The sequence below is a fragment of the Lancefieldella sp. genome (assembly GCF_057237245.1).
On the sequence record NZ_DBHHJM010000003.1, the window covers coordinates 114,696 to 217,672 of the forward strand.

General features: G+C 50.7%; 87 protein-coding genes, 5 tRNA genes and 1 pseudogene (1 of these 93 only partly in view). 70 read left to right on the forward strand and 23 right to left on the reverse strand.

Annotated features, from left to right (window positions below; translation table 11 throughout):
* The 3 genes from clpB to ACO5GU_RS03920 all read left to right on the forward strand — a co-directional run.
* Positions 1 to 1,136: the 3' portion of an ATP-dependent chaperone ClpB gene (gene clpB / locus ACO5GU_RS03910; protein ID WP_484930226.1), read on the forward strand. It extends 1,447 nt beyond the left edge of the window; the window shows 1,136 of its 2,583 coding nt (coding positions 1,448-2,583); the start codon falls outside the window, past its left edge; the stop codon is at positions 1,134 to 1,136.
* A gap of 12 nt (positions 1,137 to 1,148) precedes the next feature.
* Positions 1,149 to 1,406, forward strand: a complete 258-nt coding sequence (locus ACO5GU_RS03915; protein ID WP_484930227.1) for a hypothetical protein — start codon at positions 1,149 to 1,151, stop codon at positions 1,404 to 1,406.
* A gap of 238 nt (positions 1,407 to 1,644) precedes the next feature.
* A complete protein-coding gene (locus ACO5GU_RS03920; RefSeq protein WP_484930228.1) occupies positions 1,645 to 1,842 on the forward strand; it encodes a hypothetical protein in 198 nt (65 codons plus the stop codon).
* Between the two features lie 39 nt (positions 1,843 to 1,881).
* Here ACO5GU_RS03920 and ACO5GU_RS03925 read toward each other — a convergent pair whose 3' ends face one another.
* The gene (locus ACO5GU_RS03925; RefSeq protein ID WP_484863629.1) at positions 1,882 to 2,445 is read right to left on the reverse strand and encodes a hypothetical protein; all 564 of its coding nucleotides are present in this window, start codon (positions 2,443 to 2,445) and stop codon (positions 1,882 to 1,884) included.
* 286 nt (positions 2,446 to 2,731) lie between these two features.
* Between ACO5GU_RS03925 and ACO5GU_RS03930 the strand changes: the two genes are divergently transcribed.
* Positions 2,732 to 3,166: an Hsp20/alpha crystallin family protein gene (locus ACO5GU_RS03930; RefSeq protein ID WP_035437391.1), complete on the forward strand. Its 435-nt coding sequence runs from the start codon at positions 2,732 to 2,734 to the stop codon at positions 3,164 to 3,166.
* A gap of 269 nt (positions 3,167 to 3,435) precedes the next feature.
* Here the strand turns inward: ACO5GU_RS03930 and ACO5GU_RS03935 are convergent, their stop codons facing one another.
* A complete protein-coding gene (locus ACO5GU_RS03935) occupies positions 3,436 to 4,275 on the reverse strand; it encodes an MBL fold metallo-hydrolase (protein WP_484930229.1) in 840 nt (279 codons plus the stop codon).
* 69 nt (positions 4,276 to 4,344) lie between these two features.
* On the opposite strand from ACO5GU_RS03935, the gene tilS reads away from it, so the two are divergent.
* From tilS to ACO5GU_RS03950, 3 genes are all read left to right on the forward strand, one after another.
* Entirely contained in the window at positions 4,345 to 5,994 is a 1,650-nt protein-coding gene (gene tilS, locus ACO5GU_RS03940) for a tRNA lysidine(34) synthetase TilS (RefSeq protein WP_484930230.1), read from the forward strand.
* Positions 5,994 to 6,542, forward strand: coding sequence for a hypoxanthine phosphoribosyltransferase (gene hpt, locus ACO5GU_RS03945; RefSeq protein WP_484909472.1), 549 nt, complete (start codon positions 5,994 to 5,996; stop codon positions 6,540 to 6,542). Before tilS ends, hpt begins: the two co-directional genes overlap by 1 nt.
* Positions 6,543 to 6,744: 202 nt before the next feature.
* Complete coding sequence (locus tag ACO5GU_RS03950) at positions 6,745 to 7,929, forward strand: pyridoxal phosphate-dependent aminotransferase (RefSeq protein ID WP_484930231.1); 1,185 nt, start codon at positions 6,745 to 6,747, stop codon at positions 7,927 to 7,929.
* Between the two features lie 639 nt (positions 7,930 to 8,568).
* Here ACO5GU_RS03950 and ACO5GU_RS03955 read toward each other — a convergent pair.
* On the reverse strand, positions 8,569 to 9,381 hold the full coding sequence (locus ACO5GU_RS03955; protein ID WP_484930232.1) for a phosphatase: 813 nt from the start codon (positions 9,379 to 9,381) through the stop codon (positions 8,569 to 8,571).
* A gap of 101 nt (positions 9,382 to 9,482) precedes the next feature.
* Entirely contained in the window at positions 9,483 to 10,262 is a 780-nt protein-coding gene (locus ACO5GU_RS03960) for an exodeoxyribonuclease III (protein WP_484800646.1), read from the reverse strand.
* Positions 10,263 to 10,465: 203 nt separating this feature from the next.
* Here ACO5GU_RS03960 and folP point away from each other — a divergent pair, with 203 nt between their 5' ends.
* Entirely contained in the window at positions 10,466 to 11,938 is a 1,473-nt protein-coding gene (gene folP / locus ACO5GU_RS03965) for a dihydropteroate synthase (RefSeq protein ID WP_484930233.1), read from the forward strand.
* Entirely contained in the window at positions 11,929 to 12,657 is a 729-nt protein-coding gene (locus ACO5GU_RS03970; protein WP_484930234.1) for a hypothetical protein, read from the forward strand. The genes folP and ACO5GU_RS03970 overlap by 10 nt, the downstream gene beginning before the upstream one ends.
* 86 nt (positions 12,658 to 12,743) lie before the next feature.
* Here the strand turns inward: ACO5GU_RS03970 and ACO5GU_RS03975 are convergent, their stop codons facing one another.
* Positions 12,744 to 13,526: a type III pantothenate kinase gene (locus ACO5GU_RS03975; protein WP_484930235.1), complete on the reverse strand. Its 783-nt coding sequence runs from the start codon at positions 13,524 to 13,526 to the stop codon at positions 12,744 to 12,746.
* Between the two features lie 243 nt (positions 13,527 to 13,769).
* On the opposite strand from ACO5GU_RS03975, the gene rpmE reads away from it, so the two are divergent.
* From rpmE to rbr, 10 genes are all read left to right on the forward strand, one after another.
* Positions 13,770 to 14,165 (forward strand): 50S ribosomal protein L31, encoded by a 396-nt coding sequence (gene rpmE, locus ACO5GU_RS03980; RefSeq protein ID WP_484816597.1) that lies wholly within the window; start codon positions 13,770 to 13,772, stop codon positions 14,163 to 14,165.
* Between the two features lie 133 nt (positions 14,166 to 14,298).
* Positions 14,299 to 16,635: a DNA polymerase III subunit gamma/tau gene (gene dnaX, locus ACO5GU_RS03985; RefSeq protein ID WP_484930236.1), complete on the forward strand. Its 2,337-nt coding sequence runs from the start codon at positions 14,299 to 14,301 to the stop codon at positions 16,633 to 16,635.
* A 95-nt stretch (positions 16,636 to 16,730) separates the two neighbouring features.
* Positions 16,731 to 17,069 (forward strand): YbaB/EbfC family nucleoid-associated protein, encoded by a 339-nt coding sequence (locus tag ACO5GU_RS03990; protein WP_012808212.1) that lies wholly within the window; start codon positions 16,731 to 16,733, stop codon positions 17,067 to 17,069.
* Between the two features lie 3 nt (positions 17,070 to 17,072).
* Positions 17,073 to 17,684, forward strand: coding sequence for a recombination mediator RecR (gene recR / locus ACO5GU_RS03995; protein ID WP_484816595.1), 612 nt, complete (start codon positions 17,073 to 17,075; stop codon positions 17,682 to 17,684).
* 2 nt (positions 17,685 to 17,686) lie between these two features.
* Positions 17,687 to 18,358: a hypothetical protein gene (locus ACO5GU_RS04000; protein ID WP_484930237.1), complete on the forward strand. Its 672-nt coding sequence runs from the start codon at positions 17,687 to 17,689 to the stop codon at positions 18,356 to 18,358.
* Positions 18,359 to 18,522: 164 nt separating this feature from the next.
* A tRNA-Asp gene (locus ACO5GU_RS04005) sits at positions 18,523 to 18,599 on the forward strand.
* Between the two features lie 192 nt (positions 18,600 to 18,791).
* Positions 18,792 to 19,550, forward strand: coding sequence for an HAD family hydrolase (locus ACO5GU_RS04010; RefSeq protein WP_484930238.1), 759 nt, complete (start codon positions 18,792 to 18,794; stop codon positions 19,548 to 19,550).
* Between the two features lie 152 nt (positions 19,551 to 19,702).
* Complete coding sequence (locus tag ACO5GU_RS04015; protein ID WP_484890361.1) at positions 19,703 to 20,299, forward strand: RrF2 family transcriptional regulator; 597 nt, start codon at positions 19,703 to 19,705, stop codon at positions 20,297 to 20,299.
* 19 nt (positions 20,300 to 20,318) lie between these two features.
* Positions 20,319 to 21,281, forward strand: a complete 963-nt coding sequence (locus tag ACO5GU_RS04020) for an HhH-GPD family protein (RefSeq protein WP_484930277.1) — start codon at positions 20,319 to 20,321, stop codon at positions 21,279 to 21,281.
* Positions 21,282 to 21,458: 177 nt separating this feature from the next.
* A complete protein-coding gene (rbr, locus tag ACO5GU_RS04025) occupies positions 21,459 to 22,004 on the forward strand; it encodes a rubrerythrin (RefSeq protein ID WP_484918146.1) in 546 nt (181 codons plus the stop codon).
* Positions 22,005 to 22,546: 542 nt separating this feature from the next.
* Here rbr and nth read toward each other — a convergent pair.
* Positions 22,547 to 23,218 (reverse strand): endonuclease III, encoded by a 672-nt coding sequence (nth, locus tag ACO5GU_RS04030; protein WP_484815313.1) that lies wholly within the window; start codon positions 23,216 to 23,218, stop codon positions 22,547 to 22,549.
* Between the two features lie 264 nt (positions 23,219 to 23,482).
* On the opposite strand from nth, the gene mfd reads away from it, so the two are divergent.
* The 6 genes from mfd to ACO5GU_RS04060 all read left to right on the forward strand — a co-directional run bounded on the left by mfd (position 23,483) and on the right by ACO5GU_RS04060 (position 31,307).
* Positions 23,483 to 26,926, forward strand: coding sequence for a transcription-repair coupling factor (gene mfd / locus ACO5GU_RS04035; protein ID WP_484930239.1), 3,444 nt, complete (start codon positions 23,483 to 23,485; stop codon positions 26,924 to 26,926).
* A 2-nt stretch (positions 26,927 to 26,928) separates the two neighbouring features.
* Positions 26,929 to 28,029, forward strand: coding sequence for a Gfo/Idh/MocA family protein (locus ACO5GU_RS04040; RefSeq protein WP_484930240.1), 1,101 nt, complete (start codon positions 26,929 to 26,931; stop codon positions 28,027 to 28,029).
* A gap of 5 nt (positions 28,030 to 28,034) precedes the next feature.
* The gene (mazG, locus tag ACO5GU_RS04045) at positions 28,035 to 28,970 is read left to right on the forward strand and encodes a nucleoside triphosphate pyrophosphohydrolase (RefSeq protein ID WP_484930241.1); all 936 of its coding nucleotides are present in this window, start codon (positions 28,035 to 28,037) and stop codon (positions 28,968 to 28,970) included.
* Positions 28,971 to 29,160: 190 nt separating this feature from the next.
* Positions 29,161 to 30,150, forward strand: a complete 990-nt coding sequence (locus tag ACO5GU_RS04050) for an FtsB family cell division protein (RefSeq protein ID WP_484930242.1) — start codon at positions 29,161 to 29,163, stop codon at positions 30,148 to 30,150.
* Positions 30,150 to 31,193, forward strand: coding sequence for a Ppx/GppA phosphatase family protein (locus ACO5GU_RS04055; protein ID WP_484930243.1), 1,044 nt, complete (start codon positions 30,150 to 30,152; stop codon positions 31,191 to 31,193). Before ACO5GU_RS04050 ends, ACO5GU_RS04055 begins: the two co-directional genes overlap by 1 nt.
* A gap of 29 nt (positions 31,194 to 31,222) precedes the next feature.
* Positions 31,223 to 31,307 (forward strand) — tRNA-Leu (locus tag ACO5GU_RS04060).
* 264 nt (positions 31,308 to 31,571) lie between these two features.
* Here ACO5GU_RS04060 and ACO5GU_RS04065 read toward each other — a convergent pair.
* Both ACO5GU_RS04065 and ACO5GU_RS04070 read right to left on the reverse strand, forming a co-directional pair.
* Positions 31,572 to 31,748 carry a hypothetical protein gene (locus ACO5GU_RS04065; protein WP_156095561.1) on the reverse strand — a complete coding sequence of 59 codons (177 nt, stop codon included), beginning with the start codon at positions 31,746 to 31,748 and terminating at the stop codon, positions 31,572 to 31,574.
* An 80-nt stretch (positions 31,749 to 31,828) separates the two neighbouring features.
* A complete protein-coding gene (locus ACO5GU_RS04070) occupies positions 31,829 to 32,113 on the reverse strand; it encodes a hypothetical protein (protein ID WP_035433061.1) in 285 nt (94 codons plus the stop codon).
* Positions 32,114 to 32,310: 197 nt separating this feature from the next.
* Between ACO5GU_RS04070 and ACO5GU_RS04075 the strand changes: the two genes are divergently transcribed.
* Together ACO5GU_RS04075 and ACO5GU_RS04080 are read left to right on the forward strand one after the other, a co-directional pair.
* Positions 32,311 to 34,050, forward strand: coding sequence for a UTRA domain-containing protein (locus ACO5GU_RS04075; protein WP_484930244.1), 1,740 nt, complete (start codon positions 32,311 to 32,313; stop codon positions 34,048 to 34,050).
* On the forward strand, positions 34,044 to 35,147 hold the full coding sequence (locus tag ACO5GU_RS04080; protein ID WP_484930245.1) for a transketolase family protein: 1,104 nt from the start codon (positions 34,044 to 34,046) through the stop codon (positions 35,145 to 35,147). The genes ACO5GU_RS04075 and ACO5GU_RS04080 overlap by 7 nt, the downstream gene beginning before the upstream one ends.
* Positions 35,148 to 35,208: 61 nt before the next feature.
* On the opposite strand, the gene ACO5GU_RS04085 is transcribed toward ACO5GU_RS04080, so the two are convergent.
* From ACO5GU_RS04085 to ACO5GU_RS04095, 3 genes are all read right to left on the reverse strand, one after another.
* Positions 35,209 to 35,283 (reverse strand) — tRNA-Glu (locus ACO5GU_RS04085).
* Positions 35,284 to 35,351: 68 nt separating this feature from the next.
* Positions 35,352 to 36,380, reverse strand: a complete 1,029-nt coding sequence (locus tag ACO5GU_RS04090) for a hypothetical protein (RefSeq protein WP_484930246.1) — start codon at positions 36,378 to 36,380, stop codon at positions 35,352 to 35,354.
* Positions 36,377 to 37,597 (reverse strand): tetratricopeptide repeat protein, encoded by a 1,221-nt coding sequence (locus tag ACO5GU_RS04095; protein ID WP_484930247.1) that lies wholly within the window; start codon positions 37,595 to 37,597, stop codon positions 36,377 to 36,379. The genes ACO5GU_RS04090 and ACO5GU_RS04095 overlap by 4 nt, the downstream gene beginning before the upstream one ends.
* A 308-nt stretch (positions 37,598 to 37,905) precedes the next feature.
* Here ACO5GU_RS04095 and ACO5GU_RS04100 point away from each other — a divergent pair, with 308 nt between their 5' ends.
* The 3 genes from ACO5GU_RS04100 to deoC all read left to right on the forward strand — a co-directional run bounded on the left by ACO5GU_RS04100 (position 37,906) and on the right by deoC (position 41,463).
* Positions 37,906 to 39,120 (forward strand): iron-containing alcohol dehydrogenase, encoded by a 1,215-nt coding sequence (locus tag ACO5GU_RS04100; RefSeq protein WP_484807851.1) that lies wholly within the window; start codon positions 37,906 to 37,908, stop codon positions 39,118 to 39,120.
* A gap of 581 nt (positions 39,121 to 39,701) precedes the next feature.
* A complete protein-coding gene (locus tag ACO5GU_RS04105; RefSeq protein ID WP_484824999.1) occupies positions 39,702 to 40,730 on the forward strand; it encodes a hypothetical protein in 1,029 nt (342 codons plus the stop codon).
* Positions 40,731 to 40,821: 91 nt separating this feature from the next.
* Positions 40,822 to 41,463: a deoxyribose-phosphate aldolase gene (gene deoC, locus ACO5GU_RS04110; protein WP_484850297.1), complete on the forward strand. Its 642-nt coding sequence runs from the start codon at positions 40,822 to 40,824 to the stop codon at positions 41,461 to 41,463.
* A 158-nt stretch (positions 41,464 to 41,621) separates the two neighbouring features.
* Here deoC and ACO5GU_RS04115 read toward each other — a convergent pair whose 3' ends face one another.
* The 5 genes from ACO5GU_RS04115 to ACO5GU_RS04135 form a co-directional block, all read right to left on the reverse strand.
* Positions 41,622 to 42,566 (reverse strand): YjjW family glycine radical enzyme activase, encoded by a 945-nt coding sequence (locus tag ACO5GU_RS04115; RefSeq protein ID WP_484930248.1) that lies wholly within the window; start codon positions 42,564 to 42,566, stop codon positions 41,622 to 41,624.
* Positions 42,567 to 42,585: 19 nt separating this feature from the next.
* Positions 42,586 to 44,088: a YjjI family glycine radical enzyme gene (locus tag ACO5GU_RS04120; protein WP_484930249.1), complete on the reverse strand. Its 1,503-nt coding sequence runs from the start codon at positions 44,086 to 44,088 to the stop codon at positions 42,586 to 42,588.
* A gap of 147 nt (positions 44,089 to 44,235) precedes the next feature.
* Entirely contained in the window at positions 44,236 to 44,967 is a 732-nt protein-coding gene (locus ACO5GU_RS04125) for a Crp/Fnr family transcriptional regulator (protein WP_035427769.1), read from the reverse strand.
* Between the two features lie 754 nt (positions 44,968 to 45,721).
* A complete protein-coding gene (locus tag ACO5GU_RS04130) occupies positions 45,722 to 46,648 on the reverse strand; it encodes a pseudouridine-5'-phosphate glycosidase (RefSeq protein WP_484803345.1) in 927 nt (308 codons plus the stop codon).
* Between the two features lie 126 nt (positions 46,649 to 46,774).
* Positions 46,775 to 47,857: a PfkB family carbohydrate kinase gene (locus ACO5GU_RS04135; RefSeq protein ID WP_484805166.1), complete on the reverse strand. Its 1,083-nt coding sequence runs from the start codon at positions 47,855 to 47,857 to the stop codon at positions 46,775 to 46,777.
* 407 nt (positions 47,858 to 48,264) lie between these two features.
* Here ACO5GU_RS04135 and ACO5GU_RS04140 point away from each other — a divergent pair, with 407 nt between their 5' ends.
* The 23 genes from ACO5GU_RS04140 to nagB all read left to right on the forward strand — a co-directional run bounded on the left by ACO5GU_RS04140 (position 48,265) and on the right by nagB (position 77,699).
* Positions 48,265 to 49,455: a phosphopentomutase gene (locus ACO5GU_RS04140; RefSeq protein WP_484930250.1), complete on the forward strand. Its 1,191-nt coding sequence runs from the start codon at positions 48,265 to 48,267 to the stop codon at positions 49,453 to 49,455.
* A complete protein-coding gene (deoD, locus tag ACO5GU_RS04145) occupies positions 49,455 to 50,165 on the forward strand; it encodes a purine-nucleoside phosphorylase (protein WP_484844629.1) in 711 nt (236 codons plus the stop codon). The genes ACO5GU_RS04140 and deoD overlap by 1 nt, the downstream gene beginning before the upstream one ends.
* Positions 50,166 to 50,328: 163 nt before the next feature.
* Positions 50,329 to 51,405 carry a BMP family lipoprotein gene (locus tag ACO5GU_RS04150; protein WP_314007901.1) on the forward strand — a complete coding sequence of 359 codons (1,077 nt, stop codon included), beginning with the start codon at positions 50,329 to 50,331 and terminating at the stop codon, positions 51,403 to 51,405.
* 147 nt (positions 51,406 to 51,552) lie between these two features.
* Positions 51,553 to 53,082, forward strand: coding sequence for an ABC transporter ATP-binding protein (locus tag ACO5GU_RS04155; RefSeq protein ID WP_484930251.1), 1,530 nt, complete (start codon positions 51,553 to 51,555; stop codon positions 53,080 to 53,082).
* Complete coding sequence (locus ACO5GU_RS04160; RefSeq protein ID WP_035435432.1) at positions 53,079 to 54,281, forward strand: ABC transporter permease; 1,203 nt, start codon at positions 53,079 to 53,081, stop codon at positions 54,279 to 54,281. The genes ACO5GU_RS04155 and ACO5GU_RS04160 overlap by 4 nt, the downstream gene beginning before the upstream one ends.
* Positions 54,271 to 55,194 carry an ABC transporter permease gene (locus tag ACO5GU_RS04165; RefSeq protein ID WP_035428522.1) on the forward strand — a complete coding sequence of 308 codons (924 nt, stop codon included), beginning with the start codon at positions 54,271 to 54,273 and terminating at the stop codon, positions 55,192 to 55,194. Before ACO5GU_RS04160 ends, ACO5GU_RS04165 begins: the two co-directional genes overlap by 11 nt.
* On the forward strand, positions 55,194 to 55,757 hold the full coding sequence (locus ACO5GU_RS04170) for a cytidine deaminase (protein WP_313995035.1): 564 nt from the start codon (positions 55,194 to 55,196) through the stop codon (positions 55,755 to 55,757). Before ACO5GU_RS04165 ends, ACO5GU_RS04170 begins: the two co-directional genes overlap by 1 nt.
* Before the next feature lie 228 nt (positions 55,758 to 55,985).
* On the forward strand, positions 55,986 to 57,311 hold the full coding sequence (locus tag ACO5GU_RS04175) for a pyrimidine-nucleoside phosphorylase (RefSeq protein WP_484849877.1): 1,326 nt from the start codon (positions 55,986 to 55,988) through the stop codon (positions 57,309 to 57,311).
* 570 nt (positions 57,312 to 57,881) lie between these two features.
* Positions 57,882 to 58,589, forward strand: a complete 708-nt coding sequence (locus tag ACO5GU_RS04180; protein WP_484930252.1) for a TetR/AcrR family transcriptional regulator — start codon at positions 57,882 to 57,884, stop codon at positions 58,587 to 58,589.
* A complete protein-coding gene (locus ACO5GU_RS04185) occupies positions 58,582 to 63,336 on the forward strand; it encodes an acyl-CoA dehydratase activase-related protein (protein ID WP_484930253.1) in 4,755 nt (1,584 codons plus the stop codon). The genes ACO5GU_RS04180 and ACO5GU_RS04185 overlap by 8 nt, the downstream gene beginning before the upstream one ends.
* Positions 63,337 to 64,064: 728 nt before the next feature.
* Positions 64,065 to 65,327, forward strand: a complete 1,263-nt coding sequence (pepT, locus tag ACO5GU_RS04190) for a peptidase T (protein ID WP_484930254.1) — start codon at positions 64,065 to 64,067, stop codon at positions 65,325 to 65,327.
* A 264-nt stretch (positions 65,328 to 65,591) separates the two neighbouring features.
* Complete coding sequence (locus ACO5GU_RS04195; RefSeq protein ID WP_035428504.1) at positions 65,592 to 66,134, forward strand: hypothetical protein; 543 nt, start codon at positions 65,592 to 65,594, stop codon at positions 66,132 to 66,134.
* A 170-nt stretch (positions 66,135 to 66,304) separates the two neighbouring features.
* Entirely contained in the window at positions 66,305 to 67,165 is an 861-nt protein-coding gene (locus ACO5GU_RS04200; RefSeq protein WP_484930255.1) for an HAD hydrolase family protein, read from the forward strand.
* 1 nt (position 67,166) lies between these two features.
* Positions 67,167 to 67,964, forward strand: coding sequence for an HAD family hydrolase (locus ACO5GU_RS04205; RefSeq protein WP_484930256.1), 798 nt, complete (start codon positions 67,167 to 67,169; stop codon positions 67,962 to 67,964).
* A 147-nt stretch (positions 67,965 to 68,111) separates the two neighbouring features.
* Positions 68,112 to 69,173 carry a winged helix-turn-helix transcriptional regulator gene (locus ACO5GU_RS04210; RefSeq protein WP_484930257.1) on the forward strand — a complete coding sequence of 354 codons (1,062 nt, stop codon included), beginning with the start codon at positions 68,112 to 68,114 and terminating at the stop codon, positions 69,171 to 69,173.
* Between the two features lie 243 nt (positions 69,174 to 69,416).
* Entirely contained in the window at positions 69,417 to 70,718 is a 1,302-nt protein-coding gene (locus ACO5GU_RS04215; RefSeq protein WP_484849928.1) for a C4-dicarboxylate ABC transporter, read from the forward strand.
* Between the two features lie 95 nt (positions 70,719 to 70,813).
* Positions 70,814 to 72,961, forward strand: coding sequence for a hydantoinase/oxoprolinase family protein (locus ACO5GU_RS04220; RefSeq protein ID WP_484930258.1), 2,148 nt, complete (start codon positions 70,814 to 70,816; stop codon positions 72,959 to 72,961).
* A 6-nt stretch (positions 72,962 to 72,967) separates the two neighbouring features.
* Positions 72,968 to 73,603: a hypothetical protein gene (locus ACO5GU_RS04225; RefSeq protein ID WP_484930259.1), complete on the forward strand. Its 636-nt coding sequence runs from the start codon at positions 72,968 to 72,970 to the stop codon at positions 73,601 to 73,603.
* Entirely contained in the window at positions 73,593 to 74,972 is a 1,380-nt protein-coding gene (locus ACO5GU_RS04230; protein ID WP_484930260.1) for an FAD-dependent oxidoreductase, read from the forward strand. Before ACO5GU_RS04225 ends, ACO5GU_RS04230 begins: the two co-directional genes overlap by 11 nt.
* A 46-nt stretch (positions 74,973 to 75,018) precedes the next feature.
* Positions 75,019 to 75,094 (forward strand) — tRNA-Val (locus ACO5GU_RS04235).
* Positions 75,095 to 75,144: 50 nt separating this feature from the next.
* The gene (gene rph, locus ACO5GU_RS04240; protein WP_484930261.1) at positions 75,145 to 75,981 is read left to right on the forward strand and encodes a ribonuclease PH; all 837 of its coding nucleotides are present in this window, start codon (positions 75,145 to 75,147) and stop codon (positions 75,979 to 75,981) included.
* Between the two features lie 2 nt (positions 75,982 to 75,983).
* Complete coding sequence (rdgB, locus tag ACO5GU_RS04245) at positions 75,984 to 76,634, forward strand: RdgB/HAM1 family non-canonical purine NTP pyrophosphatase (RefSeq protein ID WP_484930262.1); 651 nt, start codon at positions 75,984 to 75,986, stop codon at positions 76,632 to 76,634.
* A gap of 330 nt (positions 76,635 to 76,964) precedes the next feature.
* Positions 76,965 to 77,699, forward strand: a complete 735-nt coding sequence (nagB, locus tag ACO5GU_RS04250) for a glucosamine-6-phosphate deaminase (RefSeq protein ID WP_035432484.1) — start codon at positions 76,965 to 76,967, stop codon at positions 77,697 to 77,699.
* A gap of 165 nt (positions 77,700 to 77,864) precedes the next feature.
* On the opposite strand, the gene ACO5GU_RS04255 is transcribed toward nagB, so the two are convergent.
* On the reverse strand, positions 77,865 to 78,602 hold the full coding sequence (locus ACO5GU_RS04255) for a hypothetical protein (protein WP_484930263.1): 738 nt from the start codon (positions 78,600 to 78,602) through the stop codon (positions 77,865 to 77,867).
* A 283-nt stretch (positions 78,603 to 78,885) separates the two neighbouring features.
* On the opposite strand from ACO5GU_RS04255, the gene ACO5GU_RS04260 reads away from it, so the two are divergent.
* The 7 genes from ACO5GU_RS04260 (at position 78,886) to ACO5GU_RS04290 (ending at position 84,782) form a co-directional block, all read left to right on the forward strand.
* A complete protein-coding gene (locus ACO5GU_RS04260) occupies positions 78,886 to 79,176 on the forward strand; it encodes a Veg family protein (protein WP_484815651.1) in 291 nt (96 codons plus the stop codon).
* 37 nt (positions 79,177 to 79,213) lie between these two features.
* Positions 79,214 to 80,119, forward strand: a complete 906-nt coding sequence (locus ACO5GU_RS04265; protein ID WP_484930264.1) for a 4-(cytidine 5'-diphospho)-2-C-methyl-D-erythritol kinase — start codon at positions 79,214 to 79,216, stop codon at positions 80,117 to 80,119.
* Positions 80,120 to 80,179: 60 nt separating this feature from the next.
* Positions 80,180 to 80,256 (forward strand) — tRNA-Pro (locus ACO5GU_RS04270).
* A gap of 711 nt (positions 80,257 to 80,967) precedes the next feature.
* Positions 80,968 to 82,437, forward strand: coding sequence for a PTS ascorbate transporter subunit IIC (ulaA, locus tag ACO5GU_RS04275; RefSeq protein ID WP_484930265.1), 1,470 nt, complete (start codon positions 80,968 to 80,970; stop codon positions 82,435 to 82,437).
* A 163-nt stretch (positions 82,438 to 82,600) separates the two neighbouring features.
* Positions 82,601 to 82,885 (forward strand): PTS sugar transporter subunit IIB, encoded by a 285-nt coding sequence (locus tag ACO5GU_RS04280; protein ID WP_484930266.1) that lies wholly within the window; start codon positions 82,601 to 82,603, stop codon positions 82,883 to 82,885.
* A gap of 132 nt (positions 82,886 to 83,017) precedes the next feature.
* Positions 83,018 to 83,839 (forward strand): transketolase, encoded by an 822-nt coding sequence (locus ACO5GU_RS04285; RefSeq protein WP_035435570.1) that lies wholly within the window; start codon positions 83,018 to 83,020, stop codon positions 83,837 to 83,839.
* A 1-nt stretch (position 83,840) separates the two neighbouring features.
* Positions 83,841 to 84,782 (forward strand): transketolase family protein, encoded by a 942-nt coding sequence (locus ACO5GU_RS04290; RefSeq protein ID WP_484930267.1) that lies wholly within the window; start codon positions 83,841 to 83,843, stop codon positions 84,780 to 84,782.
* Positions 84,783 to 85,325: 543 nt separating this feature from the next.
* Here the strand turns inward: ACO5GU_RS04290 and ACO5GU_RS04295 are convergent.
* Positions 85,326 to 86,147 (reverse strand): hypothetical protein, encoded by an 822-nt coding sequence (locus ACO5GU_RS04295; protein ID WP_484930268.1) that lies wholly within the window; start codon positions 86,145 to 86,147, stop codon positions 85,326 to 85,328.
* Between the two features lie 659 nt (positions 86,148 to 86,806).
* Positions 86,807 to 87,754, reverse strand: coding sequence for a 3-hydroxyacyl-CoA dehydrogenase (locus ACO5GU_RS04300; RefSeq protein ID WP_484930269.1), 948 nt, complete (start codon positions 87,752 to 87,754; stop codon positions 86,807 to 86,809).
* Between the two features lie 291 nt (positions 87,755 to 88,045).
* Between ACO5GU_RS04300 and ACO5GU_RS04305 the strand changes: the two genes are divergently transcribed.
* On the forward strand, positions 88,046 to 88,345 hold the full coding sequence (locus ACO5GU_RS04305; RefSeq protein ID WP_484895332.1) for a hypothetical protein: 300 nt from the start codon (positions 88,046 to 88,048) through the stop codon (positions 88,343 to 88,345).
* A 376-nt stretch (positions 88,346 to 88,721) separates the two neighbouring features.
* Here ACO5GU_RS04305 and ACO5GU_RS04310 read toward each other — a convergent pair whose 3' ends face one another.
* Positions 88,722 to 89,207, reverse strand: coding sequence for a TIR domain-containing protein (locus tag ACO5GU_RS04310; protein WP_484930270.1), 486 nt, complete (start codon positions 89,205 to 89,207; stop codon positions 88,722 to 88,724).
* A gap of 270 nt (positions 89,208 to 89,477) precedes the next feature.
* Between ACO5GU_RS04310 and ACO5GU_RS04315 the strand changes: the two genes are divergently transcribed.
* The gene (locus ACO5GU_RS04315; protein WP_484930271.1) at positions 89,478 to 92,237 is read left to right on the forward strand and encodes a class I SAM-dependent DNA methyltransferase; all 2,760 of its coding nucleotides are present in this window, start codon (positions 89,478 to 89,480) and stop codon (positions 92,235 to 92,237) included.
* A 32-nt stretch (positions 92,238 to 92,269) separates the two neighbouring features.
* Complete coding sequence (locus tag ACO5GU_RS04320) at positions 92,270 to 93,481, forward strand: TIR domain-containing protein (protein ID WP_484930272.1); 1,212 nt, start codon at positions 92,270 to 92,272, stop codon at positions 93,479 to 93,481.
* A 240-nt stretch (positions 93,482 to 93,721) separates the two neighbouring features.
* On the opposite strand, the gene ACO5GU_RS04325 is transcribed toward ACO5GU_RS04320, so the two are convergent.
* Complete coding sequence (locus ACO5GU_RS04325; protein ID WP_484930273.1) at positions 93,722 to 93,877, reverse strand: hypothetical protein; 156 nt, start codon at positions 93,875 to 93,877, stop codon at positions 93,722 to 93,724.
* A 136-nt stretch (positions 93,878 to 94,013) separates the two neighbouring features.
* Positions 94,014 to 94,856, reverse strand: a complete 843-nt coding sequence (locus tag ACO5GU_RS04330; RefSeq protein WP_484930274.1) for a MurR/RpiR family transcriptional regulator — start codon at positions 94,854 to 94,856, stop codon at positions 94,014 to 94,016.
* A 161-nt stretch (positions 94,857 to 95,017) separates the two neighbouring features.
* Here ACO5GU_RS04330 and gnd point away from each other — a divergent pair, with 161 nt between their 5' ends.
* The 7 genes from gnd to ACO5GU_RS04365 all read left to right on the forward strand — a co-directional run bounded on the left by gnd (position 95,018) and on the right by ACO5GU_RS04365 (position 101,664).
* Positions 95,018 to 95,923 carry a phosphogluconate dehydrogenase (NAD(+)-dependent, decarboxylating) gene (gene gnd / locus ACO5GU_RS04335; protein WP_484930275.1) on the forward strand — a complete coding sequence of 302 codons (906 nt, stop codon included), beginning with the start codon at positions 95,018 to 95,020 and terminating at the stop codon, positions 95,921 to 95,923.
* A 1-nt stretch (position 95,924) separates the two neighbouring features.
* Positions 95,925 to 96,392 (forward strand): PTS sugar transporter subunit IIA, encoded by a 468-nt coding sequence (locus tag ACO5GU_RS04340; RefSeq protein ID WP_484905407.1) that lies wholly within the window; start codon positions 95,925 to 95,927, stop codon positions 96,390 to 96,392.
* Between the two features lies 1 nt (position 96,393).
* A complete protein-coding gene (locus ACO5GU_RS04345) occupies positions 96,394 to 97,716 on the forward strand; it encodes a PTS transporter subunit IIC (protein WP_313996182.1) in 1,323 nt (440 codons plus the stop codon).
* A gap of 22 nt (positions 97,717 to 97,738) precedes the next feature.
* Positions 97,739 to 98,014, forward strand: coding sequence for a PTS sugar transporter subunit IIB (locus tag ACO5GU_RS04350; protein WP_313996178.1), 276 nt, complete (start codon positions 97,739 to 97,741; stop codon positions 98,012 to 98,014).
* A 225-nt stretch (positions 98,015 to 98,239) separates the two neighbouring features.
* On the forward strand, positions 98,240 to 99,424 hold the full coding sequence (locus tag ACO5GU_RS04355) for a tyrosine-protein phosphatase (RefSeq protein WP_484930276.1): 1,185 nt from the start codon (positions 98,240 to 98,242) through the stop codon (positions 99,422 to 99,424).
* A gap of 156 nt (positions 99,425 to 99,580) precedes the next feature.
* On the forward strand, positions 99,581 to 100,126 hold the full coding sequence (locus ACO5GU_RS04360) for a hypothetical protein (RefSeq protein ID WP_484809030.1): 546 nt from the start codon (positions 99,581 to 99,583) through the stop codon (positions 100,124 to 100,126).
* 212 nt (positions 100,127 to 100,338) lie between these two features.
* Positions 100,339 to 101,664: a PTS sugar transporter subunit IIC gene (locus tag ACO5GU_RS04365; RefSeq protein ID WP_484863803.1), complete on the forward strand. Its 1,326-nt coding sequence runs from the start codon at positions 100,339 to 100,341 to the stop codon at positions 101,662 to 101,664.
* A gap of 601 nt (positions 101,665 to 102,265) precedes the next feature.
* Here ACO5GU_RS04365 and ACO5GU_RS04370 read toward each other — a convergent pair.
* Positions 102,266 to 102,910, reverse strand: a pseudogene (locus tag ACO5GU_RS04370) (Abi family protein); the annotation flags it as partial.
* Positions 102,911 to 102,977: the final 67 nt, after the last annotated feature.

Genomic DNA, 102,977 nt, shown 5'->3' on the forward strand with positions numbered 1-102,977 from the left:
AGATGGAGCGCGTGACCCGTGAGGGTGATTTGGCGCAGGCATCCGAGCTTCGTTATAGCACTATTCCAGAGCTTGAGCGCAAATACGATGAGGCAGAAAAAGCCCTTCTCGCCAAGCAGGAAGACGGCGGAATCCTCAAGGAAGAGGTCACCACGGATGAGATTGCCGAGGTAGTTTCTTCGTGGACCGGCGTTCCTGTGTCCAAGATGATGCAGGGCGAGATGGACAAGCTCAAGAACCTTGAGGACCAGCTTCACCTGCGCGTTATTGGTCAGGACGACGCTGTTTCCGCAGTTGCTGCAGCAGTCCGTCGTTCTCGCGCAGGCCTCGCAGATCCAAACAAGCCTCTGGGCAGCTTCTTCTTCCTGGGCCCAACCGGCGTAGGTAAGACCGAGCTTGCAAAGGCGCTGGCAGAGCTGCTGTTTGACGACGAGCGCTCGCTGGTCCGCATTGATATGTCTGAGTACATGGAGAAGTTCTCGGTCCAGCGACTCATTGGCGCACCTCCAGGATACGTGGGCTATGACGAGGGCGGCCAGCTCACCGAGGCAGTCCGTAGGCATCCATACTCCGTCATCTTGCTGGACGAGATGGAGAAGGCTCATCCCGATGTCTTCAACATCTTGCTGCAGGTGCTGGACGACGGTCGCCTGACGGACGGTCAAGGTAGGGTAGTAAGCTTCAAGAACACCATCATTATCATGACCAGTAACGTTGGTTCGCAGTTCATTGCTGGCGCTGGCGAAGAGGGCCTTACTGAAGAGTCCAGAAAGCAGGTCATGGAGGCGCTGCGTAGCTCCTTCCGCCCTGAGTTCCTGAACCGCATCGACGACGTGGTTGTCTTCCAGCCTCTGGGTCTTGAGGACATCGAGCGCATCGTGGACATTCAGCTCAAGGATGTTCGTAGCAGACTTGCGAGCGAGCGCATGACGCTGGAGCTTTCCGAGGCTGCAAAGCAGTCGCTGGCTCTTGACGGCCTGGATCCTGTTTACGGCGCTCGTCCTCTGAAGCGACTGATTCAGCGTCGCGTTGTTGACCAGGTAGCAAACTTGATTATTGCAGGTGAGCTGCATGAGGGCGATACTGTTCTGGTTGATACTGACGAGAACGGCAACTTGGTTGCTCGCAAGAAGTAAGTGAGGCTGCGCATGTGTGACGAGACTGGCAAGCCAGTGAACCAAACGCTAAAGGTCGAGGCGTGCAAGGCTGCTGCGACGGCCACGCCGCAGGTCGCGCCGCAGGTCACGACGCAGGGTGCGGCGCGCAAGGACGCTGATTCCAAGAAAGCGCAGGTTGTTGACCCGGAGTTCGCACGCGCGGAAAACGAGGACGATGACGGCTACGACCCGTATTCCGATCGTCGTCCCGTGAGCGAGCCACTCTTTGAGCGCGATCCCTGGAGCTAGACGGGGTTTCTCGCCACACGCTGAGCTTTACAAACAAAGCCGCTGGTATATGACGTATCAGCGGCTTTTTGTGTGCAGTCCGATGGTTAGTCCATAATTGCGAGCCTGAAAAGTGCACCATGTCTGAATAAATTTACTCAGACATGGTGAGAAAAACCGGCAAATAGCTCAGACTTGGTGCACTTTTCCGGCAAATCATTCAGACATGGCGAGAAAATCAGGCTCCATGTGAGCGCCCATGGAAGGGCAATCTCGGGCACGCTTCAAAGTCCGCCTGAAAAGTGCAAAGAATCTGTGTTTGGGACACAGATTCTTTGATGAAATCAGGCAAAATCCACCGATTCTTTTACATTTTCAGGCAAAAGGTACAGATTCTTTGCAGAAATCAGGCGCGCACTGGGCGGCTCAGTTGCCGGCACATCAAGCGGCTTCGTAACTTTGCAGCTACCGCTGGCACACCGCGCGGCTTTGCTGTTTAGCGAATCGCAACGCCCCAGTTGGTGGACATCCAGGTCCAGAGGAAATAGAAAACTGCGGCAATGATGGCCAAAACGATGATGGCGGCAATCAGCGAACCTGCATTTGAACGGCGCTCTTTTCTGACAAAAATGTCGCGCTGGCCCTTAGGAACCTGCAGGTATTGGCCGTAGTGAACGTCTTTGCGAAGGTGAGCAATCTCGTTCTTTGGCTTGCGCCAACCCTTCTTCGCGTAAGCGCCCTTGCTGGATTCAAAGCCAGCGGCCTGGTTCTCTGGAATCTCGAGTTTCTCGCCCGGCATCGTAAAGTCGCTGATAGGCTCCACTGTTTTGTGATGGCGATGCTGGCGAACGTACGGCTGCTTTGCAGCGTCTTCGCCTGCATGCTCAGAAATCTCAGACGACGAGAAGTGCTGTGCACCAGTTGCGTGAAGCTCGGCTCCATCAGCTGGTTGGGCTTCCTGCTCAAAAGATTCAGCGTATTCAAACTCCTGCTGAGTGTCAGAACGAGGGTCCTGATCCGCAGGTGAAACGTTGTTTTCAAGGTTGTTCGAGGTGTCCACGATGGTCCTTTTGTCGTAGTCTCGCAAAACATTGATATAAAACATGATACCGCAGCGCGCGCAATCCTGCACAGTTTTACTCGGATATTTGAGTGGCCGCAGATTGGGTGGGTGTCGGCTCGAGTGTCGGCTCGCGCATTCATTCGGTACATATCCGCAGGGTAATCTTAGTCAAACAGACTTAGAAATTTTATAAAAAGTTGTATAAATTTGCACAAGCAGGGTACAACAGAGAGTGAACAACGAAGTGCCAATAACGGCATCTACCAGTAAAGGAGTGGTTACTATGAAGAATGTAGTTCCCTATGATCGTATTGCAAGGAACCTGAGCACGTGGCCATTTGGCTCATTTGATTCTTTCTTTGACGCGCCTTATTCCGCCCTGTCTTCCGTCTCGTCCGACGCTTTTGTTATGAACGTTGAGGATGCAGGCCAGTCTTACGTGGTAACGGCCGAGCTTCCCGGCGTTTCCAAGGAGAACATCGACGTCGAGCTCAACGAAGGTAGGCTTTCAATCACTGCTGCTCGCAAGGAGTCTGAGGAGGAGAAGGCCAAGAACTACCTGCACAAAGAGTCTTCTGAGTGGCAGGCAACTCGCGGTGTGTATCTGAAGGATGCGGCTCGAGAGGGCCTAACTGCAAAGCTTGATGGTGGCATCCTAACCATTACTGTTCCAAAGCAGGATCAGCAGGCTAGCGTCACAAAGATTGCAATCGACTAACACTAGAACATCTGAGCAGCGGCTTCGGCGGTCAGCCAGGCTTTTACTCAGTCAGTAAGGTGCCTGGTAGTTGACCTGCCAGGCACGTATAGCTGCAGCCGTGCGTACGGCTAGACGTGCCTGTTCAACGCCCGATTACAGGCACCTCGCATAGCGAGAAGATCTTGGAGCTCCAAGGTTTTCTCGCTTTTTTGTTGCCGCAAGCCTGGGACGTGCTGTTGGGGTGCGGAGCCCGGGACGCGCGGCGTGTCAGCGCGCACACGTGCAGCTTACAGCGACATCGGCCAATCTTGGCTTGCTACGCAGATGGCAAGAGAGCCGTCGGGGGTTTGCGCCTCGGTAAACGCATCGTTGAGAGGCTGAGCGCCAACCGCTTTAGCAAGCGTTCTAACTGCGACGCTTGGACGGTTATTCTCGTGAGAAAGATGCATGCCAACTACGCAGCGAGTGTTTGGGCCAACAAGCTGTGGTAACGCTTGCGCAGTGTACTCGTTTGACAGGTGACCAGAGTCTCCATGGACACGTTGCTTGAGCACGTATGGATAGGGTCCCGTGAGCAGCATGTGCTCATCATGATTGGATTCGATAGCAAGAAGGCGCACGTCAGAGAGGCACTCGAGAGCCTTGGGCGTCAAAATACCTGTGTCGGTGCAATAACCCACGGAGTCCACGATGCGCCTATCAGGACCAGCAAGATAATCAAAGCGCATGCCCATAGGCTCGCAGACATCGTGCGAGGTAGGGAAGGTGCTTACCTCAATGTCTGGAGCGGCATCAATATGAACAGAACCTGCCTGGTCAACAAGGGTAAAGGTAACATTTGAACAGGGCTTTCTTGAAAGTACAGCAGCAGTTCCTGTTGTAGCAAACACGGGAACATCAAAAGTTTTACTGACAACCGAAAGACCCGCGACGTGATCGGTGTGCTCATGCGTAATAAAGATGGCCACAAGCTCAGAGAGGTCAACGTTCAGCTCTTTAGACCGACGCAGAATTTCTTTTCTAGAGATTCCGCAATCAATCATAATGAGACCATCAAGCGTTTCTAGCAGGCTGCAGTTGCCCTTTGATCCGCTGGCAAGAATATGTAGGCGAAACGTGGGATTCATGAATTTCTTTCTACTGAGTAACTTTCGGGTATAACTGTAACAAACACACCGGACAGAAATTGGTGCTAAGTGCCATCCGTACACGCATACTTCAATAAAAAGAACGCTTTCGACGCAAAAGACCAGGCAGAAGGCTCGCGCCGAGGTCAGGCGGAAGGCCAGCATCGAGGTCAGGTCGCCACGCCCGTAATTCTTATGGTCTCGGGCGGAGCCGACTCGATGGCGCTGCTTCACATGGCAGCAACGGAGCCACTTGACCTTGGTGACGGCGCAGGACTTGTGCGCGTTGCAAAAGAGCGCCTGCATGTGCTGCACGTAAATCATTTGCTTCGCGGAGCGGACGCGGATGCTGACCAGCACTTTGTTCAAGAGACTTGCGACTCGCTGGGCATTCACTGCACCGTGCTGCGCGTGGACGTGGCAAAGCTCGCGCAGGAACGTGACGGCAACGTGGAAGAAATTGGTCGTCGGGTGCGGTATGACGCTGCGCGAGAACTCGCTCAAAAACTTTGCGTTGAACAGGGAGTTTCTCGCCAGAAGGCAAAGATTTTGACAGCGCACACGGCGGATGACCGCGCGGAGACGTTCATGATGAACGTGATGCGCGGGTCCGGCATGAGCGGTCTGACATCGATTCCTAGGCACCGCGGGCTGATTTATCGTCCGCTGCTTGACTACACGCATGACCAGCTCAAAGACTGGCTGAAGACTCGCACCCTGGAATGGCATGAGGATGCCACCAACACCGACACCCACTATTTACGTGCGTATATGCGCCATAACGTGCTCCCTCTGCTGAAGGCGAGAAACCCGATGTTGGTGCAGACGGTGTGTAAAATTGCGGATTTGATGGCCGACGAAGACGATTATCTTGAGGCGAAGGCTGCTCGCAAGCTCAGGCAGATTACGCTGCGCAAGAGCGAGTCTTCGCTGGTACTTGACGCGTTAAAGCTGAGCTCTACCGACGTAGTGATTGCTCGCCGCGTGGTAAGGATTGTGGCTCGGCAACTAATCCCTGAGGCCTGGCTCGAGTTCAGGCACGTAGATGCCGTGCTCGAAGCGGTTGCTGCGGGAGTTGGCGTGGCTAACTTGCCGCAAAACCTTGAGGCGCGCGTTCGTTTGGGCACCGTGACATTCTCGTTCACGGGCGCCGCAAGGAGCGCGGGCACGGCGGGCGCCGCGGGGAGCGCGAGCGCCGCGGGCGCGGCGGTCGCGACCAACGGAAAACCCGCAGGTACGTCGCCTGCTGCAGCAACGTTTGGCGAGCACCTTGCGGTTCCAGGAACGCTGGAGCTGGCAGACGGCCGAGTGCTTTCGGCACGCATTTTCCCTGTGGAGCACGGCTTTGACGTCGTGTCCTATGCAACCGCGCATAGCCAGGAGTGGTTGGGTGAGTCGGTTCTTCTCGACGCACGCGCCTGTGGGGTAGATCCGGTTCACGGCGGCAGCCTGTGGGTCTCGGGACCCGAGGCGGGGGACACCATGCAACCCCTGGGCATGCATGGGCAGTCAAAAAAGATCTCTGACCTGCTGGGCGAGGCAGGCGTGCCCGTTGAATCCAGGAGTATGATGCCTATTGTGCGCACAAATATTCGTGGACATGTGGTGTGGGTTGCGGGAATTCGTCCCGACGAACGAGTAAAATGTACGCAAGATACAAAACAGCTGCTAGAATTGAACATCTATTCTGGTCATAAGCCATTTGAGAGGAGCCAGTAATGGCGGAGCTTCACCCTGATATTGAAGAGATTCTGCTTGACGAACAAGACATCAAGGACATCGTCAAGAAGGTGGGTGCAGAGATCACGCGTGACTACGCTGACAAGAACCCCCTGGTCATTGCTGTTCTTCGCGGAGCTGTTGTATTCATGGCCGACATCATGCGCGCCATTGAGTGCCCACTCTCCATCGATTTTATGGCTGTTTCCAGCTACGGTGACGGTGTTAAGAGCTCCGGCGTTGTGCGCATCGTAAAGGATCTTGACACTAAGATTGAGGGTCGTCACGTCATCATCGTCGAGGACGTCCTGGACTCCGGCCTAACCCTTTCTTACCTGGTGCGCATGCTCAAGTCTCGTAACCCCGCGTCCATCGAGATTGCTGCCTTCCTGGTCAAGGACATTGAGGGCAAACGCCCTGCTATTGACCCTCGTTATGTGGGCACCCACGTACCTGACAAGTTTGTTGTTGGTTACGGTCTGGACTATGCTGAGCGCTACCGCAACCTGCCATTTGTTGGCGTTCTGAAGCCTTGCGTGTACGAATAAGCTGAGGCGGGCCGGTTTGCTTCAAAAATTTGCAGCAAAACCTGTGGAATAAATACAAATTTGTTAAAACTTTTAAAGCTTGGGCGAGAAGATCGATTTTCTCGCCCAATATGCTATATATCGACGGTCGCGAAGGGCACAGCACTCACGCGATGTTTACGAGAAGGGTAGTTACGGTAGGCTTCGAGAGAATCGAGAAACCATGGTCAATCTGACAAGTCTTGCATACGGATCAGAAAAGTCTGCAATCCGCGAGATTGCAGGTTATGCGATGCAGCGTCGTGCTGAGATTGGCGCTCAGAATGTGTTTGATTTCTCGATTGGCAACCCTTCCGTGCCTGCTCCTGAGTCTGTTCGCACCTCTATTGAGGCCGTCATGCAGCTGCCTCCTCAGCAGGTCCACAGCTATACACCTGCAATCGGCATTCCTCAGGCCAGGGAGGCAATTGCCGCGTCGCTCCGACGTCGCTTTGGAGATCACGCAGCTCAGGCAGACGACCTCATCTTGACTTGCGGAGCTGCTGCCTCCGTTTCTATGGCGCTCAATTCCGTTGTTTCTCCAGGTGAAGAGGTCATTGTTATTGCTCCATACTTCCCCGAGTACCGCGTGTGGATTGATCACGCTCAGGCTGCCTGCGTTGAGGTTTTAGCTGACGAGAAAACCTTCCAGATTGATGTTGACGCCGTTTGTGCAGCTCTTACGCCTAAGACTCGAGCGGTGATTATCAATTCTCCAAACAATCCTGTTGGCGCTGTGTATACCAGGGAAAACCTGGATGCATTTGCCAATATGCTCCGCAAACGCTCCACTGAGCTGGGAACTGACATTTACGTCATCTCCGACGAGCCTTATCGCGAGATTGTTTTTGGCAATATTGAGGTTCCTTGGGTTCCTGACGTATACGAGCGCACCATTGTGTGCTATTCCTACTCCAAGTCCCTCTCGCTTCCTGGTGAGCGTATTGGCTGGGTGCTGGTTCCTGCTTCTAATCCGGAGCAGAAGGAGATTTACGCAGCTTGCGCGGGTGCTGCTCGACTGCTGGGCTTTGTGTGCGCGCCAGCGCTTTTCCAGCGTGTCATTATCGACTGTGTTGATGAGCCAGCAGATGTTGAGGCCTATGCAAAGAATCGAGAAGTTCTGACCGAGGGCCTCACCAAGCTTGGGTACGAGTACATCCAGCCTGATGGCGCATTCTACCTGTGGGTTCGTGCTCCTGGTGGAGACGCTCAGGCATTCTGCGATGTGGCCAAGCAGTTTGAGCTGCTCCCTGTTCCATCCGATTCGTTCGGCTGTCCAGGTTGGCTGCGCGTGAGCTACTGCGTTGCGTACCAGACCTGCGTGGATTCGCTTGCTGCCTGGGAAAAGGCTCTTGCTGCAATGAAATAAGCGCCGCAGGGAGTTCAACGACCCAACGGCGAGAAACCCAACGGGCAAGAAAATCAATCGACCACAAATGACAAAGTGAACTGCCCCCCATTTCTTGGATATAAGAAATGAGGGGGCAGTTCATACGCTGGTGATTATGATTCTGTAGCGTGTTAACGTCGGCTTTTAGGCCTGGCGCACAAAATAGCGCAGCTTTGGTAGGTTCTGCTGAAGAATCGACATGTTCTTAATCAAGATAGCCAAGAAGTTAGGCGGTCGTACTACCTGATATACATCTCTATGCATAAACTTCATGTAATATGCTGAATAATGAATAGAGAAATATAAAAAATCTAACTATAGGTAAATTCCGCTTCTAAGGAACACACCTATGACAGATAATCTGCACAATTGCGACCATATTACACATCAAATGAAGATAATCTGCACGTTTTAGCTATTTTCAGCGTCATGTATACGTCTTTTTGACAGATTATCTGTCATAGGTGTGTTTTGAACTACCTCCCATTTCTCGTGTCCAAGAAATGGGAGGCAGTTCAAAGTCGCGCGGAAACGCGGCTTTGTTTCTTTGTGCGATGTTGTTGTGAGCTGCAGCCGTTCGAACAGCGCGACGCCTTAGTTGCAGTGCTCGTGTCTGGCTTAATATCCCTGCTTAGAAGCTGGAATCTTTGCGTCAGCAATGGTGTCCAAAAACGTCTGGGCATCGCGACAAGCCATAAGCTCCTCAGGAAAATCAACCTCTTCAAGCAGCTTAATAACAGAATGTGCATCAGCAATGCGGGTTGCAATGTGAGCATCTGAGCCAAAAGAAATCTTGCATCCAAGCTCAGCGCAGGTCTCTGCAATCACACGACAACGCTCAATAGCAACCTCACGCTGACCTTCGTCGTGGGTAGCCTCGTTCATCTCAATGAGCTTACCGCGATCGCGACACTCTCTGACCAGCGCTGGAACATCAAAATCTAAACCACTACGGCCAAGGTGACCAAGAATTAAAACATGTGGATTATCCAGCGCATTTACGTACATCTGGGTAATCTGCTTCTGCGAAGCGCCAGCCGCCCACTGCTTGCTATGAATACTTGCAATCGCATAATCGCAGGTGCCAAGGATGTGCTCGCCAAGAATATGGGGCTGACGGAGTTTATCGCCATTAATGCCCTGGTCAAACGTAATATCGTACGCAAACAGATTGCCCTCGAGGTCAACAATGTCCACTTCAGCGCCATGCAGCAGCCTGACGCCGTACCAGGTTTCTGGCCAAATAGCGGTGTTCATAAAGAACTGGAAATTCTTAATGGTCTGCTGGTCATACAACATGGACGAGAAGTGGTCGGTGATTCCAAGCAGCTCATAGCCACGCTCAGAAGCTGCACGAACGTTCTCCTCAATGGTTGAATAGGCGTGCCTTGAGTACAGACTATGAGTATGAACGTCGCAAGTAATGCGCATGACGTGCTCCTTTGAATCTCAATCGACAACTCTAGTTAATCACGGCCGCCACCTTGAGGCAATCCTGGCGAGAAGACCGGTCTTCTCGCCACCTGCACGGACTACAGCTCAATACTCAGCTCGACGGGGCAGTGGTCGCTGCCGTAGACCTCGCTCAAGATGGATGCGCTCTTGACCTGCTCAGCAATACGATCGGAGACCAGGAAGTAGTCGATGCGCCAACCCGCGTTGTTCTTGCGCGCGTTGAAGCGGTAGCTCCACCAACTGTACGCGCCGGTCATGTCGGGGTGGCGGTACCTAAACGTATCGGTAAAGCCTGCATCCAACAGCTTGGTAAAGCTCTCGCGCTCCTCGTCCGAAAAGCCTGCGTTTTGCCTGTTAGACGAAGGGTTCTTGAGGTCAATCTCGTTGTGAGCAACATTAAAATCACCGCAGGTAATCACTGGTTTTTGCTCAGACAGCTCAGCCAAAAACTCACGATAGTGCTGATCCCACTCAAGACGCTCGTCCAAGCGCGCAAGCTGGTCTTTTGAGTTTGGCGTGTACACGCACACAAACCAGAACTTCTCAAACTCCAGCGCACAAACACGGCCCTCATCGTCAGCAACAGGGCATCCAATCTGGCGAATTACCTGCAGAGGGGTTTCTCGCGAGAAAACCGCTGTGCCCGAATAACCCTTTCTATCTGCGTAGTTCCAGGTCTGAACGTAGCCAGGGAGGTCCAGCTCAACCTGTCCTTCCTGCAGCTTAGTTTCTTGAAGGGCAAATACATCAGCGTTTATGGTTTCAAAAATTTCCGTGAACGAAGGCTCTTTCTTAAGCACGGCGCGCAAGCCGTTGACGTTCCAAGAAATCAGTTTGTACTCTTGAGTATCGCTCATAGCTCCTCTTTCATGCTGCGACCTGGAGGTTTGGTTGCAGCGGATACATATCACAGTAGCCGCGAGTGACGCACATCTTACACTCCAGTTACGGCGCCAAGCGGTGCGTTTGCGGCAATAAACTTTCAATAAATCCATGGTATACGACTAGTAGCCACCAATACCGCTACAATAGAAACATTCATAGCTGGCAAGGAGGATTCATGCTTCGTCAAAGCTACAACACCTGGCAATGTGGAACTCACACTATCTCGTTGGCGCGTCCTAGAATCATGGGCGTTCTCAACGTCACTCCAGACTCGTTCTCTGATGGCGGAAAGAACTTTGATCCAGAGGCTGCAATTGCTCGCGGATTGCAGATGTTGGATGAGGGCGCTGATATCATTGACGTTGGGGGAGAGTCTACTCGACCAGGTCACACGCCTGTTCTGCCCACAGAAGAGGCTGAGCGCGTAGTACCTGTGGTGCGCGCACTGGTAGCTGCCGGCGCAATTGTCTCCATTGACACACGTCACGCCGAGGTAGCAAAGATGTGCGTCCGCCTTGGAGCATCAATCATCAATGACGTTTCCGGCTTCACCGATCCAGAAATGGTTGCTGTAGCTGCAGAATCTGACTGCGGCTGCATTGTAATGCACTGGAATAAGGACGGCCTTGGTGCTCGTGTTGAGCGCAAACAGGTGCAGCTGGATGACATGCGCCCTTCTCGCCCTACTGGTAGCGCAGCTGCTCGGGCTGCAGCTACAGGAGCCGAGACACGCACGCTGAGCTCGCAGCGTCGTTTTACCCTGCCTGAAGAGGCGCCTATTATGCGTCAGATTATGGGCTTTTTGGGCGACCAGGCTCGCGGTCTTATGCGTGCTGGCGTTTCCAAGGACCGCATCTGCATTGACCCAGGTCCAGGCTTTGACAAGTTTGCCGACGAGGACGTTGTTATTCAGCGTGCTACTCGCTCGATGGTTTCTATGGGATATCCGCTGCTCTGCGCCGTGTCCAGAAAGCGCTTTGTCGGCGCTGTTTCTGGCGTAGCCGAGGCTACACAGCGCGACGCAGCTACGCATGCAATTTGCATTGCCGCAATCACTAACGGTGCCCGTATCCTGCGCGTTCACGATGTTGCGGGAACCGCTCAGGCTATCAACGCTTACTGGGCTATGACCGAGCGCGATCCTCGTCAGGGATTTGTGGCGCTTGGCTCCAACGTAGGCGACCGCGTGGGCTATCTGGCCCGCGCAACGCAGCTCATCGACGAGATCCCGCTGACCTGCGTTGTTTCTCTCAGCCACGCCTACGAAACTGAGCCTGCATACGGTATTGCTACACCCGTGGTAAATGCTGTTGCCGAGATTAGAACTGAGCTCCATCCTTTGGTGCTGATGGATAAGTTGCTTGAGGTTGAGAACGCTCTCAACCGTACACGCAAGAAGGGCGAGGAGGGCCATGGACCTCGCACGATTGATTGCGACCTTCTATGGGTTGAGGGTGAACAACACGCAGGTAAACACCTTACTCTGCCTCATCCACGTATGGGCGAGCGCGATTACGTGCTTGTTCCTATGGAGGACCTGATGCACGATCCTGTGCGCTTCTTCTCGCATGGCGGCGTGGAGATTGCCCCTCCTGACCAGCGCGTTGGTCACGTAACCGAGGACTTGGGAGCCATTACGTGGGAGTAGCACAAGAAGCTCTGGAGCTAGCGCGAGGCGGCGCACGAACGGGCGAGTTTGTATTTCGTGTCTCTGACGTGCAGGAATGTGCTGCATCTGGCCAAGACGACTGCGCCGAATCGGCTTGCGTATCGGCATCAGCGCGTCCATCATCTGGCGAGAAACCCTTTGAGGTTGCAACCGTTGTGCGCCTTGGGGTTTCAATGCCCTATGTACCTGCAGTTCCATACGTTGTAGCACTGGGAGTTTGTCAGTTCTTGCGCGCAGCAGATGAGGGTTTTGGCATTTGCTGGCCTTACGATATCTGCTATAAAGACCAGGTAGTTGCCTCAATTAAGGCTACCGCTGGTTATCAAGAGGGTATGTTTGCCGTGGTAAGCGTTGTCGCAGACGCTAAGTTGTTGAGCCCAGTGTTTGACGTTGCAGACAACACAGAACTTCTCGCTAAAAAGGTATCTGAGCTGGTGGTCCAGAGCGTAAGCGCATGGGAACAGCAGGTTAAACGCACACGAAGCTTTGCAGGACCTATCGCGCTGATTTTGAGTGACTACTTTGATATGGTTCCGTTGCTTGGACAGCAGGTTAACAAGGTGTATCCCAGCGGTAACGTTGCACTGACCGCTCGATTTGGCGGTATTGATGTGTGGGGTCATGCCATCCTTGTTGATGAGGATGGTAAAGAAATCCTTGTGAGTGAGGAAGAAGCTTCCGTAGTGCCAGCGGTTTAACTGCCGGTTTAATAGCGGATCCAGATGCCGGTTTAGCTGCGGGCCCGATTGTCGAGTTGTCGGCTGAAGCGCACCTGCGGCGGTAACTACTTGGCAGCTTCGGTAGACTGCTTCCAGATCAGATAAATGCCACGCATAGTAAGCTGTGGATCAACCACGTCAAAGACATCCGTTGCTTCGCTAACGGTGTTAGCCAGGCCACCCGTTGCAATAACAGTTGCACCCTCAATACCAGGCTCTTTGAGTGTCCTAGCAACCAAGCCCTCTGCCTGAGCAGCTGCGCCCACTACAATACCTGCCTGGACAGCGCTTTCTGTGGTGTTGCCCAAGACAGTTTCGGGAGCCTTAATAGGAATGCTAGAAAGTTTGGCCGCGCGCGCAAACAGAGCGTTTGCAGAGATCATAATACCTGGTGAAATAGCGCCTCCGCGGAATACGCCGTCCTTATCGACAACGTCCAAATTGGTTGCGGTACCAAAATCAACCACAATGACCGGATAACCATAGCGCTCAGTTGCGGCAACAGAATTTGCTACGCGATCAGCACCCACAAGCTCGGGGTGGGGGATATTGAAGCGAATCTTATTCGTGGACAGCGCGTTAATGCGGGTCAGAGGCTTGTTAAGCAGCAGTTCAAAGCAGCGCTGCCAAGCACGTGTGATAACGGGAACCACGCACGAAAGTCCACCAGCCTCAACGTCGTCAATGCTCAGTCCATCTTTCTGGAAGAATGTGAAGAGGCGGCCGTGCAGAATGTCAGAGGTGTCGTTTTGATCGGTGGGCATCCTCCAGCCGCGCACCATAGTGCCTTCACTGTCAAATAAACCAATGGCAGTTTGCGTATTACCCACATCAATCGATAAAAACATTATGCCTCCGAAGAGCTGCAGACCGGTTTTGTATGTTGCATTGGATTTTAGCGCATCAAAGGCTTCTCAAAAGTTGTCGCACACAAGAATTGTCTGAACAAAATGTGAATTTCTCGCCAAGTACTTCTGGCAACAGAAGGGTTGTTCTGCTATACTTTTTCAGCTTATTGTCTTGATTGAGCACGTGCTCATAAAGACACCCCTGCTCTGGTCGGAAACCAGGGCCGATGTAAGGAGTCCTGCATGAAGCAAGGTATTCATCCAGAGTACGTAGAGTGCACCGTTCGTTGCACCTGCGGAAACACCTGGACCACACACGCAACTGTTCCAGAGATGCGTCTTGACCTCTGCGACAAGTGCCACCCATTCTATACGGGTCAGCAGAAGCTTGTCGATACTGGTGGACGTGTCCAGCGCTTCGCCGACAAGTTCGGTGGCGCAGCAAACGCTGCTCTCGAGGCTGCTAAGGCTGCCAAGGAGGCAAAGGCTGCTAAGGCTGCTGAGCAGGAGGCCGCTCGTAAGGCTGCTGCTGAGGCTAAGGCTGCTGAGAAGGCAAAGCGTGCTGCTGAGTTCGCAAAGAACGCACCAGCTGCAGAGCCAGAGGCTGAGGCACCTGCAACCGAAGAGGCTGCAGAGTAGCAGGTATTTGCTCGCGCAAAGACCGCAGAGTACAGAATCGGGGTGGCTTCGGCTGCCCCGTTTTTGTTTGGCGAGAAACCCTCTTAGCTCAGAGGGTATACTTGAGAGTGAAAAATCTGCCGTCGGAGGACGAATGGAATCACTGTATACAAAGTATCGCCCGCAAACGTTTGAGCAGGTAGTTGGCCAGAAACACGTGGTTGGCACCCTTGAGCGAGCGGTCTTGGAGCAAAAGCTTAGCCACGCATACCTGTTCTGCGGACCTCGCGGCACAGGTAAGACCACTATGGCCCGTTTGCTGGCAAAGGCCATCCTCTGTCACGAGGCTCCTGGTCACCTGCCCGACGGCACTTGTGAGGACTGTCAGTTGATTGCTGCTGGTCAGCATCCAGACGTCTTTGAGATTGACGCCGCCTCTAACACCGGCGTTGATAACGTGCGAGAAGAGATTATTTCTCGCGCTAGTTACGCTCCCGTGCGTGGCAAGGGCAAGGTTTATATTATCGACGAGGTGCACATGCTTACCTCGGCGGCGTTTAATGCCCTGCTCAAGACGTTGGAGGAGCCTCCTTCACACGTGACATTTATCATGTGTACCACCGATCCTCAGAAAATTCTTGCAACTATTCTGTCCCGCGTGCAGCGCTTTGACTTCCGCTCCATTGCCGCTGACGAGATGGCAGAACACCTGGTCAACGTCTGCAAAAACGAGGGCTTTACCTACGAAGACGCAGCTATTGACCTTATTGTTCGCCATGCGCGCGGCGGCATGCGTGACGCTTTGTCTTCTCTTGAGCAGCTTTCCGTTTATGGCGGCGGCGTCATTTCTGAGCAGACGGTTCGAGACGTTTTGGGTCAGTCGTCCGGTTCTCTTATTAACAATGCTGCGATGGCTCTGGCTCAGCGCGACATTTCTTCGCTCTTTACCACGGTAAATACGCTGTTTGAGGGCGGCAAGGATCTGCTGCAGTTCACGCGTGAGCTTGCCGTCCACGTAAGGGATCTCTACATTGCCGCAGCTGTGGGCGTTGATTCTCCAGCGCTGGCAAATTCCACCGCTTCGACCGAGCAGCTTACTAAAGAAGCTCAGGCCTTTGGGTCGGTTGATAGGCTCTCCAGAGTCCTGACTGTTCTGGGTGACGCCGCAAATCAGATGCGCACTGCCGTGAACCAGCGACTTGTTCTAGAGGTTGCGTTTACCAAGCTGGCGCGTCCTAACACGGAGCTTTCATTGGAAGCACTGGCCGACAGGCTAGCAGTTCTTGAGCAGCAGCTTGCAAACGGTGTTGTTGCGGCTCCAACTGTCGAGAAACCCGCAGCTCCCGAGCCTGTACCGGTACCGCAGTCAGCTCCGATTGCTGCACCGGCTCCCACACCGGCTCCCGCACCAGCGGCGGCTCCGGCACCCACACCACAGGCGGCTCCCGCTCCAGTTGCAACCCCAGCGCCAGCTCCAGCTCCGGCTCCTGCACCAGCACCCGCAGCTGCGCCAGCTCCGCAACCAGCGCCTGCGCCACAACCTGCGCCTGCGCCTGCGCCAAAAGAAGTTGACCAATCAGACGCACTTCTCGTCAGACAGTGGAAAGAAGTCGGCAAGGTTTGTGCCTCCAAGAACGCTGCTCATGCAGCACTGCTGGTCAGCTCAACGCTTGAGTCGGACGATGGCTCTGAGCTGGTAGTTACGCTGCCCAAGGGATCATCGTTTGCCATGAGGATGCTCAGTGCGCCGGCAGTTTCCGAGTTTGTAAAAGAGTGCGTTGCCCAGGTCATGGGCCCACGCCGCATCAAATATGTTGAGTCGAGCCTTGCTGCAACGGCAATCTCTCGAGAAAAACGTGCAGCTCAGGTGCCGGCTCCAGCTCCTGCACCTACGCCTGCAATTCCAGTGGCTCCTGCTGCACCCGTCGCACCAGCTCCTGAGCCAGTTGCGCAGCCTGCTCCTGTCGCTGTTCCCGCTCAGATACCTGCGCCTGCACCAGCACCTGCAGCTCCCGTTGCACCAGCGTCAGAGGCGTCATATCCGATGCCTTGGGATGAGCCTGCATCTGGCAGTGCGTCTACTGAGACTCTCGACTACGATCAGGTACCTTACAGTGATGACGATGTAGCTGCGGTTTTGGACGATTCCGCTGAAGATGTCGCTCCAGCTCCAGTCGCGCCTACGCCCGCACCCGCGGCTCCAGTTGCACCTACGCCTACACCTGTTGCAGCACCCGCGCCGCAACCTGCGCCAGCACCTGAGCCCGAGCCAATTCCAGCACCGGCTCCAGCTCCAGCGCCAGCTTCACCAGAGGACATCGCTGCTCGTTCAGCACTTCCACCAGAGCTTAACAGCGTGGCGGATATGCTTGAGAAGGTGTTTGGACCTGCGGTTTCTTTGTCGGTAGAGAAGAAGTCGGACGCAGGCGTTCTTTCGGACGCAGGCATCCCTTCGGATGCCGAAACTCCCGCAGATCCTGCAAGCAACTAGTACTTCTCGCGATATGACACTTTGGTGCATGGCGCCTCATGCGCCAGCGCAAAAAGCGCAACTTGTCTAAAATAGATACGACGATAGGAGAACATATGGCACGTGGTGGATTTAACATGGGCGGCATGAACCGCAATCAGATGATGGCTCAGGCTCGTAAAATGCAGGAGCAGCTGCTGGAGGCTCAGCAGAAGGCTTCTCTTATGCAGGCAACTGCAAGCGCTGGTGGCGGAGCTGTTAAGGTAACCGCATCCGGCGACCTGCGTCTGACCAACATTACCATTGATCCTGAGGCAATTGATCCTGAGGACATTGAGATGCTCCAGGACATGATTCTGGCAGCTGTAAACGATGCTCTTGAGTCCGCAGAGTCTCAGGCATCTGCCCAGATGAGCGCAGTAACCGGCGGACTGAATATCCCAGGACTGTTCTAATCCATGGCGTTTGATACCACAAACGATGGTCGTGCGCTGCAGCGCTTGCTTGACGAACTAGGCCGCCTACCAGGCATTGGTCCAAAGTCGGCTCAGCGCATTGCCTACCATCTTCTAGAGGTTGATTCCGAGGAGGCTCGCCGTTTGGCGCAGGCTATCTTGGAACTTAAGCAGCAGGTGCATTTTTGCCCTATCTGCTTCAACTATGCAACGCGCGACGAATGCGACATCTGTCTGGACTCTTCCAGAGATCGCAGCAAAATCTGCGTGGTCTCCGAGCCTAAGGATGTCTCAGCAATTGAGCGCACCGGCGCATTCCACGGCCTCTACCACGTTCTGGGCGGCGTTATCTCGCCCATGGACAAGATTGGCCCCGAGCAGCTTCACGTGCGTGAGCTGCTGTCCCGCCTGGCCGACGGCACTGTAACTGAGGTTGTCCTGGCAACTAATCCGGACGTTGAGGGAGAGACAACCGCAACGTACCTCTCCAGAACTATTAATCCGCTCGGTGTGACGGTTACCCGACTGGCAAGCGGACTTCCTGTGGGCGGAGATCTTGAGTACGCAGATGAGGTAACATTGGGACGTGCAATTGAAGCGCGTCGGGAGGTTTAAGCATGGCAAACCACATGAGAACAAGTTCATCTGGCGAGAAGACCCCTGAGGCTTCATCGGTTGATCTGAAGAACATTTCAACGCTTCGTGCTGGTCAAGGTGCACAAATTCCTCAGAGCCCACGACAGGCCGATAACACGCCAGAACCTCCAAATAGAAAATCGGTCATCATCTTGGTGGTCGCAGCTATTGTTGCGCTTACTGCTCTGTTCTTTATTGTTCGTTGCGCTACAAGCACTAAGAGTGAATCTGCAAGCCAGCAGCCAAAGCAGGCCCAGTCAGCCTATGCCGACGAGAAGCAGCAGGATGAGCAGGCAGTTGACGGCTCAGTTACCTTCCACGGTATGAAGTACTCTCTGGAGAAGCAAAGCGACGGCAAAACTGCTGTTGTTCGCACCAGTGACTCGGGAACTAAGAGCGTTCTGTTTGAGGTTGAGGGAACTCCTACCAGTCTGATTCTTTTTAACGACACCATTTTGGTTCCAGAGAATCGCGATTCTGGCTGGGATGTTGTGGCATGTGCTCTGGTAGACGGCTCACTTCCAACCCTTATTGCCGATAAGGACGGCAAGGCTGTTGGCGGAAACGGAACCATCACTGCAGCTACGCTTGACGGAACTACACTTAAGGTGACCGATTCCACAGGAAACACCACCAGCGTTGCTCTTCAGTAAAAGCAACGCGAAGAAATTGTGGATTTCCAGTGGGCGTTCATGTTTCTGAGCTGCGGATATTCTCGCCAAGTGGTTATTTTCAAGAAAATTTTCAAATTCGTTGGAAATAACGCTAGACAAGAATAAAAGTTCCCTGTATTATTTCAATTCGCAACAAGGCGTCCGGGGTATTAGCTCAGCTGGTTAGAGCGCCGGCCTGTCACGTCGGAGGTCGCGGGTTCGAGCCCCGCATATCCCGCCATTGCATGTTCAAGCCCTCTTCGGAGGGCTTTTTCATTAGTAAAAAAGTCCAGCATAAAAGATTTAAATTACATCTTTAATTTATTGAAACCAAGTCAGAAAATGAAGCATTGTGTGCTATCTTTACATCAGAATGTATCTAAGTGCTTCTGCTGAAGAAACATTTAAATGCAGAGGTAAAGTGAGGTGGATTGTGCGGAATCAGAATACTTTGGATGCGCTGTCGCAACGCGATAGTGCAAATTCCATATCCGCAGAATCTGCTAACACAGAACACACTTTAGATTCAATCAAGAAAATTGCTGTTTTTGATTTTGACGGAACCGTCATTTCTGGACAGTCAGGACTCTTGTTCTCTGCGTATTTGCTCCGCCGTCACTTGTCTTCAATTTCTCGTACGTTGAAGCTTTTGTGGTGGGGAACCCGCTACAAGCTGCACCTTCCTCAAAGGCAGGAAGAGGCTCGTGAGCTGGTTGTCGGTGCGCTTACGCAGTATAGCGTTGAGTTTGCAAATGCCGTCATGCACGATTTTCATCGCGAGGTAATTGAGGCGATGTATCGCCCTCAGGCGCTGGAAGAGGTGCGCCGTCGGCAGGCAGAGGGTTGCTGCGTGTTGTTGGTTTCAGCAACGTTTGAACCTATCGCGGAATTGGCCGCCCAGAAGTTGGGAGTGGACGCGTTTCTCGCCACAAAGATGCAGGTGGGAGCCGACGGACACTACACGAGCAAGGTTGACGGCCCCGTGATTGAGGGTGCTCAAAAGTTGGTCTCGGCAACTGAGTGGTGCAACCAGCGCTTTGGCGAGGGCAACTGGGAGATTGCGTACGCGTATGGCGATCACTACTCGGACGCAACGCTTTTGTCGGCAGCTCAAACGCCGTGTGCTGTTTGCCCTGGTCCAACGCTTGCCAGACTTGCAAACAAGTGCGGCTGGAAAATTTTGAACTGGTAGCAACGACTGAACTAAGAGCAGTATCTGAACTAAGAGCAGCACCTGAACCGATAGCAAGAACCAACTTGTAACAACAGCCGACCTGGTCACAAGCCAGATAAGTGAGAAAAGCAGTCCCTCAAGCAGACGCACGAGGGGTACTTGGAGAACCAATGGAAATTTCGCGCAAAACTGACTATGCAATTCGCATGCTTTCTTCGCTGGTGAGAAGCCCAAAGAAGCTTCTTTCTGTTCGCGACGCCGCAGAAGAAAACGATATTCCATACTCTTTTGCTCGCTCAATCCAGCATGACCTGGTCATCGCGGGCGTGATTGTTAGCACGCGCGGCGCTCACGGTGGCATGATGCTGGCCATTGATCCTACTGAAGTAAGCGTTCTTGATATTGTCGAGGCAGTTCAGGGACCTGTTTTTATTTCTAGCTGTGAGTGGGCAGGTCCTAATAACGAGCCATGCCCTCGCCGTAATTCGTGCTATTTTGGACCCCTTTGGTGCAGTGCCGAGAAAACCTTGCGCAATTTCTTTGCGTCCGTGACTCTGCATCAAGTTGTTGTAGAGGGTCTTATGCCAGAGATGGTGGGCGAGTTCCAGCTGGTAAAGAATGAGAATGCCCAGCGTAACGAGCAGATTATCCAGAATGCCACTGCAGCTATTGAGGCTGAGATTACTGCCGGCACCTTTGATAACCTGCTTGATGGTGAGGTTATTTCTGCTGAGAAAAAGCCTTACGAGTTCAATATTGGTCGATAAGAAAATCTCACATACAAAAATGAGTGGCGAAGTGGAACCTGCATCAGAACTCACTCCGGAACTGCGTGCATTTGTCGAATTCGTAGCCAAGAAAGGTCGCGAGTTGTATCGTGATTTACCTTGGCGTCGTACGTATGACCCGTATGCTATCTGGATTTCTGAGGTTATGCTTCAGCAGACGCAGGTCAGCCGCGTAGATGGCCGCTGGCAGAGGTGGCTGGAGCGATTTCCAACGGTTGACGCACTGGCAGCCGCAGCGCCTTCGGACGTGCTTGAAGAATGGCAAGGGCTGGGCTACAACCGCCGCGCTTTGTCCGTGCATCGAGCTGCTCAGGCAATTTCTGAGGCCGGCGGAGTCTTTCCACAAGATCCAAAGGAGCTGGTAAAGCTTCCAGGCATTGGTCCGGCTACTGCAGCGGGTATTCGTGCGTTTGCGTTTAATCTGCACGGTGTTTACCTGGAGACTAACGTGCGCACGGTCTTCCTGCACGAGCTGTATCCGCAGGCAGAGGGTGTGCCAGACTCCGAGCTTGTCCCGCTGGTAGAGCTAACGTGTCCTGCGAGTGTTGCAGACGCCGTGAACGCCGCGGACACTGATAGCGCTGCGAACGTCGCGGATGCCGACGGCACCGCGAACGACGCTACGGCGGAGCTCATACCGCGTAGCTGGTACTACGCCCTTCTCGACTATGGTGCGTACCTGAAGAAAACCATTCCCAACCCTTCGCGAAGGTCAAAAAGCCACGTCAAGCAGTCGCGCTTTGAGGGATCACATCGGCAGAAGCGAGCTGAGCTCTTGCGTGTTCTTCTCGCCCATAAAGACGAGGGTGGAGCGGTGTTCGAGACGCTTCACCAGGAGCTCTGCCAGATTGAGGTCAATGCGGGGCGAGAAACCCTTGATGAGCAGGTTACCCTTGGCTTACTTGAAGAACTTGCGAAGGAAGGCTTTTGTCAGAAAAATGATGAATACTGGCTACCCTAAATGGTTATAATTCATAGTGCTGACGAAGGGGTCAGTATATGAACATAAATGCTAATGATTATCATTTGCATTTGTTCACCACAGGTAACACGGCGCTACCCAGGCGCTTAACATCGCGCTCACAAGCGCTTTGACATGCGTTGACGTGCCACTCGTTAACGCGGGAGAGGAGAAAAAATGGCAGTAGAGTTTGAGAATTCTCAGACAAAGAAGAACCTCGAGGCAGCTTTTGCTGGTGAGTCCCAGGCTACCAACAAGTACAGCTACTATGCTACCCAGGCTGCAAAAGATGGTTATCAGCAGATTTCCAACATTTTCACCGAGACTTCTGGCAACGAGAAAGTTCACGCTAAGCTTTGGTTCAAGTATCTCCATGGCGGCAAGATTCCAGAGACTGCAGAGAACCTCAAGGACGCAGCAGCTGGCGAGAACTACGAGTGGACTACCATGTACGCTGACTTCGCTAAGGTAGCTGAGGAGGAGGGCTTCGCAGAGATCGCTGCTAAGTTCCGTCTTGTCGGCAACATCGAGAAGACTCACGAGGAGCGCTATCAGAAGCTTCTTGAGCGCGTTGAGTCCGGTGAGGTCTTTGAGCGCGAGGGTGTCAAGGTTTGGAAGTGCCTCAAGTGCGGTCACCTGCACGTTGGCGCATCTGCACCAAAGGTTTGCCCAGTCTGCGGTCACCCACAGGCATACTTCGAGGAGCAGTCCCTCAACTACTAAGTTGTAGGTGCTCTGAGCTGCGCGACCGTGCGGAGTTGCAGCTCAGCCTTCTACTGCGTTAAAAATGTACCCGCCAGCAGGTCATCGGCTTGCTGGCGGGTATTTTTGTGCGTGGATGTTGCGGCGAGACGGGTTTCTCGCCAGGCGCGCCGTGCGCTCGGGTCGCGCCTGATTTCTGCAAAGAATCTGTAACATTTGCCTAAAAACATCAAAGAATCTGTGGATTTGCCTGATTTTGTCAAAGAATCGGTGGCTCAAATACAGATTCTTTGCACTTTTCAGGCAGACTTTGAAGCGCGTCCGAGTTCGATCTTTCATGGAGCCTGATTTTCTCGCCATGTCTGAATGATTTGCCGGAAAAGTTCACCATATCTGAGCTATTTGCCGGTTTTTCTCGTCATGTCTGAGTAAATTTACTCAGACTTCATGCACTTTTCAGGCTCGCATGGTGCGCTAACCGAGAAAAGCCCGTCTGCCGAGAAACCCCGTGCACTCGCAGCGGCGCTTCGCGCCCGTGCACCCGCTCGCACTCGCACCCGTGCTTATCCCTTGAACCAGCGATTGGGCTGCTCGTAGGAAGGGCAGATGTCGCTCATGGGACAGCCGACGCACTTGGGGTTGCGAGCGGTGCAGGTTTCTCGCCCAAAGTGAATCCACTCTTCGTTGACGTCTTTCCAGAGTTCGTGGGGGAGAAGCGCGAGCAGGTCCTTCTCGGCAGCCAGCGGCGTGGAAGCCGAACTCAGGCGCATGCGCTTGGAGATCCTGTACACGTGCGTGTCTACCGCGATGCCGTCGACCACGTTAAACATCTTGTTGAGCACGATGTTTGCAGTCTTTCGACCGACGCCCGGGAGCTTGACCAGGTCTTCCATGGTGCCAGGGACTTCTCCGCCGTATTCCGTCAGCAGAATCTGGGCGGTTTCCACGCAATGCTTGGCTTTTGCGCGCCAGAAGCCGATGGTCTGGATGACCTCTCCGACCTCGACGGCATTGGCGGCCGCCATGGATGGGGCGTCTGGCCAGCGGCGGAACAGCTCGGGCGTAACTTTATTTACGGCGGCGTCAGTAGTCTGTGCCGAAAGCATAACGCTGATGAGCAGGGTAAACGCGTCGTGGTAATCCAGCGCGCTCTGGACGCTTGGATAGAGCTCGTGCATGCGTCGGCACAGCTCAATACCGCGTTCTACCTTGACTTTCTTTGATTCTCTGGGCATAACCTCTCCTCAATTCCTTCTATGTGTACCCAGTATGTAGTTACGTTATCACGTGGGGCGAGAATAGCAAAATAGCTGCATAACGACTACAATAACAGCCCAATTGAAAAGTTATCAAACCTGCGCCTGCGCGCCGGACGTCGCTGGCAAGTGCGCCGGACGTCGCGCGCCGGACGTCGTGCGCCGGACGCGACAGCGTCCAGCAAGGTTTGGTGTAACCCGCATGCGTTTGCATGTGGGTTTAGCGGCATGGCGGGAGACTGTGTGTTTATCAATAGAGTTGCAGCTCAACTACTGAGCGCACCCGAGCTAGAGAAGCTGAAACGAGAGCTTTCGCGCGGATCAGACGCCACGCTGTCCCTCTCGCAAAGCGCTCGTCCGCTGATGCTGGCTGCGCTCTGGGCGCAGAATCCCCGTCCGTGCCTGCTGGTCGTTGCGGGAGAGGACGCCGCGGACCGCACGGCGCGCTCGCTCGCGGCATGGCTGGGCAACGACGCCGTGCTGCGCTATCCCAACCGCAAGGATCGCCCCTGGTCGGATACCACGCCAGACGACGCCCTCATTGGCGCCAGGTGTCGCGCTATCGCCAAGCTTTCCGCTGGCGAGAAGGTCATTGTAGTTGCAAGCGCCCACGCGCTGATGCGCAGAGTTCCCCCTGTTGGTTCGGGCTATTTTCTTCCTGCAACGTTCACCGTTGGCGACGACGTTCCCTTTGAGGACGTAGCTTCGCTGCTCGTGGGCATGGGATACGCCGACACGGGCGAGGTAGACGCGCCAGGCACCTTCCACATTCACGGTGATACAGTTGATATCTTCCCAGCTCAAGCTACAAGTCCTGTACGCATTGAGTTCTTCGGAGACGAGATTGACCGCATCAGGCGCATGGTGGCAGCAACTGGACAGACTATCGGTGCCATTGATGAGGTAACCGTTGCCCCAGCTAGAGAGCTTGCATTTACCAAAGAAACCATTCGCCGCGCAGAAGAAGCGCTCTATACGCGCGCGCAAGAAAACTCTGCACTCGCTGCTGACCTGGAGCTTATTCAGCGCGGAGCTCAGGCTCCTGCACTTGAGCGCTATCTTCCTGTGTTGTACGGAGGTACTGCCAGTCCGCTTGAGCACATCTCTTCAAAGACGCTGGTAGTCCTTGCGGAGCCACGCTCGCTATTTGACGACTGCCAGCGCGCCTTTGACGAAATTTCTGCATCCGCAGCGGCATCAAAAGTGAAACTAGATGGTCTGTATACAGATCCCAAGGCCATGGACTTTGGCTCGCAGCAGCGCTTGTCCTTCTCGTCGCTTCTACGTACGGGAGCTGCGGTAACGTCGGAGCTCTCTGTGGTGCAGCCGTCTATTGCGGGTTCAGACACAAAGCTTTTGGGTCGCGTAAGGCAGTTGGTGCAAGACCGCGATGCCGTGGTATTTGCTGTGCCCGATCGTGCCGCTCGGGAGCACCTCAAGCTGCTTTTCTCGGATGAGTCCATTCCGTTTGAGGAGTCGCTGGGCACGGCGCTTGAAAACGAGCCTGATAAAAACGGTGCTTACGCGCCACTCAAGCGTGGTCGCGTCACGTTTACCGACGCACCTGTTCCCGCCGGAATCATTATCCCTACAGCTAATCTAGCAGTGCTTTCTGTCTCGGACTTGACGGCCAGGAGCGCACGCAACAAGAAACGTTCCAAACGTATTGACCCCACAACGGTGACGTTCCCGTTTAAGCCGGGCGACTATGTTGTCCACGCAACGCACGGTATTGCGCACTTTACCGCTATTGTGCGTCAAGAAGTTGCAGGTAGAGAACGTGATTACTTCCTGCTTGAGTACGCCAATGACGATAAACTCTATGTGCCCCTGGAGCAGGTTGACCGCATTACGCGCTATGTAGGACCTGACGGCAATAATCCACGCCTGACCAGGCTTAACACGGCAGATTGGTCGCGCGCCACTAACAAGGCAAGAAAGTCTGCCAAGAAACTGGCATTTGACCTGGTAGATCTCTATACACGTCGCGCTTCAGTGCCGGGTTATGCGTTCTCACTGGATACTCCTGCTCAGGAAGAGATGGAGTCCAGCTTCCCGTATCAGCTGACACCAGACCAAGAAAGCGCTGTTGCAGACATTAAACTGGACATGGAAGCGCGTAAGCCAATGGACCGCTTGCTTTGCGGCGATGTGGGCTTTGGCAAGACAGAGGTGGCGCTGAGAGCTGCATTTAAGGCGTGCCAAGATGCTCGTCAGGTTATGATTTTGTGTCCAACTACCATCTTGGCTCAGCAGCACTACGAGACGTTTTTCTCGCGATTTGCTCCGTTTGATTTGAAGGTGAGCGTGCTTTCGCGTTTTGTTACGCCTGCTCAGCAGAGAAAAGCGCTTGAGGGATTTGCAGACGGAACCGTAGATGTGCTGGTAGGAACTCATAGGTTGCTCTCAGCTGACGTCAATCCACACGACTTAGGCTTGGTTATCATCGACGAAGAGCAGCGCTTTGGCGTGCAGCACAAAGAGCAGCTCAAAAACATGCGTGAGCAGGTAGACGTGCTGACACTCTCGGCAACGCCAATTCCGCGCACCATGCAGATGGCCATGAGCGGCGTTCGTGACATGAGCTTGATTCTGACGCCACCGCCTGGCAGAAAGCCTGTTCAGGTAATGGTGGGCGAGTACAACCCGGATCTTGTTTCCGCAGCTATTAGAAGTGAGCTGGAGCGAGAAGGACAGGTGTACTACGTGTCCAACCGCGTGACCACTATTGATGAGGCGGTGGCTCGCGTGGAGGAAGCTGCGCCGGAGGCTCGCGTGGGTGTGGCTCACGGCCAGATGAGCGCTCGCGAGGTAGAAAACGTCATGCTTGCCTTCCAGGAGCACGAGATTGACGTGTTGGTGGCCACCACCATTATTGAGTCCGGCATTGACAACTCGCACACTAACACGCTGATTATCGAGGACTCACAGCGCTTGGGACTGGCTCAGCTGTACCAGCTCAAAGGCCGTGTTGGTCGTGGTAGGCAGCAGGCGTACGCGTACTTTATGTTCCCGGCGGAATTGCCGCTGACGGAAGAGGCAACCGAGCGTCTAACCGCAATCAACGAGTTCCAGGATCTGGGTAGCGGCATGCGCATTGCCATGCGCGACCTGGAGATTAGAGGCGCGGGCTCTCTTATGGGTGCTGAGCAGCACGGAAACCTTTCTAGTGTTGGCTTTGACCTCTTTACGCAGATGCTGGGCGAGGCGGTTGCGGAGGCTCGCGGTGAGTCCGCTGAGTTGGAGCAGGCTGAGGTAACCATCAATCTACCTGCAGATTTCTATCTTGATGAGGATTATCTGCCAGAGGTTGACCGTCGCGTTCTGGTGTACCGTCGTCTTGCCGCAGCTACAGAGCTTTCCGATGTGGATGCCCTGCAGCAAGATACCGAGAATAGCTTTGGTGCCCTGCCGCTTGCAGGCAAGAACTTGTTTGACCGTGCCCGCGTGCGCATCCGCGCGCAGCGTCTGGGTGCAACGTCAGTGAGTCTGACAAATGGACGCTTGGTATATCTGGGTGTAGAAATTCCTCGCGAACAAGCCCTCAAGTTGAAGGGTCGCGGTGCTATCGTGTATCCAAAGACGCATAAACTGGCGTATCCGTTCCATAGAAATGAAGAGCAGCTGATGCCCGCCGCCCTGGGAGTTCTTGAAGAGCTTGGTGGCGACGACGAGATTGAGGAGTAAATATGAGCCAAACAGCAGGTCAGACGTCGCAGAACGCCGCGAGCGCTGCGGGGACCACGAGCGCCGCACAGAACGTCGCGTGCGCCGCGCAGGATGCCGCAAGCGCCGTGGACACGATCTTTACCGCACCGCACCTCAGGTGGGGCGTTATTGGCTGCGGAGTCATTGCAAATCAGATGGCAGAGGCGCTGGCTTCGGTTGGCAGAACCATTGACGGCGTAGCCAACAGGACGCAGGAGAAGGCCGTCGCGTTTGCACAAAAACACCACGTCAAGCGCGTGTATGACAGCATCGACGATCTTCTCGCCAGCGACGAGATTGACGCGGTGTATCTGACCACACCTCACAACACGCACATCATCTACCTGCGCAAAGCACTTCAGGCGGGCAAGCATGTGCTGTGCGAGAAGTCCATTACGCTCAACTCGGCTGAGCTGCTTGAGGCCGAAGAACTTGCTCGTCAAAACGGTGTTCAGCTCATGGACGCCTGCACCATTTTGCACATGCCGCTCTACAAAGAGCTGGTTAGCCGCGTGGAGGCTGGCGAGTTTGGTCCAGTCAACCTGATTCAGGAGAATTTTGGCAGCTACAAAGAGTTTGACATGGAGAATCGCTTCTTCAATCCTAAGCTTGCGGGCGGCGCGCTTCTGGACATTGGCGTCTATTCGCTGACACTAGCGCGTCTTTTCTTGAAGAGCCAGCCTCATGACGTGCTCTCCATGATGAATCCGGCCCCTACCGGCGTTGATCAGACGGACGGCATTTTGCTCAGAAACGCCGAGGGTCAGATGGTTGTTCTGGCGTTGACACTTCATTCCAAGCAGCCAAAACGCGCTATGATTTCCGCTGATAAAGCCTTCATCGAGATTATGGAGTACCCACGCGCAGACGTTGCCACAATTACGTGGACTGACGACGGCAAACAGGAGAAAGTCCAGGTAGGACGCACGGCTGACGCTCTGGCGTACGTACTGGCAGATCTGGAGTCCGCTGTTGCAGGAGACGCTTCTGCTCAGGCGCAGCTTGAGGTCTCAAAGGACGTTATGGAACTCATGACCGGCCTGCGTAACGACTGGAATTTCCTGTACCCTGAGGAGCAATAAATTACATGACATCTGACGAGAAGATCGCCCAGCTAGCTGCCGCAGTCGATGAAGAAACAAAGGCTCGTCTTGGAGCACCGCAGACACACCCGGAGTTTGACCGCCTGATCAGAACTATCTGGCGGCTTCGTCAGGAGGATGGCTGTCCTTGGGATAAGGAACAGACGCATCAGTCCATCTCGAAGAACATGATTGAGGAGGCCTACGAGGCAGTCGAGGCTATTGCTGAGGGCTCTCCCGAGCATCTTGAGGAAGAGCTTGGCGATGTGCTTGAACAGGTAGTTCTTCACTCGCAGATTGAGGCGGACAGCGGTGCCAGTGCGGGCAGTGGCGCACGCGATTGTGCAGCGGGTATGGCTGACGCGTGCAACCGTGCGGCGGGCTTCGACATCGACGATGTCTGCCGAGCGCTCAATCAGAAACTGGTACGCAGGCATCCGCACGTATTTGGGCCAGAAGCTGGCTCAACGTCGTCGGCTGCGGCTGTCTTGGACGTGTGGGAGAGCGTCAAAGCTGAGGAGCGCGCCAGTGCGGAAGATACCGTGCACACCGAGGGTCTTCTCGACTCGGTTCCACAGTCTTTACCTGCGCTTATGCAGGCCCAGAAGATCTCAAAACGCGCCGCAAAGATGGGCTTTGAGTGGGCGTCTGTCGCTGACGTGTGGGACAAGGTTGCCGAGGAACGCGCGGAGTTTGACGCCGAAGCTCCAGGTACGCAGCAGAAAACGGACGAATTTGGCGATATCTTGTTTGCGCTGATAAACGTTGCTCGCTGGGAAGGCGTTGATGCGGAAGAGGCGCTGATGAGCGCCTGCAGGAAGTTCCGCGCTCGCTGGTCGTACATGGAGAAAGCTGCTGCCGAGAGAGGCTTCTCACTTGACGAGAAACCCGAGCTACAAGAAGATTTGTGGCAAGAGGCAAAACGTCATCTTGGCGCGTAAGCAAGCTGCACAGATTGCAGTGAAGACATGCGACGTACCGCAAAGCTTACGACTTGCCGTAGAGCGACGACTCTATTCGGTGAATCGATGAAATTCCAAACTGAGGCAGGGCTATCGGCGCTGCCTCTGCCATAATAAAGATGTTGCAATTTGTTGCGACGCATCACCAAACAAACCAGAAATGAGATCCGTGATGAGTCAAGACACCACTAAAAAGAGTGGTACAAAAAGAAAAACAACGCCCACCAAGCGTTCCGTTGAGCCTCTTAAAGAGACTACCGCGGAGCATGCCTCTGGTGCTCTCAAAATATTTTCAACTAAAAAAACCGAGAAACCCCAGGTAACTGAGAAATCTCAACCTGATCAGAAGTCGGCCGCGGCAAAGAAAGCTGTGGCGGCTCCAAAAGATACAGCGTCGTCAGAGGGCACGGCGCCATCAAAACAAGTATCTTCCCAGAAGAATTCCAAGGACATCAAGTCTAAAAGAACCGTTCAAGTTAAGAGAATCGACAGGACTCAGAGGTCAGACCGTGCCCAGAGGTCCGAGCACGGACAGAGGCCTGAGCGCGGACAGAGTTCCGAGCGCGGTCAGAAGTCTGAAAGAACCAATAAACCGCAGTTCAGCGTAGCTTCTCTGGTAGAGCTTAAGGACAACGCACTTGATTTTGCGCGCAACCACACCAAGCTTGTCGTTTTTCTCGGCGTTGTAATCTTCCTGCTTGTGGGATTGTATCCACCAATTCGTGGCTACTACCACGCTGTTCGCGAGCATGACGAGTTGCTGCTAAATCAGCAGAAGCTCGAGGAAGATCAAAAACGACTTGAGTCCGAGGTTCAGGGTCTGCAGACAAAAGAGGGCATCATAGACGAGGCTCATAAGCAGGGCTTGGTTTCTGGCGACGAGGAATCTGCGCGAGTAGAGGGCCTTGATAAAAAGAAGGACGAGAATACCGTTCAGCATCCTGACTATCCGTGGTACATCAAGGTTGGGGACTTTGTTTTTGGATTTACACCAGGCGATTCCGGCAATACTGAGGCTCCTAAGAGCGCAAACTCTGACGATTCTACATCTGCACCAGCTCCTGGAGAGTCTCACGAGCAGAAGAACTCTGGAGAAGGTGGATCTTCTGAGGGGTCCGGAGCCGACAATTCAAAGTCTGATAGTGGGAACTCACAATAATGCTTCTAGCTGCAATTGATATTGGAACCGTAACTGCTCGACTTGCGCTTGCGCAGGTAGAGGACGGTCGCGTCATTCGCATGGCCAAATACACCGAGATTGTCAATTTGGGCGAGGGTGTTGATACGACAAAGCGCCTGCTACCTGAGGCAATTCACCGTTGCGTTGGATGTGTTTCTTCCTATGTTGATCACGCGAGAAAAGAGGGCGCTGAGGCAGTTGTGTGCACGCTCACAAGTGCCGCTCGCGATGCAGAAAATGCTCCTGACCTGGGAATGGGCCTAGCATCGCTGGGACTTGAGCCTATGATTATTCCAGGTGAGATTGAAGGCGCACTCACTTTTTTGGGTGTCTCTCACGATTTTGAAAATCATCGCATTCTTGTTGCCGACAGCGGCGGTGGCTCAACTGAGCTGGTTGTTGGTACGCTGGTGGGGCAGTCTGCGGCTCAGGGCGCAGGTCAGGGCGCAGGTCAGTCTACGGATCAGCGCGCAGGCCAGCAGCTCGACATCAACTTTGTCGAGTCCGTTGACCTTGGCTGCAGACGTCTGACCGAGCGCTTTAATCTGTCTTCGGATCACCCATCAGCTGAAGACATTGACGGGGCTCACCAAATGGCAGCTCAGATGATGTCTGAGGCTATCGGACGAGCTCAACAGCAGTGTGCGGCGCCAGAGCTTCTGGTTGGTGTTGGAGGAACCGCAACCAGCCTCATTGCCATCAGGGACCATCTTGACCCGTATGACCCGTCAAAGGTGCACCTCAACCACATCTCGCTTGACGAGATGTTGCAGATAGAGGGGCTTCTCGCTAGCAAAACGTTAAAGGAGCGAGAAGACATAACGGGACTTCAGGCAAAACGTGCGCCTGTCATGCTCGCGGGCACTATTTTGCTTGCAGAATTGATGAAGAATTCGGGCTTTAAACACCTGGTAGTAAGTGAGAGTGACCTGCTCTTTGGCCTGGTGATAACTGCTTCTGCCGTTTACCAGGGAAAGCAGTCGCCTGTGATTTGGAAGCCAATTTTGCGCCCGCTGAATTAAAAGTAGTGGCATAATAGCTAGACATATCCGGGGGCGTGGCGGAATTGGCAGACGCAGGGGACTTAAAATCCCTCGACTTCGGTCTTGCGGGTTCGAGTCCCGCCGCCCCTACCACTTTTGTTGCAGAATAAATAGCGTTTTAGCTGCGGTTTTTCAGAAAATATTTAAGTATTAGGCGTTTTTGAGCGTGAAGAGCGCATAGCTCTTGACCTGGTAAAACTTAGCTCATCAGTTGACTCATGGGACAAAATGGGACAACATTCAGTTCAATTATTTATTTTTTCGGCACTAATAAATTGCTTTCCGCGATTAATTGCCAAAAGAAAACCCCGCTTGTAGCGGGGTTAGTAGTTGCTAATTGGTTCTTACCTTATGTAATTAAAGGCAACCATTTTCTGGATAACGTCTGAATTCAACATCTTTGAATTCAGCCTTTAGTTCTTCAGGAGCTGAATCTTTTACGCCATTATCGTCAAAATAGTGTTCCCTAACATACTCTGGACCATATTTATCAAATAATGACTTAAGAAACGGTCTATCAGGTAATTGAGTCATTATCCAATCTCCAGCTAAACTAGTGTTTTTAGGATTCTTCTTATTATAGATTCAATCTAATGTGGTCAAAAGGTAAGCTTTTATTTTTCTAACAATGGAGTAAGTTCTTTTTCGGCTTTTTCAGTAGGACCATTCCAAGTGAAATAATCAGGACAGGACTTGTAAAGTTTTCTACGGCGAATTATCGCAATTTGTTCATCGTTTGGGAGACCCATCAAAATGGCTATATTTTTCTTAGCATCAAGAGTCTTACCATACTTCTTAAGCAGTTTTATATGCTCACGTGCATAAGAGTTGCTACCCCTCATTAAAGAATCTAAAGAGATATCAAGCGAGTCGCAGAGCATTTCGTAATCGATTACCACAAGAAACCTCTTTTACTGTAGTAATAGTGATTTGTTATCGATCCAAGTAAGTGTCCTCATCTAAGTAATTATATTCTGCAAGAGAGATCAGCAAAAGTTATTTCCATACCTATTCTGTTCTCTTTCAGAAACTTGTATACTACTTGTCTTGTACCTAACGTATGTATGACTAATTTCTAACTCACTTCGGAGGACCTATGTCATTTGAGACAGGAGTTTTTCCGGTTTTAGTTTCTGAAGATGCGGCTACTGAGTCATTTTCTCCCCAGGTCAGAGGAGGACTCAATTCGTCGTCCGCCACACCTCTTCATGTTCAGTTGTCAGATTTGATGCGCGTCAAAATTCTGTCAGAAGACTGGAAGGCGGGAACGTACATTCCGTCTGAGGCCGAATTTATGGCGCAGTACGGCGTGAGTAGAGGAACCATCAGAAAAGCTATTCAATCCCTGGTCAAAGAGGGTTTGCTGCTCACTCAAAAGGGTCGAGCAACACAGGTTATCTCTAACACCGTTCGTCATGCGGCGGGAAATACCGTACTTTCATTTGCAGCCGCGCTCAGAGATGGTGGCTTTGAGTATCGAACCGAAGTCCTGTTCAAGCAGGTAGTTCCTGCAGATCAAGCCGTTGCCGAGCATCTGGAGATTCCCATTGGCTCTGACGTACTCTTTTTGCGTCGTGTTAGGAGTGTTTCTGATCGGCCTGTAGTGTGCCAGGAGTCATGGTCTAACCTGCTTGTTTGTCCACAGCTTGAAGAAGCGGACTTTGAGAATGAGTCGCTCTTTGATGCTGTTGAAAGAACTTCTCAAAAAGAGATTGCACGCTCTCGTATGCGCTATCAGTCGCAAATTGCAGGCAAAGACCATGCCGATTACCTTCAGTGTTCTCCAAATGAGGCTTTGCTTGTACTTGAGCAGGTAATTGAGCTATCCGACGGCAACTGCATTGAGTGGAGCCAGACTTGGCTTGCCCCGCATCAGAGTGTTGTTGGCGTATCTGAGCAGGTAGATGGCTCTATTGGTCCTCTGGACATCTCTTCTGTTCGTCAGTCAGAGCACGTGGGTACATCGCTGACTTCTGCAGAAATAGACTCTGATCAGCGCAAACAGCTTGAACTTGATTTGCGTCATGAGGCGCTTGCAGTGCGTCGAGGCATTATCGAGTTGGCACATCGTTACAGCTCAACGCCATTTCACATCGGCGGCGCGTGTTCTGTGGCAGATATAGTCTCTGTGCTTTTAAGTAAGGTTATGCAGGTAGGCCACAGGGATTGCGAGTGGGAACTCAGAGACCGCTTGATTCTCTCTAAGGCTCACACATCGCTGGCGCTGTTTCCGGCTCTTCTACGTGCAGGAATGATCTCTCAAGAGGATATTGACCGCGGAGTCTTTGGACCTGATGCCGTCCTTTTTAAGCATCCACTGCGAGACCCTCAGCGTGGCTTTGAAATCTCTGGTGGCAGCCTTGGAATGGGCTTGGGCTACGCCGCTGGCCTGGGGCTGAGTCTTCGCCGAAAAGATCTTCCTTCTCGCGTTTTTTGTATTTTGGGCGACGGCGAGTGCGACGAGGGCTCCATTTGGGAGAGCGCCGCGTTTATCGGCCACAACCAGCTCTCCAACGTGACGGTCATTGTTGACCAGAACCGCATGCAGCTGGATGGCCCTTGCGCGTCCATTTTGGACACCGGGTCAATTGCAAGAAAGTTTGATGCGTTTGGCTTTGAGTCCGTCGAGGTAGATGGCCATGATGTGCTCGCGTTGTACGACGCACTAAAGCAGCAAACTTCCAGGCCTCGTGCGATTATTGCACACACCATCAAAGGCAAGGGACTTTCATTTGCCGAGAATAACGTCTCGTTCCACGACGCGTGCGTGACGGACGGCCTCTATGAGCAGGCATTGTCTGATCTGAAAGTCGCAGAGGAGGCATGCTCATGCTAGATACATCTTTGCAGTCAGCGTGCATTTCGGCTGAAGAGTCGCAGATGCTTGCAGGTATGAATACAAAAGAGGTATTTGGTTGGGTAATGGGTAAGCTTGCTGAAGATGACGAGTTGTTAGCCGTTGCTGTTTCCGACTATGGTCGTCGTTTGAACTTGGACCGGTTCCGTGAGCTTAGACCAGACGGCTACATCCAGTGTGGAATTGCAGAGCAGAACCTTATTGAAGTGGCGTCTGCCTGCGCAAATGAAGGCTTTCACGTTTTTGCACCGTGCTATGCCACGTTTGTGACCTCACGAACGCTCGACCAGATTCGCGTCAACCTTGGCATGATGAAGTCGCCCGTGGTGCTGGTAGGTGTTGCCGCTGGTTGCGAATCCGCAGCTACAGGACCCTCTCACATGGCTGTGGAAGATATTGCGGTTACCAGGACCATCCCGGGACTATCCGTGTTCAATCCGGTTGATAACGCCCAGCTTGCCGCAACGCTTATGGAGCTTGCAAAGCATCCACGACCAGCTTACGTGCGTATGACCTCGTGCGATGGCGTCAATCTACATCTAGATGGTTACGTTTTTGATGCGTCTGGTGTCGAGAAACTCTTTGAGTCGGCTTGCGCGGCGGACACGGCAAGCGTAGACGGCGTGGCGGTCGCCGAAGCTGCAGCTACTGAAGTCACAGCCGTCGGAACCGTATCCGCTCCTCTTCCGAAGCGCATAACCGTACTTGCAACGGGCGCAATAACCAGTCGAGTCGTTGAGGCAGCTCAGCGAGCTGCAGAGCAGGTGATTGCAGATGGGATCGCCAACCAGACGAACATCGAGGTCTATGGCGTATCGAGCATAAAGCCACTTGACGCCTCTCTGACGAAAATCTGTCAGAACTCTGACGTGATTATTACTGTCGAGGAGCACAGTGTTTTGGGTGGGTTTGGCAGTGCAGTTGTCGAGCAGCTCAGTGCATCAGGTGCATGTCCGCAGGTAATTCGTGTAGGCATGCCCGATAGGTACCTGGAGGCGGACGTTCACCACAACATTCTTGCGCGTGCTGGACTGTCGGTTGAGAGTCTGCAAGAGGTCCTTCTCGCCAACTGTTAAATAGAGGTCCAATAAAACAAAAACCCAAGGGAGCATGTGCTGCCTTGGGATTTGCGTTCTATGGTGCCCCCAACGGGAATCGAACCCGTATTGCCGCCTTGAAAGGGCGATGTCCTAACCGTTAGACGATGGGGACGCGAAGAAAAAGTATAGCAAAGATGCTGCCGATTTCTAGGGCTAAACGGTACGATTTTGGGCTTTCATCTATTCTTCGTTTTCCCACCAGTCTAGTCCGGCCTTAAACGCGTAGTCGCGAGCGCTCTGAGTTACGCCGGGCACCGACTCAGCCCACGAAATAAATTCCGGCACGTCGGCGATAATCGCCTCAGCCTCGTGAACTGCGATAACATTTTCGGCAAACGTGTCAGGCGTAAAGTTGATTCTGCACGGAATGTAGAGATCAACAAAAGATGGTCTGAGCAGCGCATATGCCGCTCCCTCGCCTAGGTTGAAAAAGCCTTTGAGCGCGCGCTTTGCCGCGGGCATGCGATTCAACTTGAAGAACAGCAGCGTAAACGCCAGACGCATCCAGGCATTTGACTGATACCCGCAACTCTCGTCAAGCTTGTGGAGCCCTTCCTCATCTTCCATGCGAGCAAGAACATATGCCAAGGTAAAACGTGCACCCAGCAAATCTGTTGGCGAGAAGAACAAGAGATCTTCACAGGCTTTTTTGGAGAGCTTGAAGCAAGCGCAATCGGTTGCAACCTGGGCAACCTGTGCGTAGAGGCGCAAAAGTGGTCGAGCTTCAGCGCAGGTCCAAGCGTCGCCTTGATTTTGCTTTGCTTGCTCTAGTTTTGGCCTAAAGATAGGGTCAAATTCTTTTTGCAGGTCTAGCAGGTCGTTGAGGATTGCTGCAGGATGATTGTTGGAGATCTGCGCAAGAATTCGCTGAGCTTCAAGGTTAATGCTTGTGTTAGCAAGAGCTGGGTTTTCAATAATATTTGTCATTTGATTATGCAAGAAGTTAAGCAGATCCATCCGACTTGCGAAGAAGTCAGCATCGGAATCAATTTCTTTAGTAATTCCAGCCTGATACTTGCAAATGGCATTGACGTATTGAGCAAAAGCCTTTTCTTCTTCGTCAGAAATAAAGTCTTCAGGCGAAGCTTCTACCGCAAGCTTCAACTCATAGAGAGCAGCCTCAGATACGATGTTCTTTTCTTGCGCATGCTTGGTTACCAGGCGGTCTACCTGCTCACTGACCATATCGTTAGCGGAATGCTTAATCACTCTGCATCACCACCCGAGTATGGATTATTTGGCCCGTCGATATGCGGTCCGCTTGGTCGCGGGCCAGCGGGACCTCCAGGGAAGCCGGGGCCGACCGGGCCGTCGGGGCTAGCGGGGCCAGAACCGATCGGGCCGTCGGGGAAGTCGGATCCACCAGGGAACGAATCAGCAGAAGCAAACAGGGCATTTGCCTGCATCTGCAGCTCTTTTTCTGCAAGTTCAACGGTCTTTGGGTCTCTCGCCCTAATTTGATCTGCAAGCCAACGACCAAGAACACCGCGTCCTATTAGGTCATTTCCTTCTTGCAGCAGCACCGTTGCCTCTGCAATGGCAATGATGAGTTCGTCCTCAGAATAGGGGAGCACGTTGAGGCGCGAGAACTCTCCCTCGGGCAAATCCTTCTGCACAAAACAGCAAAGCGTTGCCTCGGGATAGCGGTCAATCAGCAGGTCAAGGTAGTGTTCTGCCTCAACCAGCTCACGCTTTTTGAAGTGAATAGCCAGGCGAGCCAGCAAAATCCACGGGTCATCTGCCCCACGAGGCGGATCCAACTTGCGGTACTTGTCCATGAGGTTGTCGAGGGCGTCCTCGTCCTCGAGTTTTGCGTATGCGAGTGCAAGCGTAAAACGAGCATCGGCCGCATCTGCAGCGTCAAGCTCCAGGAGTTTCTCGCCATATGCGATGGCATCTTTGTTTCGGCCGCAGATTAGCGCGCGAGAAGAAAGCGTTGCCAACCAGCGCTTATAGGGGTTGATTGCCAGCCTCTGGGCAAGTTCTGCCTGCTCAGCGGGGAGTCCCTGCGAGGACTCTTGCGCCTTCTGGTAGCACGCGGCCTCAACCTGGGGGAGCTTCTCCACAAGGAATTGGTAGTAGGAGTCAAAAAGCCTGCTATTTGAGGCGTGGAGCATTCGCTGGGCATCAAAACAGTTGGGGTTCAGCTGAATTGCTTTGTTGAGGAGACGCTTTCCCTGGTCGATAAGGGCCTGCGCCTGAGATTCCTCGACAAACGGCAGGCGATAATCAACAATCTCGGCCGCTTGTGCAACCAAATTGAACGCGCGGTCTTCGTCGGTTTGAGGGAGGGAATTGCGGTCGTTGGAGAATCGCCAGTTGAAGTCCTTCATCAGCGTAGCAATGCTGTCCTCGTCGCCGACTTGTGTGCGAGCAAAGCGGAGGATAAGCCGCTGGTAGTCTTCTTTTACCGGGTCAAACGCCACAGGATTCCTTTCTCTCTTAGGTAATGATATCGCAGGTTATTGAGGTGTGCGGCGCAACTCCGCGAGCGTCGTAAGAAGATTGCGAACGGCAGACGGAAACGTTTGGAGTGGACGGGTTTCTCGCTAGAAGGGCGTCAAATTCTTGTCAGATACGTGCATAAATTTTGAACGATATTGCATAAAATGGCACATTCATTTTGGTACAGCTGTCCAAAATGAGCTAATATAGAAATGTTGAGAAGAAGTAATTGCGAAGAATGGCTTCGCTAGCCGCTAAGGGAAGCGGCACATAGTTAAGGAGAGGTTTTATGGGACGTTTTACTAATCCACGCGATCTGTATTTTGGCGAGGGTGCTCGTCACGAGGTTAAGAACCTCAAGGGTAAGAGGGCAGTCATCGTTTCCGGCGGTAGCTCTATGCGCCGCGGCGGCTTCCTTGATGACATCGAGAATGACCTCAAGTCCGCAGGTTTTGAGGTTGCTCACATTGAGGGCGTCGAGTCCGATCCTTCCGTCGAGACCGTTATGAGCGGCGCTGCTAAGATGAGCGAGTTCCAGCCAGACTGGATCATTGCTATCGGCGGCGGCTCCCCAATCGACGCAGCTAAGGCTATGTGGATCAAGTATGAGTATCCTGAGACCACGTTTGAGGACATGTGCAAGGTCTTTGGTCTTCCTGAGCTCCGCACCAAGGCTCACTTCTGCGCAATTTCTTCTACTTCCGGTACCGCAACTGAGGTAACCGCATTCTCCATCATTACCGATTACCAGAAGGGCGTTAAGTACCCAATCGCTGACTTCCAGATCACTCCTGACGTCGCAATTGTTGACCCTGAGCTCACTTACGGCATGCCTGTTAAGCTTGTTGCTCACACTGGTATGGACGCACTGACCCACGCTATCGAGGCATACGTTTCTACCGTTGCTTCTATGTACACCGACGGCGACGCTCTCCACGCAATCCGCGAGATTGTCGAGTGGCTGCCAAAGTCCTACGCAGGCGACAAAGAGGGACGTCAGCACATGCATGACGCACAGTGCCTTGCTGGTATCGCATTCTCCTCTGGCCTTCTGGGCATCGTTCACTCCATGGCTCACAAGACCGGCGCTGCATTCTCCGGCGGACACATCATCCACGGTTGCGCAAATGCTATGTACCTGGGCAAAGTCATCCAGTTCAACGCTCGCGACGAGCGCGCAAAGACTCGCTATGCATTCATTGCTAAGGAGATCCTGCACCTCGAGGGCAACACTGAGGACGAGCTGGTAGAGGCACTTGTTCAGAAGATTCGCGACATCAACGACGCTCTTAACATCCCACAGGGCATCAAGAACTACGGCGAGGGTGGAACCAAGTCCGAGACCTCCATCATCGACGAGAAGGAGTTCTTCGAGAAGGCTCCAGAGGTTGCTCGCCTTGCTATCGAGGACGCTTGCACCCTTTCCAACCCACGCAAGCCTACCCAGGAGGAGATGGAGCAGCTGCTTAAGTGCGTCTACTTCGACCTTCCTGTCGAGTTCTAAGATCTAGCTTAGACACTTAGCTTCGCTAAAAGCCTGGTAGCGTTCCGCTACCAGGCTTTTTTGTGCGCCCGGCGCGAGCGTAGGCGCTGCAACGTGCTGGTAACATGTGCAGACGTGCGCGGGCAGTCACGGCGACGTGCTGTTAACGTGTGCAGGCGTGCGCGGATGGACATTTCGGTGTCAAAAGTTCCTCGAGTCACCTCCAAGTGGTAAAAAATCCGTTTAGTTGGAGATTTCATTTTTCTGCATACAACGTTTGCCCAGATAAAAGTTTTTGACGCGGTAAAAAATCGTCTTAGTTGGAGATAAAACAGCTAATTTTCAATTTTCATTTCCAACTAAACGGGTTTTTTACCTTTTTCGGCACATAATTTTGAGCTCAAAAATTACGTATTCATGGAAATGAATTTAATTGCAGAATTATTCAGAATTTTGAAACCAAGCCAGAGAAGTTACATGATGAACTCCCGCAGGGTGCCAAACGACAAATCTTGCACAGATTTCCTGTGTGATTTCAAATCGGTCAGATTACTTGCGCCATTTCCGGGTATGGAATTCATACTTTTTCGCGAAGGAGTGCTATGGATTACTGTCTTTCGTACTTTTCAGCGTTTAATTTATTAATGAGTTCCTCTAGGCCATTTGATTCGTCGTCGGCAGCAAATGCTATGGTCAGAGCGCCACTTGTTCCCGAGTCTACACCTGGAGCGGCCATGGAACGAGAGCTTGCCGTCTACTATGGACACCTGCCGGAAATACAAGGTGTACGCATTCACCAGGAGTCTAATGGTAAGGTTGACCTGCTAATTCGTGATGTGAATTCTGCGTCTACAAGAGCAAATGTTGCACTTCACATCTGTAATTCAAAAGTTTTGCCATCAATGCTTCTGCCCATAGACGCTGGGCAAAAAGGATTTATTACATCTCCAGAATTCACTTATTTGCAGATTGCGTCAAAACTCGATTTCATCGGAACAATTCTTGCAGGTAGCGCGCTATGCTCTGATTATTTTTTGAACCAAAATGGTCACGGTGGAGTTTCGCAACGCCAAAATGGCCCTCTGACAAATCGGGCTGCAATTGCAAAGTTTCTTGCCACACAAGGAAGAAAGCGTGGCATCATTCCAGCTAAACGAGCGCTTCAACACATCGTAGAGAAAGCCCGGTCGCCCCGAGAAGCTTCGCTTGCGTTGCTAATGTGCCTCCCGTATAACCTCGGTGGCTTTAATCTAGGAACCGTTGAGCTCAACAAGCCTATTGAGCTGGAAAACCGATATGGCGAGAAAATCACTCGAATTCCTGACTTAACCATTCAGCTCAAGGATAAAAGACGGAAGCAGGCGACGGTGCTGCTAGATTATGATCCTGCGGTAACGCATTCTGGCAATCAAAAAATCACGCGAGACCTGGATAGGGAAAACGAGCTGGTAACAGGCGTTCAGTGTCCGCATTTTTCGGTATCTGGCGAGATGCTTAAAAGCTTTGAAAGCGTTCAGGGCTTGGTCCGCCAGATTCGCGAGTCTACCGGAATAACAGCACGTGACACGACTATGTCAGATCTCGAAGAACGACAGCGGGAGCTCTGGGCACGGGTATTCAAATCCAGGTAGCAAAACCAGCTGCCACGTCTTTTCTGCGCAGCTTGCCGTACAATAGAGAAGCATAAACCGCTCATAATCGCACAGCCAGAAGGAGAAAATCGTGGAAGTTAACGGCCTTATCGACCATACAAATTTGAAGCAGAACGCAACCGCTGAAGACATCAAGAAACTTTGCGCCGAGGCAAAGCAGTACAAGTTTGCAACTGTCGCCATCAATTCTTGCTGGGTTTCTCTGGCTCATGCCGAGCTCGAGGACTCAGGAGTTGGTATCACTTCCTGCATCGGTTTCCCTCTGGGCGCCGCTTCAACTGCAGCTAAGGTCGCCGAGGCCAAGCAGAGCGTCGCCGACGGCACAACCGAGATTGATATGGTCATCAACGGTGGCCACCTGGTCGCGGGTGACGACGACTACGTTATCGCTGATATCAAGGCTGTCGTTGAGGCCGCTGGCACCGTGCCCGTTAAGGTAATCCTGGAGTGTTGCCTGCTTGATGACGAGCAGATCGTTCGTGCTTGCAAGGATTGCATGGCTGCTGGGGCTGCGTTCGTCAAGACAAGCACTGGCTTCAGCACCGGTGGCGCAACTGTTCACGACGTTGCCCTGATGAAGCAGACTGTCGGTGACACTTGCAAGGTTAAGGCTGCTGGCGGTATCCACAATAAGGCTGACGCTGAGGCAATGGTTGCGGCTGGCGCAGATCGCTTGGGCTGCTCCAGCGGAATCGCTATCGTCACCGAGTAGCTCGCTGAGCTGGAGTTTAACGGACCGACACTTCACTGATAAGTAAATGAAAACGACCTCGTAGCATGTGCTGCGGGGTCGTTCTTTGTTGTGGAATAGTGGGGTGGCGAGAAACCCGTCGGAGCGGCAAGTCGCATCGCGCACCCGCCGTGGCAGCTCTAGCTGACGACAACCTCGCCAAAGCCCAGGTTGCGGGCTTGCAGCTCAATCGCCTGCATACGCCCATCGCTTGGAGAAGGGGAGTTCTCCATCGGACCACGGACGCCAAAGCGCCTGAACTTCATGAGGCGAATTCGCGTCTGCCCGACCTTCTCGCCAAGTGTTGAAGCAATGCCGTCAACTGCGGCTTCGGCGTCGTTCCAGCCTTCGGTCACGATGACGCGAACCTCTTCCAGCTTGTTTTGCTCGGCCAAAAACGCAAGGTTTTTGCGGACCGTAACGCCATTTTCGCCGGTCAGGTACTCAAACCACTGATCATCCCAAGCCTTGACGTCAAGCATGACGCCGCTTGAGAGGGCCAGCAGATCGCGGTACTCGGAGAAGTCGATGGTTCCGTTTGAGTCGATGAGGCAGCTCAGACCAGCTGCGTTGCAGTAGGTGAAGAGTTCGAAGAGGAAGTCGGGACGGAGCATGCATTCGCCGCCTGAGGTGGTGATTCCGCGGATGAATGGCATGTTAGAAATGCAGCGATCGGCCACCTCGCGTGCGCTGAGCAGCTCAATCTTTGGTGTGGATTTATGCTGACACACCTTGATGCAGTTGTCGCAGTTGATGCAAATGGAGTTGTCCCACACAACCTTGCCGTCAGCCACGGATAGGGCGTGAGCTGGGCATGGTTTGACGCACGCCTGGCAGGAGATGCACTCTACCTGGGTCTCGGGGTTGTGGCAGTAGGCACAGCGAATGTTGCAGCCTTGGAGGAAGACGGCGGTTCGGCTTCCTGGGCCATCTACCAGCGAGAAGGGAATGATCTTATTGACAGGAGCAACACACCCGGTAGGATGTGCTGCTCCTGAATTGGTTGCCGCGTCGCTTGCGGTCGCGGGACGCGATGCTTCGGCGCGTGTTACTCCCAAAGTTGTTTCTGTTGCAGTACAGGTCACGATTACGCAGCTCTTCTCGCTAGTCGCTCATGCGAACCTTGCGCTCGCCAAGGTGGTTGGCGGTGAAGTTGCCCAGGCCGTCGTGAGCGGTGTCCTGAAGAACAACGTCGCCGGACTGGAACTTCTTCATCTCAGAGCGCTTAGCCAGGAAGCCGGTGATGCGGACCAGGTCACCCTCGGAGCTGTAGAACGAGAGGTACTTGTCGTCGATGGAGAATGCGGCCTTGACCACGTCAACGACAGCGTCTGGATTGCGCTCAGCAGTTGGCTCAGCTGGGAAAATGTCGGAGACACCACTGTTGAAGAAGCGGTGCATGCGAGCGCTGTGGCGAATGTGGTCGTAGAGATTTGCAGGCTCGTCGCCAACCTTGATGCGGACACCTGGGGTAACACCCTGCTGGTCAGAGAAGCCAGCCTGTGCGTGCAGGGTGAAGCGGCCGCCAAAGACCTCGGAGTAGACGGCGTCAAAGCTGTTGACCTGGTCGGCAATCTTGACCATGATCTTGTCGGCTAGCTCGTTAGCCTCGTCATCCTTGCCGTAAGTGCGGCTGCTATCAAGATGCAGCAGCTCAGCAACGCACTCGCTCATGCCGGCAACGCCAAACATGCCGCAGAAGCGCTCGCGAGAAATGAGACCTTCCTGAGCCAGGAAGCTGGTCTCAAAGAAGTTGGAATCCTCAACCATAAAGCGGACGCGCTCGTTCATGAAGTTCAGGACCTCGCCAGTTGCGGTTGGCAGCAGGTTGTTCATGAAGTCGTCAACGTTGGTTGCAAGTTTTGCAAGGCCAGGGAGAAGTACGCGGCTCAAAGTGTAAGCGCCGCCGCCCATAGGAAGGACGTTATAGCAGCTTACAACGGTGTACTCGCCAGGGTAGGTCTCTTTGTGGATGCGGTGGTTAGCAAAAGCAGGGTTGGAGCAGACCATGGTGGTCTTGACTGCCAGGCGCATGAATTCGTCGGACGTGACCTCTGGATCGTACTTGAGAGTGAAGTTTGGAACGGCGTTCATGAGCTCGCGGTCAACCTCAAGCAGCAGTCTACCTGCGCGAGTGTCCTCTGGACCAATGTTTGCATGGCAGTAACCACTTGCAACGGTGCGGTCGATGTGGTTCAGGAAGCGGCGCAGACGAGGCTTAATCTCTGCGTCAGTCATGCCCTCCAGGAATGGGTCAATGATCTTGTCCAGCTGACCAACGTAGACAGGGCGGCTGGTGACAGAAGGAACGTTGTCGTAGAGAGCGGCAAGGCCCCAGAGCAGGTCATCAAGGGTCTCTGGCTTGTCAAAGCGCAAAAACTCGGAACCGTTCTGAGCAAATACCTGGTAGTCAGGGCAGATGTAGCGAGGACGGTAAGGAGCGTTGCCCTCACACATGTCGTCAAGCGCGTGAGCTGCAAAAAGACGATCAAACTCAGTAGTTGTCTTAATAGGGTGCTCGGAGTTCTCGGCAGCCTGAGCCAGGTGCAGAACCTTCTGCTTGTACGAGAGGTTGTCGGAAGTGATGATGTCCATGAACTTGCTCATTAGTGCTCCTTACGTTAGTCGTGCGGTAACGGTTGTGTGTTTCGACGTTTACGTCGGTCGTTCCAAGTTATGGTGCACCGCGTTGCGCGGCGCGCTGCCTGGGGCGAGAAGAACGGTCTTGCCCAAGCGTTGTGCCAGGTACAGAGGTTAGTCCAGAAGGTGGGATTCTCCCTCGTGTTTCATTGCGTCGTCGAGGCGCTGGAACTGTCTCTCGGTAATGACAATCTTGCCGTGCTGAACAGAAACCATGCCCCTTTCCTTAAGCTCGTCGATGCCGCGGGCAACAGTTTTTGTGCTGGTACCAATCTTGTCTGCTAGCTCTTGCCTGGTCAGACGCACCGTAAACGGCCACTCAACAACGCCGCGGTGAATCTGATCGCGCGTCAGCTCGCTAAGCATGTACATCAGGCGCTTGGTTCCGCTCCAGGTCAGCAGGCTGCGCTCGTAGCCGGACTGACGTGTCAGATTCTTGATAATCCAGCGTGAGCGGGTGAGAAGTGCTTCAGGGTCCGAACGAATCCACTGCAGGTAGTCCTCGCGTGGAACCGAAATAAACTCGCAGCCGGAAGTTGCGGTGAGCGATCCCAGGTAAAACGGGCTCTCGCTGATAACTTCCATCTCACCAAAAGCAACAGGGGCGCGATACTCGTCAATAACATACGTGCTACCTGCGGAATTATGCGACGTAGTGCGCACGGTACCGCGGCACAGAATGTACACGTTATCAACGCGGTCCAGCATGTGGACAAGGGTCTGTCCGGAATTAAGACGAATCTGCCTACAATGAGAAAGACGATTAGCGGGAACGCGAGAAGCCCATTTGATGATCTTCTTGCGAACGTCGGAGTCAAGACTGTCAAGGTAGGTTAGAACGTTCACACGAGACCTCGCTGTTCTTGCTTCGTATGTCCTCATTACAGGACAGTTTTGGCTTAAGTTTGAGTAATTGTACCTGCTCCCTGAAATAAAAATAAGGACTTTTGTCCACTTTTTGAGACAATTTTCTTGAACGGTATCGGGCTGCGATTGGGCTGCGATTGGGTTGCGGTCAACCAGCGGTCAACCTGGGGTCAACCCACGGTCAAGCTGCTGCAAGACAGAAAAGCCCCCACGTCAAATGAACTGCCTCCCATTTCTTGGACACCAGAAATAGGAGTCAGTTCAAAACACACCTAAGTCGGATAATCTGTTAAAAAGACGTATACATGACGCAGAAATTACCTTAATCATGCAGATTATCGTCATTAGATGTGTAATATGCCCGCAATTGAGCAGAATATCCGACTTAGGTGTGTTCCTTAGGTGCGGAATTTACCTATAGTTAAATCTTTTATATCAAGCTATTCATTTTCTAGCATATTAGGTTAAGTTTATGCATAGAGATGCATATCGGGTAGTGCGACCACCTAGCTGCCTGGCTATCTTGATTAAGAACATGTCGATTCTTCGGCAGAACCTACCAAAGCTGCGCTATTTTGTGCGCCAGGCCTAAAAGCCGACGCTAACACGCTGCAGAATCATAATCACCCGCATATGAACTGCCTCCCATTTCTTATGTCCAAGAAATGGGAGGCAGTTCAAAACGACGCGGAGGCCAAAGGAACTGCGATGCTTACGCAGCGCTAACGTGCACTTACTTGCGGTTGCAAACCTCTGCAGCAACCTTTGCACCAAGAGCAACGTTGTTGAAGACCAGCTGAATGTTTGACTCAAGGGAGTTGTTACCAGTGATCTCAGCAACCTTTGCAAGCAGGAATGGTGTGGACTCTTTGCCGTGGATGCCGTTTGCCTCTGCCTCTGCAAGGGCCTTCTCGATAGCTGCGTCGATGGTGTCCTTATCCATTGCGTACTGCTCAGGAATTGGGTTGGTAACCAGAAGGCCGCTGTTCATGCCAATCTGCTGCTGGGTAGTAAAGATCTCTGCCAGCTCAGCAGGGGAGTCAACGCGGTAGTCAACGCTAAAGCCGCTCTTGCGGGTGTAGAACGCAGGAAGCTCCTCGGTCTGGTAACCAAGTACTGGAACGCCCTTGGTCTCCAGGTACTCAAGGGTAAGGCCAAGGTCAAGAATGGACTTTGCACCAGCGCAAATGACCATAACAGGAGTCTGTGCAAGCTCCTCGAGGTCAGCGGAGATGTCCATGGTGATCTCAGCGCCACGGTGAACGCCGCCGATGCCGCCTGTTGCAAAGACGTCGATGCCTGCCATGTGAGCAATCATCATGGTAGTAGTGACGGTAGTTGCGCCGTCCTTCTTCTCAGCGATGATAACAGGGAGGTCACGGCGGCTTACCTTAGCAACCTCGCGGCCCTTTTTGCCCAGGTAGTCAATCTCGTCAGCGGAAAGACCAGCACGCATCTGGCCGTTAATAATTGCGATAGTTGCAGGAATTGCACCGTTGTCGCGGATAATCTGCTCAACCTTCAGAGCGGTCTCAACGTTCTGTGGGTAAGGCATACCGTGAGAAATGATGGTGGACTCCAGAGCTACAACAGGCTTGTTCTGCTCAAGAGCCTCTTTGACCTCGTCAGATACAACGAGAAAATCCTTCAGGTTAGACATATATACTCCAATCGTAAACGACTAATGGAACCGAAAGTAGTGCCGTGCAGATGCGCTGTGCCGTGCAGACGCGCTGTGCCGTGCAGACGCGCTGTGCCGTGCAGACGCGCTGTGCCGTAAGACGCGCTAAATACCTGCGCGCTTGATAACCTCTTCAACGTTGAGCTCACCGTTGATGGTGTCCTCACCCTCAATGGCCATGCTGGAAGCAGCCATGCCTACCAGGCCAGTCTGCTCAAGCGTCATGCCCTGAGTGTACGCCCAGGTAATACCCGCCATCATGGCATCTCCTGCGCCTGTCATGTTGACTAGCTTTGCAGGAAGCAGTGGTAAGCGGACGGTCTTCTCGTGATCAGCACAAAGAAGGCCCTTCTCGCCAAGGGAGATAAACACGCGCTTGAGGCCTGTTGCAAGCAGCTCGTGAGCTGCGGCTTCAAGGGAGGTATCGTCAGTGATCTTGATGCCCGAGAGCATCTCGGCTTCAAGGCGATTTGGCTTGAGCGTGTGAATCTTGCCCAGAACCTTCTTGAGCTTCTGTGCCTTGATGGAAGAAACGGGATCGCAGAAGATGGGGCAGGTCACGTTCTTGGCAATGAACTCGATGGTCTGCTGAGGCAGGTTGGTATCAATCACGCAAGCTGCGGCGTGCTGGATAACATCCAGGCGCTCCTCGATGCGCTCGGGGGTGACATACTCGTAAATCTGCATGTCATTGATGGCTTCCTGCATCTCACCGTGCTCGTCCATGATAAAGAGGTAGGTAGAAGTGGAAGCGCCCGGCACGGTAATGGAAGCATCGATGTCAATACCGCAGTCCAGGCAGCCCTCTTTGAGCTCGCGCGCACGATAGTCCTCGCCAAAAGCGGTGAGCAGACGAACGTCACTGTCGAGAAGAGCTAGGTTGTGTGCAACATTTCTGCCAACGCCACCAAAGGACATGGTGACCTTGCCGGGATTTGAATCTCCTGCCACAAGGGAAGTATCTGGACGGCCAGCAATATCCATGTTGGCAGCACCAATCACAATAAAGTAGGGACGCTCGCTCAAAATGTAGCGGCGGCCCAAAATTGCGCCCTTTGCGGTAAGGTTGGAGATGTGAACCGAAACAGAAGAACGCGAGATACCTGCACGCTCTGCAATTTCCTTCTGAGTAATGGAAGGCTGCTCTTTAATCCAGTTGAAAATCATCTGTTCTCGATTGGTGAGCATCAGTCCTCCTAGCAGCAAAAATAGAATCCGACTAAACAGGTGCTTATATAAAACTTCTAAACAGGTGCTTATCTTATTTAAGCTAGTGCTTAAATCTTGCTTTGGACAACGATAAGACAGCAGCTAGAGTCTGTAAAGAATGAATTCATTAAATTTTTCCCTGGTGAGCTCAAAGATTTTCTCGCCACGCTTGTTTTACCTGCCCGATTTTTCTAAGCATTTGCTGCGTACCGTTTACAGAATTTTAGTATCTGCAAACGGTTGTATCGTGAAAATCTCTCTAAATTGGGCGTCGGCGTTATGCAACTGTAATAATATATTTAATGAATAGTAATGACTCGTCCACATAAGTTAGTTCGCGTGCGTATCGTGCGCAGATGCTTGTTTCGGGCGTTTTAGGAGGTAGTATGCCTAAACGTGTTTTTGTAGTTGTTCTTGATAGTTTTGGCATCGGCGAAGAGCCTGATGCAGCGGCATACGGAGACGAGGGTAGTAATACCCTTTGTGCCTGCGCAACAAGTGGCGTTCTTAATATCCCAAATATGACAAAGCTGGGCCTTCTTAATATTGATGGCGCGCTTGATACTGTGTACGACGTTGATCTGAAGCCAATTGAGTCTCCTGTGGGCGCATATGCTCGTATGCAGGAGAAATCCGCTGGTAAAGACACTACGGTTGGTCACTGGGAGATGGCAGGCGTCATTTCTCCAAAGAAGTTCCCAACCTATCCTGATGGTTTCCCACAGGAGGTCATTGAGGAGTTTGAGCAGAAGACGGGTCGCAAGGTTCTCTGCAACAAGCCTTACTCCGGAACCGATGTTATTAGAGACTTTGGTAAAGAGCACGTAGAGACTGGTGCTCTGATTGTCTACACCTCGGCAGATTCTGTTTTCCAGATTGCTGCACATGAGGACGTGGTAAGTCCCGAGAAACTCTATGAATATTGCCGCATTGCGCGCGAGATTCTGCAGGGTGAGCACGGTGTTGCTCGCGTTATTGCTCGTCCTTTTGAGGGAGAGTGGCCATATCAGCGTACTTCTCGCCGTCATGACTTCTCGCTTGAGCCAACGGGTCCAACCATGCTTGATCGCCTTAAAGAGAACGGCTTTGATGTTCTTTCTATTGGCAAGATTTATGACATCTTTGCTCATCGCGGCATGACTGAGTTTGAGTTCACCACCTGCAACGCAGACGGAATTCAGAAAACTATTGAGGCTACCAGCAAAGACTTTAACGGTCTGTGCTTCACCAACCTTGTTGATACAGACATGATTTACGGTCACCGCAACGATCCTGTGGGATACTCCAACGCTCTTTCTTACTTTGACGAGCGCATTCCTCAGATTATTGAGGGTCTTCGTGAGGATGACCTGTTCATTATTACCGCAGATCATGGCTGCGATCCTGTAACACCATCTACTGATCACTCTCGTGAGTACGTGCCACTGCTTATCACAGGTCCAAAGGTCAAGCCAAACACCAACCTTGGTACAACCACCACATTTTCCGACATGGCCGAGACAATCCTTGATTATTTTGGCGTTGAGCAACTTGGTGTTGGAACTTCTCACCTGTCAGAGATTCTTAAGGAGAACTAATGGCTACTACCCCAACTCCCCATAACGCTGCTGTTGAGGGCCAGATTGCTAAGACCGTCCTCATGCCAGGCGATCCTCTGCGCGCTAAGCTTCTTGCAGACACGTATCTGGAGAACGTTGAGCAGTTCAACACCGTTCGCAACATGTTTGGTTATACCGGCACCTACAAGGGACAGCCAGTCTCCGTTATGGGTTCTGGTATGGGTATGCCTTCCATTGGTATTTATTCTTACGAGCTCTTTAATTTCTACGGAGTTGACAACATTCTCCGCATTGGTAGCGCTGGCGGCCTTGCTCCTGAGGTAAAGCTTAGAGACATTGTTATTGGCATGTCTTCCAGCACTGATTCTAATTATCCATCACAGTACGGAATGCCTGGAACCATTGCACCTACCGCAGACTTTGGCCTGTTGAGCAAGGCTGTTGCTGGTGCAGAGAAACTGGGTTATCCCGTTCGCGTTGGTAATATCCTGGCAAGCGATGTGTTCTATACCGTAGACAACTCGCTTCCAAAATGGGCAAGCATGGATGTTCTTGCCGTTGAGATGGAGTCGGCAGCCCTGTATCTCAACGCCATGCACGCTCATAAGCATGCGCTTACGCTGCTAACTATCTCTGACCTGCCTCTTACAGGAGAAGCACTTACTGCTGAAGAGCGTCAGACTAGTTTCACACAGATGATGGAGGTTGCTCTTTCTGTTGTTGCTTAAAGCGTTTGTTGCGCAAAGCATCACAGGTCAGCAGCTTGTCATTACTGTTTGTTTTGGAACCATGCGGATTTTCCGCTTAAGTTAGGGAAGTTTGGTCAACTTCTCATAAAGATCCAGCATAAAAGCTGGACGTTCCCGCCACATGAGGTAAGGAGAGCACGGAATGAACAAGAACGTTTCTCGTCGTAGTTTTGTGACCGGCGCAACCGGCGCTGGCGCATTTGCAGCACTCGCAGGTCTTGCAGGCTGCAACAACCCCAAGAAGGACGACGGCGGCCAGAAGGCATCAGGTGAGAAGAAAAAGAAGCTCACCATGGTTACCGACACTGGTGGTGTTAACGACCAGTCCTTTAACCAGTCCGCTTGGGAGGGCATGACCGAGCTTAAGGACAAGAACGGCTGGGATGTCAGCTACCTTGAGTCCAAGCAGGATTCCGATTACGCAACCAACCTTGATAAGGCTGTTGACGCAGAGTCCGATCTTGTTTGGGGCGTTGGCTTTGCTATGGCAGACGCAACCCTTAAGGCTGCTAAGGACAATCCAAACACCCAGTTTGCCATCATTGACAACGGCAACGAGTCTCAGGTTTCCAACTTCACCGGCGTTATGTTCCGTGCTCAGGAGCCTTCCTTTGTTGTTGGCTACATTGCTGCTCGCACCACAAAGACTGGCAAGGTTGGCTTTGTTGGCGGCATTTCTTCCGCACTTATCGACCAGTTTGAGTATGGTTACCGCGGCGGCGTTGCTTATGCAAACAAGGAAAAGGGCACCAACGTTGAGGTTTCTGCACAGTACGCAGAGTCCTTCTCCGATGCTGCAAAGGGTAAGGCTATTGCTAACTCCATGTACTCCGATGGTTGCGACGTTGTCTTCCACGCTGCAGGCGGCGTAGGAACCGGCGTTATTGAGGCAGCTAAGGACGCAAATAAGCTTGCTATCGGCGTTGATCGTGACCAGGCATATCTTGCTCCAGAGAACGTCCTGACCTCTGCTCTTAAGCGCGTTAACGTTGCTATCGTTGAGATTTCCGAGAAGATCCTGAAGGACGGCCAGAAGGGTGGCACTACTGTTTCCCTGGGCGCTTCCGAGGACGCTGTCGGAATTGCTGAGGATCACCACCTCATGGGTGAGGACACCTACAAGGCAGCTACTGACCTTCTCGACAAGATCAAGGCTGGCTCCGTTGTTCCTCCTGCAAGCAAGGACGACCTGGACAAGTACGTCAAGTCTTTGAGCTAAGCTCTGACTTAGTTTCTAAGCCTTAGGGTTTCTCGCCAGATGGTTTTGCCGTCTGACAGGCCCAAAAGGTTGATGAGTTTGGATTTGCTGGTGAGGGGTGCTCTTTGGCACTCCTCACCTCTAGCAAGTGTGTAAAGGAGGTGGCTCGTGGAAGTCAGTTCGGATTACGCTGTTCAGATGCATGGCATTACCAAAGTTTTTGGATCGTTTAAAGCTCTTGACGCCGTAGACCTTAACGTGCGCAAGCAAACTGTCCACGCCATTTTAGGAGAGAACGGCGCAGGTAAAAGTACGCTCATGAACGTACTGTATGGCCTGTATTCTGCTGATGAGGGCGAGGTTTACCTCAACGGAGAGCGTGTATCCATATCTGGCCCAACCGATGCTATCGCTCACGGTATTGGTATGGTTCACCAGCACTTTATGTTGGTCGAGAACTTTACTGTTACAGAAAATATTGTTTTGGGCAACGAGGTCACCACGGCCGGTGGCGTCCTTGATCCAAAGCGAGCTCGCGAGAAGGTCCTGGAGATTGTTGAGGAATACGGCTTTGACGTAGACCCTGACGCCAAGATTGAAGACATTTCTGTTGGTATGCAGCAGCGTGTTGAGATTTTGAAGGCCCTGTATCGCGGTGCTGATACGCTGATTCTTGATGAGCCTACGGCAGTACTTACGCCACAGGAGATTGAGAAGCTTATTCAGATCATGCATGACCTGGTAAGCAAAGGTAAAACCATTATTGTTATTACTCACAAGCTTAAAGAGATTATGTCTTCTGCTGACGAGTGCACTATTATTCGTCGCGGTAAGTACATGAGCACCGTTGATGTCTCCAAGACATCCGAGACTGAGCTTGCAACACTTATGGTAGGTAGAAACGTTAACCTGCATGTAGAAAAGAAGCCAGCAACTCCTGGTGAGGTTGTTCTTTCTATTAAGGACCTCCACGTCAAGGACGAGCGTGGCATTGAGCAGGTAAACGGTTTTAATTTGGATATTCGTGCCGGCGAGATTGTTGGTCTTGCAGGTATTGACGGCAACGGCCAGAAAGAACTTGCCGATGCCATAGACGCACTGGTCAAACCTGAGTCGGGCACCATTACCGTTAAAGGTGAAGAGATTCAGGGCACAACCCCTAAAACGGTCATTGACCATGCAGTTGCAACTATTCCTTCAGACCGCCATCGTTGGGGTCTGGTTCTGCCCTTTACCGTTGCCGAGAACATGGTGCTTGAGCGCCACAACGAGGAGACCTTTGGTAAGGGCATTGCGCTTGACCTGGCAAAGATCAAAGAATTCTCTCAGAAGCTTATTGACGAGTTTGATATTCGTCCGGCAGAGTGCGCAGAGCATCAGGCAGTGGGACTTTCCGGCGGTAACCAGCAGAAAGTTATTATCGCCCGTGAGGTTTCTTCCAACCCAGACGTCCTCATTGCCATCCAGCCAACCCGCGGCCTTGACGTTGGTGCTATTGAGTTTGTTCACAAGGCACTTATTCGCGAGAGGGACCGTGGAGCAGCAATTTTGCTGATTTCCTTTGAGCTGGACGAGATTATGGACGTTGCCGATAAGATGGCAATTATTTACGCCGGCAAGAATGTTGGCGAGTTTGACCAAGGTACTATCACTGAAGAGCAGGCTGGCCTGCTGATGGCAGGAGGTGACGCCGAGTGAGTACGCTTACAAAGATAATGAGAAAACCAATTACGTCAGCAATTGTTGCTATTTTTGTTGGCCTGTTGGTTGCTTCTATTATTTTGGTTGTTGCAGGATATGACCCTATCAGCTCGTTTGAGGCTCTTATTGGCGGCATGGTAGGTAAGCCAAAATACATTTCTAACGTCATTATTAAGGCAACACCTTTGCTCTTTACGGGTATTGCTGTTGCTTTTGCATTCCGCGTTGGCCTCTTTAACATTGGCGCTGAGGGTCAGTACATTGTAGGTACTATCCTGGCCGTTATTGTTGGCTACAGCCTTGACCTTCCTCCTGTACTGCAGATTCCTGTAGTTGTTTTGGTAGGCACCGCAGGCGGAGCAGGTATTGGCGCCATCATTGGATGGCTTAAAGCCCAGTTTGGCATCAACGAGGTTATTACCAGCATTATGTTTAACTGGATCAGCCTCTACCTCTGCAACTTTGTGGTTTCTCTTCCACAGTTCCACCAGCCAAATTCAACTTCTTCATACTCCATTAACGAGTCTGGCTATACCACACTGTTCTATGGCATGAAGAATTCCGAGGACGGTGCTGAGGCAATTCGCAATATTCCTGTTATTGGCGACGCTATTATGCGTACCGATGTAAACATTGGTATTTTTGTTGCTATTATCGCAGCTATCTTTATTGGCTGGCTGCTTATGCGCACCAAGGTTGGTTATGAGATGCGCGCTGTTGGTTTTAACCGCGATGCTGCACAGTTTACTGGCATCAACGTTAAGAAGAACCTCACACTTTGCATGGCTATTTCTGGTGCACTCTGCGGACTTGCAGGTGCTCTGACCATTACCGGTATTGCTCCTCACAGTATCGCAACGCTGGCAGCATTTGAGAACAACGGCTTTAACGGTCTGTCCGTTGCGTTTATCGCCAACTGCAATCCTGTGGCATGTATTCCTGCATCCTTCCTGTTTGCTGGTCTTCTTTATGGTGGCCAGACTGTTCAGCAGACGGTTGGTGCACCTTCCGAGATTATCAACATTGTTATTGGTACCATCGTGTTCTTTATGGCTCTGGGTGGCGTTATTCCAATGCTTGCCGACCGTCTTGATCACAAGCGTGCCCAGAAGGCTAAGGAAGAAGAGGCAAAGCTTGCTGCTCAAGTGAGTGATGCGTCCGACCCTTCTCAGGAGGAGGCAAACAATGCTCACTAACCTGATTCTTCTTGTTTCCGTTACCCTCATGTATTCGACACCTCTTATTTTTGGTGCTCTGGGCGGCGTTGTCTCCGAGCGCTCCGGTGTTGTCAACATTGGTATTGAGGGCATGATGGGCGTTGGTGCCTTTGCAGGCGTTGCGGGCAGCTACCTCACCGGAAACCCTTGGATTGGCTTCCTTTGTGCAGGTATTGCAGGCGGTCTTATTGCACTTCTGCACGCGATGGCATCTATTACGTTTAACGCTGACCAGACAGTTTCTGGTGTTGCAATTAACCTGCTGGCACCTGGCATTGCTCTGTTTGCCTGCCGTCTTTTGTTTGATGGCGCTGCAATGTCTCCAGCAGTTAATAAGCTGCCAAAGCTCTTTGGCGAGGGTGCCTTTAACGACACACCTTATTCCAGCTTGAACGTAGACATTACCGTGGTACTTGCACTTTTAACCGCCCTTCTCGTCTGGTTTGTGCTTTACCGTACCAAGTGGGGCCTGCGTATTCGCTCCGTTGGCGAGCATCCACACGCATCCGAGACACTGGGCATTAGCGTTCGTAAGACTCGCTACCTCTGCGTTATTGTTTCTGGTGTTCTTGCAGGATTTGGTGGCGCTTCTGTAACGCTGGCAATTATTTCTCAGTTCACTCAGACCGCTATTTCTGGTCAGGGCTTTATTGCACTGGCTGCGGTTATCTTTGGTAAGTGGAAGCCTCTGAACACCTATGCAGCTTGCCTGCTCTTTGGCTTTACTCAGGCACTTGCAATTCTTCTTGGTGGCGGCGCAACTCCAATTCCAAGCCAGATCATTGCAATGCTTCCTTACTTCATCACCATCATTACGCTGGTCCTCTTTGTTGGTAAGTCCGTTGCGCCTAAGGCAGACGGTGTGCCATACATCAAGGGAAGTCGTGCATAATGGCCGGGGTAGAGGGTTCTTGTCACGTTTCTAACGAGGCTCTTGTTCAGCTTGCTATTGAGGCGCGCAACCATGCCTATGTACCATACTCTCACTATGCTGTTGGAGCTGCACTGTTGTGCTCTGACGGCACGGTGTACGGAGGTGCCAACCTAGAAAACGCTGCGTACACGCCTTCTAACTGCGCCGAGCGTACGGCGTTTTTCCGCGCAGTGTTTGAGGGTCGCAGGGATTTTGTGGCCATTGCGGTTGTTGGTGGTCCTGAGGGAGAGGCTCCAACAGCTTGGTGCACTCCTTGTGGTGTATGCAGGCAGGTTATTCGCGAGTGGTGCGATCCTGCTACATTCCGTATTGTGTTAGGCAAGGCAGATGCAGCTCCTCGCGAGTATCTGCTCCAGGACATCTTGCCTATGGGATTTGGTCCCGAGGATCTGGGCGAGTCCAGTCCTGCTGGCGCATCGGGTGACGACGCCGTGAAGGGCGCCGCGGGCGAGCACGGCGCGGGCGGCCACGAGCACAGCTGTGGCTGCGGGTGCGGCGAGCACGGCGGAGGCAACCAGTAGGCAGCGGCATCAAGCATCCTGCGCTTTCGGGTGCAGAAAACCTGGTAGGTTGCATGAAATTGCGAGCCGGTAGAGTTTCTCGCTACCGGCTCTTTTACTAGAGAGTTAGCGCGCCGGCAACGGACGCGCCTGACGGCGCCGCGAACAGCAACGAACGCGCCTGACGGCGCCGCGAACGGCAACGAACGCGAACAGCAACGAACGCGAACAGCGAAAAGAGGTTCAACTATGCGCATGTACGACGTGATTGAAAAGAAGCGCGATGGCGGCGAGCTTACCGACGCCGAGATTGACTACTTTGTCTCGGGCTATGTAGCTGGGGATATTCCCGATTATCAGGCTTCCGCGCTTGCGATGGCCATCTTCTACAAGGGTATGACCGCGCACGAGACAGCTCACCTGACCATGGCAATGGCAGAGTCTGGCGACATGATGGACCTCTCGGCAATCCCTGGTATCAAGGTTGATAAACACTCTACCGGCGGTGTTGGCGATAAAACCACGCTGGTTGTTGGCCCGCTTGTTGCGTCTTTGGGTGTCAAGGTTGCCAAGATGAGTGGCCGCGGCTTGGGCCATACGGGCGGTACGCTGGATAAACTTGAGGCAATTCCGGGACTTTCCATTGAGATTTCCGAGCCAGATTTCTTCAAGCAGGTCTCCGAGATTGGCGTTGCCGTCGCAGGTCAGACGGGCAATCTTGTTCCAGCTGACAAGAAGCTTTATGCGCTTCGCGACGTTACCGCAACGGTTGATTCGGTGCCTCTGATTGCATCGAGCATCATGAGCAAGAAGATCGCTTCCGGTTCCGACTGCATTTTGCTGGACGTCAAGTGCGGTTCCGGCGCCTTCATGAAGAACGTCGACTCCGCAATTGAGCTGGCAGATGCTATGGTTTCCATTGGCGAGCACGTCGGCCGTACCACCGCAGCTCTGATTACTGGCATGGATCGCCCTCTTGGCAAAAACGTGGGCAATTCCCTCGAGGTCATTGAGGCAGTGGCTACGCTTAAGGGTGAGGGTCCTGAAGATTTGACCGACGTTTGCGTTGAGCTTGCTGCAAACATGCTTAACCTCGCAGGTAAGGGAAGCGTTGAGGACTGCCGTAAGCTGGCTCGCCAGCAGATTGCAAACGGCGAGGGCTTGGCTAAGCTGGCACAGATGGTCAAGGCTCAGGGCGGCACCGACGAGGTCATCTTTGACACCACCAAGTTTGAAGCTGCGCCATTCCGCCGCGACATTGTGGCCGAGACCAGCGGATATATCACTTCTATGAACGCCGAGCTGGTGGGCATTTCCTCTGTTGCTTTGGGCGCCGGTCGCGAGAAGAAGGGCGATCCGATTGACCCAGCAGCAGGTATTATCCTTGAGCGCAAGACCGGCGATTATGTCGAGAAGGGCGATGTTATTGCAACGCTTCTGACCGGCGACGAAAGCCGTCTTGACGAGGGCGAGCGCATCTTCCGCGAGGCTCTGGTCTTTGGCGAGAGTGCCCCTGAGCTGGAGCCGCTGTTCTTTGCACGTGTCTCCAAGGACGGCGTCGAGCGCTTCGCATAAGCGCAGCTTGCGAGTACGTCGCGCGCTGGAAGCTCCACATAACATGCAGGTGAAGAGCGCGCGAGCTCCGAGCTCCACATAACATGCAGGTTAAACCGGTGTTCACGCAGGTGAGCACCAGTTTTTTGTGTGGTAACAGCGTCGTGCGCAGGCAAACTTGCAGGTCAAGCGCGCGAAGCGCTGGCGGGGAGTACACGGGGTTTCTCGCCAGGTGCGCCATAACAGCATGCGCGCCTGAAAAGTGCAAAGAATCTGTATTTGAGACACCGATTCTTTGACGAAATCAGGCAAATCCACAGATTCTTTGAAGTATTTAGGCAAAAGTTACAGATTCTTTGCAGAAATCAGGCGCGCTAGCAGGCCAAGATAGAAAACTTAGTCGGCAGAGCAGACTTGGCGAGAAAATCGGTCTTCTCGCGGTTGCAGTTATTGCACAGAGTGTGTAATAATACTCAGTATGTGCAATAAGTCGGGTGCTACGGTGTTGTTGTGCTGTCGCGCTATCCGCGCCGCTCACACGCGCCCGTGCACCCAGTACGTACCTGCAACCAGGAGAGGCTTCAGAAACGTATGACGCAAACATTGTCTGCACCTGCTGTTTTGTCAGCTTGCAAGCTTGATCGACGCACCGCAAGAACTCGCGCGGCGCTCAGAAAAGCCCTGGCAGAAGAGATAGACGCTACCGGCGACCTTACTTCCGTGACCGTCACGGGTGTAACGGAACGCGCTGGCCTCACGCGTCGCACTTTTTATTCCCACTACAAAGACATCCCTGACCTGGTGCTTCACATCGAAAAGGAAGCGTTGGCAGAGCTCCGACCTGCTGTTGAGCAGCTTGCTCGCGTCAACCTTGTTGAGCTTAAGGAGGCAATCGACTCCTACAGGCCATGCCCCGGCACAACGGAGATGCTCCGAAGCATTCGCAAGCACGGCTTCTACCTGCGTCCCTTGCTGGGCAACGGTGGAGACCCTGCGTTCCAGGATAAGCTCAAGCACCTGGTACACGAGGTTATCGCCCAGCGCGCCCTTCACGACCTTGATCCGCGCGCACTTGGTCCCTTCTTTGACTACTATCTGACCTTCGCAATTTCTGCCGAGGTCGGCGTCCTTATCCGCTGGTTAATCGGCGGCATGCGCGAGAGCGATGAGCAGATGGCAGGTCTTATGACCGGCCTCATGTTTGTTGCACCTGGCGATTTGTACGGCAAGCCAATCAAGCTAGACGTTCCGCGATTTGCGCTTGCAACTCTTGTTCTCGGAGAGGAAAACAATGATTAGTCCAAAGTTTGAGCTGGTAGAGAATGGTGCCGAGCTGGCACCAAACGTCCCACTTGACCTGTCTCAGGCCCACCTTATGCTGGGCATCGACGTTGGTTCCACAACCGTAAAGCTGTCCGTCATCGACGAGGACGGCACGCTGGTTTACGCAAACTACGAGCGTCACCACACTGACGTCCGTGCAACCGCGCGCTCCCTGTTCATCAAAGCTCAGAAGCACATTGGCGAGACACCCATGTACGCCGCAATCACCGGCTCCGGCGGAATGCTCTTGGCGCAATGGCTTGACCTGGAGTTTGTCCAGGAGGTCATCGCTTCCAAGCGCGCCGTTGAGACGCTGATTCCTCAGACCGACGTTGCCATTGAGCTGGGCGGCGAGGACGCAAAGATTATCTACTTCGATAATGGCATCGAGCAGCGCATGAACGGTACCTGCGCTGGTGGTACCGGTGCGTTCATCGACCAGATGGCGTCTCTCCTCAAGACCGACGCAACTGGCCTCAATGAGCTGGCAAAAGACGTCAAGCAGATCTACCCAATTGCATCTCGCTGCGGCGTTTTTGCTAAGTCCGACGTTCAGCCGCTGCTCAACGAGGGTGCCGCTCCTGCCGACATTGCCGCTTCCATCTTCCAGGCTGTTGCAAACCAGACCGTCTCGGGCCTGGCCTGCGGCCACCCCATCCGCGGCTACGTCGCGTTTCTCGGCGGTCCGCTGCAGTACCTCTCTGAGCTGCGCCGTCGCTTCTACATCACGCTTAACCTGGACGACGAGCACATCGTCTTGCCAAAGAACGCCCACCTCTTTGTTGCAACGGGCGCTGCTCTGGCAGGCGAGTCCGACCGACCAATCACTTTTACGCAGGTCATGGAGGCACTGGATAACCTCAAGGACATCCAGGGCTCCGAGGTTGCTCGTCTGGACCCACTCTTTGCTACCCAGCAGGATTTTGACAACTTCAAGGCCCGCCACGACAAGGAGGTAGTCCCTAAAGGCCAGCTGGCCAACTACCACGGCCGCGTGTTCATTGGCATCGACGCAGGTTCTACCACTATGAAGGCTGCTGTTGTTGGCGAGAAGGGCGAGCTGCTTTACACCTGGTACGACAATAACAACGGCGATATCCTGGGTACTGCTCGCAAGATTATGGACTCCATCTATGACGAGATGCCTTCCGACTGCATTATTGGCCACGTCACAACCACCGGTTATGGTGAGGGCATCCTGATTGAGGCCCTCCGCGCAGACTCGGGCGAGATTGAGACTGTTGCTCACTTGCGTGGCGCTAAGGCATTTGTCCCAGACGTTGATTTCATTCTTGATATTGGCGGCCAGGACATGAAGTGTCTGCAGGTCAAAGACGGCGTCATTGAGCACATCATGCTGAATGAGGCTTGCTCTGCAGGCTGCGGCTCCTTTATTGCGTCCTTTGCTGACTCCATGAAGATGGACGTCCGCGAGTTTGCAACCGCTGCAACCAAGGCAACACTCCCTGTTGACCTGGGCTCTCGCTGTACCGTCTTCATGAACTCCCGCGTTAAGCAGGCGCAAAAGGAAGGCGCAACCATCGGCGACGTTGCTGCTGGTCTTTCGTACTCCGTCATCAAGAACGCCCTGTTCAAGGTCATTAAGCTCCGCGACTTCAGCGAGATTGGCGAGCACTGCATTGTTCAGGGTGGTACCTTCATGTCCGACGCAACGCTCCGTGCCTTTGAGCTGCTCACCGGTAGAGACGTTATCCGTCCTGACATTGCAGGCGTTATGGGTGCCTACGGCGCCGCTCTTCTCGCCCGCGACCGCGCAGGTATCGACGGCGTATCCACCCTGCTAGACCGCGAGTCTATCGACAACCTGCAGGTCAAGCTTACCAACACGCACTGCCGCATCTGCCCTAACAGCTGCATGCTTACCATCAATGACTTTGGCAGTGGCCACAGGTTTATCACCGGTAACCGTTGCGAGAAAGGCGCAGGTAAGAAGCGTGGCGCCAAGAAGAACGAGGCGCCAAACCTCTTTGCGTTCAAGAACAAGCTGCTGTTTGACCGCGAGTCGCTTCCCGCTGACGAGGCTCCACGCGGCACCGTTGGTATTCCTCGCTCGCTGAACATGTACGAGAACTATCCGTTCTGGCACACGTTTTTCACCAAGCTGGGCTTCTCGGTCATTTTGTCCGACCAGACCACCGCAAAGACGTACGACGCAGGTATCGAGTCCATGCCTTCCGAGTCCGCCTGCTATCCTGCAAAGCTTTCCCACGGCCACATCATGAACCTGCTGGCCAAGGACCCAGACTTTATTTGGATGCCGTGTATTCGTTGGGAGCGCAAGGAGGACGACTCCGCAACCAACCACTACAACTGCCCAATTGTCATGAGCTACCCTCAGGCGCTGGGCCTCAACGTGGACGAGCTCTCCGATCCGTCCATCCAGTACATGGCTCCGTTCATTCCGTACGACAAGAAAAACGAGCTCAAGCGTCGTTTGTACGAGCTCATCAGTGAACAGCGCGAGAAGGACGCTCAGGCCGGCAAAGGTCGTTTCCGCGGCGAGCACATCACGCGCGCCGAAATTGACGCCGCTGTTGAGGCTGCATGGCAGGAAGATATCAACGTCAAGGACCAGATGCACCGCGCAGGTGATGAGGCTCTTGCGTGGATTGAGGAGCACGACGCTCACGGTATTGTTCTTGCAGGTCGCCCATACCACAACGACCCAGAGATTAATCACGCCATCCCTGAGCTGGTCTCTTCTTTTGGCTTTGCCGTGCTCACCGAGGATTCCATTGCCCATAAGATGATGCCTGAGCGCCCCATCCGTATTGTTGACCAGTGGATGTATCACTCGCGTCTGTACCGTGCGGCTCGCTTTGTTGCGTCCCGAAACGACCTGGACCTCATCCAGCTCTTCTCGTTTGGTTGTGGCCTTGACGCACTGACTACCGACCAGGTCCAGGAGATTCTTGAGGCTTCGGGCAAGATCTACACCATGCTCAAGGTCGACCAGGTCTCCAACTTGGGCGCTGCGCGTATTCGTATCCGCTCGCTGATGGCTGCTTTAAACGAGCAGCAGGCAGAGCTGGAGCGACTTGCAGCTGCTGGTCTGGTTACCGAGGCTGTTCCTCAGGGCGTTCGCATGGCCGACGGCTCTCTGGAAAAGGCCAGAAGCGCTAGTTCTTCTCGCCGTGCACCGGTGTACCGCGAGGCAGAATCTGCAGCTTACGAGAAGGTCCGCTACACCAAGGAGATGCAGGAAGCGGGCTATACCATCCTGGCTCCGCAGATGGCGCCAATCCACTTTGAGCTGGTAGAGGAGCTGCTGAAGGGTGCGGGCTACAACGTTGTGCTGCTGCCTTCGGTTGACCAGGGTGCCGTTGACATGGGCCTTCGCTACGTCAATAACGACATCTGCTACCCATCTATCCTGGTCACGGGCCAGATTATGGAGGCAGTGCTTTCGGGCAAGTACGATCTGACCAAGACCGCAGTTCTGATTTCGCAGACCGGCGGTGGCTGCCGTGCAACCAACTACATTGCACTGATTCGTAAGGCGCTCAAAGACGCAGGTCACCCAGAGATTCCGGTCATTTCCGTCTCCGCCGCTTCCGGCCTTGACGAGGATAACCCAGGATTCAAGCTGTTCAAGCCTGACTTGCTGATTAAGGCAGTTTACGCGCTGCTATACGGCGACCTGATTATGCAGCTGCTGTATCGTGTTCGTCCCTACGAGGCCGTTAAGGGTTCCGCAAATGAGCTGTATGACCAGCTCATGGCCGATACACGTTCCAAGATCAACGGAATTTCTCGCAAGGAATTCTACAAGCAGTGCCAGCGTACCATCGAGCTGTTTGACAGTCTGCCCGTGGTCAATGACCGCCAGAAGCCACGCGTCGGCGTCGTCGGCGAGATTCTGGTTAAGTTCCACCCAACGGCCAACAACGAGCTGGTCAAGGTCATCGAGTCCGAGGGCTGCGAGGCTAACGTTCCAGGTCTGGTCGACTTCTTCCTGTTTGGCCTCTCCAACGCGATCAACACACACAAGGAGTTGGGCACTTCGTTCAAGAGCCGCATGACGCACATCGCGGGCATCAAGATGGTCCAGGGTCTGCGCGCGCCAATCAACAAGATGCTGGAGAAGTCCGAGCGCTTTGAGCCATATCCCAATATCGATGAGCTGGCCGAAAAAGCTGGTCAGATTCTCTCGCTCTGCAACACGATGGGCGAAGGTTGGCTGCTCACCGCTGAGATGTGCGACCTCATTGAGACGGGCACGCCAAACATCGTCTGCGCTCAGCCATTTGCATGCCTACCTAACCACGTTGTTGGTAAGGCAGTCATCAAGCGCCTGCGCCAGATGCACCCCGAGTCTAACATTGTTGCTGTCGACTACGACCCAGGCGCGTCCGAGGTCAACCAGCTCAACCGTATCAAGCTGATGATTTCGGTGGCTAAGGAGAACTACAAGAACGGCGTAAATGGCGAGTTCAAGCTAGAAAACGCCGACGATCCAGTCACTAACGACGCAACTATGCCGTATACCGGCCGCGACAAGTTTGGCCTGGATTCCGTTGTCCGCGAGGGCGGCCATTCTTGCTCTTCGCACCACATGTCTGCGCTGGAAGCAACTGGTGCTAACCTGGGCGATCTTGGTCGCACCGCGCCTGACCACGGAAAAGATTACGGTTCCATTAGGCTTTCCGAGGAGCAGATGGCTGCTATCGAGCGCGCCAAGAAGAAGGCCGGCGTCAAGTAGTGCGGTCGACGTGGTCTGTGTGCCGAGGCGTGTGGCTGCGAGCGCAACCAGCGTAATCGGCTGCGAAGTCGGTACGCAACCAGAGTAACCGACTACAAGGTTGTAATTTGCACGTTAATGAGCCCCAAACTTTGGTTTGGGGCTCATTTTTGGCGATTTTGGGCCCAAAAAGGTAAAAAACGCGTTTAGTTGGAGTATTCATTTTGAAAATGAGCCATTTTCACTTAATTAGTAAAAGAAATAGTTAAAACTTTTTAGCCTTTCCTGGGCAAACACGAATATAAAAAGTTGAATTAAATCTCTTCATTCCCAACTAAACGTATTTTTTACCGCATGGACTCCCAAAAATGGTAATTTTCAAAGTCCTGTGAAAATTTTGCTTATAAAACGCATGAAATATGCAATTTCGTGCATAATGACCAAATATTACGTCATTGACTCAATCGGATTGGATGTACGACTGTCTAATTCCGTGCTTTGCGTTTACGGCGAATCGAAATGACAATAAAAAGTTGCAGAAGTTTTTCTTAAGGTAACTCTGTTCAAAAGTTTGTACAGGTAAGTTTAATTCGTTTTGAGTTGCGGTACAGTAAATGCATACAACATCAAAAGGTCGACGGTTGCGACCCGCATTGCCCGCACCGCCCGCGCTACCCGCACTACCTGCGCTACCCTCGTTGCTCGCACCGCCCGCCGCACCGACCTTACTCGATCCAGAAAGGATACTTATGCCTGAAACCACGTCTAACCAGCTCCCCGATGTCGCCGAGCGCTTCATGCGCTACGTGCAGGTTGACTCCCAGTCCAACCCCGACAACGACACCGTTACCCCTTCCACGCCTGCTCAGCACGAGATGGCTCGCTACCTGGGCGAAGAGCTCAAGGCGCTGGGCTGCACCGACGTCACTGTCGACGAGCACGCCTACGTAACCGGCACCTTCGCTGCATCCAAGGGCGCCGAGTCGGCTCCCGCGCTGATGCTTTGCTCGCACCTAGACTCCGTCATCGACGCGCCCGCCTCGGGCATTAAGCCACACGTCGTCCACTACGAGGGCGGTGACCTGGTGGCCGGCGTCGTTAACGGCAAGACCATCGCAACCACCCAGGAGCAGGTCCCTGACCTCAAGGATTTTGTGGGCATGGACATCATTTGCTCCGACGGCTCCACACTGCTGTCTGCTGACGATAAGGCCGGTGTGGCTGAGATTTGTGCGCTGCTCAAGCGCCTGGGCGATAACCCCGAGCTCGCGCACCCTACGCTCAAGATTGCGTTTGTCCCTGACGAGGAGATCGGTCACGGCGCAAGCCTGCTTGACCTGGACAAACTTGGCGCTGCGTACGGCTATACCGTCGACGGCGAGGCTCTCGGCGAGTTCAACTACGAGTGCTTCAACGCCGCCCACGCTGACGTCTACTTCAAGGGTGTCATGGTTCACCCCGGCAGCGCCAAGGACGTCATGATCAACGCAATTACCGTGGCATCCGAGTTCCAGCAGATGGTCCCGGCCTTCGAGCGTCCTGAGCACACCGAGGGCTACGAGGGCTTCTACCACCCAATAGCCATCGAGGGTTCCGCGTCCGAGGTCAAGCTTAGCTACATCGTCCGCGACCACGACGCCCAGATCTTTGCCAATCGCCAGCAGGTCCTGCAGGATATCGCCGCGTTCTTGAACAAGCGCTATGGCGAGAATACCGTCCGTGTTGAGATTCACCAGGAGTATCGCAATATGGCCGAGAAGTTCGACGGCTACGAGTTCCTGATTGATTATGCGCTTGAGGCAAATCGTGAGGTTGGTATTGAGCCTAAGCCAGTTGCTGCTCGTGGCGGTACCGATGGTGCCCAGCTCACGTTCCGCGGCCTGCCATGCCCCAACATTGCTACCGGTGGATATAACGCCCACTCCGTGCGTGAGTTTGTCCCCGTGCCAAGCCTTGAGGTCACCGTGGACCTTCTGGAGAAGCTCGTCGCCAAGTTCGCTGCCCGCAGCTAGCACCTGCGCTGACCGCGCTGCTCGCAGCTAGCGTCGTCGCACCCGCATCGCACGCGAGCCACGCCGTCACACCTGCCGCGTTCGCACTGCCCGCGATCTGCGCCGCCGCGCCGCACGCAACCGTTTGACGTGCAACTTTGCCATTCATAGCTAGATTTCTACCGTCTACGCCCCCGCTCAACCTTGTCAACAAAATGGTGAGCAGGGGCGTAGCATAATTATGAAGGGTCATTGTTCTTTTTTCACGGAGTAAGGGAGGTCGCAATGCTCGCAGTGTTTTTTGGAATTGTTGTCGTTGCGGCACCCGTCATAGCTGCGTTTTTAGAGCACTCGGGAAACGTTGGAATTTCCGAGCGTCGCCACAGCCATCACGATACCTACGTGACTCCTGCCGCGCTTACACGTTCGCTCATTATTGACATGGCATTTGTCAGTGCAATCGCAGTTATTCTCGGCTGGCTTTGCTACGTTAATGTATTTACGCCAAACCCAGACATTGTTATGGCGTTTTTTGCGTCCTTCTCGGTTGTCATGTTTATGGCGTGGTACATCTTGAGTCGTTATAAGGTCTCGCTTTTTGATGACGAGATGGTTGTAGTGCCCTTTGTAGGCTCTGAAATTTCCATCAACTACCAGGACATTAAGCGCATGGAGTGGGTTGGTGGCCGTCGGGGTTCCGGATTTAGAGATCTTCTAATTTTGACTTCGAATGCGTCAAAGGTGCGTCTCTCGGGTATGATTGGACTAGACCAAGTGTTGCTCAAGATTGATCGCTTTGACGTCTTGGCACATAGTTCAACTAGATAGAAGTACAATGCTGCGACTTAGCTCGTGTCAGCTTAGCTCGTGCCAGCGTAGAGCGTGCCAGCGTAGAGCTTACCAGCTTGGAGCTGCGTTGGCGTAGGGCTGCGTCCGCTTGGGCTGCGACGCGCGTTGCGTTTGTCCAGCTACGTAGCATGCAGTAACGGGGGACGTTTGTGATTAAGCTTGTTTTATCTGATATGGACAACACGCTGGTACCCTTCGGAAACAAGCGTGTGTCGGACTTCACTCGCAACGCAATTCACACGCTCCTTGAAGAAACAGATATCGCATTTGGCCCTTGTACCGGCCGAGATTACGTTGAACTGATGCGTCTTTTCAGCCTCGACGAGGCGTGCATGCAAACAGGCGTCATGTCTACGGGCAAGCGCGTGCTGTACAAGGGCAAGACTATCTCGCTCTCCGTTTTTGATCACAAAACGCTTCAAGGCGTCGCGGACGCTATTGCAGACGAGAAGAACATGTTCTTGGTTTGCTATCCAGAACAGACTAACCTCTTTAATCCAGCGTATGTTGTCGGTGCGCCTGACAATAAAGACATTCTCACTGATTACGAGCGTAGAATGGTGTTTGTCTCGGGTATTGTCGACCAAGTCCCTGACGACGTCGATTTTGTTGCAGCAACAGTTGCTTGCCCGGGAACAGAGGAGGACATGGAGCGTTGTCGCCAAAAGATTGCCGCAGTCTGTCCAGATGTTTACACGGTTTCGGTCATTCCTCAGTGGTTTGACGTGCTGCCCAAGGGCGTATCCAAGCTGACTGGCTTTGAAACGCTCCTGGAAAGAACAGGCATTTCTCCAGAAGAGGTGCTTGTTTTTGGAGACGGCGAGAATGACGTTGAGATTTTAAGTAAAGTTCCGCACTCGGTGGCGGTGGCAAACGCAATTCCAGAGGTCAAGCAGGTAGCAAAGCATCACGTTGGTGCTTCTGCAGATGACGGTGTTGCACATGCCCTGTTAGAGCTGGTACGCGCAACAAAAGCAGGGGAGACTCCCCGTTTTATGATGGAGAACTAGCATGATTAAACTCATTGCATCGGACATGGACGGTACGCTGCTGGACCAGAATTCCGAGGTTCCGCCAGAGACATTTGAGCTGATCAAAGAGCTGTACAAACGTGGCGTTCACTTTGTCGCAAGCTCCGGTCGTCGTTATGATACGCTGCGCTGGTTGTTTGAGCCGGTTGCAGACAAGATTGACTACGTGGCTTCCTTGGGCACGCAGGTCTATGTAGAGAACGAGGTCGTCGACCGCGAGGTTTTCTCGTCAGCTTCTATTCGTAAGCTGTTTGAGTTGACGTCTGAGTTTGACTGCATTCACCTGGTAGTTTATGACCGCACGCATACGTATTTGCTGGATGATCAGAGCTCGTTTGTACGCGAGCTGGACAAAGACCTGCCTAACGCTGAGCGCGTGTTTGATCCGCCTTCACCTGACGTCAGCATCATCAAGGCTGCTATTTGCTGCGATTCAAGGGCTCGCTCGATGGACATGGCCATGATTCTTGAGCGCGAGATGGGTGACAGACTTTCGTTCATGCCTTCCGGCGAGACGTGGATTGACGTGGTGCCTCGTGGTGTGAACAAGGCCACAGGACTTGAGCAGATTCGCAGGTACTATGGCATTTCTCGCGATCAGATTGCCGTTTTTGGCGACTCCATGAATGATTACGCCATGCTGCGTTATGCGGGCACCGCGTACGTTATGGACAACGCTCGCTACGCGCTCAAAACCATTGCTACCAAGGTCATTGCGCCTAATACCGAGCAGGGCGTTCAGAAAGAAATGCGTCGAATTCTGGAAGAGTTGTCGTAAAGAATCGGCGCCGTTTTCAAAATTGTTCAGCATGACCATTTGGCGATAATTTCATACCGTTAGTCCCGTTCCATTCTCAGTTTGATGGACTTATTTCGAGAGTCGAAATAAGGTAGTACAGACAGAAATAGAGAGGAGGGGACACGTATGTCAATTGTCAGCACTAAAGATATTGCATATTCCAATAAACGCGCTGTTATTCAAGCATTGTGCGAGAAAAACGCTCTGTCTCGTGTTGAATTGGCGCGTGAATTATCTCTTTCTCCTAGTACCGTTACTACTATTGTCCAAGACTTGCTTCAGTCAAAAATGGTTGAAGAAAGTTCAGAACGCGTAGTAACCGCTGGCAGATCAAAGACACTTCTGCAACTTGCTCCAGAATTTGGTCTCTTGGGACTCGTCAGAGTTTCTCGCCAGAGTCAGGAACTTATTCTTGTGGACATGACTCTTAACGAGCACGCCCGCGTCACGCTATCAGAAGATGCTCCTTCGGGAGAAACCCTTCTTGAGGGGATTGAAGCTGCTCTTACTGAGCTGATTGTTGATGGCGCAATTCTTAAGGGAATTGGAGTTTTGCTCGAAGGCGATGTGCTGGAATCAGAGCTTTCTGTCATGTATTCAACGGGCCATGATTCGGCAACAATTTCTCTGGTACAAGCATTAAAGAGCACCTTCAGGGTAGTGGTGAAGCAGTTTGAGCAGAGTGACTTTGCACTTTCGCATATTGAGAGCACAGACAACATTGAGGACGTTTCTTCGTACTTACATCTTTCATTTGGCTCGCGAGTTGTGGCTCAAGTTGTTTGCGATAATGCCCCTCTTCCAATGAAAGAGGGACTAAATGCAGATATTACTCAGCAGCTTGTTACCTCAGATGGTTTGAAGCTTGATGCATTAATGAATCTTATAAGCGCCGTTCAGAGTCTTTTTTCTGTTGACGCTGTAGTTGTATCTGTACCTGAAGAAGATACTTCCATCTCTTCGCTTAAGACAGATACGCTAAATAAGGCATTGTCCACTCCCGCGTTTTTGGTGCAAAAATTTGCTCAGTTTGAGGAATTTCCAAAACTGATCGTAACAAGAATCACTTCAAGAAACTTACTGAGAGATGCTGTTTCTGCCCTAAGATTTGCCTGTCTTTGTCCAGAAACTGTCCAGCTTTGGAAACAAGTACTTGTTTCTGGCTGGCATCCAGTAAGTTCGGTGTAGGTATTTGGTAAGACTTACGCAGGCCATGTGCAAGAAATCGGTAAGGCTTGCGTAAGAAATCAGCAAGGTGCTTGCGGGGAAGTAGTACGCTATGTGCTGCGCTGGAACAAAGGTGTTTCTCGACTTTGTCTGCTCATCAAAGTCGTCAACATGGTGCTCACGCATCTATAGAAGTACGTGTAGGTTGTTTGAAGGAGAGATAGCTGCACTTGCTATCAAACAATGTGTTCCTAAGGAGGAAACATGGTTCAGGGTATTTTGATCCTCTTGGTCTTTGTGGCTGTAGCTGCATTGATGATGACTAAGAAGATTCCAACTCTGCTTGCCCTGCCACTGATGGCCATTTTGATTTGTGTCATCGCAGGCGTTCCAATGTTTGGAAAAGACGGCGACGGAAAAGAAATTGGCTGGCTGACATCAGTATTTGAGGCTGGTACCGTCCGCATGGGCGCCGCAATCATGGCTGTTATTTTTGGCGCATGGTTGGGTCAGCTTATGAACAAGACTGGTGTTACCGAGACAATTATCAAGAAAAGCGCAGAGCTTGGTGGCGATAAGCCCCTGGTAATCACCTTGATTATGTCTATTGCAGTAGCTGTCCTCTTTACTACACTTTCTGGCTTGGGATCCATCATCATGGTTGGCTCAATCGTCCTGCCAATTTTGATTTCTGTTGGTGTTCCCGCAGCTAGTGCAGCATGTATCTTCTTGATGTCATTTACCACTGGTCTGGCACTCAATATTGCCAACTGGACAACCTTCGCAAAGCTCTTCAACCTAGACATTGCTCAGGTTCAGGGTTTTGAGGTTTATCTGGCTGTTGCAACTGGTATTGCAACTTTGATCATGATTGTTGTTGAGTTCAAGCGTAATGGCATTAAGTTTGCCTTTAGCGCTCCAGTTGCTGAGCAGAGCAACTCCAAGCAGCTCACCGGCGTTGCTGGTGGTCTGGCAATGCTGACTCCACTCATTCCTATTGTGCTTGTTGCTTTCTTGAAGGTTCCTGTTACCCCAGCATTTACTGTTGGTATTCTGTGGTGCCTGCTGTTTACCTCCAAGAGCTTTAGCAAGGCAATGAACCTTCTTGCAAAGACTTGCTATGACGGCGTAACCGACGCTGGTCCTGCAATTATCCTGATGGTTGGCATTGGTATCCTTTACCTTGCAGTTACCAATCCAACGGTTAAGGCAGTTCTTAACCCATTCCTGCTTGGCATCATGCCACAGAACCTTGTTGCATACATCATCTTCTTTGCGGTTCTCTCGCCATTGGCTCTGTATCGTGGACCTATGAACATGTTTGGTCTTGGTTCCGGTATCGCAGCTCTTATCATTGGCCTGAACACCTTGAATCCTCTTGCTGTCATGGGTGCATTCCTGGCTGCAGAGCGCATCCAGGCAGGTGGCGACCCAACCAATACTCAGAACGTTTGGACTGCAAACTTCTGCGAGGTTGACGTCAACACCGTTACTCGTAAGATGCTTCCTTACCTCTGGGCAGTTTCCATCGTTGGTGTAATTCTGTCTGGTGTTCTGTACTTCTAAGTTCTGACCTTGGGGCGAGAAGACCCTCTTGTTGTGGGCTTCTCGCCTCGTTTTATCTTTGCAGATGATAGATTGCTGCAAATCAAGGAGGAAACGTGAAAGTTCGTATTGGAATCGACGTTGGCGGAACATTTACTGATGCTGTTGCCATCGACAATGATACGTACGAAATTATCGGCACGGTTAAAACACCTACCACGCACACCGCTGAAGCGGGTGTTGCAGCAGGTATTGTGCAGGTGCTTCATGGTGTTATGGAGCAGCACAACATTAAGCCTGAAGATGTTGTCTTTATTGCTCACGGTACTACTCAAGCAACAAACGCCCTGCTTGAGGGCGATGTTGCACAGGTTGGTATCGTAACGCTTGGTAGCGGCCTTCAGGGAGCTAAGAGTAAGAGTGATACTAACGTTGGCGATATTGAACTTGCTGCCGGTAAATTCCTGCGTACCAAAAATGCTTTTGTAGACACCTCTTCTGATGTTGAAGCTGGCATTAAGAGCGCAGTCGAGCAGCTTTTCTCGGATGGTTCAACTTCTTATGTTGCCGCCGAGGCATTTAGTGTAGACGATCCAACTAACGAGAATGCTGTTATTGCAGAGTGCTCTGATAGAGAACTTCCTGCTACGGCTACAAATGACATTTCTAAGCTTTACGGCCTGGCTATTCGTACTCGTACAGCAGTTGTTAACGCTTCCATCATGCCAAAGATGCTTGAAGCTGCAAACATGACTGACAAGAGTATTCGCGAGGCAGGCATTGAGTCACCACTTATGGTTATGCGCTGCGACGGCGGTGTTATGACTGTTGATGAGGTCCGTCATCGTCCAATCCTAACCATTCTTTCTGGTCCTGCAGCTGGTGTAGCTGGTGCTTTGATGTATGAGAAGCTTACCGATGGCCTGTTCTTTGAGGTTGGTGGCACTTCTACCGATATTTCTTGCGTTAAAGACGGCAAGGTTATGGTCAAATACGCAGAAGTTGGTGGCCACAAGACGTACCTCTCGTCACTAGATGTGAGAACCGTTGGTATTGGTGGCGGTTCTATGGTGCAGATTTCTGATGGCAAGGCCGTTGACGTGGGACCTCGTTCTGCTCACATTGCTAACTTGGATTACGAGGTATACACCGACGCAGAAAAGATTGTTAATCCACGCCTGGTTGCTGTTCGTCCTATGGATGGAGATCCTGAGTACGCAGCTATTGAGTGCGATGGTGGACTTCGCGTTTGTTTGACCATGGCTGGCGCTGCAAACCTTGCAGGCTTTGTTCCTGAGGGGGATTATGCATACGGCTCTGTTGAAGCTGCTCGTGCGGCGTGGGCTCCTCTTGCAGAGAATATGGGCATGAGTGTTGAAGATGCAGCAGCTCAGGTTCTTGCATTCGCCGCAAAGAAGAACGGCGCTGTGGCAGAACAGCTTATGAAAGACTATGGCATGGATCCTCGCACAACCGTTTACGTTGGCGGTGGCGGCGGAGCTTCTACGGTAGTGCCACATTTGGCAAAGACCATGGGCCACTCGTTCCGCATTGCTAAGAATGCTCCTGTTATCTCAACTATTGGCGTTGCTCTTGCTATGGTCCGAGACATGGTTGAGCGCAGTGTTACCAACCCAACCGACGATGACATTGTCAGCGTTAGGCGTGAAGCAGAGGCTCGTGCTATCAAGATGGGTGCAGCTCCTGGAACCGTTGAGGTTACTGTTGAGGTTGATACCCAGCGTCATGTTGTCCGTGCAATTGCCGTTGGAGCTACTGAGCTGCGTAGTAAGGATGTTAACGCCACACGTCTGAGTGCGGATGAGCTTAAAAAACTTGTAGTAGAGAACCTTGGTGAGGGTGCAGATAACGTTTCCGAGGTTGCTCACTCTTCTGAGCTCTTTGCTTACACTGCAACCACTACAGAAAAGAAGCTTTTTGGTCTTCTCACCAAGAAGCGCACCGCTCTTCGTCTTATTGATGCTGAGGGTGTTATTAGACTTCAGCGTCCTAATGCCGACGTACTCCAAGAGACCATTAGTTCTTGGCGCAAGGGAGTAACAGCCCTGGTAGAGGACTTGACCGTATACAACGACGGTGGAGCCAATCTACCAAATGTCTATGTAGTAGTTGGCAAGCGCATTATCGATCTGTCTGGAATGACTTCTCTTGAACAGATTTTGAGTCTTGCCTCAGTTGAGCTGGGCGGTTATCCATCTGACGAGCCCGTTATTATTGCCGCTACACTTCGTTTAGGCGATTAAACTCACATGCAGAACGCAGATCACACTTTGGCGAGAAAATCGGTGAACCTTGAAGTAGAGTCTACTGTTGGCTCTGCTTCACGGTTTCCGTTTCCAACTCGTGAGCTTGCACGTAAAGAGCTCTCGTGGGATCGCTTTGCTGCTCGAATTCCTGAAGAGGATAAAGAGCGCGTGATTGATTTGGCTTGGTCAAAAGGTGAGTCTGCTGCGCATATGGTGTTTGAAGAATCAAACGGTCAAAGTGACTTTTTTCAGATCTGCAAAGACGCAGGTTTGACTATTATCAAAAAAGATATTGATTGCGTGTATGGTAACCAGCGCTACTTCAGTGATTATGTTTCTGGCACAAAAGAAATCACGCTCTATGAGCAGTCGTGTGCGCTATGGGCAAAGCAAAATCAACTTGAGCTGCATGATGCCCAAAATCTTATTTTGATGCATGAGTTTTTTCACGTGTTAGAGACAACTCGTCTTGGATTAACCAGCAAAGAATACACCATTCCATTGTTTACTATTGGTCCTTTTAAATTAGGAAAAACGGGTATTCACGCTCTGTCCGAAATTGCAGCACACGCATTTACCAACACCTATTATGGTTTACTACACAGCGTTTCTGACACAGGAGGAAACAATGAGTCATAAAGAAATTACCTGGAATAACCTGCAGATTCCTGTTGTTGGAAGTTTTGATGTAGTCATCATTGGTGGTGGCGTCTCTGGCTCCGCTTGTGGAATTCGCTGCGTAAACGAGGGCCTTTCTACCCTCATTGTGGATAAGTCAAATCTGCTTGGAGGATCTGCTACACGAGCGCTTGTGTGCCCTATGATGCCGTCATATGTGCGCCATCTGCCAGTTCTTTCTGCCATCGAGCAGCAGCTCTTGGCTTCAGGTGACGCTACGCGCGACGATTACACTACCATGATCTGGTTTGCTCCTGAGCGTTTGGGAGAAGTGTATGAGCAGCTCTACACCACTAAAGGTGGACAAATTCTCTATGACACGTCTCTTGTAGCTGCGGTTCTATCTGATGCTGATGACGAGAAAATCATCACACACGCTATTCTTGCCTCAACAGAAGGTTTGATTGCAGTAGCTGCTCAAACGTGGATTGACGCATCGGGTGACGCAGTCTTGTCCAGAGCTGCTGGTGTACCAGTTGCAGCTGGTGATGAGGACGGCATCAATCAGGTTTGCAGTCTGCGTTTTACCATGGGCGGTATTGATGTTGAGCGCTATAGAGATTACGTGCTCTCACTTGATGATCACTTCTCGCCATTGGTTGAAGGATATTTCTTTGAGTCCGCGATGGTTGCGGGTAAGAATTTTAAGCTGGAGCCAAAGTTCCGTGAGGGAATTGAAGCAGGTATTCTTGAAGAAGAGGACTTGCGCTATTACCAGATTTTCTCGCTTCCTGGAAAACCAGGTTGCATGGCGCTGAACTGTCCACATATTGCAAGCATGCGTACAAACACCTCGGGAGCGGCGCGTTCTAATGCAACAGTTGAGGCGCATGCGCGCATTCGTCGACTGGTAACGTTCTTGCAGCGTATGATGCCTGGATTTGAGCAGAGCTACCTTATGGAGCAGGCTTCGCTGTTGGGTGTTCGCGAGAGCTGGCGCGTTGAAGGCCAGACAATGCTGACCGAAGAGGACTACGTTAACCAGGCTCGATTTGACGACGGCCTTGTTCGCGGCGATTGGTACATTGACGTTCACTCTAATAAGGGCGGACTCTTCCACAAAAATACGTATAAGCAAGGTGACTATTACGAGATTCCATTCCGATCGATGGTCACCAAACACATCAATAACCTGGGAGTTATTGGGCGCTGCATCTCTACAACGTTTTTGATGCAGGCAAGTGTTCGCATTATTCCAACGGTCACCGATATGGGTGATGCTATGGGTACGGCATGTACTCTGGCAAAACAGACTTCAACACCACTCGCTCAGCTAGATGGCGTGGCAGTCCGTGCTGAAGTTGAACAAATGAAACCTGTGAATTCATAATTGCTGTTTAAGAATTGTGGAAGCTGTGATAAACTTCTACAGTCACGGGCGATTGGCGCAGCGGCTAGCGCAGGTGCTTTACACGCACAAGGCCGGGAGTTCAAATCTCTCATCGCCCACCATGGAACCTCACGCGGCGCCCTCGGGTGTCGCGTTTTTTCTTAGGAGTGCAATGAATAACCAGGTAGATAGCGCGTTCTCTGGCGAGAAGCCCGTGCAGGTCTGCGCCACCGCGCAGGCCGGCGCCACCACGCAGGTCGACGCTGCGCAGACCGATGCCGCCACGCAGGTCGTGCGCTCGTTTGACCGCGCGTGGGACCAGATGCGCCCCGTCACTCTCGAGCGCAACGTTATGAAGAACGCCGACGGATCGTGCCTGGTCACGTTTGGCGACACGCGCGTTCTGTGCACCGCCACCGTCGAAGAGGGCGTCCCCGCTTGGCGACGCAGTTCTCGCGCAGGTTGGGTTACGGCTGAATATGCCATGCTACCTGCGTCGACTAACCGACGCACCAAGCGAGAGCGCGCCAACCGCAAGGGCCGTTCCATGGAGATTGAGCGCCTAATCGGCCGTTCGCTGCGCTCCGTTGTTGATCTCAATCGCCTGGGCGAGTACACCGTTACGCTGGACTGCGACGTGCTTCAGGCAGACGGCGGCACTAGAACTGCCAGTATTACCGGCGCTTGGGTGGCGCTTCACGACGCACTCTATTCACTTGTTGAGAAGGACCTCTTGCCCAGACTTCCTCTTACAGGTCAGGTAGCTGCGATTTCTATGGGATACGTAAACGGTCAGCCGCTGCTTGACCTCGACTATCCCGAGGATTCTCATGCGGACATTGATATGAACCTTGTGGGAACAGAAACTGGACAGATAATTGAAGTACAAGGAACAGGCGAGGGCGGTCCGTTTGATCGCGAGCAACTCAATCAGCTGCTCGATCTTGGTCAGGCTGGCATTGCTCACCTTGTTGACCTGCAGAATCAAGTGACTGGATTTAGGGAGTAACCATGAGTCAAAACAGTGAAAATCAGGGTTCTAACGCTGTGACCTTTGATCCAAATACAACCGTGGTTGTTGCAACGGGCAACGCTCACAAACTTGTTGAGATTGAGGCTATTCTTTCCAAGGTAATGCCTGGTATGAGCTTTGTGGCTTTGGGCCAGCTGGGCGATTTCCCAGATCCAGAGGAGAACGGTCAGACGTTCCGCGATAACGCTCTAATCAAGGCAATAGCTGCTCTTGACGAGGTAGATTGCGTGGCGGCCATTGCGGACGACTCCGGTATTTGTGTTGACGCTCTGGACGGGGCTCCTGGAATTTATTCTGCTCGTTATGCTGGCGAGCATGGCAATGATGCCGCAAACAATCAGAAACTGCTGGCAGAGCTTGCCGACGTTGCTGATGAGGACCGTACTGCTCGCTTCCACTCCACTGTTGCTCTGGTCTACAGAGACGGATCCGTGCTGGTAGGAGAGGGTGATTGCGAGGGCGTTATCGGTCACGAGCCAAAGGGTCACAACGGCTTCGGCTACGATCCACTCTTCTGGCCAGAAGATGCTCCAGGTAAAACCATGGCAGAGCTTGAGCCTGACGAGAAGAACGCTATCTCTCACCGTTTCCACGCTCTGCAAAATCTTTCCAAGCAGATTCAGGGATAGACACGGCGTAGGTTTCGCGTCAGATTTGCGTCAGGGTCATGTCAGGTTTGCGTCAGATTCCTGACAGATAACTGCCGCTATGTCAGACTCACGTCAGAATCGCGACAGATTCCTGATAGATTCCAGACAGAAAACTACCGCCGCGTCAGATTTGTGTCAGCTTCGCGTCAGAATCGCAACAGAGTCGCGACAGATTAGCGACAGAAACACGCCATATAACAGGTCAAAACCGGTCAGCGAGATATTTGTTCTTCTCGCCGACCGGTTACTTTTTTACTTGCTTCAAATGTTAAACTAAATGTAACTGTGACTTCTGTCTTGGAGGTAGACATGAGGATTGTTCGCACTCGCGATTACGAGGACATGAGCAGAAAAGCTGCAAATGTTATTTCTGCACAAATTATTTTGAAGCCAAATTGCGTCCTTGGCCTGGCAACTGGGTCAACGCCAATTGGCACCTATGCTCAGCTCGCTGATTGGTGCAAGAGGGGAGACCTGGACTTTTCGCAGGTTTCTACGTATAACCTTGACGAGTACCGCGGTCTTTCTCACGACGATCCTCAGAGCTATCACTATTTCATGCGCAAAAACCTCTTTGACCTGGTAAATATTGATCTTGAGAACACTCATGTGCCCGACGGCTCTAATCCTGACGTTGAGGCAGCTTGCGCCGAGTACGATAGGCTTGTTGCTAAGGCTGGCTATCCTGACCTGCAGCTTCTTGGTATTGGTCACAACGGTCACATTGGCTTCAACGAGCCTGATGACCATTTCTCCAAGGGTACGCACTGCGTTGACCTCACCGAGAGCACCATTCAGGCAAACAGCCGCCTGTTTGAGCGCATGGAGGATGTCCCTCGCCAGGCTTACACCATGGGTACGCAGACCATCATGTTTGCGCGCAGCATTCTGATTGTGGCTAGCGGTGAGGACAAGGCTAAGGCTGTTTACGACATGTGCTACGGCAATGTTTCGCCTCAGTGTCCAGCCTCTATCCTGCAGCTTCATACTAACTGCACCGTTATTGCTGACGAGGCCGCCCTCTCGCTCTGCCCAGCCGAGTAAGATCTGGTTGGCTCAAAGCTTCTTAAAGTCTCCAAAAAGCCTCGAAAAGCATCTGCCGAGAAAAGCAAAACTCCCATTCACGAGAATGGGAGTTTTTTGTTGCGGCTTATTTTGCGCGTTCAGCGACACATGGTCAGTTGTACTCTTTTATTGGAATGCCAAAAATTACTTATAGTCCTTGAAGTAACGACTGAGAGCTAAAAGGGTCTGGTAATTAAGGCCAAGCACATAGTCGCCGTTATTGGTATGAACCGTGCGAAGCGTAAACTCAAGATTGTCACCAAACGTGATTTTATCGCCATCTTTTTTGCCAGCATGAGACATATCACCAGTTGAAAGTGGGAAAACTCTACCGGCTGGATTGACCGAAGTAACAAAGAATAAAAAAGGCGCGACGGCGTTTTCACCAAGGTTAATGTGCAACTGTTTGAAAATCTGACTGTTTGTTGACACATAGACTACTTCGTTTTTGTCGAGCAGCTTCTTCAGTTCAGGAAGAGTCGCTGCTACCCAAGGTAGATCATGATGAACAAAGGGATTGTCGCTCGCGAGCGACTGCGCGATAGGCGAGCCGTACTGATAGACATAAACCATCTTGTTGTAGAGCTCGTTGACGTCATTAACAGAGGTCTGAGCTGGTGCGGCTTGGTTAGCCTGGACAAGCTCGATAAGGTTCATGGAATTGAGCTGTTCAGATGAAGCGCCTTTGGACTGTGCTTCAGAAACAGTCAATCCACCAAATGCGAACGACCCTACGCTAAATACCAGGCAAAGCGCTGATAAAGCAACAAGAGCTTTAGATGATTTCTTTTTGGAAAGGAATGCGATTCCGATAGCAAGAGCAACAAAAATAAGCACGATATACCAGGTCTTACTGATGGCATATCCCAGAGTCTCAGTCATTGGGCCTCCTTGTGTTTTGAAGTTAGTTACTAATTTTATCAGAGGACCCCTATTTGTCATAAATATGCCGTGAACCTGACACGAATCTAACGCGAACCTGACGAGAATCTGACAGCACGACTGATGTTGTTCCCGTGACATTTGTCGTAAAACCTTGAGATTTCATTTTTTACAACGTATAGTGGAGTTTCGGAAATTCTGACTATTGTTTGTCGACCGGTACATATCTCCGACACTCCACAACGTGTCGCACCGCAAACGTACTGATTGACTTGGAGGATTGATGGAAAACGAGATTCCACCAGTTAATCGTGTAGACGAGATTCACGAGAAGCTCAGGGCACTTCAAGGCCAGAAGCTTAAGGTCAAGGCCAACATGGGCCGTTCTCGTATTGTTGAGCGCACAGGTACCCTGGTTATGGCCCATCCATCTCTTTTCATCGTTGAGGTCGGCGAGCGCCGCGGTCGCACTGCCCGTCAGTCCTACCAGTACGTTGACGTTCTGACCGGCACCGTTGAGCTTTTTGATTTTGAGACCGGTGAGCGTCTGTTTGACTTTGAGTTTGAAGAATAGTCCAGAAGCGTAATCTTCTCTGGCTAGGCTTACTCTCATGGCTGCCTCGTTGTCCAATTTTGGACGCCAAACCATCAAAATTCCTTGCAAGGTCAATCTTCACTTGGGCATTCACGCTCAGAAAGACCAGCGAGGATACCATAAAGTAGATTCGCTCATGGTTCCCGTTGCGCTGTACGACACGGTTGTTGTTGACGACGCGCCGGAGCTCACGGTTACGCATGAGCCGCAGCTCTGCGTGTTGCCCGAGCGAACAACAACCTGGAAAGCCGCGGTTCTTCTCGCCAATAAGCTGGGTGTTTCTCCAGATGTTTCCATTGACGTGCAAGTGCACATTCCCGAGAAGGCCGGTCTAGGTGGATCGTCTGCCGATGCTGCCGCAACACTCTATCTGCTTGCTCAGCGTTGGGGCATTGACCCACTAGATCCGCTGGTAGTTGAGGTAGCAAAGGCTGTTGGTGCAGATGTCGCGTTCTTCTTGAATCCGCGACCATCGCTTATGCTTGGCGCTGGAGACACGCTGGTGGAGACCTACGCGTCTACCGTTGACGCTCCGCTTGCCATTGTTTTACCAGCAGAAACAGGCGTTGTTACCAAAGAAGCATACAACCAGTTTGATGCGTCGCCAATTGCACCGGAATCTTACGAGCAGCTTTCCGCACTTCTACGTGCTTCCGGCCAGGACGTTTCAGACAACCAGCTCATCCAGCAGGTGGCAAAACTCCTCTTCAACAACCTTGCCCCTGCAGCAAAATCGCTAAAGCCACAGGTAGCAGAGGTAGAGGAGTGGCTAAAGACACAACCTGGCGTCCTTGGCGCTCAGGTTTCCGGCTCAGGTAGCAGCTCTTTTGCGCTTTGTGAATCACAGGATACTGCTGACGCAATTGCAGCCGCAGCTCAAGCAAAAGGTTGGCGAGGCTTCTCCACCACCTGCAAGTTGTAGTGGTAACATAGAGCGGCAAATGTTTGATGGATTTATCCCATCGGACGAGGCAAAACATAACGGGTTGTGGCTCAGCTTGGTAGAGCGCTCGGTTCGGGACCGAGAGGTCGCTGGTTCAAATCCAGTCAACCCGACCATTTTTCCTCCTAAATCGCGAATCCATACCGTTTTTGCCGTGAAATGGGCACTTTTGCTGTCAAAGTGGTAAAAAATGCGTTTAGTTGGAATATACAAAATCAAACGAATTCTATGCAGGGCATCTACCAGCGTAAATTACCAGGCAAATTTGATTGAAATTTTTATAAGAAAACTCAACTGGGCAAACGTAAGTGCCAAAACGTCGAGCTAGAAAATTAATTTCCAACTAAACGGATTTTTTACCCAAATCAGGCACCGGTTTCCAATACATCAATTTCTTGATTAATTTTCGTGCATATCAGAGGCTGTTTATACGGTTTCTGATGCAAGTGGCAAGTGGGCTATTTCCAAAATCTACGAAGACGGCCAATAAGCGTACAGCAGGATTATTTTTTTGAACTCTCCACCTCCATCATATGAATAACATGAATGTTATGAACGTTTAACCTCTGCAAAACATAAATAATTTTGCACAAAATAAACACAAATGGATTACAATCAGTTAAAAGCGCTGGGTTCGTACTGTCGTGCTGCTGGACCGCACGTACACCGGGCTCGTACCGTGTACCGTCGTGCTGCAGGACCGCACGTACACCGGGTTCGTGCCATCGTGCTGCAGGACCGCACGAACTCGCAGTTTGTTGTCGCAGTTTGTTGTCGCAGTTTGTTGTGTCAGTTTGTTGTATCGCGTTTTGTTGAAAGGGGTTTGTATGCCTGTTGTTGAGTTTTTTGTAAACGTGTTATCAACACCAGCCATCCTAGTTGGCCTTGTTGCCCTGCTAGGTTTGGCGCTTCAGGGAAAGCCAATTGAGGACCTCATCAGGGGTACCCTCAAGACGATCGTTGGCTTCCTTGTTCTTTCTGCAGGTGCAGGTTTCTTGCAGACCGGTTCCCTCCTGGCCTTTGGCGAGATCTTCAACTTTGCCTTTGACATGCAGGGCGTCGTCCCAAACAACGAGGCCGTCGTCTCGCTGGCACTTGGCGAGTTTGGTCAAGCAACCGCAATCATCATGTGCATCGGCATGGTCCTGAACATTGTCCTCGCACGTTTTTCTCGCTTTAACTACATCTTCCTCACCGGTCACCACACTCTCTACATGGCAGCTATGCTCGCCATCATCCTGCACGTCGGCGGCCTTTCCGGTTGGATGCTCTACATCTCCGGCGCATGCCTGCTTGCTCTGATTATGGTTCTGTCTCCTGCATACTGCCAGCCAACCATGCGCAAGGTTACCGGCAGCGATTCCGTAGCACTTGGCCACTTCGGCGGCGCTGGTTATTGGCTTGCTGGTATGGTCGGTAAGCTCTTTGCTTCCGATCGCGAGAATAGCACCGAGAATATCAAGTTCTCCAAGCGCCTCATCTTCCTGCGCGACAACACCGTTTCTATTGGTCTGACCATGATCGTCATGTTTTTGGTTATCACCGGCGTTGCCGTCAGCCGTGGCCTTCTAACCCTGGTACCTGCAGGAACTACCGCTGCAGAGTTTGCCTCTAACCCACAGTATGCGGGCTTTCAGCACCTCGGCGACCTGCTGAACATTGGTACCGAGACCACCACTAACTGGATTGTCTGGGCATTTACCCGCGGCCTCTCCTTCGCTGGTGGTGTTTACATCATTCTGTCCGGTGTCCGTCTGATCATTGGCGAGATTGTTCCTGCATTTAAGGGTATTGCTCAGAAGCTTGTCCCTGGTGCAAAGCCTGCAATTGACTGCCCAATCGCATTCACCTATGCTCCAAACGCCGTTATCATCGGCTTCCTGAGCTCCTTCGTTGGCGGCATCCTGGGTCTGCTTATCCTTGGTGTTATTAACGCTCAGATTGCAGCAATTGCTCTGATCCTCCCAGGCGTTGTTCCTCACTTCTTCTGCGGCGCAACCGCAGGCGTCTTTGGTAACGCAGAGGGCGGCATCAAGGGCTGCATCGCCGGCTCTTTTGTCCACGGCCTGCTCATTACCTTCCTGCCTGCACTGTGCATGCCAGTCTTCACCCTCATGGGCTTCACCTCCGCTACCTTCTCCGACGCCGACTTCTCTATCATGGCTCTGATTTTTGGTAACGTTGCTCTGAATGTCCAGGGTGCAGTGCTTACCGGTATCTGCGTTCTCTGCTTCTGCCTCCCAATCATCTTCAACCTTGTTGCTCCTAAGAAGGCAGAAGAGAAGAAGGCCGAGTAACATCCGCTCACAGAATTGCAGCTAAACATCGCAGTTGCTGCAGAAAATGCGAGTAGAATTTAGGTATCTAGGTCGGGCTTCGTCCTTGGATGGGGCCCGACTTTTAACTCAGAAAACCCACGTAAACCCACAGGTTACGCGTGGTGAATTGAAAGGAGTTCTTATGGCTATCCAGAAGATTCTTTGTTGTTGCGGAAGTGGACTTGGCTCCAGTCTTATGGTTGAGATGCAGATCCAGGACGTCCTGAATGAGCTGGGCGTCAGTGGTGTTGAGGTTGAGCACTCAACCGTTTCTGACGTCACCCCTGGTGCAGCTGACCTCTTCATTGTTGCTCGCGACCTCGGGGATTTTATCGCTGACATTCCAGAGGACGAGAAGATCATCCTCTCCAACATCCTTGATAAGAATGAGATGAAGGAAAAGCTTAGCGAGAAGTTCGGTCTGTAAGTACGCACTCGTACGCGGCGCCGACTCGCACGCTGTGACGACTCGCACGCATTTGCACGTAGCGTCGATCCGTCGCGACATGTGGTGCCGACCTGCTGCGTTTCTCGCACGCAATACGTGAAAGGAAATTACATGGACGTCGACCTTAAACAGGTTGCTCGTGAGGTGCGCAAAAGCATTCTCACGCAGGTCTTTACGGCCAAATCCGGCCATCCCGGTGGCTCGCTTTCTGCAACAGAAATCCTAACGTATCTCTACTTCAAGGAGATGCACGTAGACCCTACCAAGCCAAACTGCCCCTGCAGAGACCGCTTTGTGCTCTCAAAGGGACACGTTACTCCTGCACTTTACGGTGTTTTGGCTGAGCGCGGTTTCTTCCCCAAGGAGGAGCTCAAAACCTTCCGCGCGCTCAACTCACGCCTTCAGGGTCACCCAAACATGAACGATACGCCTGGCGTTGACATGAGCACCGGTTCCCTGGGTCAAGGCGTTTCCACCGCTGTTGGCATGGCGCTTGCTGGCAAGAAGTTCAACAAGGACTACCGCGTCTATGCACTTTTAGGCGACGGCGAGATTGAAGAGGGTCAGGTCTGGGAGGCTGCCATGTTCGCCGGCAACCACCAGCTTGATAACCTCACGCTTATTGTTGACAACAATAACCTGCAGCTTGACGGCTCGCTTGATCAGATCAATACGCCACAGCCAATTGACGAGAAGTTCAAGGCGTTCAAATTCCACGTTATTGATGTAGCCGACGGACACGACTTTGACCAGCTTGCAGCTGCATTTGCTGAGGCTCGCACCGTCAAGGGTCAGCCAACCGTTATCATTGCCCACACCGTAAAGGGCAAGGGTGTCTCCTTCATGGAGAACCAGGTAGGATGGCACGGCAAGGCTCCTAACCAGGAGCAATATGAGCAGGCACTTAAAGAGCTTGAGGGAGAGGTGGCATAACATGGCAGAGGTACAGAAAATTGCCACCAGAGAGGCTTACGGAAAAGCCCTGGTAGAGCTTGGTAAAGAGCACGACGATCTTCTCGTCTTTGATGCTGACTTGGCAGAGGCAACTCGTTCCGGCAAGTACGGCGAGGAGTATCCTGAGCGCTTCGTGGACTGTGGAATTGCTGAAGCCAATATGATTGGTATGGCAGCTGGTGTTGCAGCTACGGGTCACAAGGTCTTTGCAACTTCGTTTGCAATGTTTACGTCTGGTCGTGCGTTTGAGCAGATCAGAAACTCGGTGGGTTACCCTCACCTCAACGTCAAGATTGGCGCTACCCACGGAGGCCTCTCGGTAGGAGAGGACGGCGCTACTCACCAGTGCAATGAGGATATTGCTGTTATGCGTACCATTCCTGGCATGACGGTCATTATTCCATCCGACGCTGTTGAGGCTGAGGCCGCTGTTAAGGCCGCTTACGACCATGACGGTCCTGTTTATATGCGCTTTGGCCGCCTCCCTGTTCCTGTTTTCAACACTAACCCTGACTACCACTTCGAACTTGGCAAGGGCATTGTCCTCAAGGAGGGCACTGACGTTACGCTGGTAGCTTGTGGCCTCATGGTTCCTGTGGCTCTTGAGGTTGCAGAGCAGCTAGCAGCAGAGGGTGTCAACGCCGAGGTCATCAACATTCACACCATCAAGCCTCTGGATACTGAGCTGATTACCGCTTCTGCAGCAAAGACCGGCAAGGTTGTGACTATTGAGGAGCACTCCGTTATCGGCGGTCTGGGCAGTGCGGTTTGCCAGGCTCTTGCAGAGAACGCTCCTGTTCCCGTTAAGGTTATCGGTGTTCAGGACACCTATGGCGAGTCCGGACCTGCACTTCAGGTTCTTGCCAAGTACGGCCTGGATACCCCAAGCGTCCTCGCATCCGTTAAGGATTTCTTGAAGTAAGTTCTTCGAGCTCTGGCGTGCTTTAGCGTGCATGGAGCACATCATCGCACGTTACCGTCGCACAAACAAAGCCCTTCTCGTCATCTGGCGAGAAGGGCTTTTTGCTTGCAAAGAATTTGTCGAGTCACCAAATCGTTTACTTTCATCCCGCCTAAAAAGTGCATCATGTCTGAGTAAATTTACTCAGACATGGCGAGAAAAACCGGCAAATAGCTCAGACTTGGTGTACTTTTCCGGCAAAACGTTCAGACATGGCGAGAAAATCAGGCTCCACGAAGAGCGCCCATGAAAAGCAACTTTGAGTTCAAATAGTCCGCCTGAAAAGTGCAAAGAATCTGTATTTGAGCCACCGATTCTTTTGCAAAATCAGGCAAATCCACAGATTCTTTAACGTTTTCAGGCAGAATTTACAGATTCTTTGCAGAAATTGATGACCCATTAGATGACAGATACGTTAGCCTTCTCACAGACGGTTCCAATGGAGCATACGGCTATTTGGGCGTTGAGCCTAGCGAAGAAACCAAGAGGGCAGCATGACAAGCTCTAGCTGAATTCATCTACTGAGTTGTCAGATGCTTCGTGGCTGGGGCCACGCATAAGATACGCGGCCCCAGCCACTGCGGCATAAAGTGCCCAAGCGCCTACGAAGAAGAGCAGGTTTCCCCGCCAGTCCCCAACGAAAATCTCGTGTGTGTCAGTACTGCGATAGAACGAGTTCGTGACAGTAAGTAGTAATGCTGCTGCCCCGCTTGACGAGAGTCGTATCCACAGTGCCTTCACTCGCGGTTGTGGCCATCGTTGTGGCGGGTCAACTATCAAAAGAACCAGGCCGGTGAGAAACGTTCCGTAAAGTGGAAGTACCATCAAAAGAGTGCCAGCTGCGGCGAGCCCCGTGGCGGGGATATAGAAAATCCCGAAGCAGATTCCAATCCATGTCGTGTACGTACGGATCGCGTCCCTGTTCGTGAAAGTAGGCGTGGCAAATCGGGCTGAGCTCCTCATGAGCATCCGTCCTGCCATGACCGTGAAGGCAATCCAGCCGAGACTGAGAGATAGGAGCGTCTCACTCCAATGTTGAGATCCATAGTAGGTGGAAGCAACTGCATCAAACGCGATGAGCATGGTGGCTGCAAATCCTGCACCCAATACGCGGATCAGTAATGCTCGCCAGAGCGGCGTCTCCCATGTTGATGGCCTATCAATGATAAAAAGTAGCAGTCCTGCTAGAGGGGTAAGCCACGATGGGGTGTTCACCGGGGCGACTCCACCGGTGAAGAGCAGGGAACCGGGCACTATCGCAAAGCCAAAGATAAGTCCTACCCAATACACGTAGGTCCGAACGAATAGTTTTAAAGACTCAACCACTCACGCCTCCCATGGACTTCAGCACCGAAACTATAACAATTCTACGGCGGGGAGGCGACTCATGGCCAGACACACTTCAAAACCTACTGTCTCTTTTCAATTAAAGAAATTATTAGCTGACCGACAATCGTACCAGCGATAATAGCTACAAGAAGACCAACAAAACTAATTGTAATCATCTTGACCTCTACGTATACTTAAAGATACACCTCGCGGGGTAGCTGCCTTTACAGCTACCCTTTGAGACTGTCTAGGACTTCTTAAAATGCTTACCTGGCCTTTGAGAAGTCCTTTTTCTTTGCAAGCGTTGAATAACAAAATAACTTATTACGTTTGCTAAGACAGTAACAGTATTTGAGCCACTGATTCTTTTGCAAAATTAGGCAAATCCACAGATTCTTTGCAGAAATCAGGCGCACGCTAGACGCACGTTCGTTTCCCGCTGAGCTCGCGTCCAGCTCCCGCTCGCAGCCTGGCGAGAAACCCCGTCCACTAGCAGCGCTTACGCACAAGAAACCCGGCATCCACACGAAATGGATGCCGGGTAGAAATCGCTTACAACCTGTACGCGCCGCGCGCCACTGACCTGCGGTGTTGCGCGTGGTTGCAACCTGCGCATACCGGCGCGCCCCACGTGCCCGCGCCCCGCGCTCGGGCCCTTACTTGTACTCGTAGAAGCCCTTACCAGCGGCAACGCCGGTCTCGCCCTTGTCAATCTTCTCTTTGAGTTGGGCAACAATGCGACCCTGTACGGACTCAGGATCCTTAGCTGCAGGATTCATCAGAGCAACGTTGTATGCGGTGACCAGGCCAATGATGTCCAGAATCTGGAACGGACCCTTTGGCGAGCCGGTGCCAATGCGCCAAGCCCTGTCGATGTCCTCAACGTCGCCAACGCCGTTAGCCCAGAGCTGCTCAGCGGAGACCAGAAGAGGTACCAGCATGGAGTTCAGCAGGTAGCCAGGCTGCTCCTTCAGAACCTTGACCGGAATCATACGGATGCTTGCCGCAAAAGCGACGACCATGTCAAAGTTCTCCTGAGCGGTACCTGCGTGACCCATAACCTCGCCGATTGGGTTGCGCCAAATCTCGTTAGCAAAGTGGAGTGCCAAGTACTTCTCGGGACGACCAGTAGCTGCAGCAAACATGCTTGGAATCATGGTTGAGCTGTTAGTTGCAACAATAGTCTTCTCGGGCAGGTGCTTGGCCAGCTCGGTGTAGAACTCAATCTTCTGCTCTGGATTCTCAGCGACGGACTCGATATCAAAGTCAGCGTCACCAAAAGCCTCATCCCAATCGGAAGTGAGCTTGAGGTTGCTGTATGCGCGCTCTACCTGCTCTTTAAGCTGGTCGAGCTTCTCTGGGGTAATCTCGTCCTGAGCAATGAGACCGTAAGCGTACGCCTTAGGATCGCTCTTCATAGCCTCGAGGGTGTTCAGATACACCTCTCTGAGGTGCTCAATCTTTGGACGAGCGCGCTCAATTGAAGCCTCGGACCTTAGCCAAATGGTGGTCTCGTAGCCGCGATAAGCGGTCTGGAATGCAATCTGGCTGCCCAAAACGCCGCCGCCAGCAACTACAACTTTCTTAACCTGTGAAATGTCCATAGGACGTTCCTTTCTACAAGCGTGGCGAGAAGTGCCGCGCGATTTATCTACCGTCCCTATACCCCAGAAACTCTCCGTCAAACATTCGTTCGGAAAATTTCCAACTTTCATTCAAAACCTACAAATCACCTCTTGGCGAGAAACCACATCTATCCCTCACACTTCTTGGGTAGAATAGAGACGTACCGTTAGCAGCTGGTTTCGCCGCAGTCATCCAACCGAGCTCTAACAAAACCAGCGGCTGCAACTCAAAAAACACCAGGTATAACGCCTGGATAGAATAGAGGCATCATGATCGACGGAACATACAAGATTCAAATGGACTCTCCCGTTGGAGCCAAAGAGGGAACCGCTGTCCTCATCACTTCTGGCGAGAAACTCACTGGCTCTCTGACTGCCATGGGTGTTCAGATTGATATTGAAAACGGCAAGGTTACCGACAACTCGTTTACCTTCGGTGGCAAGCTTGAGTCTTTTGTGGGTCCTGTTATCTTTGCTGTTGGTGGCTCTGTTGAGGGCGACACCATTCAAGGCATCGCCCATATCGCTAACCGAGACTTTGTGTTTACGGGCACAAGAGAGAAATCATAAACAATATGTAATGTATGAAATCAAAATAAGAGAAATGTAAAATGCCAACTCTGTATGTGACAATAGACATTGAAACCAGCGAATTTTTTTATCAATAGCATTGTCACAAAAAGGATTCATTTCAAAATTACTAATTTCATTTCGTCTGACCTTGTCATACAGTCTACGAAATAGCCTTTCTTGATATAGATAGTATGCGTCCAAGCCCCAGAATACCAATAATGGAAGTAAAAATAGTAATGGAGAAATTATTGCTAATGAATTTTTATGTAGAGCAACTAATCCAGTAATCAAGGTGATAGACCATCCCTTGAGATTAAAAGAATTAGCGGACATTCGCGATATAGTGTTTTGAACCATTTTAAGATGTTCGATTTTATTTTCCATGATGTTTGGCAGCACTTTCAATCCAATTTCCCAAATTGTTGTAACCATCATCTTCAACATAGTCATAAATAGCATCACAAATTTCGTCAAAGAAAATTGGACGCTGATCAATTTTTATTAATTCAGTATGAGTATTACCAGGAATATCTTTAGATGAAGTGCGCATATCTGTTATTGAGTGAATTTTAACACCTATAATTGCATTATCTTTTGTCCAGCTGCTAAGGATTTCATAACGGACATAATCTCTATCTAAGGTTTCTGAACCAATCAGAACAACAGTTACTGAGGTTCCTTTTAATTGCTGCTCAATCCAAGAGTAAATTTCTCTGCTATTTGTCCGATGTATTTTCTCAAATTCAGCTTTATCGACAAACCCAGTAATCTGATCTTTATGAGTGAGCTGACTATTCCTCACAATCATGGAGCGATTTACATCATTGCCATAGTGAAAACTAAAAAACACTTTTCTCATCTTTACTCCTATTCTAAAGCAGGGATTTTTGAATCTATAAAACATAATAAAGAAAAATTTTTTGCAAAAAGACTTATTTTCTCATAAATATAGATGTAAAATAAAAAGATTGTATTAATTAATAATATGATCTGTATTCTTAAGCATTATTAAATTACAAGTTTTTTCTAAGACAATTGTGTATAGATATCAAGCCGTCATTTTCTTAAAATTAATACATCAAGTTTCAAAAGAGTGATTAGTTTCTTACAGTGGAAATGGGAAAAAAGTATGCCTTGTGATAAGAAAGAGCTTCTAGAATTTGTCTCCCGCTGGCAAGGAAGAGGTTATGAAAAGGGAGACACTCAGCAATTTTGGCTACAGCTCTTACGCACTATTGGCTATCCCAAGGTAGATGACGTTCTCTTTGAATTTCATGTTTCATCTGGCGGATTCATCGATGTATGGATTCCTGATGCTGGTGTTTTAATTGAACAAAAGGCTCTTGGTATTGATTTAGATAAAGAAGAACTCCGTCAAGGTAAACAAAAGACACCTCTGACTCAAGCACTTGATTACGTTGACGAACTTCCTAGGTTGGAACAGCCTCGCTTCGTCATTACGTGTAATTTCTCTACCTTTAGAGTGTATGATCGTGATGCATGCGGAAGGTCACAACTTCCTAATAACGCATTTGAGTTTACCATCGATGAACTTGCAAATCATCCAGAGTATTTAGCTTTTATTAATGACCCCACTAACAGCCGTCTTGAAAAAGAAAAGACGGTATCCATTAAAGCAGGAGAGCTCATTGGAAAGCTCTATGACAAACTGCGTGAAGGATACATAGATCCTGATTCAGAAGAGTCAATGCATGCATTAAACGTGCTTTGCGTACGCTTAGTGTTTTGTTTGTATTGCGAAGATGCGGGGCTTTTTGGAAAAGATGCTTTCTATAACTATCTGAAAGATGTTCCAGCAAATAGGATTAGAACAGCACTGAAGAATCTATTCCGAGCTTTAGATACTAATTTGTCTGAGCGAGATCCATATGATCTTGAAGTAAAGGCATTTCCGTATGTAAACGGTGGACTTTTCAGAGATGAATCTGAAGTACCTAATTTTACAGATGAAACAAAGAGCTTCTTGTTGGATGAAGTATCTTCCCATATTGATTGGTCACAGATTAGCCCTACTATCTTTGGTGGAATTTTTGAGTCAACTCTGAATCCAGATACTAGACGTTCTGGCGGCATGCACTATACCTCACCAGAAAACATCCATAAGGTAATTGACCCACTCTTTTTAGATGACCTTAAAGAAGAACTTAAGTCTATTTGCACAGAAGAAGGAACAACTCCTCGTAAACGCGAAAATGCTTTAAAGCGCTTCCACGAGGAAATCTGTTCTCTTACCTTCTTTGACCCTGCTTGCGGTTCAGGAAACTTTCTTACCGAGACGTATACTTGTCTTCGTAAACTTGAAGATACGGTTCTTAACGAGCTTAGAAAAGGACAGACTGGCTTTAGCCTTGGAGATGAAGAAGAGACAGGAAAGCGTGTTTCTTTGAATCAGTTCTATGGCATTGAGATTAATGATTTTGCTGTAACTGTTGCTGAGACTGCCCTTTGGATTAGTCGTCTTAAAGCAAACGGTGAAACATCAATGTTCTACGATGCTGGTGGAGATGATTTCCCCTTAAGTGAAAAGGCCCATATTGTTGAAGGTAATGCTTTGCGCATTGACTGGAATAGCGTATTACCAGCAAGTGAATGTAATTACATTATGGGTAACCCTCCTTTTGTTGGTTACTCCAATCATTCTGCTGAACAACAGAAAGATCGTGCAAGCTTATTTGGCAAGGTAAAAACTGTCGACTATGTAGCTTGTTGGTACAAGAAGGCAGCTGATTATATTTCCAATCTTCCAATTCGCTGCGCATTTGTATCAACTAATTCCATCTGTCAAGGACAACAGGTACAGCCCATATGGGAGCCGTTGTTTAAGAGTGGTATCCACATTGATTTTGCATGGCAAACGTTTATATGGAGCTCGGAAGCCTCTATTCAAGCTCATGTTTACGTGGTAATTATTGGATTCTCACGTTTTGGATACCAAAATAAAACACTATATCTTAGAGATGGTGCCAAAAAATTATGCTCTAATATCAATGGTTATCTGATGGATGGCCCTAATATTTTTATAGACAAAAGAAGTAAGACACTTTGTAATGTGTTGTCTATGAGTCGAGGGAGTCAGCCTACTGATGCTGGAAATTTGATTTTGGAACCTTATGAAAAAGAAAAACTTCTCCTAGAGGAACCCGCAGCAGAAAAATGGATTAAGCCATTCTCGATGGGTAATGAATTTATAAATAATAAAGAGCGCTTCTGTCTTTGGATGGTGGGAATCACACCAATTGAGTTAGCAGGCCTACCTTTGGTATCTAAACGTGTGGAAGCTGTGCGAGAAATGCGTCTTGCATCAAGTAAAGCCGCAACTCGTAAAAAAGCAGAAACTTCATGGTTATTTGATGAGATAAAAGAACCAAACAGTAAAAATTTCATCGTAATCCCCGTAGTTTCATCTGAGCGACGTTTTTATGTTCCTACGGGATTTGTAAATAACGGACTAATTCCTGGCAATAAGTTGTTTTTTATCAATAATGCTACATTGTATGATTTTGGAGTAATTAACAGTCAATTCCAAAATGCATGGATGCGTACTGTGGCTGGTCGACTTAAAGGTGATTACAGCTATTCCAACACCATTGTGTATAACAATTTTGTATGGCCAGAAGCGTCCATTGAGCAAAAAGATGCTATTGAGAAGACTGCGAAAGCAATTCTCGATACAAGATTAAATTATCCAAATAAGTCGTTAGCTGAGTTATATGATCCGGATAAAATGCCAGCTGATTTGCTTGCTGCACATAAAGCTAATGATGCTGCAGTTGAAGCAGCTTATGGAGTTAACTTTGATGGAGATGAAGAAAAGATAGTTGCACATCTTTTTAAGTTATATGCAGAGAAAGCGAAAGAGAAAAAATAGATATATTGAAAAAATTATGGGGTGAAGTGGTAATGGCAGGAGTTACTAAGCATATTTATAATCGTGAAATAAATGATATAAAGAAAATGTGGAATGAACAATTAAAACATATTGCAAATGTTTTAGACAAAAATTATGAAGATACTGACATAGTAGATGCGTTAAAACATTATTATCCATATGAGTGGGAATCTGTTGAAATAAGGTATGAATATTATCAGACAAAAGACAAGTTCATTAAAAAAAGAAATGGGAAAGCTCGCTATAGAATGAATGCTCCAACTGAAATATTGTTTGAGTGTCCAATGTATAAAAAATTAGCTTCAAATTTTTACAAAGAGAATTATAAAAATAATTTTTCGTATGAAATATACTTGATGGAAAGTGAAAAACTTTGGAATAAAAGAAAAAACAAAATAGATAGAGTCACACAAAAAATTGAGAAAGCAAAATCTAAAACTCAACAGGTAACACCTATTTTTTTAGAAAAACTAATTGGGTTATACGAAAGAAAAAACACATCTCAGAAGGATAAAGTATATATTATCTTAGAGTTGCAAAAATATTATAGCCATCAAATAATGCAATTTTTTTTCAAATTAAATGATATTGAGATTAACAAACAACTTCGGGAAATTGCTTTTAAACATTTGCAGTCTTTTAATTATAATCCACGATTAAGAAAACAAAAATATATGCAAGTTCATGCCGGAAATAAAAAAAGGAAGGAATATCTAAAGAAGACATATCCGAATGAAGTATATAAAATTCCAAAAACACCAGAGGAACTGGAGTATAGAATAGAGAATGCTAATGAACAAAAAATAAAGTCATACGACTTTTTTATATCACATAGTAGTAAGGACAGCATATCTGTTCAGAAACTAATAAAATACGAAAATAGTAATAACAAAAACATCTATTGTGATTGGATTAATGATGATGATTACTTAAAAAGACACCTACTATGTGAGGCAACATTAAGCGTATTGGAGAGTAGATTAGAACAATCAGATAGCTTAATATTTGTTGAATCGGACTCTTCTATGAATTCAATGTGGTGCAAATATGAACTTAATTATTTTTTATCATTAAACAAGCCAATATACACTATAAAAAAACAAGATATAGAAAATGGTAAATTTTTAATATCTAAAATGAAAGAATTTTGGTTTGCAGATAAAAATTATAAAAAAATGGCATTAATAGAAGGTAAAAAAATTACGTCTCAAAAAGTGGTGTAAGGCTATTTCCTTACTACCTTCTAGCCTACATTATGCCACCTCTTTACAAACCTTAAAGTCACTATCAATTACTTGTAAGAGATGGTTGATGGTCTCTTGTGTACATGACCCTTTCTTTGGGGTTTCTTCAAAGAGAAGAGAGCGTTTATCCATGAAATGCGTTGCTACAAACCACTCTTCGTTTTGATCGATACACACTGCTCCTACAAGGCGAGGTATTGCTTGCTTGGTTACGAGCTTTCACTCACGGTATCCATTGCGAACACAACCAAGCTCTTCTACCTGTTCAACCATTACGGTATTTACTAAGTCTTCAAGCAGTGTTCGTGCCATACCGTTTAAATCTAATTTGTGATCTTGGGTGTAGGAGAGCTCAGTTTCGTGTAGAGTTTGCATTGCGGTTATTTCCTTTCTGAATTGGTTTGGTGACTATATTTTAGGAAATAACCGCACTTCTTTTAAACACCTGAAATGCTTGCTTACACCACTTTTCGGGACACAACCGGGTTTTGTGCAATGAATTCAGTTAAAGCTATCTTGTCAGCTCAATCGCATCACGAATGCTTTGCAGAGAGTTCTTAGATTTACGTGGGTTAGCGAGCATTACTGACGTGTAGAGAGAGTCAATAAGAGCTAGCTGAACAATTCTTGAAGCAAGAGACTCTGATCTAAAAGAGGTCTCCTCTGAGATAGTCAGTAACGTGACATCTGCTTTTCTCGCCAATGGAGAATTTCTATCACTAGTAATGACTAGTACGCGTCCACCAATTTGCTGGAATAAATCGGCAAGCTGAATAGCCTCTTTGCATCTACCGGTGTGAGAAAAGATGATTGCGCAGTCGTCTTTTGTAGCGCGGCTAGCCTCCATGAGCTGCAGGTGATAATCGGACGCGTATTTTACATTGAGAGGCGATCGAAGCAGCTTGTGATAGGCGTCTGCAGCAATAATATTGCTTCCACCAAGTCCAAAAAGAAACACAGTTTTGCTGGAGACGATTAAGTTAACTGCACCTTCAAGATTCTCAGACTCAAGCATCTCTTTAGTGTGACTGAGGGAATCAATTGAGGAGTTAAATACACTGACAGCCACGCCCAGTGGGGAAGAGGTGTCGGAAATGTTTTCATGAATTGAAATTGCAGGATCAAATTCTTCAGAAATCAGTGCATTGTGAAAATCCTTGAATCCTGTATAGCCAAGTTTTCTAGTGAATTTAAAAATTGTGGAATCAGCCATTCCAAGGGTCTGCGCCATCTCGTTAATGGTCATTTGCGAAGCTGCGCGTGAATGAGAAGAAATATAGGAAGCTATCATTTTTTCTTTTTTAGAAAGCGAAGACTCAAATGATTTAAGCCTTACGCGGTATGAAGACTCCATGAGATTCTCCTCAAATCAAAGCTAAACGATGAAATAAGACACCTTCTACTTTAAAAAATTTACCACTAAAAGAAAAGAAAAAATTTTTTCTTTTTTAATATTGACTAGTAGAAAATTATTTTTATAGTAATTCTTAAAGAAAGTTCGTCGAAAGAAGGAACATGAAAGTTGGATTGGTCGGACTGGGAAAGATGGGCTTTAACCTTGCCTTGAATCTCAAAGATAACGGAGTAGAAGTTAAAGGCTTTGATGTTTCTGAGGATGCCCGTCAGGAAGTAGAGAAGCACGGTATTTCTTCTGTTCAGTCTTTAGCAGAGCTTGTTGAAGCACTGGAAACACCAAGAGTTATTTGGATGATGGTTCCTTCTGGAGAGGCAACTGAATCAACAATTTCTCAGGTTCTTCCACTGCTTGAGAAGGATGACATCCTTATTGATGCGGGTAACTCAAACTATAAGGACTCCATTAGGCACGGAGAAGAGGCTTCTAACCTTGGAGTAAGGTTCCTTGACCTTGGAACTTCTGGAGGCACCTCGGGTGCTCGTTATGGTGCTTGCTTGATGGCCGGTGGAGATCAGACCGCTTACGAGTATCTCAAAGATGTCTTTGAGTCCGTTGCCGTTAAAAACGGCTGCGACTACGTAGGTCCTGCAGGTGCTGGACACTTTATGAAGATGGTTCACAACGGAATTGAATACGGAATGATGGAGGCAATCGGCGAAGGTTTTGCTGTTATGCAGAAGGCTCCATTTGATTATGATTTGGCTCAGGTTGCTCGCAACTGGCAAAACGGTTCTGTTATCCGCTCTTGGCTGATTGATTTAATTGAAGAACAGCTTAGAATGCATCCAAATCTTAAGGATTTTAAGGGTATTGTTGATGCATCTGGTGAGGCAAAGTGGACTGTTGAAGCGGCTCTTGCAGAGGATGTCCCCGTGCCAGTAATTGCACAGTCTCTGTTTGAGAGAAACGCATCAAAGCTTGGTGAGGCGAACTTCTCCAATAAGGTTACCGCGGCTCTACGCAATGGCTTTGGCGGTCATGCATATGTAGCAGAGGAAGCCTAGCATGAGTGAAGGTATTTCTCATCTGCAGATTCATCCAGAAGACCTTCAGTTTCGTGTTGAGGCAAAAGACTGGGAAGATGCTCTTAAAGTAGCTGCAGTTCCTTTGGTAAAGCGCGATGCAATCACTCCTGTTTACATCGAAGAGATGATTGCAGCAATTCATGAGTTGGGGCCTTATATTGTTCTTGCTCCTGGTTTTGCACTTGGTCATTCTCGTCCTAGTGATGCAGTTCACCAGACAGCAATTTCAATTGCAACACTTGCACAGCCAATCGAGTTTGGCAGCAAGCACAATGATCCTGTGGATATCGTTGTTATTTTGGCAGCAAAAGATGACGAGTCTCATATTGAACTTCTTCAGAAGATTGTAATTTTCTTCAATAACGAGGCGAATTTTGATTTGCTTCGTTCTGCAAGAACAGAAGAAGATGCACTAAACGTATCTAAAGTTATTAATGGGGAGGCATAGTATGGACATCTTGAACGTTTTTGTATTTCAGCTTTTTACAAATCAAACCATCTTCATGGGTTTGCTTGCGCTTGTGGGTCTTTTACTTCAACGTAAAAAGTTACCACAGGTAATTGATGGCGTTGTTAAGACGGTCATTGGCCTTCTTGTCCTCTCATCTGGTGCAGGAATTATCTTCAGTTCTCTATCTGAGGTAGTTACTGCATTAAATAACAGCCTTGGAGTTGCAGGTACTCTTCCTATTAATGATGCGGCCGGTGCAATGGTTCTCTCCATGGAGGGCTTCAGCAGGAATTCCGTACTAATATTCCTGTTTGCATTCTTGCTTCACCTGGTAATTGTTAAGTTGGTTCCTAATAATAACTTTAAGAATGTGTATCTGACAGCTCATCTTGCACTTTTCCACGCATGCTTCATGGCTATTACGCTTCCAGGAATCCTGAACACCGATGACAGCGTTGTGATTATTGCAGTTGGTTCAATCCTCAACGCACTTTACTATGCACTTTCTCCTGCAATTACCAGAAAGCTTGCAAAGGAGTGGACGCAGGACGCAATTACTCTTGGTTTTATGGATCAGGTAGGTTCCGTTGTTGCTCACTTTGTTGGTAAGTTTGTTGGATCCTCTAACCCAGATGAAGATGCAGATAAGCTGAAGCTTCCTGAGTGGGCATCTATGTTTAGGGACAACACTGTAGTTCTGTTCTTCCTGATGCCAATCATCTTTGTTGGAATGGGCCTTGCTGTTGGTCAGGAGGGTATCGAGGCTCTGTCCGGTACCGGCCCTGAGGCTACTAACTGGATTCTGTGGCTTGTTATTCGAGCTTGGACCTTCTCTGCAGGTATCGTTATCCTGCTTCAGGGTGTCCGTATGTTTGTTGGTTCTATTGTTCCAGCATTTAAGGGTATTTCTGACAAGTTCCTTCCTGGCGCTGTTCCAGCGCTGGACGCTCCAACGTTCTATCCATTCTCGCCAATGGGCGGAATGTTTGGCTTCCTTGGATCTTCAATTGGCGCAATCCTTGTTTGCATTTTGACTATTGTTCTTCATGCTCCAGTTATTGTCTTCCCAAGTCCAATCATCATGTACTTTGACGGTAACGTCATGGGCGTCTTTGGTAACAAAGCTGGTGGATGGAAGGGCGCTCTTGCAGCAGGTCTGGTAACTGGTGCAATTACTTCTGCAGCGGCTATTTTGTTCTATCCATTGACCGGCGTAATGTTTGGCTCTGGCGTAACTTGGTCCAACATTGATTATGCGTTGGTGTGGATGCCTTTGATGTATCTGCTCAAGGCAATTAGAATGCTTGTACTTGGTGCATAACCAGTCACTTTAGGAGTTAATAATGAAACTTGTTGCTGTATGTGGTTTTGGCGTTGGATCTTCAATCATTGCCAAAATGAATATTGAGAGCATCCTTCAGAAGAGGAATAGGGAAGATATTGTTGTTGAGACTATCGACCTTGGTAGCGTTCAAGGCGCCGATGGTGATTACTACGTCACAACCAATGAGCTTTTTGATAACTTCCCTGATGGAATTAAAGAGCGCACTATTGTGCTAAATAACTTCATTGACCTTGTAGCTATTGAAAGCGCGCTAGAAGAGCGAATTGGTCTGTAGACTATTCAACGGTTTTGCTTTCTTAAGGCACTCGTTAATCGGGTGCCTTTTTTGTTCGGCACCACTCTATAACGCCCTTCTCCACCTACCGATAAAACGACACCGTTCATGTGAACCCCATCTGTTTGGACAGGTGGAGTTTCTCGTCAGTCGTATAGTCAAAGTACTATGGGCTTGACATGCGGAATCATGTGTCGCGCAGTATCAGCAGAATCGGGGCGAGAAATGCAAAAGTTACAGAAACGTTTTACAACAGCTTTGAGCGTGTTTATGTCGTTGGTGCTCTCGTTTGCGCTGGTTGGATGCAACGTATTTCCGTTTCTGCAGAACAGTTCTGACCAGCAGACAACGCAGTCGTCAATCACAACGGGGGAAATCGAGGCAATACACGAGCCCAAGTTTGGCGGCAGCTACCTGGATATCACTATCGAAGAGTTTAATAACCTGGGCTTTGAGTATGGCGACAGCGTGGACGTTACGTTTAGCAACGGATACAAGCTCAGCGATATTCCGTACTACAACGGCTATTACACCAAAACTAACGAGCCCCTGGTTGTTGCATATCCGGGCTATCCTTACATCGATGTGTGCGTAAATAATGGCGAGCCTCTATGGGAAATCGCTGGTCTGAAGGCTGGAGATACGGCCACGGTGACGCTCCACGAGAAGCAAAAGTACGCAACGGTTCAGAAGGCCCTGGATGCAACGTACACCAATAATCGCTCTGACTACGCAAGTGACGAGGTCTTTGCCAACTTCCGTCCCATGAAGGGTGGAAATCTTGCCGAGGGCGTGATGTATCGCTCGGCGTCGCCTATTGATAATCAGAATAATCGTGCGCCCTACGCGGCAGATCTTGCCCAGAGGTGTGGCGTGCAGTTTATCTTGGACCTCGCGGACACCAACGAAGAGATTCAGGGTTATTACCAGAATGCGGACTACGATATTACGTGGCACAAAAGCCTGTATGACGCAGGGAATGTTGCGGCTCTTGACCTCAACGCCAATTATCGGGGCGGCCAATATGCTTATCGCCTGGTAGCGGGTCTGCGCGAGATAATTCTGCATAAGGGGCCCTACCTTATTCACTGCACCGAGGGTAAGGATCGCACAGGCTTTGTCTGCGCTCTTCTCGAGGCACTTTGCGGCGCATCCTACGATGAGATGCGCGATGACTACATGATTACCTACGACAACTATTACGGCATTAACGAGAAGGACGACAAGGCTCGTTACGACGCCGTTGTTGACGCGAAGTTCGACGACATCGCCCGCTGCATTGCTGGGGTGCCTACGTACGGTTCGCTCGACGGCGCAGATTACGCAGCCGGAGCTCGCAAGTATCTGACTGACGTAGGCATGACCGAGTGGGAGATCAACAAGCTCATTGAGCGGTTAACGAACAAGTAGCGGGTCGTGGTCGCAGGCGGTCGCGCGGTGGTGGTCGAGGCGGCAGCGATGGCGGTCCGGGTTGCGGCAAGAACTGACAGGTTAGTCGCCTGGCGAGAGGAGTGATCTTCTCGCCAGGTTTTAGATTAGGTTTAAATTAAGGAAGGGAGATTTACAATGACGAGTGCTTTTGTTACCAACATCGCTTTTCCAAAATTTCTAGAGGAGATAATGTTCTATCTCGATGAAGTTGGATGTTTTGATGTTGAAAAAGTTTTAGTCGAAAAACATACAGAATGGACGGCTCCAAAAGATTGTTGTATTGGTGAAGACGTCTACTTCATGTTTTCAAAGACTTCAATCGATACAATCAGACGTTTAAAGTGTCAGCTGAAAAATATTTCAGAAGATGATGAATTATACGAGGCTAAAGAGTTGTTGGCTGTGGGACTTAATAGAGGAGAAATGCTTTATAAAGAATACGGCGGATGTATCTTTGCAAAAGGCGTTGTATCTGGGGATGTGATTGTAGATTCATACGCCGTAGAAAATGATCTTCATTGGAGAAGCAGGTATTTTGCTCCGATTGATGACATGATAGTTTTTGATAAACCAATTCATATCAGCGATTTTAGAGACTTTATTACTATCTCTAGAACTGGTGCGATTACGAAACTTACTCCAGAACAGAATCAACAATTGAAAAATAAATTGAACCTTTAATTGCAATCGAAACTGCGCCTTAAATTTTGTATGGTGCAGTTTCGATTAGATTTTCTTATTTGTAAATTGTGACTTGCATCTCTAACCAACGTATTTCTTGTTAATTTGAAGAACAGCGATAAGGCCCTGTTACAGATGACGATAATTGCTTTTGATATATGATTTGATTTCTCTTTTTACGTCGTTATTTCAAGTGACATACTGGGGACTATATGAATGTAGCGCAAGACCTAGAGAAGAAGCTTATGCCAATGGCAGAGTTGGTGAGTAAGAATAAATATCTTCTTACTATGCGCGACTCTTTTGCCATGCTCATGCCAATCCTTATTATCGGATCAATGTTTACGCTGGTGGGTAACTTGCCAATTCCTGCGTGGGTTGATTTCTTGAAGTCCACTACGATTCAGGGCAAGTCGCTTTTCTCGCTGTTGGTCATTCCTTCTGCCTGCACTGTTTCGCTCATGGCAATATTTTTGTCGTTCGAGATTGGCTACAACTTTGCTGATCAACCTGGTTTAGAGGATCGAGTTTCTGCTGGTATGGTTTCGCTCGTCAGTTGGTTTATTTTGATGCCTCAGGTGACTGAGTTTTTGCCCCAGGGAGCTTCTCAGCCATTTTTGGTGGAGAGCATTCCTCTTGCATGGACCGGCGCGAGGGGTGTGTTTGTAGCGATTATCGTAGGCTTTTTGTCGGTGTCCATTTTTGGATTTGCTATCAAGAATAACTGGGTTATTAGGATGCCGGAGGGCGTTCCTACGTCTGTTTCGCTTGCGTTTAGTGCTCTGGTTCCGATGGCGCTCACGTTTGCCGCAGTGTGGGCTATTAGCGTTTTGTTTGCGCTCACTCCTTGGGGAGATGCGTTTACCTGCATTTATTCGATATTGCAGACTCCGCTGACCATGCTTGGTGGAACCGTGTGGGCTCTGGCGATTGCTTACATCATTCAGGGCATTTTCTGGTTCTTTGGCATTAACGGGTCAAATATTACTAGCCCTATTTTTACGCCGATTTTGACCGCGCTTACGCTGGAAAACCAGGCCGCCTTTGCCGCCAGCACTGCGCTACCCAACATTATCAATCGAGAGTTTGATGCGTTCTTTGCGCTGTTTGGTGGCGGAGGATCAACCCTTTCGCTGTTGATCGTGATATTTTTGTTCTGCAATTCTCGCCGTGCAAAAGACATTGCAAAGATCTCCATTGTGCCTGGTATTTTTGGTATTAACGAGCCCGTCATGTACGGACTGCCGATAGTACTGAACCCCATTATGGCAATTCCTCTGATTTTTACGCCGGTTGTTAACGTTTTAATTGCGTGGTCTGCAATGAGCGCCGGCTTGGTGCCTCTGTGCAACGGTATTATGCTGCCTGGAAGTACCCCTCCTTTGATTTCGGGATTTCTTCTGTGCGGATGGCAGGGCGCTTTACTTCAGCTCGTATTGATTTTGATTGATATGGCAATCTACCTGCCGTTTATTAAGGCTCTGGATATGCAATTTCTCAAGGAGGAAAAGGGAGCTGAGACAGAGTGCGCAGTCTAGGCGCTGCGAAGACATAGTGTGCATTAAAGGCAGCTCTGGGTGGGCTGCCTTTTTCTGTTCGAGGCTTTAGCCTGTTGAGCGCGTGTAACGCGCGAAACACAAAACCACCGGCTATTGAACTGCCTCCCATTTCTTGGACATGAGAAATAGGAGGCAGTTCAAAACACACCTAAGTCGGATAATCTGTTAAAAAGACGTATACATGACGCAGAAAATACCTCAATCATGCAGATTATCGTCATTAGATGTGTAAAATGCCCTCATCTGAGCAGATTATCCGACTTAGGTGTGTTCCGTAGATACAGAATTTATCGATAGTTAAATTTCTTATATAAGTCTATTCATGTTTAAGCATATTAGATAAAGTTTATGCATAGAGATGCATATCAGGTAGTACGACCGCCTAGCTGCCTAGCTATCTTGATTAGGAACATGTCGATTCTTCGGCAGAACCTACCAAAGCTGCGCTATTTTGTGCGCCAGGCCTAAAAGCCGACGCTAACACGCTGCAGAATCATAATCACCCGCATATGAACTGCCTCCCATTTCTTATGTCCAAGAAATGGGAGGTAGTTCATAGGAGGCTCTGTTGGTTGTGGCATTAGCTAGAGATAATGTCATTTAGTATTGATTTCCAATTAGACGGTACTCCCATGACACGATTTCTAATTGCTTCATCTTGAGGAAAATTTTGGAGAATAGATTCTAGTGTTTCGTCATGTTCTAAATTGAAATCTGATATAAGTACTTCAATCATTGTCATAAAACCAAAGATATGCTTTTTATTATTTTCAATTGGTTGCCATTTTTTATTTTGAGGCAATTTTGGTTTTATATCGTAAACACGGTTATACATACGAGCATGATGCGCTGATAAATTCCTAACAACATTTAGACTTTTAAGCCACGATCCGAGTTGTGCTGTAGTTAGGCCACATTTTTCAGACATTGCAATTTGAGCATCATTGGGAGACATTTGATAAAGATGTGACAGCATACCCCAATCCATTATTTCTACGGCGGCCCAGATAGGGAGAATTCCCCCATAATGCTCTTTATGATGTTTGACAAATTGTTCTTTGGAGTCGGAAAGAGCTTTATTGTAACGTTTGATCCATTGGTTGTAATATTTTTTGTTTAGAGCGCAAGTTCCCAATGAGTTTGGTTTTAGATGAATTTGTTCATCGTATTCACCCAGTTCGTGACCAATTAAAGTCCTGAAAGCAATTTCAATTTTTGATAATTGGTTGAATAAATAAGTTACGTCTCAAAAAGTGGTGTAAGGCTATTTCCTTACTACCTTCTAACCTACA

Bases quoted from the DNA above. Each gene is read 5' to 3' on its own strand.
- ACO5GU_RS03915 (WP_484930227.1), top strand. From the start codon at position 1,149: ATGTGTGACGAGACTGGCAAGCCAGTGAACCAAACGCTAAAGGTCGAG.
- ACO5GU_RS03920 (WP_484930228.1), top strand. From the start codon at position 1,645: ATGGAAGGGCAATCTCGGGCACGCTTCAAAGTCCGCCTGAAAAGTGCA.
- ACO5GU_RS03930 (WP_035437391.1), top strand. From the start codon at position 2,732: ATGAAGAATGTAGTTCCCTATGATCGTATTGCAAGGAACCTGAGCACG.
- ACO5GU_RS03935 (WP_484930229.1), bottom strand. From the start codon at position 4,275: ATGAATCCCACGTTTCGCCTACATATTCTTGCCAGCGGATCAAAGGGC.
- hpt (WP_484909472.1), top strand. From the start codon at position 5,994: ATGGCGGAGCTTCACCCTGATATTGAAGAGATTCTGCTTGACGAACAA.
- ACO5GU_RS03950 (WP_484930231.1), top strand. From the start codon at position 6,745: ATGGTCAATCTGACAAGTCTTGCATACGGATCAGAAAAGTCTGCAATC.
- ACO5GU_RS03955 (WP_484930232.1), bottom strand. From the start codon at position 9,381: ATGCGCATTACTTGCGACGTTCATACTCATAGTCTGTACTCAAGGCAC.
- ACO5GU_RS03960 (WP_484800646.1), bottom strand. From the start codon at position 10,262: ATGAGCGATACTCAAGAGTACAAACTGATTTCTTGGAACGTCAACGGC.
- folP (WP_484930233.1), top strand. From the start codon at position 10,466: ATGCTTCGTCAAAGCTACAACACCTGGCAATGTGGAACTCACACTATC.
- ACO5GU_RS03975 (WP_484930235.1), bottom strand. From the start codon at position 13,526: ATGTTTTTATCGATTGATGTGGGTAATACGCAAACTGCCATTGGTTTA.
- rpmE (WP_484816597.1), top strand. From the start codon at position 13,770: ATGAAGCAAGGTATTCATCCAGAGTACGTAGAGTGCACCGTTCGTTGC.
- dnaX (WP_484930236.1), top strand. From the start codon at position 14,299: ATGGAATCACTGTATACAAAGTATCGCCCGCAAACGTTTGAGCAGGTA.
- ACO5GU_RS03990 (WP_012808212.1), top strand. From the start codon at position 16,731: ATGGCACGTGGTGGATTTAACATGGGCGGCATGAACCGCAATCAGATG.
- recR (WP_484816595.1), top strand. From the start codon at position 17,073: ATGGCGTTTGATACCACAAACGATGGTCGTGCGCTGCAGCGCTTGCTT.
- ACO5GU_RS04000 (WP_484930237.1), top strand. From the start codon at position 17,687: ATGGCAAACCACATGAGAACAAGTTCATCTGGCGAGAAGACCCCTGAG.
- ACO5GU_RS04015 (WP_484890361.1), top strand. From the start codon at position 19,703: ATGGAAATTTCGCGCAAAACTGACTATGCAATTCGCATGCTTTCTTCG.
- ACO5GU_RS04020 (WP_484930277.1), top strand. From the start codon at position 20,319: ATGAGTGGCGAAGTGGAACCTGCATCAGAACTCACTCCGGAACTGCGT.
- rbr (WP_484918146.1), top strand. From the start codon at position 21,459: ATGGCAGTAGAGTTTGAGAATTCTCAGACAAAGAAGAACCTCGAGGCA.
- nth (WP_484815313.1), bottom strand. From the start codon at position 23,218: ATGCCCAGAGAATCAAAGAAAGTCAAGGTAGAACGCGGTATTGAGCTG.
- ACO5GU_RS04040 (WP_484930240.1), top strand. From the start codon at position 26,929: ATGAGCCAAACAGCAGGTCAGACGTCGCAGAACGCCGCGAGCGCTGCG.
- mazG (WP_484930241.1), top strand. From the start codon at position 28,035: ATGACATCTGACGAGAAGATCGCCCAGCTAGCTGCCGCAGTCGATGAA.
- ACO5GU_RS04055 (WP_484930243.1), top strand. From the start codon at position 30,150: ATGCTTCTAGCTGCAATTGATATTGGAACCGTAACTGCTCGACTTGCG.
- ACO5GU_RS04065 (WP_156095561.1), bottom strand. From the start codon at position 31,748: ATGACTCAATTACCTGATAGACCGTTTCTTAAGTCATTATTTGATAAA.
- ACO5GU_RS04075 (WP_484930244.1), top strand. From the start codon at position 32,311: ATGTCATTTGAGACAGGAGTTTTTCCGGTTTTAGTTTCTGAAGATGCG.
- ACO5GU_RS04080 (WP_484930245.1), top strand. From the start codon at position 34,044: ATGCTAGATACATCTTTGCAGTCAGCGTGCATTTCGGCTGAAGAGTCG.
- ACO5GU_RS04100 (WP_484807851.1), top strand. From the start codon at position 37,906: ATGGGACGTTTTACTAATCCACGCGATCTGTATTTTGGCGAGGGTGCT.
- ACO5GU_RS04105 (WP_484824999.1), top strand. From the start codon at position 39,702: ATGGATTACTGTCTTTCGTACTTTTCAGCGTTTAATTTATTAATGAGT.
- ACO5GU_RS04120 (WP_484930249.1), bottom strand. From the start codon at position 44,088: ATGAGCAAGTTCATGGACATCATCACTTCCGACAACCTCTCGTACAAG.
- ACO5GU_RS04130 (WP_484803345.1), bottom strand. From the start codon at position 46,648: ATGTCTAACCTGAAGGATTTTCTCGTTGTATCTGACGAGGTCAAAGAG.
- ACO5GU_RS04135 (WP_484805166.1), bottom strand. From the start codon at position 47,857: ATGCTCACCAATCGAGAACAGATGATTTTCAACTGGATTAAAGAGCAG.
- ACO5GU_RS04140 (WP_484930250.1), top strand. From the start codon at position 48,265: ATGCCTAAACGTGTTTTTGTAGTTGTTCTTGATAGTTTTGGCATCGGC.
- deoD (WP_484844629.1), top strand. From the start codon at position 49,455: ATGGCTACTACCCCAACTCCCCATAACGCTGCTGTTGAGGGCCAGATT.
- ACO5GU_RS04150 (WP_314007901.1), top strand. From the start codon at position 50,329: ATGAACAAGAACGTTTCTCGTCGTAGTTTTGTGACCGGCGCAACCGGC.
- ACO5GU_RS04165 (WP_035428522.1), top strand. From the start codon at position 54,271: ATGCTCACTAACCTGATTCTTCTTGTTTCCGTTACCCTCATGTATTCG.
- ACO5GU_RS04170 (WP_313995035.1), top strand. From the start codon at position 55,194: ATGGCCGGGGTAGAGGGTTCTTGTCACGTTTCTAACGAGGCTCTTGTT.
- ACO5GU_RS04175 (WP_484849877.1), top strand. From the start codon at position 55,986: ATGCGCATGTACGACGTGATTGAAAAGAAGCGCGATGGCGGCGAGCTT.
- ACO5GU_RS04180 (WP_484930252.1), top strand. From the start codon at position 57,882: ATGACGCAAACATTGTCTGCACCTGCTGTTTTGTCAGCTTGCAAGCTT.
- ACO5GU_RS04185 (WP_484930253.1), top strand. From the start codon at position 58,582: ATGATTAGTCCAAAGTTTGAGCTGGTAGAGAATGGTGCCGAGCTGGCA.
- pepT (WP_484930254.1), top strand. From the start codon at position 64,065: ATGCCTGAAACCACGTCTAACCAGCTCCCCGATGTCGCCGAGCGCTTC.
- ACO5GU_RS04195 (WP_035428504.1), top strand. From the start codon at position 65,592: ATGCTCGCAGTGTTTTTTGGAATTGTTGTCGTTGCGGCACCCGTCATA.
- ACO5GU_RS04205 (WP_484930256.1), top strand. From the start codon at position 67,167: ATGATTAAACTCATTGCATCGGACATGGACGGTACGCTGCTGGACCAG.
- ACO5GU_RS04210 (WP_484930257.1), top strand. From the start codon at position 68,112: ATGTCAATTGTCAGCACTAAAGATATTGCATATTCCAATAAACGCGCT.
- ACO5GU_RS04215 (WP_484849928.1), top strand. From the start codon at position 69,417: ATGGTTCAGGGTATTTTGATCCTCTTGGTCTTTGTGGCTGTAGCTGCA.
- ACO5GU_RS04225 (WP_484930259.1), top strand. From the start codon at position 72,968: ATGCAGAACGCAGATCACACTTTGGCGAGAAAATCGGTGAACCTTGAA.
- ACO5GU_RS04230 (WP_484930260.1), top strand. From the start codon at position 73,593: ATGAGTCATAAAGAAATTACCTGGAATAACCTGCAGATTCCTGTTGTT.
- rph (WP_484930261.1), top strand. From the start codon at position 75,145: ATGAATAACCAGGTAGATAGCGCGTTCTCTGGCGAGAAGCCCGTGCAG.
- rdgB (WP_484930262.1), top strand. From the start codon at position 75,984: ATGAGTCAAAACAGTGAAAATCAGGGTTCTAACGCTGTGACCTTTGAT.
- nagB (WP_035432484.1), top strand. From the start codon at position 76,965: ATGAGGATTGTTCGCACTCGCGATTACGAGGACATGAGCAGAAAAGCT.
- ACO5GU_RS04255 (WP_484930263.1), bottom strand. From the start codon at position 78,602: ATGACTGAGACTCTGGGATATGCCATCAGTAAGACCTGGTATATCGTG.
- ACO5GU_RS04260 (WP_484815651.1), top strand. From the start codon at position 78,886: ATGGAAAACGAGATTCCACCAGTTAATCGTGTAGACGAGATTCACGAG.
- ACO5GU_RS04265 (WP_484930264.1), top strand. From the start codon at position 79,214: ATGGCTGCCTCGTTGTCCAATTTTGGACGCCAAACCATCAAAATTCCT.
- ulaA (WP_484930265.1), top strand. From the start codon at position 80,968: ATGCCTGTTGTTGAGTTTTTTGTAAACGTGTTATCAACACCAGCCATC.
- ACO5GU_RS04280 (WP_484930266.1), top strand. From the start codon at position 82,601: ATGGCTATCCAGAAGATTCTTTGTTGTTGCGGAAGTGGACTTGGCTCC.
- ACO5GU_RS04285 (WP_035435570.1), top strand. From the start codon at position 83,018: ATGGACGTCGACCTTAAACAGGTTGCTCGTGAGGTGCGCAAAAGCATT.
- ACO5GU_RS04290 (WP_484930267.1), top strand. From the start codon at position 83,841: ATGGCAGAGGTACAGAAAATTGCCACCAGAGAGGCTTACGGAAAAGCC.
- ACO5GU_RS04300 (WP_484930269.1), bottom strand. From the start codon at position 87,754: ATGGACATTTCACAGGTTAAGAAAGTTGTAGTTGCTGGCGGCGGCGTT.
- ACO5GU_RS04305 (WP_484895332.1), top strand. From the start codon at position 88,046: ATGATCGACGGAACATACAAGATTCAAATGGACTCTCCCGTTGGAGCC.
- ACO5GU_RS04310 (WP_484930270.1), bottom strand. From the start codon at position 89,207: ATGAGAAAAGTGTTTTTTAGTTTTCACTATGGCAATGATGTAAATCGC.
- ACO5GU_RS04315 (WP_484930271.1), top strand. From the start codon at position 89,478: ATGCCTTGTGATAAGAAAGAGCTTCTAGAATTTGTCTCCCGCTGGCAA.
- ACO5GU_RS04320 (WP_484930272.1), top strand. From the start codon at position 92,270: ATGGCAGGAGTTACTAAGCATATTTATAATCGTGAAATAAATGATATA.
- ACO5GU_RS04325 (WP_484930273.1), bottom strand. From the start codon at position 93,877: ATGCAAACTCTACACGAAACTGAGCTCTCCTACACCCAAGATCACAAA.
- ACO5GU_RS04330 (WP_484930274.1), bottom strand. From the start codon at position 94,856: ATGGAGTCTTCATACCGCGTAAGGCTTAAATCATTTGAGTCTTCGCTT.
- gnd (WP_484930275.1), top strand. From the start codon at position 95,018: ATGAAAGTTGGATTGGTCGGACTGGGAAAGATGGGCTTTAACCTTGCC.
- ACO5GU_RS04340 (WP_484905407.1), top strand. From the start codon at position 95,925: ATGAGTGAAGGTATTTCTCATCTGCAGATTCATCCAGAAGACCTTCAG.
- ACO5GU_RS04345 (WP_313996182.1), top strand. From the start codon at position 96,394: ATGGACATCTTGAACGTTTTTGTATTTCAGCTTTTTACAAATCAAACC.
- ACO5GU_RS04350 (WP_313996178.1), top strand. From the start codon at position 97,739: ATGAAACTTGTTGCTGTATGTGGTTTTGGCGTTGGATCTTCAATCATT.
- ACO5GU_RS04355 (WP_484930276.1), top strand. From the start codon at position 98,240: ATGCAAAAGTTACAGAAACGTTTTACAACAGCTTTGAGCGTGTTTATG.
- ACO5GU_RS04360 (WP_484809030.1), top strand. From the start codon at position 99,581: ATGACGAGTGCTTTTGTTACCAACATCGCTTTTCCAAAATTTCTAGAG.
- ACO5GU_RS04365 (WP_484863803.1), top strand. From the start codon at position 100,339: ATGAATGTAGCGCAAGACCTAGAGAAGAAGCTTATGCCAATGGCAGAG.